Source organism: Citrobacter sp. wls708 (assembly GCF_005281255.1).
Taxonomy (GTDB): Bacteria; Pseudomonadota; Gammaproteobacteria; order Enterobacterales; family Enterobacteriaceae; genus Citrobacter; species Citrobacter werkmanii.
The window spans coordinates 575881-691223 of record NZ_SZXE01000015.1; the positions used below are offsets into that span (position 1 = coordinate 575881).

The 115343-nt window shown below is 51.7% G+C and carries 102 protein-coding genes, 1 tRNA gene and 2 pseudogenes (2 of these 105 only partly in view); 26 read left to right on the top strand and 79 right to left on the bottom strand.

From position 1 onward, the window contains the following. The 7 genes from menC to FDW97_RS08020 form a co-directional block, all read right to left on the bottom strand. Positions 1-622, bottom strand: partial view of an o-succinylbenzoate synthase gene (menC, locus tag FDW97_RS07990; protein WP_137350876.1) — the 5' portion only. Its footprint begins 341 nt before the window's first position; 622 of the gene's 963 nt are visible here — the first part of the coding sequence; the start codon lies at positions 620-622; its stop codon lies off the left edge, out of view. Beyond that, positions 622-1479: a 1,4-dihydroxy-2-naphthoyl-CoA synthase gene (menB, locus tag FDW97_RS07995; protein WP_038642278.1), complete on the bottom strand. Its 858-nt coding sequence runs from the start codon at positions 1477-1479 to the stop codon at positions 622-624. Before menB ends, menC begins: the two co-directional genes overlap by 1 nt. Before the next feature lie 14 nt (positions 1480-1493). Beyond that, on the bottom strand, positions 1494-2252 hold the full coding sequence (gene menH / locus FDW97_RS08000) for a 2-succinyl-6-hydroxy-2,4-cyclohexadiene-1-carboxylate synthase (protein ID WP_137350877.1): 759 nt from the start codon (positions 2250-2252) through the stop codon (positions 1494-1496). Further along, positions 2249-3919: a 2-succinyl-5-enolpyruvyl-6-hydroxy-3-cyclohexene-1-carboxylic-acid synthase gene (menD, locus tag FDW97_RS08005; RefSeq protein WP_038642282.1), complete on the bottom strand. Its 1671-nt coding sequence runs from the start codon at positions 3917-3919 to the stop codon at positions 2249-2251. Before menD ends, menH begins: the two co-directional genes overlap by 4 nt. A gap of 87 nt (positions 3920-4006) precedes the next feature. Further along, positions 4007-5305 carry an isochorismate synthase MenF gene (gene menF, locus FDW97_RS08010; RefSeq protein WP_085047816.1) on the bottom strand — a complete coding sequence of 433 codons (1299 nt, stop codon included), beginning with the start codon at positions 5303-5305 and terminating at the stop codon, positions 4007-4009. A 104-nt stretch (positions 5306-5409) separates the two neighbouring features. After that, complete coding sequence (gene elaB, locus FDW97_RS08015) at positions 5410-5715, bottom strand: stress response protein ElaB (protein WP_006683669.1); 306 nt, start codon at positions 5713-5715, stop codon at positions 5410-5412. A gap of 63 nt (positions 5716-5778) precedes the next feature. Continuing rightward, positions 5779-6240: a GNAT family N-acetyltransferase gene (locus tag FDW97_RS08020; RefSeq protein ID WP_038642287.1), complete on the bottom strand. Its 462-nt coding sequence runs from the start codon at positions 6238-6240 to the stop codon at positions 5779-5781. Between the two features lie 67 nt (positions 6241-6307). Here FDW97_RS08020 and rbn point away from each other — a divergent pair, with 67 nt between their 5' ends. The 3 genes from rbn (at position 6308) to FDW97_RS08035 (ending at position 9925) form a co-directional block, all read left to right on the top strand. Then, positions 6308-7225 carry a ribonuclease BN gene (rbn, locus tag FDW97_RS08025; RefSeq protein WP_137350878.1) on the top strand — a complete coding sequence of 306 codons (918 nt, stop codon included), beginning with the start codon at positions 6308-6310 and terminating at the stop codon, positions 7223-7225. Positions 7226-7289: 64 nt separating this feature from the next. Further along, positions 7290-8294: a chemotaxis protein gene (locus FDW97_RS08030; protein ID WP_038642291.1), complete on the top strand. Its 1005-nt coding sequence runs from the start codon at positions 7290-7292 to the stop codon at positions 8292-8294. A 194-nt stretch (positions 8295-8488) separates the two neighbouring features. Then, positions 8489-9925 (top strand): hypothetical protein, encoded by a 1437-nt coding sequence (locus FDW97_RS08035; RefSeq protein WP_137350879.1) that lies wholly within the window; start codon positions 8489-8491, stop codon positions 9923-9925. 55 nt (positions 9926-9980) lie between these two features. Here FDW97_RS08035 and nuoN read toward each other — a convergent pair whose 3' ends face one another. From nuoN to lrhA, 14 genes are all read right to left on the bottom strand, one after another. Next, positions 9981-11438, bottom strand: a complete 1458-nt coding sequence (gene nuoN, locus FDW97_RS08040) for an NADH-quinone oxidoreductase subunit NuoN (RefSeq protein ID WP_038642295.1) — start codon at positions 11436-11438, stop codon at positions 9981-9983. Positions 11439-11444: 6 nt separating this feature from the next. Beyond that, positions 11445-12974 carry an NADH-quinone oxidoreductase subunit M gene (gene nuoM, locus FDW97_RS08045; RefSeq protein WP_003027692.1) on the bottom strand — a complete coding sequence of 510 codons (1530 nt, stop codon included), beginning with the start codon at positions 12972-12974 and terminating at the stop codon, positions 11445-11447. A 228-nt stretch (positions 12975-13202) separates the two neighbouring features. Then, entirely contained in the window at positions 13203-15044 is a 1842-nt protein-coding gene (nuoL, locus tag FDW97_RS08050; protein WP_069323385.1) for an NADH-quinone oxidoreductase subunit L, read from the bottom strand. Next, the gene (nuoK, locus tag FDW97_RS08055; RefSeq protein ID WP_006683663.1) at positions 15041-15343 is read right to left on the bottom strand and encodes an NADH-quinone oxidoreductase subunit NuoK; all 303 of its coding nucleotides are present in this window, start codon (positions 15341-15343) and stop codon (positions 15041-15043) included. The genes nuoL and nuoK overlap by 4 nt, the downstream gene beginning before the upstream one ends. After that, entirely contained in the window at positions 15340-15894 is a 555-nt protein-coding gene (gene nuoJ, locus FDW97_RS08060) for an NADH-quinone oxidoreductase subunit J (RefSeq protein ID WP_003028059.1), read from the bottom strand. Before nuoJ ends, nuoK begins: the two co-directional genes overlap by 4 nt. Positions 15895-15905: 11 nt before the next feature. Further along, positions 15906-16448, bottom strand: coding sequence for an NADH-quinone oxidoreductase subunit NuoI (gene nuoI, locus FDW97_RS08065; protein WP_003028062.1), 543 nt, complete (start codon positions 16446-16448; stop codon positions 15906-15908). 14 nt (positions 16449-16462) lie between these two features. After that, positions 16463-17440: an NADH-quinone oxidoreductase subunit NuoH gene (gene nuoH, locus FDW97_RS08070; RefSeq protein WP_003028063.1), complete on the bottom strand. Its 978-nt coding sequence runs from the start codon at positions 17438-17440 to the stop codon at positions 16463-16465. After that, entirely contained in the window at positions 17437-20163 is a 2727-nt protein-coding gene (gene nuoG / locus FDW97_RS08075; RefSeq protein ID WP_110498804.1) for an NADH-quinone oxidoreductase subunit NuoG, read from the bottom strand. Before nuoG ends, nuoH begins: the two co-directional genes overlap by 4 nt. An 81-nt stretch (positions 20164-20244) precedes the next feature. Beyond that, positions 20245-21582 carry an NADH-quinone oxidoreductase subunit NuoF gene (nuoF, locus tag FDW97_RS08080; RefSeq protein WP_003839356.1) on the bottom strand — a complete coding sequence of 446 codons (1338 nt, stop codon included), beginning with the start codon at positions 21580-21582 and terminating at the stop codon, positions 20245-20247. Next, entirely contained in the window at positions 21579-22079 is a 501-nt protein-coding gene (nuoE, locus tag FDW97_RS08085; protein WP_006683660.1) for an NADH-quinone oxidoreductase subunit NuoE, read from the bottom strand. The genes nuoF and nuoE overlap by 4 nt, the downstream gene beginning before the upstream one ends. A gap of 2 nt (positions 22080-22081) precedes the next feature. Next, complete coding sequence (nuoC, locus tag FDW97_RS08090; protein ID WP_006683659.1) at positions 22082-23884, bottom strand: NADH-quinone oxidoreductase subunit C/D; 1803 nt, start codon at positions 23882-23884, stop codon at positions 22082-22084. 85 nt (positions 23885-23969) lie between these two features. Beyond that, positions 23970-24632 carry an NADH-quinone oxidoreductase subunit NuoB gene (gene nuoB, locus FDW97_RS08095; RefSeq protein WP_003028075.1) on the bottom strand — a complete coding sequence of 221 codons (663 nt, stop codon included), beginning with the start codon at positions 24630-24632 and terminating at the stop codon, positions 23970-23972. 15 nt (positions 24633-24647) lie between these two features. After that, complete coding sequence (nuoA, locus tag FDW97_RS08100) at positions 24648-25091, bottom strand: NADH-quinone oxidoreductase subunit NuoA (RefSeq protein WP_003028077.1); 444 nt, start codon at positions 25089-25091, stop codon at positions 24648-24650. 627 nt (positions 25092-25718) lie between these two features. After that, positions 25719-26657, bottom strand: a complete 939-nt coding sequence (lrhA, locus tag FDW97_RS08105) for a transcriptional regulator LrhA (RefSeq protein ID WP_038642304.1) — start codon at positions 26655-26657, stop codon at positions 25719-25721. 928 nt (positions 26658-27585) lie between these two features. Between lrhA and alaA the strand changes: the two genes are divergently transcribed. Next, entirely contained in the window at positions 27586-28803 is a 1218-nt protein-coding gene (gene alaA / locus FDW97_RS08110; protein WP_005129483.1) for an alanine transaminase AlaA, read from the top strand. A 97-nt stretch (positions 28804-28900) separates the two neighbouring features. Further along, positions 28901-29500 carry a 5'-deoxynucleotidase gene (gene yfbR / locus FDW97_RS08115; RefSeq protein WP_042307093.1) on the top strand — a complete coding sequence of 200 codons (600 nt, stop codon included), beginning with the start codon at positions 28901-28903 and terminating at the stop codon, positions 29498-29500. Between the two features lie 48 nt (positions 29501-29548). Here the strand turns inward: yfbR and FDW97_RS08120 are convergent, their stop codons facing one another. The 4 genes from FDW97_RS08120 to yfbV form a co-directional block, all read right to left on the bottom strand. Beyond that, positions 29549-31381: an SLC13 family permease gene (locus FDW97_RS08120; protein WP_038642308.1), complete on the bottom strand. Its 1833-nt coding sequence runs from the start codon at positions 31379-31381 to the stop codon at positions 29549-29551. Positions 31382-31458: 77 nt separating this feature from the next. Further along, positions 31459-32136: a sugar phosphatase gene (locus FDW97_RS08125; RefSeq protein ID WP_087051296.1), complete on the bottom strand. Its 678-nt coding sequence runs from the start codon at positions 32134-32136 to the stop codon at positions 31459-31461. Next, complete coding sequence (locus FDW97_RS08130; protein WP_038642310.1) at positions 32129-32623, bottom strand: YfbU family protein; 495 nt, start codon at positions 32621-32623, stop codon at positions 32129-32131. The genes FDW97_RS08125 and FDW97_RS08130 overlap by 8 nt, the downstream gene beginning before the upstream one ends. Before the next feature lie 84 nt (positions 32624-32707). Beyond that, positions 32708-33163: a terminus macrodomain insulation protein YfbV gene (yfbV, locus tag FDW97_RS08135; protein ID WP_038642312.1), complete on the bottom strand. Its 456-nt coding sequence runs from the start codon at positions 33161-33163 to the stop codon at positions 32708-32710. 339 nt (positions 33164-33502) lie between these two features. Here yfbV and ackA point away from each other — a divergent pair, with 339 nt between their 5' ends. The 3 genes from ackA to yfcC all read left to right on the top strand — a co-directional run bounded on the left by ackA (position 33503) and on the right by yfcC (position 38647). After that, positions 33503-34705 carry an acetate kinase gene (ackA, locus tag FDW97_RS08140; RefSeq protein WP_006683648.1) on the top strand — a complete coding sequence of 401 codons (1203 nt, stop codon included), beginning with the start codon at positions 33503-33505 and terminating at the stop codon, positions 34703-34705. 76 nt (positions 34706-34781) lie between these two features. Then, on the top strand, positions 34782-36926 hold the full coding sequence (gene pta, locus FDW97_RS08145; RefSeq protein WP_038642314.1) for a phosphate acetyltransferase: 2145 nt from the start codon (positions 34782-34784) through the stop codon (positions 36924-36926). 200 nt (positions 36927-37126) lie between these two features. Further along, the gene (gene yfcC, locus FDW97_RS08150) at positions 37127-38647 is read left to right on the top strand and encodes a putative basic amino acid antiporter YfcC (protein WP_087857358.1); all 1521 of its coding nucleotides are present in this window, start codon (positions 37127-37129) and stop codon (positions 38645-38647) included. A 56-nt stretch (positions 38648-38703) separates the two neighbouring features. Here the strand turns inward: yfcC and yfcD are convergent, their stop codons facing one another. Genes yfcD through yfcF form a run of 3 tightly spaced genes read right to left on the bottom strand, consistent with a single transcriptional unit; the run spans position 38704 to position 40566 of the window. Continuing rightward, a complete protein-coding gene (gene yfcD, locus FDW97_RS08155) occupies positions 38704-39258 on the bottom strand; it encodes an NUDIX hydrolase YfcD (protein ID WP_006683645.1) in 555 nt (184 codons plus the stop codon). 56 nt (positions 39259-39314) lie between these two features. Further along, a complete protein-coding gene (yfcE, locus tag FDW97_RS08160; protein WP_069323380.1) occupies positions 39315-39866 on the bottom strand; it encodes a phosphodiesterase in 552 nt (183 codons plus the stop codon). Between the two features lie 55 nt (positions 39867-39921). Further along, entirely contained in the window at positions 39922-40566 is a 645-nt protein-coding gene (gene yfcF / locus FDW97_RS08165) for a glutathione transferase (protein WP_137350880.1), read from the bottom strand. A 134-nt stretch (positions 40567-40700) separates the two neighbouring features. On the opposite strand from yfcF, the gene yfcG reads away from it, so the two are divergent. The 4 genes from yfcG (at position 40701) to FDW97_RS08185 (ending at position 43253) form a co-directional block, all read left to right on the top strand. Then, positions 40701-41336, top strand: coding sequence for a GSH-dependent disulfide bond oxidoreductase (gene yfcG, locus FDW97_RS08170; RefSeq protein ID WP_069323632.1), 636 nt, complete (start codon positions 40701-40703; stop codon positions 41334-41336). A 54-nt stretch (positions 41337-41390) separates the two neighbouring features. Then, positions 41391-41753, top strand: coding sequence for a dihydroneopterin triphosphate 2'-epimerase (gene folX / locus FDW97_RS08175; RefSeq protein ID WP_038642324.1), 363 nt, complete (start codon positions 41391-41393; stop codon positions 41751-41753). A 19-nt stretch (positions 41754-41772) separates the two neighbouring features. Beyond that, a complete protein-coding gene (locus FDW97_RS08180) occupies positions 41773-42666 on the top strand; it encodes a TIGR01777 family oxidoreductase (RefSeq protein WP_038642326.1) in 894 nt (297 codons plus the stop codon). Positions 42667-42737: 71 nt separating this feature from the next. Then, positions 42738-43253: a GNAT family N-acetyltransferase gene (locus FDW97_RS08185; protein WP_074458484.1), complete on the top strand. Its 516-nt coding sequence runs from the start codon at positions 42738-42740 to the stop codon at positions 43251-43253. 33 nt (positions 43254-43286) lie between these two features. Here FDW97_RS08185 and hisP read toward each other — a convergent pair whose 3' ends face one another. The 15 genes from hisP to pdxB form a co-directional block, all read right to left on the bottom strand. Continuing rightward, entirely contained in the window at positions 43287-44060 is a 774-nt protein-coding gene (hisP, locus tag FDW97_RS08190; RefSeq protein ID WP_038642330.1) for a histidine ABC transporter ATP-binding protein HisP, read from the bottom strand. Positions 44061-44073: 13 nt separating this feature from the next. After that, complete coding sequence (gene hisM, locus FDW97_RS08195) at positions 44074-44781, bottom strand: histidine ABC transporter permease HisM (RefSeq protein WP_038642332.1); 708 nt, start codon at positions 44779-44781, stop codon at positions 44074-44076. Further along, on the bottom strand, positions 44778-45464 hold the full coding sequence (locus FDW97_RS08200; protein WP_038642334.1) for a histidine ABC transporter permease HisQ: 687 nt from the start codon (positions 45462-45464) through the stop codon (positions 44778-44780). The genes hisM and FDW97_RS08200 overlap by 4 nt, the downstream gene beginning before the upstream one ends. Positions 45465-45650: 186 nt before the next feature. Further along, entirely contained in the window at positions 45651-46433 is a 783-nt protein-coding gene (gene hisJ / locus FDW97_RS08205) for a histidine ABC transporter substrate-binding protein HisJ (RefSeq protein ID WP_003028120.1), read from the bottom strand. Positions 46434-46680: 247 nt separating this feature from the next. Further along, positions 46681-47463, bottom strand: a complete 783-nt coding sequence (gene argT / locus FDW97_RS08210; protein WP_006683634.1) for a lysine/arginine/ornithine ABC transporter substrate-binding protein ArgT — start codon at positions 47461-47463, stop codon at positions 46681-46683. A 285-nt stretch (positions 47464-47748) separates the two neighbouring features. After that, complete coding sequence (locus FDW97_RS08215) at positions 47749-48318, bottom strand: UbiX family flavin prenyltransferase (protein WP_038642336.1); 570 nt, start codon at positions 48316-48318, stop codon at positions 47749-47751. A 97-nt stretch (positions 48319-48415) separates the two neighbouring features. Then, positions 48416-49933, bottom strand: coding sequence for an amidophosphoribosyltransferase (gene purF / locus FDW97_RS08220; RefSeq protein WP_005129677.1), 1518 nt, complete (start codon positions 49931-49933; stop codon positions 48416-48418). Between the two features lie 33 nt (positions 49934-49966). Next, positions 49967-50455 (bottom strand): colicin V production protein, encoded by a 489-nt coding sequence (cvpA, locus tag FDW97_RS08225; protein WP_005129678.1) that lies wholly within the window; start codon positions 50453-50455, stop codon positions 49967-49969. A gap of 202 nt (positions 50456-50657) precedes the next feature. Continuing rightward, on the bottom strand, positions 50658-51326 hold the full coding sequence (gene dedD / locus FDW97_RS08230) for a cell division protein DedD (protein ID WP_038642341.1): 669 nt from the start codon (positions 51324-51326) through the stop codon (positions 50658-50660). Continuing rightward, the gene (gene folC / locus FDW97_RS08235; RefSeq protein WP_087857356.1) at positions 51316-52584 is read right to left on the bottom strand and encodes a bifunctional tetrahydrofolate synthase/dihydrofolate synthase; all 1269 of its coding nucleotides are present in this window, start codon (positions 52582-52584) and stop codon (positions 51316-51318) included. Before folC ends, dedD begins: the two co-directional genes overlap by 11 nt. A 268-nt stretch (positions 52585-52852) precedes the next feature. Continuing rightward, positions 52853-53767: an acetyl-CoA carboxylase, carboxyltransferase subunit beta gene (gene accD / locus FDW97_RS08240; RefSeq protein WP_038642345.1), complete on the bottom strand. Its 915-nt coding sequence runs from the start codon at positions 53765-53767 to the stop codon at positions 52853-52855. Between the two features lie 149 nt (positions 53768-53916). Continuing rightward, entirely contained in the window at positions 53917-54576 is a 660-nt protein-coding gene (locus FDW97_RS08245; RefSeq protein WP_003028140.1) for a DedA family protein, read from the bottom strand. A gap of 24 nt (positions 54577-54600) precedes the next feature. Further along, a complete protein-coding gene (gene truA, locus FDW97_RS08250) occupies positions 54601-55413 on the bottom strand; it encodes a tRNA pseudouridine(38-40) synthase TruA (RefSeq protein ID WP_137350881.1) in 813 nt (270 codons plus the stop codon). After that, complete coding sequence (locus tag FDW97_RS08255) at positions 55413-56426, bottom strand: aspartate-semialdehyde dehydrogenase (RefSeq protein WP_087857354.1); 1014 nt, start codon at positions 56424-56426, stop codon at positions 55413-55415. Before FDW97_RS08255 ends, truA begins: the two co-directional genes overlap by 1 nt. Before the next feature lie 67 nt (positions 56427-56493). Next, positions 56494-57630 carry a 4-phosphoerythronate dehydrogenase PdxB gene (gene pdxB, locus FDW97_RS08260; protein ID WP_137350882.1) on the bottom strand — a complete coding sequence of 379 codons (1137 nt, stop codon included), beginning with the start codon at positions 57628-57630 and terminating at the stop codon, positions 56494-56496. 108 nt (positions 57631-57738) lie between these two features. Between pdxB and flk the strand changes: the two genes are divergently transcribed. Then, complete coding sequence (gene flk, locus FDW97_RS08265) at positions 57739-58746, top strand: flagella biosynthesis regulator Flk (RefSeq protein WP_069323375.1); 1008 nt, start codon at positions 57739-57741, stop codon at positions 58744-58746. On the opposite strand, the gene FDW97_RS08270 is transcribed toward flk, so the two are convergent. Then, on the bottom strand, positions 58743-59921 hold the full coding sequence (locus tag FDW97_RS08270) for an MFS transporter (RefSeq protein ID WP_137350883.1): 1179 nt from the start codon (positions 59919-59921) through the stop codon (positions 58743-58745). The genes flk and FDW97_RS08270 overlap by 4 nt on opposite strands. Positions 59922-60156: 235 nt before the next feature. Next, positions 60157-61371 carry a beta-ketoacyl-ACP synthase I gene (fabB, locus tag FDW97_RS08275; RefSeq protein WP_085047802.1) on the bottom strand — a complete coding sequence of 405 codons (1215 nt, stop codon included), beginning with the start codon at positions 61369-61371 and terminating at the stop codon, positions 60157-60159. Positions 61372-61530: 159 nt separating this feature from the next. On the opposite strand from fabB, the gene mnmC reads away from it, so the two are divergent. Further along, entirely contained in the window at positions 61531-63531 is a 2001-nt protein-coding gene (gene mnmC / locus FDW97_RS08280; protein ID WP_170973665.1) for a bifunctional tRNA (5-methylaminomethyl-2-thiouridine)(34)-methyltransferase MnmD/FAD-dependent 5-carboxymethylaminomethyl-2-thiouridine(34) oxidoreductase MnmC, read from the top strand. A 126-nt stretch (positions 63532-63657) separates the two neighbouring features. Here mnmC and FDW97_RS08285 read toward each other — a convergent pair whose 3' ends face one another. Genes FDW97_RS08285 through prmB form a run of 6 tightly spaced genes read right to left on the bottom strand, consistent with a single transcriptional unit; the run spans position 63658 to position 68208 of the window. After that, the gene (locus tag FDW97_RS08285) at positions 63658-63933 is read right to left on the bottom strand and encodes a YfcL family protein (protein ID WP_038642363.1); all 276 of its coding nucleotides are present in this window, start codon (positions 63931-63933) and stop codon (positions 63658-63660) included. Between the two features lie 32 nt (positions 63934-63965). Continuing rightward, a complete protein-coding gene (locus tag FDW97_RS08290; protein ID WP_038642365.1) occupies positions 63966-64514 on the bottom strand; it encodes an elongation factor P hydroxylase in 549 nt (182 codons plus the stop codon). Continuing rightward, positions 64514-65323, bottom strand: coding sequence for a sulfite exporter TauE/SafE family protein (locus FDW97_RS08295; protein WP_038642367.1), 810 nt, complete (start codon positions 65321-65323; stop codon positions 64514-64516). Before FDW97_RS08295 ends, FDW97_RS08290 begins: the two co-directional genes overlap by 1 nt. Further along, positions 65323-66147 (bottom strand): penicillin-insensitive murein endopeptidase, encoded by an 825-nt coding sequence (gene mepA / locus FDW97_RS08300; protein ID WP_038642368.1) that lies wholly within the window; start codon positions 66145-66147, stop codon positions 65323-65325. The genes FDW97_RS08295 and mepA overlap by 1 nt, the downstream gene beginning before the upstream one ends. Before the next feature lie 3 nt (positions 66148-66150). Then, a complete protein-coding gene (gene aroC, locus FDW97_RS08305; protein ID WP_038642369.1) occupies positions 66151-67236 on the bottom strand; it encodes a chorismate synthase in 1086 nt (361 codons plus the stop codon). Between the two features lie 39 nt (positions 67237-67275). After that, on the bottom strand, positions 67276-68208 hold the full coding sequence (prmB, locus tag FDW97_RS08310; protein WP_038642381.1) for a 50S ribosomal protein L3 N(5)-glutamine methyltransferase: 933 nt from the start codon (positions 68206-68208) through the stop codon (positions 67276-67278). A gap of 166 nt (positions 68209-68374) precedes the next feature. Between prmB and smrB the strand changes: the two genes are divergently transcribed. After that, complete coding sequence (smrB, locus tag FDW97_RS08315; protein WP_006683613.1) at positions 68375-68926, top strand: endonuclease SmrB; 552 nt, start codon at positions 68375-68377, stop codon at positions 68924-68926. Between the two features lie 74 nt (positions 68927-69000). On the opposite strand, the gene sixA is transcribed toward smrB, so the two are convergent. The 4 genes from sixA to FDW97_RS08335 form a co-directional block, all read right to left on the bottom strand. Then, positions 69001-69486: a phosphohistidine phosphatase SixA gene (gene sixA / locus FDW97_RS08320; protein ID WP_038642383.1), complete on the bottom strand. Its 486-nt coding sequence runs from the start codon at positions 69484-69486 to the stop codon at positions 69001-69003. Between the two features lie 209 nt (positions 69487-69695). Continuing rightward, positions 69696-71843, bottom strand: a complete 2148-nt coding sequence (gene fadJ / locus FDW97_RS08325) for a fatty acid oxidation complex subunit alpha FadJ (RefSeq protein ID WP_137350885.1) — start codon at positions 71841-71843, stop codon at positions 69696-69698. Next, complete coding sequence (gene fadI / locus FDW97_RS08330) at positions 71843-73153, bottom strand: acetyl-CoA C-acyltransferase FadI (RefSeq protein ID WP_038642387.1); 1311 nt, start codon at positions 73151-73153, stop codon at positions 71843-71845. The genes fadJ and fadI overlap by 1 nt, the downstream gene beginning before the upstream one ends. A 176-nt stretch (positions 73154-73329) precedes the next feature. Further along, positions 73330-73614, bottom strand: a complete 285-nt coding sequence (locus FDW97_RS08335) for a YfcZ/YiiS family protein (protein ID WP_038642389.1) — start codon at positions 73612-73614, stop codon at positions 73330-73332. A 371-nt stretch (positions 73615-73985) separates the two neighbouring features. Here FDW97_RS08335 and fadL point away from each other — a divergent pair, with 371 nt between their 5' ends. Then, positions 73986-75266: a long-chain fatty acid transporter FadL gene (gene fadL / locus FDW97_RS08340; RefSeq protein ID WP_038642391.1), complete on the top strand. Its 1281-nt coding sequence runs from the start codon at positions 73986-73988 to the stop codon at positions 75264-75266. Positions 75267-75328: 62 nt separating this feature from the next. On the opposite strand, the gene mlaA is transcribed toward fadL, so the two are convergent. Next, the gene (mlaA, locus tag FDW97_RS08345; protein WP_038642393.1) at positions 75329-76084 is read right to left on the bottom strand and encodes a phospholipid-binding lipoprotein MlaA; all 756 of its coding nucleotides are present in this window, start codon (positions 76082-76084) and stop codon (positions 75329-75331) included. A 297-nt stretch (positions 76085-76381) separates the two neighbouring features. Between mlaA and FDW97_RS08350 the strand changes: the two genes are divergently transcribed. Both FDW97_RS08350 and FDW97_RS08355 read left to right on the top strand, forming a co-directional pair. Further along, positions 76382-77314: a formate/nitrite transporter family protein gene (locus FDW97_RS08350; RefSeq protein WP_137350965.1), complete on the top strand. Its 933-nt coding sequence runs from the start codon at positions 76382-76384 to the stop codon at positions 77312-77314. A gap of 75 nt (positions 77315-77389) precedes the next feature. Next, positions 77390-77461 (top strand) — tRNA-Arg (locus FDW97_RS08355). A 431-nt stretch (positions 77462-77892) separates the two neighbouring features. On the opposite strand, the gene FDW97_RS08365 is transcribed toward FDW97_RS08355, so the two are convergent. The 21 genes and pseudogenes from FDW97_RS08365 to FDW97_RS23705 all read right to left on the bottom strand — a co-directional run bounded on the left by FDW97_RS08365 (position 77893) and on the right by FDW97_RS23705 (position 104335). Further along, positions 77893-78420, bottom strand: coding sequence for a hypothetical protein (locus FDW97_RS08365; RefSeq protein ID WP_137350887.1), 528 nt, complete (start codon positions 78418-78420; stop codon positions 77893-77895). Positions 78421-80111: 1691 nt separating this feature from the next. Next, positions 80112-82331 (bottom strand): annotated as a pseudogene (locus tag FDW97_RS08370) (type VI secretion system Vgr family protein); the annotation flags it as partial. A 4-nt stretch (positions 82332-82335) separates the two neighbouring features. Beyond that, entirely contained in the window at positions 82336-82860 is a 525-nt protein-coding gene (tssJ, locus tag FDW97_RS08375) for a type VI secretion system lipoprotein TssJ (RefSeq protein ID WP_137350888.1), read from the bottom strand. Positions 82861-82895: 35 nt separating this feature from the next. Further along, entirely contained in the window at positions 82896-83978 is a 1083-nt protein-coding gene (tssG, locus tag FDW97_RS08380) for a type VI secretion system baseplate subunit TssG (protein WP_137350889.1), read from the bottom strand. Then, a complete protein-coding gene (tssF, locus tag FDW97_RS08385; RefSeq protein WP_137350890.1) occupies positions 83942-85711 on the bottom strand; it encodes a type VI secretion system baseplate subunit TssF in 1770 nt (589 codons plus the stop codon). Before tssF ends, tssG begins: the two co-directional genes overlap by 37 nt. A 290-nt stretch (positions 85712-86001) precedes the next feature. After that, positions 86002-89373 (bottom strand): ImcF-related family protein, encoded by a 3372-nt coding sequence (locus FDW97_RS08390; protein WP_137350891.1) that lies wholly within the window; start codon positions 89371-89373, stop codon positions 86002-86004. Continuing rightward, positions 89366-90574, bottom strand: a complete 1209-nt coding sequence (locus FDW97_RS08395) for a hypothetical protein (RefSeq protein WP_137350892.1) — start codon at positions 90572-90574, stop codon at positions 89366-89368. Before FDW97_RS08395 ends, FDW97_RS08390 begins: the two co-directional genes overlap by 8 nt. A gap of 2 nt (positions 90575-90576) precedes the next feature. Further along, positions 90577-90840, bottom strand: coding sequence for a PAAR domain-containing protein (locus FDW97_RS08400; protein ID WP_032418592.1), 264 nt, complete (start codon positions 90838-90840; stop codon positions 90577-90579). Between the two features lies 1 nt (position 90841). Further along, a complete protein-coding gene (locus FDW97_RS08405) occupies positions 90842-91978 on the bottom strand; it encodes a hypothetical protein (RefSeq protein WP_137350893.1) in 1137 nt (378 codons plus the stop codon). 103 nt (positions 91979-92081) lie between these two features. Continuing rightward, positions 92082-92882: a hypothetical protein gene (locus FDW97_RS08410; RefSeq protein ID WP_137350894.1), complete on the bottom strand. Its 801-nt coding sequence runs from the start codon at positions 92880-92882 to the stop codon at positions 92082-92084. Positions 92883-92984: 102 nt separating this feature from the next. Further along, positions 92985-93779, bottom strand: coding sequence for a hypothetical protein (locus FDW97_RS08415; RefSeq protein ID WP_137350895.1), 795 nt, complete (start codon positions 93777-93779; stop codon positions 92985-92987). A gap of 2 nt (positions 93780-93781) precedes the next feature. Then, entirely contained in the window at positions 93782-94324 is a 543-nt protein-coding gene (locus FDW97_RS08420; protein WP_137350896.1) for an N-acetylglucosaminidase, read from the bottom strand. Positions 94325-94335: 11 nt separating this feature from the next. Further along, positions 94336-96723: a hypothetical protein gene (locus FDW97_RS08425; protein WP_249359789.1), complete on the bottom strand. Its 2388-nt coding sequence runs from the start codon at positions 96721-96723 to the stop codon at positions 94336-94338. 12 nt (positions 96724-96735) lie between these two features. Next, positions 96736-97218, bottom strand: coding sequence for a DUF3828 domain-containing protein (locus tag FDW97_RS08435; RefSeq protein ID WP_121529348.1), 483 nt, complete (start codon positions 97216-97218; stop codon positions 96736-96738). 30 nt (positions 97219-97248) lie between these two features. Then, entirely contained in the window at positions 97249-99606 is a 2358-nt protein-coding gene (locus FDW97_RS08440; RefSeq protein ID WP_137350897.1) for a type VI secretion system Vgr family protein, read from the bottom strand. Next, the gene (locus FDW97_RS08445) at positions 99603-99890 is read right to left on the bottom strand and encodes a hypothetical protein (protein WP_137350898.1); all 288 of its coding nucleotides are present in this window, start codon (positions 99888-99890) and stop codon (positions 99603-99605) included. The genes FDW97_RS08440 and FDW97_RS08445 overlap by 4 nt, the downstream gene beginning before the upstream one ends. A gap of 164 nt (positions 99891-100054) precedes the next feature. Next, positions 100055-100189, bottom strand: a pseudogene (locus FDW97_RS08450) (type VI secretion system tube protein Hcp); the annotation flags it as partial. Positions 100190-100248: 59 nt separating this feature from the next. Further along, positions 100249-101916 (bottom strand): OmpA family protein, encoded by a 1668-nt coding sequence (locus tag FDW97_RS08455; protein WP_137350899.1) that lies wholly within the window; start codon positions 101914-101916, stop codon positions 100249-100251. Continuing rightward, on the bottom strand, positions 101916-102605 hold the full coding sequence (gene tssL, locus FDW97_RS08460) for a type VI secretion system protein TssL, short form (RefSeq protein ID WP_087857285.1): 690 nt from the start codon (positions 102603-102605) through the stop codon (positions 101916-101918). The genes FDW97_RS08455 and tssL overlap by 1 nt, the downstream gene beginning before the upstream one ends. Continuing rightward, entirely contained in the window at positions 102602-103951 is a 1350-nt protein-coding gene (gene tssK, locus FDW97_RS08465; protein ID WP_137350900.1) for a type VI secretion system baseplate subunit TssK, read from the bottom strand. The genes tssL and tssK overlap by 4 nt, the downstream gene beginning before the upstream one ends. Positions 103952-103963: 12 nt before the next feature. Beyond that, complete coding sequence (locus FDW97_RS23705; protein WP_137350901.1) at positions 103964-104335, bottom strand: type VI secretion system contractile sheath small subunit; 372 nt, start codon at positions 104333-104335, stop codon at positions 103964-103966. A gap of 754 nt (positions 104336-105089) precedes the next feature. Between FDW97_RS23705 and FDW97_RS23410 the strand changes: the two genes are divergently transcribed. Next, complete coding sequence (locus FDW97_RS23410) at positions 105090-105257, top strand: hypothetical protein (RefSeq protein WP_161959066.1); 168 nt, start codon at positions 105090-105092, stop codon at positions 105255-105257. A gap of 84 nt (positions 105258-105341) precedes the next feature. Here the strand turns inward: FDW97_RS23410 and FDW97_RS08475 are convergent, their stop codons facing one another. Beyond that, a complete protein-coding gene (locus FDW97_RS08475; protein WP_085047793.1) occupies positions 105342-105974 on the bottom strand; it encodes a DNA-binding protein in 633 nt (210 codons plus the stop codon). Positions 105975-106254: 280 nt separating this feature from the next. On the opposite strand from FDW97_RS08475, the gene FDW97_RS08480 reads away from it, so the two are divergent. Beyond that, positions 106255-106863, top strand: coding sequence for a DUF1062 domain-containing protein (locus FDW97_RS08480; protein WP_137350902.1), 609 nt, complete (start codon positions 106255-106257; stop codon positions 106861-106863). Positions 106864-106938: 75 nt separating this feature from the next. On the opposite strand, the gene FDW97_RS08485 is transcribed toward FDW97_RS08480, so the two are convergent. Beyond that, on the bottom strand, positions 106939-108837 hold the full coding sequence (locus FDW97_RS08485; protein ID WP_069325337.1) for a methyl-accepting chemotaxis protein: 1899 nt from the start codon (positions 108835-108837) through the stop codon (positions 106939-106941). A gap of 529 nt (positions 108838-109366) precedes the next feature. Between FDW97_RS08485 and FDW97_RS08490 the strand changes: the two genes are divergently transcribed. From FDW97_RS08490 to FDW97_RS08515, 6 genes are all read left to right on the top strand, one after another. Next, positions 109367-109621, top strand: coding sequence for a DUF1471 domain-containing protein (locus FDW97_RS08490; RefSeq protein WP_137350903.1), 255 nt, complete (start codon positions 109367-109369; stop codon positions 109619-109621). A gap of 135 nt (positions 109622-109756) precedes the next feature. Further along, a complete protein-coding gene (locus FDW97_RS08495; RefSeq protein WP_137350904.1) occupies positions 109757-110350 on the top strand; it encodes a Slp family lipoprotein in 594 nt (197 codons plus the stop codon). A 524-nt stretch (positions 110351-110874) separates the two neighbouring features. Beyond that, on the top strand, positions 110875-111405 hold the full coding sequence (locus FDW97_RS08500; RefSeq protein ID WP_110497283.1) for a LuxR C-terminal-related transcriptional regulator: 531 nt from the start codon (positions 110875-110877) through the stop codon (positions 111403-111405). A 47-nt stretch (positions 111406-111452) separates the two neighbouring features. Then, positions 111453-111842, top strand: coding sequence for a fluoride efflux transporter CrcB (crcB, locus tag FDW97_RS08505; protein WP_069325332.1), 390 nt, complete (start codon positions 111453-111455; stop codon positions 111840-111842). Positions 111843-111878: 36 nt separating this feature from the next. Next, positions 111879-113033: an efflux RND transporter periplasmic adaptor subunit gene (locus FDW97_RS08510; protein WP_077224012.1), complete on the top strand. Its 1155-nt coding sequence runs from the start codon at positions 111879-111881 to the stop codon at positions 113031-113033. 24 nt (positions 113034-113057) lie between these two features. Continuing rightward, positions 113058-115343, top strand: partial view of an efflux RND transporter permease subunit gene (locus FDW97_RS08515; protein WP_137350905.1) — the 5' portion only. Its footprint extends 852 nt past the window's final position; only the first 2286 of its 3138 coding nucleotides appear in the window; the start codon lies at positions 113058-113060; its stop codon lies beyond the right edge, outside the window.

The window sequence follows — 115343 nt, forward strand, 5'->3', positions numbered from 1 at the left end:
TGCCGGTTTCACGCGCGAATGCGCGTGAGTCATCGCGCGTTTTACATGGTTCTTCAAGGAAGGCGATGCGTCCACGATACTCAGGATTGACGTATTTCGCGAACTGTTGGGCTTTCAACGGCGTCCAGGCACGGTTGGCGTCAAGTCGCAGATGCAGCTCCGGAATCGCCTCCAGCAGCAGATTGGCTACCATCCCGTCGCGAACCGCTTCATACAGCCCAACCTTGATCTTGGCGACTTTTTCGCCCGGCATATCCGCCAGTTGCAGCACCAGATCGTCAGGATCGCCCGTACACAGAGGCGCAGCACGATAGTCTGCAGCCTCCGGCAGAGCGTCTGCCAGTTCGGCCAGCGCACAGCTTGCGCCAAAAGCGACTGAAGGCAGTTGTGGTAAAGAAGCATTTCCTTGCAGCCAGCCTTTCACCCAGGCCAGCAGCTCGGTTTGCGCCTCTTCCCAGCTTTCCTGACTGAAGCCTGGCAGCGGGGAGATCTCTCCCCACCCTTCACGCTCGCCGTCACGCAGACAAACATACAGCCCGTCACGCGTTTTTAACCGCCTGTCGCGCAGAATCACCCCCGCGTCCATGGGTATCTGCCAGCGGTATACCTGCGCGCTACGCATTACGGATTCCGTTTGAATTTGCTGAAGTCAGGCTGACGTTTCTGGTTAAAGGCGTTACGGCCTTCCTGACCTTCTTCCGTCATGTAGAACAGCATGGTGGCGTTACCGGCCAGCTCTTGCAGGCCTGCCTGCCCATCGCAGTCGGCGTTCAGCGCCGCTTTCAGGCAACGCAGCGCCATCGGGCTGTTTTGCAGCATCTCACGGCACCAGCGTACGGTCTCTTTCTCCAGATCTGCCAGCGGAACCACGGTGTTGACCAGGCCCATATCCAGCGCCTGTTGCGCATCGTACTGACGGCACAGGAACCAGATCTCACGCGCTTTTTTCTGACCAACGATACGGGCCATATAAGAGGCACCCCAACCGCCGTCGAAGGAACCCACTTTCGGGCCAGTCTGACCAAAGATGGCGTTTTCTGCCGCAATGGTCAGGTCACACATCATATGCAGTACATGGCCGCCGCCAATGGAGTACCCTGCCACCATCGCCACGACCGGTTTCGGGCAGGTACGAATCTGACGCTGGAAGTCCAGCACGTTCAGGTGATGCACACCGGAGTCATCCTGATATCCGCCGTAGTCGCCACGCACTTTCTGATCGCCACCTGAGCAGAACGCTTTGTCACCCGCACCGGTCAAAATGATCACGCCGATGTTGTCGTCATAGCGGGCATCCGCCAGCGCCTGGATCATCTCTTTTACGGTAACAGGACGGAAAGCATTGCGTACCTGCGGACGATTAATGGTGATTTTGGCGATACCGTCGGTGGATTTCTCGTAGAGAATGTCGGTATAGCCTGCAGAGCAATCGTGCCATTCTACCGGTGCGTAAAGCATTGTTTCATCAGGATAGATCATAAAATGTCCTATAGTCAGCGACGCAGAATCTGAGCCAGACAGTCCACCACGCCAGCGGGGTTGTCCCGATGCGCGTTGTGTCCGGCATTACGAATCACATGGTTTGGTACTGACATTTCCGTCGCCAGCGCGCGGAATTTATCGTCACGTTCACCACATAAATAATAAAACGGAAATGTGCGCGCAGTGAGTCGCGCACGTAAATCAGGTTGTGCGGCAAGCGAGGTGGCCTCCAGCATCGCCGCCAGCGTATGCCCATTATTCTGGCTACGCAGATCGACCAGCGTCTCTCTTTGCGCCGCATTCAGCGAGGAAAATACCGGCTGTTGATACCAGTCATTAAATATCTCACGCAGCGGTTCAGCGCGAAAACGCGCGGCCCAGCGGCCATCTGAAAGGCGACGTTGAACGCGCGCCTCCTCGCTTTGCAAACCAGGATGTCCACCTTCAACGACCAGACCGCAAAGTCCGGGCATCTCCTGACAGGCCGCCATCATCGCGACTCTGCCGCCAAGAGAGTAGCCCACCAGCCAGTAGCTAAGTATGTTGTAACTAAGCAAGGTGCTACGCAATAACGCACAAACATCATTGAACCCGCTCACCTTGATGTCGGCGGAACCGCCGTGTCCCGGCAGGTCGATATACAGCCGCGAATAATCCTGAAACGCTTCGCCGACCGTCTGCCATTCCCGACAGTCGCCGGAGAACCCGTGCAGGAAAACCAGCCAGGGTGATCCACTCTGGCTAACGGTCGCCTGGGCGTGCAGGATCATAGATGGCTTACCTGCGCCAGCAGTTGCTGCAGGGTTTGCGCCCCGTCAGTTTCGTTCACCACCAGCTCAATAACCGTTGCCGCAGGAGTACGCCAGGCATTTGTCAACGCGCTCTCCAGTTGCTCCCAGTTTTCTGGGCGCTGATATTTGAGGTTAAACATGGCCGCGGCATGCTCAAAGTGCACGTTCTGCGGCATCAGATAGAACCGTTCACGTTCACTTGCCGGCGTCGGCAGCAGGGAAAATATCTGCCCACCGTTATTATTGACCACTATCAGGACAAACGGCGCGGAAACCTGACGCAATAACGCCAGCGCATTGAGGTCATACAGTGCAGATAAATCACCGACGATAGCCAACGTTGATTTTGCGCTGGCGCGCTGTACGCCCGCCGCCGTTGACAGCAGACCGTCAATGCCGCTCGCGCCGCGGTTGCTATAAACTGGAAAACCAGCCGGAAGCTGCGACAGCGCATCAATCAGGCGCACGACCAAACTGTTACCCACGAACAGTTGCCCTTGTTCGGGAAGATATTCGTGAATACGATGGGCTAATTGCGCTTCACCAAACACGTCGCGACGGGCTTCCACCGCCTGCCATGCCAGTTGCGCCAGGCGCGGGATTTCCACGCACCAGGGTTGGCGTTTTTCCGCCGGGTGTAGATCCAGCCAGTCACCCACCTTCGCCACCAGCCTGCGCCCACGATGATGCGCCGGATCGAGGCGACCTTCGATATTATCGACAATCCAGTATTCCTGCGGATCGCAGCTGGCCTGCCATTGCAGGAGTCGTTTTCCGGTCAGGCTACTGCCAAGCTGCACCACTATCTGCGCCTGCTGTAACTCAGTCACCGCCTTCGCATTCCCCAACCACAGGTCAGCACATGGCAGGGGTTGTCCGGTTTGCGACAAGACATCGCCAATCAGCGGCCAACCGAGCATCTGCGCCCATTGCGCAACTTTCTTGCCCTCTTCCGCGCTCATACGACCCGCGATGACTACGCCGCGCTTTTGTCGCCAGAAAAACCAGTCACGTTGTTTGTCGCTTTCCAGCCGACGCGCTTCACGTAGCCAGGGCTTGTCGTCCTGCCACCAGTCACCGAGGCGTTGCTGCCAGGCAATACCCGTTTCGTCCATGTCGCCATACAGCGGTTCCGCAAAGGGGCAATTAATATGAACCGCCCCGCTATGCAGCGCGGCCAGGGCATTATCAATGGTGGACACCAGCCAGCTCGCCGGAATGTCCTGTGTCGGGCGCGGTAAAGAGAGCGTTTGCGACGGATGAGAAGCAAACATGCCGGCCTGACGAATCGCCTGATTAGCGCCACAGTCGATAAGTTCTGGCGGCCGGTCAGCCGTAAGTAAAATCAGTTTTTCACCGGTCAGGCCCGCTTCAATCAATGCGGGATACAGGTTCGCCACTGCCGTACCGGACGTGACAATCACGGCGACTGGCTGGCGACTCACTTTTGCCAGACCTAATGCCAGATGCCCAAGACCACGCTCATCAAAATGGGTATGGTGGATAAAAGCAGGATTTTCCGCTGCTGCCAGCGTCAACGGTGTAGAACGAGAGCCAGGGGCAATGCAGATATGCCTGACGCCGTGGCGAGTGAGTGCTTCCAGTATGACCGCCGCCCAGCGTCGGTTAAATGCGCTTACTGACATGAGATTGTCCGGTATCAATATTGCGACACAGTATAGAGAATCGAATAAATGGATTTTTGATATGAATCGGAAATATACACGAAATCACTATCCTTCCATCTGTAATAAGGTACGTAACCCTGCCGCTTTATTGTCTATTTCTTGCCATTCTTGCTCAGGATCTGAACCACGCACGATCCCCGCGCCGGCATACAGGCGGACCACGTTGGCGTTAATTTTCGCCGAACGTAATGACACGCAGAATTCACTTTGGCGCAGAGAAAGATAACCCGCAGAACCGGCATACCACTCGCGCTCAAAGGGTTCATTTTGCCGGATGAATTCGCGCGCCAGCTCACGCGGAATGCCTGCAACTGCCGCCGTAGGCTGGAGTTGCATCAGGCAGAGCGTATCGTCGGCCTGATTCAGTTCCGTCCAGATACAACGGCGTAGATGCTGCACCTTGCGCAGTCTGAGCACCTGCGGGGGGAGCACATCAAGGGTTTGCGTACAGCCTTGCAGCCGCTGGCAAATATCCTCGACCACCAGCATATTCTCGCGCTGGTTTTTATCATCTTTCATCAACCAGTCGCCTAACTGCCAGGCGCGATGATCCTCGGCGTGATTGGCAACGGTTCCGGCCAGCGCTTCGGTGCGCAACGCCGTGTCGCGCCGCCGATACAAACGTTCAGGGGAAGAGCCAAGAAAAGCGGAGTCGGCAGAGAATGCCATAAAGAAATGGTAGCAGTTAAGGTTCAGGCGACGGCTGGAAGCCATTACCGCAGCGGCATTCACCGACTGTGAAAACTGTAAATCTGTCGCTCGCGCCAGCACAACTTTGTCGAGTTCTTCCCCATTAATGGTGTGCGTGGCAAGCTTTATCAGATCTATCCAACCGGCTTTATCAGGCCAGTGCTGTTCTCCCGCCAAACTCAAACGCAGCGCGGGCAATGGTTTAACATTGGCCAGCGTGGAAATAAATTCAACCGCGCGTGCGGCGTCTTCACGCAGCGAAACATCACTGTAAAGGTGTAACCGTAAGCTCGCCACTCCGGCGCAGCGTCGCCATTCCAGTCGCGGTAACAACAAATTGCCGTGCCGGGGCTCGAACGCATTGAGGCCCCAGATACGCAGGTCAGGTTGATTGTCGTGCTGACGTAAAAACTGCTGAGCGGATGCCAGCGAGGAAAACGTGGCGACAGCCCCCAGCACAGCGGCTTCTTCGTCGCCGTTACGCTGCTGCCAGTAAAACTGGGGCCAGACGGGTTGACTGGCCAGCCATCCTAAAGCGTCAAACGCATCGTTCAGAGGGAAAGGTATGTCGTAAATACGAATTCCAGGTGCTGCCGGTATCTCTTGCGACAAATGACGCATCAGACCTTCCAGCGCAGTAGTGATTGATTGCACGCGGACCTCTCCCTGTTAAAAACCTCTCATTATACGGGGTACTGAACAGAAAAAGCAGTACCCCGAGTTAGGGAGTACGAACAAATGCGATGACGGAGCGGAATTTATCGCCGCGCTAACAATAATCCCATCACTAAACCGACCGTGGCGCCAACGCCAATTCCGCGCCAGGGTTTTTCATGCACATAGTCATCCGCCCGGCAAACGGCCTTTTTCGCGCGGAAATAATAATTGTCAGAAGCATGGCTGACGCGATTTCTCACCTCTTCTAACGCCCGCTCCGCCCGCGCTTTTAACTCAAGATATTTTTGATCGGCCGGATCGCCGGAAGAACGCAACACCTCTTCCAGCGTTTCGCTCAAGAGTTCCAAATCATCATCGATACGTGATTCATAAGATTGAAAAGACATTGTATTCTCCCTTTCTATTGACGTATCCGCTAACTATAGACAACCTGGACCGTTTGCGCCTGTTTAAGCCTGATGTGCTTCTCGCGCCATTCCGATGTGCGGAATCCCGTCTTCGTCATAAATATCCGTCACCGGCATAAAACCAAAGCGCGCATAAAACGGTTGCAGATGCGCCTGCGCGCCCAGATACAGCGCCTTGTGCGGCCAGTGTTGCGCACAGGATGCCAGCGTCTGGGTCATCAACTGTTGTCCCAGTTTTGCGCCACGTAGCGCTTCGCTGACTATCACCCGGCCAATGACCACCGGCTCCAGATCGTCATCGCTTTTCAGAATCCTCGCATACGCCACCAGCTCATCATTGTGCCAGCCCAGAATGTGCCGATTTTCGCCAACCAGATCGTCGCCATCTACATCCTGATATGGACACTGTTGTTCAACAACAAACACCGCGCAGCGAAGCTGAAGAATGGCATACAGTTCTTGTGTACTCAGCTTTGCATGGTGGAGATCTTGCCAGTGAATCATTGTCTGCCCCTTTGTTGTGATAACCTGAACACCCTGCCTTATTGATGGCGAAAAGTGTAACGCAAAGATGGAATTACTATTTTTAGGCACGTCAGCGGGAGTTCCTACCCGCTCACGCAATGTAACGGCAATTTTACTGAATCTGCAACACCCGACTCAGCCGGGGCTGTGGCTTTTTGATTGCGGCGAAGGAACACAGCATCAAATGCTCGCCACACCGTTCAATCCGGGAAAACTCGACCGTATCTTTATCAGCCACCTGCATGGCGACCACCTGTTTGGTTTACCTGGATTGCTGTGCAGTCGTTCGATGGCCGGGAACGTCAAGCCACTGACGCTTTACGGCCCAAAAGGATTACGGGAATTTACCGAAACCGCTTTGCGTCTGAGCGGTTCATGGACTGACTATCCTCTGGATATTGTGGAAATCACCGCGGGTGAAATCGTCGATGACGGCCTGCGTAAGGTAACGGCATATCCACTGGAACATCCGCTGGAATGCTATGGTTTTCGCATTGAAGAACACGACAAACCAGGTGCGCTAAACGCCAGTGCGCTGAAGGCGGCTGGTGTTAAATCCGGTCCGTGGTTCCAGGAGCTGAAAGCCGGGAAAACCATCGTCCTGGAAGATGGTCGCGTAATTAACGGTGCCGACTTTCTTGCCCCGGCCACCAGGGGAAAATCCGTGGCGATTTTCGGCGATACAAGCCCTTGCGCAAGTGCCTTCGAACTGGCAAATGGCGTAGATGTGATGGTGCATGAAACTACACTGGACGCGTCAATGGAGGAGAAGGCCAATAGCCGTGGACACAGTTCAACCCGACAAGCCGCGCAACTGGCGCTTAAAGCGGGTGTCGGACGCTTGATCATGACCCACGTTAGCTCACGCTACGATGAAAAAGGCTGTCAGCGATTACTCGAAGAGTGCAGAACGCTATTCCCGGCAACAGAACTGGCTCACGATTTCGCCATTTTCACCGTTTAACGCTCTATTTTTTCGCCTCAGTGCCGATAACAGAGAAAAGGCTGGCTTTCACACTGAGGACAGGATGAACAATTTCCAGAAAGATATTGATGACAGGACCAATCTAACCCTGTCTAACCGTTTTGAACTGCTGCTGTTTCGCCTCGGCAAATCCATCGAGGAGCAGAAATCAGAGCTGTTTGGCATCAACGTATTCAAACTGCGTGAAATCGTGCCGATGCCGACGTTTACGCGTCCGGCGGGAATGAAAGCTCCACTGTTAGGTATGGTGAACATTCGCGATCAAGTGATCCCGGTGATTGACCTGCCGGCGGTGGCGGGCTGTAAACCAGAGACCGGGCTCAACATCCTGCTCATTACGGAATACGCCCGCAGCGTACAGGCGTTTGCGGTGGAGTCAGTGGAAAACATTATGCGTCTGGACTGGCAACAGGTACATACCGCCGAGAAAGCCGTCAACGGTCGCTACATCACCAGTATCGCCTGCCTGGATGACGACAAAGAGACCAACAACCTGGCGCTGGTACTCGATGTTGAACAAATTCTTTACGACATCGTACCGTCCAATCACGATTTACGCGCGACAGACCTGAAAACCAGTAAATTCAACATCACGCCGGGTGCGGTGGCGATTGTGGCAGAAGATTCGAAAGTTGCGCGCGCGATGCTGGAGAAAGGGCTTAACGCCATGGAAATCCCGCATCAGATGCATGTGACAGGTAAGGATGCGTGGGAAAAAATCCAGCAGCTTTCCGCAGAAGCGCAGGCGGAAGGCAAGCCAATCACTGAGAAGATAGCCCTGGTGCTCACCGACCTGGAAATGCCGGAGATGGACGGTTTTACGCTTACCCGGAAGATCAAGACCGATGAACGCCTGAAGAAAATCCCGGTCGTTATCCACTCCTCGCTTTCCGGTAGCGCCAATGAAGATCACGTTCGCCGGGTTAAAGCTGATGGTTATGTGGCAAAATTTGAGGTCAATGAGCTCTCTTCTGTGATTCAGGAAGTCATGGAGCGCGCAGCGAAAGACATTAGCGGTCCACTGGTGAGCCGTCAGCTTTCGGCCTGACGCCCAACCAGCCCCCCCTTACTCTGCGGTTCTCCAACGAGTAAGGGAGTCGTTCCCCCACAAAAAAATCTCTTTACCATACCCTCCCTTTAATTATCATTAAAAATTGCCGCTTTTAGATATCAGCCGTTGAGTCAAAAAATAGCCTCAACAATTATCCTACATGATTTTCACATTTCTAAGCAGGCAGTGACGTGGATAAACACCGTTTCATAAAAGATCTCCAAAAACATGCAAAATCCCTGGCCAAATACAAACTTAATTTAGACATCGACAATATCAAGAATACTTTAATCGCAGGCCAGCAACATATAGAGGAGAATGAACAATCTGTCACCTTAATCAATAACCTCATACCGCTCACGACAAGAGATATCACTGAAAAAGACGTAGACATTATTCTTCCTATAATTTCAGAATACTGGATGACGCTCCTGCGCTCCGCGCAATATAAGATTTTCTTTTATGGCACCCATAGTCATTATCTCAGTTTTAGTACCATTATCGCGGATCGTTTTCAGTCACAACTTATACATCTGGACATCACCACTGACGTTGAACACTGTATCCAGGCCATCAATCATCCGTCACCCGATAATGCAACTAAAATTCTCATCTATGATGATGAAGGAAGCCATATTTTAAGAAGAAAATTCGACTGCGCGAATGTCTTCTCTTACATCTACTATAGTCCTCTACGTGTGACTTGTGGGACTAACAAAAAATATGCCATGTATCTGGAACATGAATACAAAAAATACAATACACAGATTATTGATAATGTCGTTACCGGGTCGTCATATGCCTGGTGGGGTGTACCAACGCAATTGACTACCTGTACAGCCAATATGTCCGTTAAAAGTGGTGATACTGCCTTTGCCCTGGCTATCACTGAACATCTGTCTCAGAGTGGCAAGTTAAAAAAACATATTCATATCACGAGTTTTTTTGATTTACACCATGAATTGGCCAGAAGTAAAGGCACCTTTAACAGTGGCGTATTTAAGGAGCTTAAATTTTTCGCCAAAAAAAATAATATCCCATACATTCAATATGATGAAGAAATTTTCACCAGCAATCATGATGAGATATACCAACCAGCGTCAATTAGCAGTAGCATTGAAAAAAACCTGTTAAGTTTATTTATATCTGAAGCAAAGTTGATAGCCGCAATAACAGACATTGTTAACCATAAATATCTCAACTTTGACTTTCATATGGCAATTGATGAGCAAAGAAATGAAAGTTCAATGTGCGAAGAAGAAATGGATAAACTCAGCATACAGCGCGGCAGCAATCATTCCAAACTTTTTCGTCATAAGGAATCATTGAGTTCGAATTCTCGTAATATTGAGAAAATGGTCCACAATGCTGAGAAGAATAAATACGCTATGTATATAGTATTTCCCCCTCAGCCACAGAAATATATAGAAAACATTAATAAAGAAATGGTCAATGAGGCTTTTTCATTTTATCAACAAATCACATTAAATAAGGAAAATATTGTACTTATCGATATGAGTGGTGACCCGGACTTTACTCGTCACGACTTTCAGGATGGCGACCACTTAAACTTTAAGGGTGCGATTAAATTTATACAGAAACTTCAGGCCTATGGCATCACTATATAGATAAAAAAAGAGTCTGGACATTGCCCAGACTCTTTTTTGTTTACAGCATGATGTATTACATCAGCGGTGCCGCTAACTGCACAATGCTGATCAGCGGTTGCGGCCAGATACCCAGCACCAGCACCAACAGAGCAGAAATCAGCACCACGATCCCACCCGCGCTGTACTGCCAGTTAGACGGCGCATCGCGGTTCAGCTGTTGCGGCGCGCTCAGGTACAAGCTCACGGCAACACGCAGGTAGTAGTACAAACCAATCGCGGAACCGACCACCACGGCAGCAACCAGCCACCACAGGTTAGCCTGCACACCGACCGCCAACACGTAGAACTTACCGATAAAGCCCAGCGTCATCGGGATACCCGCCAGAGACAGCATCATTACCGTCATCACTGCCGCGAGGATCGGGCGATGCCAGAACAGACCACGGTAGGAGAACAGAGAATCTGCATCCGGGCCACGGTACGGGCTGGACATCAGGCTGACCACACCGAACGCGCCGAGGCTGCTGAACAGGTAACCGGCCAGGTAAACGCCAACCGCTTCCATCGACATCTCGCCGCTCTGCAGGGCAATCAACGCCACCAGCAGATAGCCGAGGTGAGAGATGGAGGAGTAACCGAGCAGACGCTTGATGTTGGTCTGGCTCAGCGCCATCAGGTTACCGAAGATGATGGAAGCAAAGGCGATCACGCCCAGCACGGTACGTACCGCTTCGCTGTCGCCAACCGGCGCATACAGGAACAGACGCATCACTACGCCGAAGATAGCGATTTTGCTCGCCGTCGCCAGGAAGGTGGAAACCGGAGCCGGAGCGCCCTGGTATACGTCTGGCGTCCACAGGTGGAACGGAACCAGCGAGAGTTTAAAGCCGAGGCCAACAATCATCAGACCGAAGCCCGCCAGCAGCAGCGGTTCGTGCAGCATGCCGTCGCCAAGGCTCTTACCGAGCGCAACAAACGACAGGTTGCCAGACTGCGCGTACACCAGCGCCATACCGAACAGCAGGAAGGAAGACGCTGCGGCAGACAGAATGGTGTATTTGATACTGGCTTCCAGAGAACGTTTCTGACGGAACGCATAGCCAACCAGACCAAACAGCGGCAGAGAAATCAGTTCGATACCGAGGAACAGCGCCGCCAGATGGTTAGCATTTGCCAGCAGAATACCGCCGAGGGCAGCAATCAGCACCAGCAGGTAGAACTCTTCCCGGTTGTCGTCGTAACCTTCCAGCCACGGGTAAGCAAAGGTACAGGTGGCAAGACTCGCCAGCAGCACCAGCCCGGTATAGAGCATGGCGAAACCGTCAACCCGCATCAGCGGGGTGACGTCCATAGCGCCCGCCTGGCCAACAAACCAGAGCGAAACCAACGCGGCGTTAAGCCCAATGACCGACAGCGTGGCATTGAGGAAGTGATTGCGTCGCCACGCAATGGAGAGCATCACAACCACCACCGTCAAGCCGACGATCAGCAGCGGTAGCAGCGCAATCAGGTGTTGTGGAGTTATTGTCATGGCGATTTACGGCCTTGTAGTAGTAACGGAATTAACAAACCACTGCTGGATGTTGCTCATCGCAGAATGCGAGGTATCCAGAATCGGCTGCGGATAGAAGCCAAGCAGTACCAGAAGCACGACCAGCAACAGGATGATAAACAGCTCACGCAGCGACATCCCTGGCAGTTCTACACTGGCAATCTGGCTCTTCGCCTTACCAAAGTAAGCGCGATGCAGCATCGCCAGCGAGTATACAGAGGCAAACACCAGACCAAAGGTCGAGATCACGGTAATAACCGGAACCACCTGGTAGCTGCCGAACAGAATCATAAATTCGCCAACGAAGTTACCTGTACCCGGCATACCCAGCGTACAGACTGCGAAGAACATGGACAGCGCAGGCAACCATTTCATTTTGCCCCACAGACCACCCATCATACGCATGTCACGCGTGTGCAGACGTTCGTACAGCTGACCACACAGGATGAACAGACCGGCTGCGGACAGACCGTGCGCAATCATCTGAATTACCGCGCCCTGGTAGGCCAGTTGGCTGCCGGTGTAGATAGCAATCAGCACGAAGCCCATGTGGGATACGGAGGTATAGGCAATCAGACGTTTGATGTCGTACTGATTAAAGGCCATCCACGCGCCGTAGAAGATACCAATTACGCCAAGCCACATGGCGATAGGCGCAAACTCCGCCGACGCGTTCGGGAACAGCGGCAGAGAGAAACGCAGCAGACCGTAGGCTGCGGTTTTCAGCAAGATCCCCGCCAGGTCAACGGAACCTGCGGTCGGAGCCTGGGAGTGCGCGTCCGGCAACCAGCCATGCAGCGGAACCACTGGCATTTTCACCGCAAAGGCGATGAAGAAGCCCAGCATCAGCAGGTATTCCACGCCATGAGACATCGGGGTATTCAGCAGCTCTTCATAGTTGAAGGTCCACACGCCGGTCGCTTTGTAGTGCACAAACACCAGCGCCAGGATGGCAATCAACATCACCAGACCACTCGCCTGGGTATAAATGAAGAACTTGGTCGCCGCCGTGATACGCGTTTTCCCGTCAGAGGCTTTATGCCCCCACAGCGCGATCAGGAAGTACATCGGCACCAGCATCATTTCCCAGAAGAAGAAGAACAGGAACATGTCGATGGCCAGGAACACGCCGATCACGCCGCCTAAGATCCACATCAGGTTCAGGTGGAAGAAGCCCTGGTATTTTTCGATTTCATTCCAGGAGCAAAGGACCGCCAGAACGCCGAGCAGGCCGGTCAGCACTACCATCAGCAGCGACAAGCCGTCGATTGCTAAATGGATAGAGATGCCAAAACGTGGGATCCACGGCAGGACAAACTCAGACTGCCACTGCGGAATACCCGCAGATTGCGTCAGTGAATAGCCGCCCTGCAACCACAGTTGCAGGCCAAGCGCCAGCGTCAGTCCCATGGTAATCAGCGCGATCCAGCGCGGCACCTTCACGCCAAAGCGTTCGGTCTGCCAGCACAGGAAGCCACCGATGAAAGGGATTAATATCAACCAAGGTAATAACATGGTGATCTTTGTTCCTTGTTTAAGTCCCGTTCAGGCTATCTCACTCGTCATAGCGAACCCCGGCTGTGCTCGCAACCCTCACGTACTTCAGTACGCTCCGGTTGCTGTGCGCAGGCGGTGTCCACTCTGACTTCGCCGATAACGCCTGTCCTTTTGGACCTGATTTTCAACGAATTTTAAAAATTCTCTTTGGGTTTGTTGTGTCGGGCACAATACCAACCCTCAAACTCAACGCAGTACCATCAACAGTGCCAGCACAACGACGGCGCCGATGCTCATCGATGCCACATACCAGCGCAGATAACCGTTCTCGCTTAACAACAGGCCTTTACCTGCAAAGCGGGAAAGGACAGCCGGAATGTTCATCATTGAGTTCAGCGGGTCGCGTTTCAGCAGCCAGGCAATGCCCAGGAACGGCTTAACGAATACTTTGTCGTACAACCAGTCAAAGCCCCAGGCGTTATACCACCAGGTACCCAGCAGACGGCCCGGCGCACTGTTGGCAATCGACGTCACAAGCGTACGTTTACCCAGCCACAGCCATGCTGCGATCAGGATGCCCGCAATCGCGACGATACCAGAGGTAATTTCCAGCGTCATGACGCGACCATGCTCAAGTTCGGTCGTTGCAGGCAGCACTCCCTGCAGCGGCGGTACGATCAGCGCGCCAACAAAGGTGGACAGGATCATCAGCACAATCAGCGGCAGATGATGGGTAATCCCCTTCCCGGCGTGAGCGTGAATTTGTTCTTTACCGTGGAATACGATGAAAATCATTCGGAAGGTGTACAGCGAGGTCATAAACGCACCGACCAGTCCTGCAACCATCAGATTGATATGACCGTTCGCCATCGCACCGGCCAGAATCTCATCCTTACTGAAGAAGCCTGCGGTAATCAGCGGCAGAGCCGACAGCGCCGCGCCGCCCACCAGGAAGCAGAGATACACCAGCGGAATAGATTTACGCAGGCCGCCCATCTTGAAGATGTTCTGTTCGTGATGACAGGCCAGGATAACCGAGCCGGACGCCAGGAACAGCAGCGCTTTAAAGAAGGCGTGAGTCATCAAGTGGAAAATCGCCGCATCCCATGCCTGAACGCCGAGCGCCAGGAACATGTAGCCAATCTGGCTCATGGTGGAGTAAGCGAGAACGCGTTTGATGTCGGTCTGTACCAGCGCGGCAAAACCTGCCAGCACCAGCGTGATCGCACCGATAATCCCCACCAGATGCAGGATTTCCGGGGTCATCAGGAACAGACCATGGGTACGTGCAATCAGGTAGACACCTGCGGTAACCATCGTCGCGGCGTGGATCAGCGCGGAGACAGGCGTCGGGCCGGCCATCGCGTCAGCAAGCCAGGTCTGCAACGGCAGCTGTGCGGATTTACCTACCGCACCACCCAGCAGCATCAGGGTCGCCCACATCAGCATGTTGTTGCCGTCGGCAAAGTGCGCAGGCGCCAGTTCAACCATTTCGCGGAAGTTCAGCGTGCCCAGCTCGTTGTAGAGGATGAACAGCGCGAAGGCGAGGAACACGTCACCGACACGGGTCACCACGAAGGCTTTCATTGCCGCAGCGCCATTCTTCGGATCGCTGTAGTAGAAACCGATCAGCAGATAGGAACACAGGCCCACGCCTTCCCAACCGAGATACATCAGCAGCAGGTTATCCGCCAGTACCAGAACCACCATGCTGGCGATAAACAGGTTGGTGTAAGCGAAGAAACGAGAGTAGCCCTCTTCTCCACGCATATACCAGGAGGCGAACATGTGGATCAGGAAACCGACGCCGGTCACCACGCTGAGCATAGTCAGCGACAGGCCATCCAGCACCAGGTTAAAGCCGATGTTGAAGTCACCGACAGACATCCACGTCCACAGCGGCTGACTGTAGGCTTGTTGACCATTAGCAAAGAAGTCAACGCCAACAAACGCCGTCACCAGCGCAGCCAGGCCAATAGAGCCAACGCCCACGGTAGCGGACAGATTTTCTGACCAACGACCGCGAGAGAATGCCAGTAATACGAAGCCAATAAATGGCAGAATAATGGTTAAGGCAAGCATGTTCATCCACGCATCTCACTTACTGAATCGATGTTCAGGTTCTGGCGACGGCGATGAAGTTGCAGCAACAGCGCAAGTCCAATGCTCGCTTCCGCAGCCGCGAGGCTGATGGCGAGAATGTACATCACCTGACCATCGGTCTGGCCCCAGTAGCTTCCGGCGACCACAAAGGCCAGCGCGGAGGCGTTAATCATGATTTCCAGCCCAATCAGCATAAACAGCAGATTGCGGCGGATAACCAGACCGGTTAAGCCCAGCACGAATAAGACAGCCGCGAGGATCAGTCCATGTTGTAAGGGGATCATGCGTGCTCCTCCGTTTTTCTTTTCGCACGGTCATCGGTGCGATTGCTCAGTACTTCACCTGAACGCTCTTCGCGACCCACGTGGAAGGCCACAACCAGGCCCGCCAGCAGCAGCATCGAAGCCAGTTCGACCGCCAGTACATACGGTCCGAACAGGGAAATACCGACCGCTTTCGCGCTAATTGGCGTACCGTCGATGCCCTGATCGTTAACGCCAAGAATGGCGTACACAATCACCACCAGCATGATGGCCGACAGAATCGCCGGACCAATCCACACCTGCGGTTTCAGCCATTGGCGTTCCTGTTCAATTTCAGAACCACCGAGGTTGAGCATCATTACCACGAACACGAACAGCACCATGATGGCGCCCGCGTAGACGATAATTTCCAGCGCACCGGCGAAGTAAGCGCCTAACGAGAAGAACACCCCGGAAATCGCCAGCAGCGAAATAATCAGATACAGCAGTGCGTGTACCGGATTGGTGTGGGTGATCACCCGCAAGGTTGCGAGAATGGCTATCAGGCCACAGATATAAAAAGCGAACTCCATTGCCCCTCTCCTTACGGTAACAGGCTCTTGACGTCGATAGGCTTGGCTTCGTTCTCTGCTTCGCCCTTATCTTTGCCGTCGATTGCCATACCTGCCATCCGGTAGAAGTTATATTCCGGGTATTTGCCCGGACCGGAGATCAGCAGATCCTCTTTCTCGTAAACCAGGTCCTGGCGCTTGTACTCACCCAGCTCGAAATCTGGAGTCAGCTGAATAGCCGTTGTCGGACAGGCTTCTTCACACAGACCGCAGAAAATGCAGCGTGAGAAGTTAATGCGGAAAAACTCCGGATACCAGCGGCCGTCTTTGGTCTCTGCTTTTTGCAGAGAGATACAGCCTACCGGACATGCTACCGCGCACAGGTTACAGGCAACGCAGCGCTCTTCACCGTCCGGGTCGCGGGTCAAAACGATACGACCACGAAAACGGGGCGGGAGATAGACCGGCTCTTCCGGGTACATCTGCGTTTCGCGTTTCGCGAACGCATGCAGGCCGATCATCCAGATACTGCGTACCTGGGTGCCGAAACCTACGAACAATTCTTTTAAGGTCATGGTCTTTGTGTCCCTTATTGCGCCTGCCACAGAATGACAGCCGCCGTTACCAACAAGTTGACGAGCGTCAGCGGCAGACAGACTTTCCAGCCGAAGGACATTACCTGGTCATAACGAGGACGCGGTAACGACGCACGAATCAAAATGAACATCATCATGAAGAACGCGGTTTTCAGCGCGAACCAGACGAATGGCGGTAAGAACGGGCCATGCCAGCCACCGAAGAACAGGGTAACCATCAGTGCAGAAATGGTGACGATACCGATGTACTCGCCCACGAAGAACAGACCGAATTTCATACCGGAATATTCAATGTGGTAACCGTCGGCCAGTTCCTGTTCGGCTTCTGGCTGGTCAAACGGGTGACGGTGACATACTGCCACGCCCGCGATGGCAAAGGTGACAAAACCAAAGAACTGCGGAATAACGTTCCAGATATCAGCCTGGTTATTGACAATGTCGGTCATGTTGAATGAACCGGCTTGCGCCACCACGCCCATCAGGGACAGTCCGAGGAACACTTCGTAGCTCAGCGTCTGCGCAGAAGCACGCATCGCCCCCAGCAGCGAGTATTTGTTGTTGCTCGACCAACCAGCGAACAGTACCGCGTATACCGCGAGACCTGCCATCATCAGGAAGAACAGGATGCCGATGTTCAGGTCAGCAACGACCCAGTTTGGGCTCACCGGCACGATGGCGAAAGCCAGCAGCAGCGAGGTAAAGGCGATCATCGGCGCCAGGGTAAAGATGACGCGATCCGAGAATTTCGGGATCCAGTCTTCTTTAAAGAACATCTTGATCATGTCCGCAACCAGCTGGAGCGAACCGCCCCAGCCAACACGGTTCGGCCCGTAACGGTTCTGGAACAGACCCAGCAGACGACGTTCGCCAAAGCTCATGAATGCCCCGCAGGTGACCACCACCAGCAGAATCACCACCGCTTTGAGAATGCTCAGCAGGATCTCAATCAGATCGGGTGTAATCCAACTCATTGCTGTGCCTCCTGCAGATCCTCAAGACGCGCGCCTGCCAGAACCGGCGCGATGCCAGGCATACCCATCGGTAAACCAACCTGCCCTGCCGTTAATCCTTCAGCGATTTCAACCGGCAGCGTGACCGTATTGCCATCGTAGCTGAAAGAAACACGGGTACCGGCATTAACACCCAACTTCGCGGCGTCTGCCGGGTTAAGTTTGATGTACGGCTGCGGCATACGAGTCTGGAAGACCGGCGCACGCTGGGACAATTCGTCGCTACCAAACAGATGGTAGTACGGCGCGATACGCCACTGACCATCCTGAGCTTCGAAGCTCGCCGGAACGGTAGTGAAGTAATCCATACCGCCCGCAGAGGCTTCAATCAGACGCACGCCCGGATCGCCATGACGCAGTTTACCGCCCACTTCATCCTGGAACTTGTTCCACGCCTGTGGGGAGTTCCAGCCCGGAGCCCAGGCAAACGGAATTTGTGAACGCGGCGCAGACGGCTGGTTGTTCCCTTCCATCGAGAAGGCGAACATGGTGTCTTTATCCTGCGGCTGACGAGGTTCATGGACGCTGATGTTAGCCCGCATCGCGGTACGACCGCTGTAGCGGTGCGGCTCACGCGCCAGTTTCTGTCCACGGATACGGAAGCTTGCATCCGGCGCGGCATCTTTGATCCCAGCCAATTGCGGCAGCTTCTCAACAACCGCGTCGATAACATGGTCGAGCTGCGTCCAGTCCACTTCACGGCTCTGCACGGTGCTGTGCAGCGAGTGCAGCCAGCGCCAGCTTTCCAGCATCACGGTGTTGCTGTCGTAGTAGGAAGGGTCATAGACCTGGAAGAAGCGCTGCGCGCGGCCTTCGTTGTTAATCACCGTCCCATCGCTTTCGGCAAAGCTCGCGGCGGAAAGCACCAGATGGGCGTTTTCCATAATTGCTGTACGCTGATGGTCAACAACCAGTACCAGCGGCGCTTTCGCCAGCGCGGCATTAACACGCGTTGCTGAAGCATGGCGATGCAGGTCATTTTCCAGCACCACAACGGCGTCAGCACGACCTGTTTCCAGCTCGGTCAGCGCATCGTCAAGAGAACCACCGCCAATCATACCCAGGCCCATGCTGTTAACAGAGCGCGCAATCATGGTAATGCCGACGTCAGCGCCACGACCTTTCAGCGCCTTCGCCACGTTGGCAGCAGCCTGAATTACTTCGGCGCTACCGGCGTTGGTGCCGGAAATAATCAGTGGTTTCTTCGCTCCGGCTAATGCCTGAACGATCACGTCAATTTTGTTCTGCAGGTCACGATCGATACCGTCAACCGCCGGGGCGTTGTTATCCAGCGCGTGGGCGATAGCGAAACCTAAACGCGCCTGATCTTCAACCGGCGCACGGTAGGTCCATGCAGCGATATCATCCAGACGGGTATTATCGACGTTAGTCACAAACAGCGGGTGCTTAGCGCGCTGACCGATGTTAAGGATTGCCGCAATCTGCCAGTCGGCCACTTTCTGCGCCGCCGCCATTTCGCGTGCTTTACCTTTCACCGCCTGACGCACCGCCAGCGCAACGCGCGCGCCGGTCTGGGTGACGTCTTCGCCCAGCACCAGAACCGCATCGTAAGACTCGATTTCACGCAGCGCCGGAGTGTGAATACCGCCGTCACGCAGCACGCTCAGCGCCAGCTGCAGACGTTCCTGCTCACCCTGGGCGATACCGGTATAGAAGTTATCCGCGCCGACCAGTTCACGCAGCGCGAAGTTGCTTTCAACGCTGGCACGCGGGGAGCCGATACCAATCACTTTCTTCGACTGGCGCAGAATATCTGCCGCGCCCTGCATCGCCTGTTCGGCGTTGAGCGTGATCAGATCATCGCCACGACGCTGTACCGGCTGACGCGGACGGTCTTTCAGGTTCACGTAACCATAGCCAAAACGACCACGGTCGCAGAGGAAGTAGTGGTTAACGGTACCGTTGTAACGGTTTTCGATACGACGCAGTTCACCATAGCGCTCGCCCGGGCTGGTGTTACAGCCAATGGAACACTGCTGGCAGATGCTCGGCGCAAACTGCATGTCCCACTTACGGTTGTAGCGCTCGGAGTGCGTTTTATCGGTGAACACGCCGGTCGGGCAAATCTCGACCAGGTTACCGGAGAATTCGCTTTCCAGCGTACCGTCTTCCGGGCGACCGAAGTAGACGTTGTCATGCGCGCCATACACGCCCAGATCCGCGCCATCGGCGTAATCTTTGTAGTAACGTACGCAGCGATAGCAGGCGATACAGCGGTTCATTTCGTGAGAGATGAACGGCCCCAGGTCCTGGTTGCGGTGCGTACGCTTCGTGAAGCGATAGCGACGGAAGCTATGACCGGTCATGACGGTCATATCCTGCAGGTGGCAGTTACCGCCCTCTTCGCAGACCGGACAGTCGTGCGGGTGGTTGGTCATCAACCACTCAACAACGCTTTCGCGGAACTGTTTCGCTTCTTCGTCATCAATAGAAATAAAGGTGCCTTCGGTGGCTGGTGTCATACAAGACATCACCAGGCGACCACGCGTATCTTCCGCGTTTTGATATTGCTTCACCGCACACTGGCGGCAAGCACCGACGCTGCCCAGCGCCGGATGCCAGCAAAAGTACGGAATATCAAGGCCGAGAGACAGACAAGCTTCCAGCAGGTTGTCCGCTCCGTTGACCTCATATTCTTTGCCGTCTACATGAATCGTAGCCATAGTCAGCATGCTTCCAGTTGGCTTAGTCAGGGACTAAGCGTTAATCGAATTACTTATCGCGATGCAGGGGGTAACCTGCAATTACCAGCGCTCTTTCAGCAGGTTCGGCTGAATACCACCAATAGCGTGGGTATTGCTGAAGGTCTGCTTGATGCCAGCTTCGAATTCTTCGCGGAAATATTTAATGGCGCTCTGCAGCGGCTCCACCGCGCCCGGTGCGTGTGCACAGAAGGTTTTACCCGGGCCGAGGAAACGACACAGTTGCTCAAGTGTCTCGATATCCCCAGGCTGGCCTTCGCCACGCTCCAGCGCACGCAGAATTTTTACGCTCCACGGCAGACCGTCACGGCACGGCGTACACCAGCCGCAGGACTCGCGGGCGAAGAACTCTTCGAGGTTACGCACCAGCGGTACCATGCCAATCTCGTGGTCAACGGCCATTGCCAGCGCAGTACCCAGACGGCTGCCTGCTTTACCGATGCTTTCGAACTCCATCGGCAGGTCAAGATGCGCCTCGGTCAGGAAGTCGGTTCCCGCGCCGCCCGGCTGCCAGGCCTTGAATTTCAGGCCATCACGCATACCGCCCGCGTAGTCTTCGAGGATCTCACGCGCGGTGGTGCCAAACGGCAGTTCCCACAGGCCAGGGTTCTTCACACGACCGGAGAAGCCCATCAGCTTGGTGCCCGCATCTTTGCTCTTCGAGATGTTCTGATACCACTCCACGCCATTGGCGAGGATGGCCGGTACGTTACACAGGGTTTCGACGTTGTTAACGCAGGTCGGCTTACCCCATGCGCCAGAGCTTGCCGGGAACGGCGGCTTGGAACGCGGGTTAGCGCGACGACCTTCGAGGGAGTTGATCAGCGCGGTTTCTTCACCGCAGATGTAACGCCCTGCCCCGGTATGGACAAACAGTTCGAAGTCGAAACCGGTGCCCATGATGTTTTTGCCAAGCAGACCGGCTTCGGTTGCTTCGGCAATCGCGCGGCGCAGATGCACAGCCGCCTCGATATATTCACCGCGCAGGAAGATGTAACCACGGTACGCTTTCAGCGCAAACGCGGAAATCAGCATGCCTTCCACCAGCAGGTGCGGCAGTTGTTCCATCAGCAGGCGGTCTTTATAGGTGCCCGGTTCCATTTCATCGGCGTTACACAGCAGGTAACGGATGTTCATGGATTCGTCTTTCGGCATCAGGCTCCACTTCAGACCGGTGGAAAAGCCCGCGCCGCCGCGCCCTTTCAGGCCAGCGTCTTTTACCTGATTGACGATTTCGTCCGGTGACAGGCCGGTCAGGGCCTTACGCGCACCTTCGTAACCGTTTTTGCTACGGTATTCGTCCAGCCAGACTGGCTGTTTGTCATCACGCAGACGCCAGGTCAGCGGATGTGTTTCGGGAGTACGGATAATATCTTTCATTTATACCGCTCCAGCAGTTCAGGAATGCCTTCCGGGGTCAGGTGAGCATGAGTGTCGTCATCGATCATCATGTTCGGCCCTTTATCACAGTTCCCCAGGCAGCAGGTCGGCAGCAGCGTAAAGCGACCATCAAAGGTCGTCTGCCCCGGCTTGATGTTGAGTTTTTTCTCAAGCGCAGCCTGGATCCCCTGATAACCATTGATATGGCACACCACGCTATCGCAATAGCGGATCACGTGGCGACCTACCGGCTGGCGAAAGATCTGGCTATAGAACGTGGCAACACCTTCTACGTCGCTTGCCGGGATACCCAGCACATCCGCGATCGCATAGATCGCCCCGTCCGGCACCCAGCCACGCTGCTTCTGAACGATTTTCAGCGCTTCAATGGACGCCGCACGCGGGTCTTCGTAGTGGTGCTTCTCGTGCTCAATCGCTTCACGCTCAGCCGCACTCAGCTCAAAAGCCTCGGTTTGTGGTTGTTGATTCTCGTGCATAATTAGCGGTCCACATCTGACATAACAAAATCAATACTACCCAGATGGACGATAAGGTCGGACACCAGGCTGCCGCGTACCGCTACCGGGATCTGCTGCAGGTGCGCATAGCTCGGGGTACGGATACGAGTACGGTAACTCATGGTGCTGCCATCGCTGGTCAGGTAGTAACTGTTGATACCCTTGGTCGCTTCCACCATCTGGAAGGACTCGTTTGCCGGCATAACCGGTCCCCACGAAACCTGCAGGAAGTGGGTGATCAGGGTTTCGATATGTTGCAGCGTGCGCTCTTTCGGCGGCGGCGTAGTCAGCGGGTGATCCGCTTTGAACGGGCCTTCCGGCATGTTGTTGAGGCACTGCTCAAGGATGCGCAGACTCTGGCGCAGCTCTTCAACTTTCAGCATTACGCGGGTATAGCAGTCAGACACGCCGCCGCCAACCGGAACTTCAAAGTCAAAGTTTTCGTAGCCAGAGTATGGACGGGCTTTACGCACGTCGAAATCAATACCGGTCGCACGCAGCGCAGCACCGGTACAACCCCAGTCCAGCGCTTCTTTCTTGCCATAGGCGGCAACACCTTGGGAACGACCTTTCAGGATGGTGTTACGCAGTGCAGCTTTCTCGTAGGAATCCAGACGTTTTGGCATCCAGTCGAGGAAGTCACGCAGCAGCTTGTCCCAACCGCGCGGCAGATCGTGTGCGACACCGCCGATACGGAACCAGGCCGGGTGCATACGGTAACCGGTGATCGCTTCCACCACGTCATAAATTTTCTGACGATCGGTAAAGGCGAAGAAAACCGGCGTCATCGCGCCGACGTCCTGAATGAACGTGGAGATGTACAGCAGGTGGCTGTTGATACGGAACAATTCAGACAACATAACGCGAATCACGTTGACGCGATCCGGCGTGGTGATGCCCGCCAGTTTCTCAACCGCCAGTACGTAAGGCATTTCGTTGACGCAGCCGCCGAGATATTCGATACGGTCAGTGTACGGAATGTAACTGTGCCAGGACTGACGTTCACCCATCTTTTCAGCGCCACGGTGGTGGTAACCGATGTCAGGCACGCAGTCGACGATTTCTTCGCCATCAAGCTGCAGCACAATACGGAACGCGCCGTGAGAAGACGGGTGGTTAGGGCCGAGGTTGAGGAACATGAAGTCCTCGTTTTCGGTACCACGCTTCATGCCCCAGTCTTCGGGTTTGAAGGTCAGCGCTTCCATTTCCAGATCCTGTTTGGCTTTGGTCAGCTCAAACGGATCGAATTCGGTCGCACGCGCCGGGTAATCTTTACGCAGCGGGTGGCCTTGCCAGGTATGCGGCATCAGCAGACGCGTCAGATGCGGGTGGCCTTCGATATCGATACCAAACATTTCCCAGGTTTCACGCTCATACCAGTTGGCGTTGGGGAACAGTTTGGTAAAAGTCGGTACACGCAGATCGTTTTCAGACAACGCCACCTTGAGCATGATATCGCGATTGCGTTCAATAGAAATCAGGTGATAGAAAACGGAAAAATCCGCGGCAGGTAACCCTTCGCGGTGCGTACGCAGACGTTCGTCCATGCCATGTAAGTCAAACAGCATGACGTAAGGTTTCGGCAGTCTCTTTAAGAAATCGCCAACTTCCAGTAATTGTTCACGCTTGACCCAAACAACGGGTACCCCGGTGCGAGTCGCCTGAACGGTAAAGGCATCCGGCCCAAAACGGTTGCGCAGTTCGCCAATGACCGGGTCATCAAGGTGATCCCGTGTTTGCCATACAGCATCTTGCGCGGTTAAGTCGGTCATATTGTTCACCATTGTAAATGGTCCGTGGTAGTCGGCAGTGCTTCGCGCTATTTATGTAGTGATAAGCGAAGGAAGTGCGGCTGCCGACAGGCGCAAATTAAATCTCGTCTGGTGTACGAAGATTCGTTACAGCAATACGTTCACCGCGTTTACGCTCGCGTTCTGACTGCATATTGGCGCGATAAACGCCCTGATCCCCAACCACCCAGGAGAGCGGACGGCGTTCTTTGCCAATGGAATCCTGCAGCAGCATCAGAGCCTGCATATACGCTTCTGGACGCGGCGGGCATCCCGGGATGTACACATCGACCGGAATAAATTTATCAACGCCCTGCACCACAGAATAGATGTCGTACATACCGCCGGAGTTGGCGCATGCGCCCATGGAAATAACCCATTTTGGTTCCAGCATCTGATCGTAGAGGCGCTGAATAACCGGTGCCATTTTGGTAAAGCAGGTTCCAGCCACGACCATCAGGTCAGCCTGACGCGGCGATGCACGCAGTACTTCCGCACCAAAACGGGCCACATCGTGCACAGCGGTAAACGAGGTCACCATCTCAACGTAGCAGCAGGAAAGGCCAAAGTTATATGGCCAAATTGAGTTTTTACGGCCCCAGTTAACCATGTCATGGAGCTTGCCCATGAACACGTTTTTATTAACTTCTTGCTCCAGGGGGTCGGTTACGATCTCCTGTTTTTGCAGGGGGTAACGGTCGTTCTCACCGTTAGGATCTATGCGGGTGAGCGTATAATCCATCTTAATGCCTCGCGGTTAGCGTTGACGATTAGCGATACTGTTCGTTTCCGGGTTCATACGCTCGCGGCGTGAACGCGCGGGCGTCCAGTCCAGCGCGCCAATACGCACCAGATAAACCAGACCAGCCAGTAACACAAAAATAAAAATTGCAGCTTCCACAAAGCCAATCCAACCGCTTTCACGGATAGATGTTGACCATGCGAACAGATACAGCGCTTCAACGTCGAAGATAACGAAGAACATGGCTACCAGATAAAACTTGGCAGACAGGCGCAAGCGGGCGGTGCCGACCGAGTCGATACCTGATTCAAACGGCACGTTTTTAGATCTCGCGCGCGCGCGACCACCTAAAAACCAGCCGCCGACAAGCATCAGGCAGCACAGGCCAATGGCGACAATAAGAAAGATAGCGAATGCCCAGTGATGAGCGATGATTTCAGTGGATGTTGACATACTCATTGCTTACTCATCAAAAGTAGCGCCAAATTCTCTGCTCTTTTCGGCAGATGAACGCCACATCGATTCATGGGGAGGAATAAAAAAAACCTTACAATCACTGTAGAAAACCATTTTATACAGCCAATTGATGGGGTTTTTTACTCCTTTCTATAACCTTTTGTCAACTTTAACAAAAGTTTCCTCACATTATTTTACACCACTCCAACCTCATTAACATAAAGTGCTGTTTACACCCATTTCGGTTGCATCATCGGTCTTTTTTAATGTTGTTGAATCGTGTCCGTAGTGAAGTAAAAAAGATAATACTCGTCTATTTTGACAGGAATTCACACTAATGCCTCCCCCTAAATGGGAGTATTTTCTTGATCTGTGACACGCTTTTGTTAATTCACCATAAAAAACAGCAACAATTTCTCTAGTTTTTTAACATGGAAACAATTAACACTTCTGCTGATTATTTTTCACCCTATTTGCTGGCTGTTTTTTTACCCGCTGATTTTGTTAAGTTTTAGTATAGCAAATGACATAAACCAATGTTATTTGCATAAAAAAAGAGCCGCTGGATGTTTTTTCATCATTAGCGGCTCTTTTTTTACACTTACATTTTAAAACGTTTTTTGTGACGCGTTACTCGAAGTCGCCTTCAATAAGGAGCGAATCATCTCCCCCTTCAGGGGTAAACTGATTGTATTGCCAAGGGTTTTGATATGTCTGCATCGAGTTAAAGATCACCTGAGCTAAATCATTTTGCGTAGCCGGATCGCAGCACAACAGATACTCGGTATCAGGCAATGGCGGTAATCCGTCCGCCGCGCCCAGTACGCGTAAATCAGGGCTCATCATTTCAACGGGACGCGCAGTAACGCCCAGACCGGCTTTGACCGCAGCACGAACCGCAGGCAATGTTGAAGCAACATACGCTAAGCGCCACGGGATCTGCGCAGCATTCAGCGTTGCCAACACCATATCGCGGAACGGGCTCGGATCGTCCAACAGCACCAACGGGACCGGCTCACCTTTTTGCAGGATATATTCGGCCGCACAATACCAGTGCGTTGGCGAAGTGCGCAGATTCAGGCATTCAAAATCGCCCGGACGGTTAGTCGTTACCACCAAATCCACTTCTTGCGACTTCAGCATATCCACCATATAGGCGTTGCGCTTGACCCTTACATCCAATGCAAGCTTCGGATAAACCGAGCTTATACGGTTGAGCAGGAAAGGCAGTATCGTATCGGCGGATTCATCAGAAGCGCCAATAGTTAACACTCCCTGAAGATTGTTAAACATTAATGATGAGCATGCCTCATCATTAAAACGCAATATTTTTCTGGCGTAACCCAACAGCTGTATACCATGTTCGGTCAGCAGTTTGTTGCGTCCATGACGCGCGAACAACTCTTTCCCCACGAGTTGCTCAAGACGCTGCATTTGCTGACTCACCGCAGACTGAGTGCGACATACCGCAGCTGCCGCAGCCGCGAAGGTATTCAGGTCGGCAACAGCAACGAAGGTTCTCAGCAGATCGAGGTCGAGGTTAATTATCGGACGATTTGCATTTATCATAGTTTTTCACTTACTCGCGGGTCATACCGGGTTAATGCTGTGCATTCAGAATCAAACCACTCCATTTGTTATCTGCCTTCCTTGCAGTTTCGCTTAGTGTAACCAAGTGAAAATAAGGATGTATTTGGTTTAACAAACGAAACAATTCTCTTTCTACGCTATATAATAACCGTGACACTCATCGGAATATAGCAACGAGAAAGGGCCATATTTTTAGCTGCTGGATGATTCTGACTAATGGAAAACATGTAAATTTTGTAAATTTAAAAAAAACTTAACGAACAATAATTTACACATTAAAAACTAACTTTTCAGTACGTTAGGAACAACCAACAAACATTTGAATTATCGTAAAATTCGTACTACGCACCATTTCATGAGACTTATCTTAACCTAAAACCACTATATTTATAAGTGTTATCGCGAATAATTCGAGTCTACCTGAGGTTATGTCTGAACTGCGGTTTTCGTATTATTAGGCCATTCAATTTAATGCGATTTAAATATTAAATAATAATTAATTAAGAATCCTTCAATTCATTAATTATACTTAACAATGAATTCACACCGTACCACGCACGGATCAGGCCGATAACAGCCCTCGCAGATAAAACCTCAGTATTTTCGAATGACGTCATACCGCTTATGTGTCGGCGATCTTTTGCTTTACAGAGTTAAGTTTTTTTTGACCAGACAAACCACCACACCCAAACCAACACTACAAAACACATCACCAATATAATACAATTTTCCAGATTATTATTTCATGATAATTGCGTTATTTAGTTATTAACAGTTAATTATAACTTCATGGATTTTCAAAATCTTCTACTAAAGACCCTTCAAAACTTACCGTCGTGGGAGTACATTGTGCTGGGCTGACTTCCACGGCAGGGAGTGGCATTCACAGCTAAAAAGGTCAACGTTCATGTCCCCCATTGAAAAATCCAGCAAATTAGAAAACGTCTGTTATGACATTCGCGGCCCGGTTCTGAAGGAAGCAAAGCGCCTGGAAGAAGAAGGCAATAAAGTTCTGAAACTTAACATCGGCAACCCGGCGCCATTCGGGTTTGAAGCGCCAGACGAAATTCTGGTTGATGTGATCCGCAATTTGCCAACAGCGCAAGGATATTGCGACTCCAAAGGTCTTTATTCAGCCCGTAAAGCGATCATGCAGCATTACCAGGCCCGCGGGATGCGCGATGTGACCGTGGAAGATATCTATATCGGTAACGGCGTTTCCGAATTGATTGTGCAGGCCATGCAGGCATTGCTGAACAGTGGGGACGAAATGCTCGTTCCGGCACCTGATTATCCACTGTGGACGGCAGCGGTATCGCTCTCCGGCGGTAACGCCGTGCATTACCTGTGTGACGAATCATCTGACTGGTTCCCGGACCTTGACGACATTCGCGCCAAAATTACCCCGCGTACGCGTGGGATCGTCATCATTAACCCCAACAACCCAACCGGCGCTGTGTATTCCAAAGAGCTGCTGATGGAGATTGTTGAAATTGCTCGCCAGAACAACCTCATCATTTTTGCGGATGAGATTTACGACAAAATTCTCTACGATGATGCTGAACACCACTCGATCGCCGCGATGGCGCCGGACCTGCTGACTATTACCTTCAACGGCCTGTCAAAAACCTATCGCGTTGCCGGTTTCCGTCAGGGCTGGATGGTGCTGAACGGGCCGAAGAAACATGCCAAGGGGTACATCGAAGGTCTTGAGATGCTGGCCTCTATGCGCTTATGTGCTAACGTTCCGGCGCAACATGCGATTCAGACCGCGCTGGGCGGATACCAGAGCATCAGTGAATTTATCATGCCTGGCGGGCGCCTGTATGAACAACGCAACCGCGCCTGGGAGTTACTCAATGATATTCCCGGCGTCTCCTGCGTGAAACCGCGCGGCGCGCTGTATATGTTCCCGAAAATCGACGCTAAACGCTTCAACATTCATGACGACCAGAAAATGGTGCTCGACTTCCTGTTGCAGGAAAAAGTGCTGCTGGTTCAGGGGACCGCGTTCAACTGGCCGTGGCCGGATCATTTCCGCATCGTCACGCTCCCGCGCATTGACGATATCGAAATGTCGCTGAGTAAATTTGAGCGCTTCCTGTCAGGGTATCACCAGCTGTAATAAAACATGGGCTGTTGGATCAGTATGACGAGTATTTGCATCTGACAGCCTTCTCTGCGCACAATGACTCTTAGGTTGCCATCATATAAGGGTCGTTATGAAGCAGAGCCATTTTTTTGCCCACCTCTCCCGCCTGAAGCTCATTAACCGCTGGCCGCTGATGCGCAACGTGCGCACCGAAAATGTGTCCGAGCATAGTTTGCAAGTCGCCATGGTCGCTCATGCGCTGGCGGCGATCAAAAACCGTAAATTTGGTGGTCAGCTTAATGCAGAGCGCATTGCCCTGTTGGCAATGTACCATGACGCTTCAGAGGTGCTGACCGGTGACCTCCCTACCCCGGTAAAATACTTCAACTCACAAATCGCCCAGGAATATAAAGCGATAGAGAAAATTGCCCAGCAAAAGCTGGTCGATATGGTGCCCGACGAGCTACGCGATATTTTTGCTCCGCTGATTGATGAACATGCTTACAGCGAAGAAGAGAAATCTATTGTCAAACAGGCCGATGCGCTGTGCGCTTATCTGAAGTGTCTGGAAGAGCTTTCGGCGGGCAATAATGAGTTCTTGTTGGCGAAAACGCGGCTGGAAAAAACGCTGGAGTCGCGGCGCAGCGAAGAGATGGACTATTTTATGGAGGTGTTTGTCCCGAGTTTTCACCTCTCATTAGATGAGATCAGCCAGGATTCACCGCTTTAAACGATGTTGCCGGATGGCGACGTCAACGTCTTATCCGGCACATAAAAATCAAAACGGGAACAGCATCGGGATCATCACCACGCACACCGCCATCACGATCACCGTAAACGGCACGCCAATTTTCACGAAATCGCTAAAGCTGTAGTTACCCGGCCCCAGCACCAGCGTGTTCACCGGCGAAGAGACCGGTGTCATAAAGGCTGCGGATGCTGCCATTGCAATCACCATTGCAAAAGGATACGGCGAAACCCCCATCGACTTTGCCGCCGCCAGGGCAATTGGCGCCATGAGTACCGCCGTCGCAGTATTTGAGATAAATAACCCGATGCTCGCGCACAGGACGAACAGGCAACCCAACATCATGTACGGGCCATACCCGCCGCCGACGTCCATCAGTCCTTTTACTACCAGATCGACACCGCCGGTTTTTTGTAGCGCCAGTGCAAAGGGCATCATCCCGACGATCAAAATAATGCTCGGCCAGTGAATCGCTTTATAGGCGCTTTCGGCATCGATACAGCGGAATTTCCCCATCAGCAGGCAGGCGATAATTGCGGCAACCGTATTAGGAATTTCATCGGTAAGCATCAGGGCCACCATCAGCACCAGGCAGAAAATGGCATGCGGCGCCTGACTGTGCGCCGGGGAGGCTTCACTGACCTCAGCTGGCATGTTCAACACCACGAAGTCGCGCCCTTTTTGTCCCAGCAGTGTGATGAGCTTCCAGTTACCCACCACCAGAATGATATCCCCCATCAGCAACGGTTCATCCACCACCGCGCCTGCCAGCGCCGTACCATCGCGTTTCAGGCCGACCACATTCAGACCGTAACGCGTACGAAAGGCTATCTCCCGTACCGTTTTGCCAATCAGTTCCGATTCAGGGATCAGTGAGATCTCGGCCATGCCCACATCAAGCGCCTGCTCGGAGAAATATTCCCCGCGCAGCACCATTGGCTCCAGCAGTTGCTCACTGCAAAATTCTCGCAGATCGACATCCGCTGCAGACATATCAATCAGCAGCACGTCACGGGCGCGAAACTCAGAAACCCCGTTAACATCAACAATCACGCGACGAAAGCGCCGCCAGCGCTCCACGCCAATCACGTTTGCTCCGTAACGCTCACGCAGCTTCAGGTCGTCCAGACGCTGGCCAATCATCGGTGAACCAGGGCGAATCGCCAGACGGCGGGCACGCCCCGTGAGGCGATACTCTTTGATTAAATCGCGAAAAGTCCGGCGTTTCCAACCGTCTCCTGGCTGCCCGGAGTCTTCGCCCTTCAGCATAAAGCGCATCAGCAGCATATAAATTATGCCAAGCACCAGAACCACCAGCCCCAGCGGAGTGACGCTAAAAAAGCTGAAGCCGTTAAGTCCTTCGCGTAACAATTCACTGTTGACGACCAGGTTTGGCGGTGTCGCCACCAGCGTCATCATACCGCTTATCAATCCGGCAAAGCTCAGCGGCATCATCAGGCGCGAGGGAGAAATTTGCATGCGCATGGAAACGCTTAAGACAACCGGTATAAAGATAGCAACCACGCCGGTCGAACTCATAAACGCACCGAGCCCGGCCACGGTTATCATCAGCAACACCAGCATTTTGACTTCACTGCTGCCGGCGACCTTCACCAGCCAGGCCCCCATCACCGTCGCCACCCCGGTACGCACCAGACCGTCGCCGATAATAAATAAAGCCGCGATCAAAATAACGTTAGGATCGCTGAACCCGGAAAAAGCTTCTGTGATGCTCAATGTTCCACTCAGAACAAAGGCAATAATGACCAGCAAAGCGATCGCGTCCATACGCACTCTGCCAGTTGCAAACAAGACGACGGCAATCGCCAGCAATGAGAGAACCCATATCAATTCACCGTTCACAACATATCCTTGTTAAATGAGAGGGATGGAGCGATTCTGCCATAAAAAAGCCCCAACAATCTGGGGCTAAATCATGATCAGGTATTTCTTACAACGACCACATTTCCGTTGGGCTGCTTGGTCACAGAAATATGTTCCAGACTGGTCAGCGAAAAATCGACCTCATCCAGACGCGGCGTGTCCGCTGGCGCATTTACCGCTATTACATGGCACCCTGCCGCCAGTCCCGAGAGCACCCCAGCGGGCGCATCCTCGACTACCGCGCATTCCTGTGGCGCCAGGCCCAGTAGCTGAGCGCCTAACAGATAGGCGTCTGGCTCTGGCTTACCTCTTTTTACCCGTTCGGCAGTGACAAACACTTCAGGAGCAGGAAGTCCTGCGACACGATGACGCGCCCGTGCGACCGGCATTGAACCGGAAGTCACAATCGCCCATGGAATGCCCGCTTTGTTGAGATGGTTGAGCAAGTCAACCGCTCCTGGCAGCGCGGTGATCCCCGCGGTTTCCGTCGCTTCGATCTGCTCCAGGCGGGTGAACTCCGCAGCGATCTCCGCCTCGGACTTGCCCACCATAAAGTGTCGCAGGGAGGTAATGGCCTGCTTACCATGAATAAAGCCGAGCACCTCGGCGTGATCGAGGCCAAAACGATCGGCCCAGTTGCACCACGCGCGCTCTACTGCGGGTAAGGAATCGACCAGCGTTCCATCCAGATCAAACAGAAAACCTTTGCACTGCACGCTCGCCCCCTCAGGCATTAATGATTTGGTTAATTTCATTCGCGCTCAGGTGATACTGGCGCGGGCAAGAGTGCCAGACATTCAGCATACGCTGATATTTTTCCCACATCGGGGTCTGGGCGTTGAAGCCATGCGTACCCGCATCAAAGTGGGTATAACGCCCTTCCACATTGACCATAAACCGTACATACCCGAGGAAACGGGCTTCCGTTGCAGCGTCAAAGCCGAGGAAGGTCACGCGGCGCTCATCAATAGACTGCGCGTCTTTTAGATTAGTCCAGGACACATGTAATGCGTGATACATCTCCATAATATCGATAACCGTACGACAGGTTTCTTCCGTCAGCTCACCAAATTCACGATCCAGCTCGCGCATCTGCAAGCCGTAACCGCGTTCAATAATCGTCTGCAAACGACGATAACGCTCGGCGTTAGTGGGATCGAGCATAGTCATCATTTTGTACTGGTTAGACAAAATCAGACGTTGAGCGTTGGTCATTTCCATTTGGGACTCCTGTATCACTACTACTACGATGAAAAAAAAGAAGGCATCTTGATGCCTTCTTTTATATGCGTAATCAGGGGTCAATTACAAATCATCAAGGAAAGTTTTATCCAGTTGTTTGAAGGCGCGCTTAAGCGTGTCAGCCAGCGCCTGATAATCAGGCTTTCCTTCTACCGGAGCGAGCGCCTGTCCGGCCTCTTGCAATTTACCCCGAACTTCGTAGAACCAGTTGAGTATTGAAGGCGGCAGCGGCGTGACAGAACGCTTACCCAGCCACCACATGCCCTGCATCGGCAGACTGAGCGCAAACAGCGCCGTCGCCACGGCGGGTCCCAACTGCCCGCCTAAAGCAATTTGCCAGCATAAGGTGAAAACAGCGATGGGCGGCATAAAACGGATTGCGTAACGCGTCATACGGATGACGCGGTTCTCAACAAATACGGGCGCGAGGCGCTTTTCCATTGGCCACGTCTTCGCATAGTGCTGCCCCCGGCGAAACAAACTAAAAAAATTGACGGAACGATTATCCGGTGTCGACATGGCGGTTACCTCAACTTCACATATAAAAATTAAAAAATTTGTGCAAAACAACAACTATAAAGGACATTGTTCAAAACATTTTGTCTTTGATACCCACATTCAGGTATCCTGTGCCGGCCTGTAAGGCCTTTAGTCCAAAATCATTGAGTCGTCAAATTGGCATACAGTATGCCACTGGCTGAAAAATACGCAAAATGACATAGACTCAAAGGTATTTATTCCATCGTGCCCAAAAAGACTCTGGCGCATGATGTTAATCATAAACGTCGGTGTCATCATGCGCTACGCTCTATGACTCCCTGACGTTTTTTTAGCCACGTATCATAAATAGGTACTTCCATGTCGAGTAAGTTAGTACTGGTTCTGAACTGCGGTAGCTCCTCACTGAAATTTGCCATCATCGATGCAGTAAACGGTGAAGAATACCTCTCTGGTTTAGCCGAATGTTTCCATCTCCCAGAAGCACGCATCAAGTGGAAAATGGACGGCGGTAAACAAGAAGCGGCTTTAGGTGCAGGCGCCGCTCACAGTGAAGCGCTGAACTTTATCGTTAACACTATTCTGGCACAAAAACCAGAATTGTCTGCGCAATTGACCGCTATCGGTCACCGTATCGTACACGGCGGCGAGAAGTATACCAGCTCTGTGGTTATCGATGATTCCGTTATCCAGGGCATCAAAGATTCTGCCTCTTTCGCACCGCTGCATAACCCGGCTCACCTGATCGGTATCGCAGAAGCGCTGAAATCCTTCCCAAGCCTGAAAGACAAAAACGTGGCTGTATTCGACACCGCGTTCCATCAGACTATGCCGGAAGAGTCTTACCTCTATGCTCTGCCGTACAGCCTGTACAAAGAACACGGCGTTCGTCGTTACGGCGCGCACGGCACCAGCCACTTCTTTGTTACTCAGGAAGCGGCAAAAATGCTGAACAAACCGGTTGATGAACTGAACATCATCACTTGCCACCTGGGCAACGGCGGTTCTGTATCTGCTATCCGTAACGGTAAATGTGTTGATACCTCCATGGGTCTGACCCCGCTGGAAGGTCTGGTGATGGGTACACGTTCCGGTGACATCGACCCGGCGATCATCTTCCACCTGCACGACACCCTGGGCATGAGCGTTGACCAGATCAACAAAATGCTGACCAAAGAATCCGGTCTGCTGGGTCTGACCGAAGTCACCAGCGACTGCCGTTATGTTGAAGATAACTACACAACCAAAGAAGACGCTAAACGTGCAATGGACGTTTACTGCCACCGTCTGGCGAAGTACATCGGTTCTTACACTGCGCTGATGGATGGTCGTCTGGATGCGGTTGTCTTCACTGGTGGTATCGGTGAAAACGCAGCGATGGTTCGCGAACTGTCTCTGGGCAAACTGGGCGTTCTGGGCTTTGAAGTTGACCACGAGCGTAACCTGGCCGCACGTTTCGGCAAATCTGGTTTCATCAACAAAGAAGGTACCCGTCCTGCGGTGGTTATCCCAACCAACGAAGAACTGGTTATCGCGCAAGACGCGAGCCGTCTGACTGCCTGATTTCACACCGCCAGCCTAGCTGGCGGTGCTGTTTTGTAACCCGCCTGAAATGGGCGGTAACGAAAGAGGATAAACCGTGTCCCGTATTATTATGCTGATCCCTACCGGAACCAGCGTCGGCCTGACCAGCGTCAGCCTCGGCGTGATCCGCGCTATGGAACGCAAAGGCGTTCGTCTGAGCGTCTTTAAACCCATCGCTCAGCCTCGTGCCGGTGGCGATGCGCCAGACCAGACTACCACTATCGTTCGTGCGAACTCTAACCTGCCAGCTGCTGAGCCGCTGAAGATGAGCCACGTTGAATCTCTGCTGTCCAGCAATCAGAAAGATGTGCTGATGGAAGAGATCATCGCGAATTACCACGCGAACACCAAAGATGCTGAAGTTGTACTGGTTGAAGGCCTGGTCCCAACACGTAAGCATCAGTTCGCGCAGTCTCTGAACTACGAAATCGCGAAAACGCTGAATGCAGAAATCGTCTTCGTGATGTCTCAGGGTACCGATACCCCGGAACAGCTGAACGAGCGTATTGAACTGACTCGCAGCAGCTTCGGCGGCGCGAAAAACACCAACATCACTGGCGTTATCGTTAACAAACTGAACGCGCCGGTTGATGACCAGGGCCGTACTCGCCCGGATCTGTCCGAGATTTTCGACGACTCTTCCAAAGCGCAGGTGATCAAAGTTGATCCGGCTAAACTGCAAGAATCCAGCCCGCTGCCGGTTCTGGGCGCGGTGCCATGGAGCTTCGATCTGATCGCTACCCGTGCAATCGATATGGCGCGTCACCTGAACGCCACCATCGTTAACGAAGGCGATATCAACACCCGTCGCGTGAAGTCTGTGACTTTCTGCGCACGCAGCATTCCGCACATGCTGGAGCACTTCCGCGCAGGTTCTCTGCTGGTGACGTCTGCCGACCGTCCTGACGTGCTGGTTGCAGCATGTCTGGCTGCTATGAACGGCGTAGAAATCGGTGCTCTGCTGCTGACTGGCGGCTACGAAATGGACGCGCGCATCAACAAACTGTGCGAACGTGCATTCGCTACCGGCCTGCCGGTATTCATGGTGAACACCAATACCTGGCAGACCTCTCTGAGCCTGCAGAGCTTCAACCTGGAAGTTCCGGTTGACGATCACGAGCGCATCGAAAAAGTTCAGGAATACGTTGCTAACTACATCAACGCTGACTGGATTGAATCTCTGACCGCGACTTCTGAACGCAGCCGTCGTCTGTCTCCACCGGCGTTCCGTTATCAGCTGACCGAGCTGGCGCGTAAAGCGGGCAAACGTGTTGTTCTGCCGGAAGGCGACGAACCGCGTACCGTTAAAGCGGCTGCTATCTGTGCTGAACGCGGTATTGCTACTTGCGTTCTGTTGGGTAACCCGGATGAGATCACCCGCGTTGCGGCCTCTCAGGGCGTTGAGCTGGGCGCTGGCGTAGAAATCGTTGATCCCGATGTGGTTCGCGAAAGCTACGTTGCTCGCCTGGTTGAGCTGCGTAAGAACAAAGGCATGACCGAAACCGTTGCCCGCGAACAGCTGGAAGACAACGTGGTTCTCGGTACCCTGATGCTGGAGCAGGACGACGTTGACGGTCTGGTTTCTGGTGCCGTTCACACTACCGCAAACACCATTCGTCCACCGCTGCAGTTGATCAAAACTGCGCCGGGTAGCTCGCTGGTGTCTTCCGTGTTCTTCATGCTGCTGCCGGAACAGGTTTACGTTTACGGTGACTGCGCGATCAACCCGGATCCGACTGCTGAACAACTGGCAGAAATCGCCATTCAGTCCGCTGAATCCGCCATCGCTTTCGGTATCGAACCGCGCGTTGCGATGCTTTCCTACTCCACCGGTACCTCTGGTGCAGGTAGCGATGTAGAGAAAGTTCGCGAAGCGACTCGTCTGGCGCAGGAAAAACGTCCTGACCTGATGATCGACGGTCCGCTGCAGTACGACGCCGCGGTTATGGCTGACGTAGCGAAATCCAAAGCGCCGAACTCGCCGGTTGCCGGTCGCGCTACCGTGTTCATCTTCCCGGATCTGAACACCGGTAACACCACCTACAAAGCGGTACAGCGTTCTGCCGACCTGATCTCCATCGGGCCAATGCTGCAGGGTATGCGCAAGCCGGTGAACGACCTGTCCCGTGGCGCGCTGGTAGACGATATCGTCTATACCATCGCCCTGACCGCGATCCAGTCTTCCCAGCAGCAGAAGTAATTTGCTGCGGTGTGCCGGATCTCTTATCCGGCAACACCTCTGCTTATCAAACCGGAAATAGCTGATATTTCCGGTTTTTTTATATCTGTTTTTTCTTTGGTACATTCTGAAATATTTGCCAGGATGCGCTGCATCAATGAATAACTATTCTTCTGTTTGCATACTTACTCTCTTTTGCATTGCAACAGGGATAGTCTTTCATGTCAGCAGTCACAGAATCACAGCCAGCCAAAAAATGGGCGATGCCCGATACGCTGGTGATTATTTTTTTCGTCGCCATTTTAACCAGCCTGGCGACATGGGTTGTTCCGGTCGGGATGTTCGACAGCCAGGAAGTGCAGTATCAGGTTGATGGGCAAACCAAAACCCGTAAAGTTGTCGACCCCCACTCTTTTCGTATTCTGACCAACGATGCGGGTGAAGAGCAGTATCACCGGGTGCAGTTTTTCACCACCGGAGATGAACGCCCCGGCCTGATGAATTTTCCGTTTGAAGGATTAACCTCCGGCTCTAAATTCGGCACCGCCGTCGGCATTATTATGTTTATGCTGGTGATTGGTGGCGCATTCGGCATCGTTATGCGTACCGGAACCATTGATAACGGTATCCTGGCGCTCATTCGCCATACGCGAGGTAACGAGGTCCTGTTTATCCCGGTGCTGTTTGTTCTCTTCTCATTAGGCGGCGCGGTGTTTGGCATGGGCGAAGAGGCGGTCGCCTTTGCCATTATTATCGCGCCTTTGATGGTACGCTTAGGTTACGACAGTATCACCACCGTTCTGGTCACTTATATCGCTACCCAGATTGGTTTTGCCAGTTCGTGGATGAACCCGTTCTGCGTAGTGGTCGCACAGGGTATTGCAGGCGTCCCGGTGCTCTCTGGTTCCGGTCTGCGTATCGTCGTGTGGGTCGTTGCGACCCTGATAGGGCTGACCTTCACCCTGGCCTACGCAGCACGCATCAAAAAAAATCCGCTTCTCTCCCGGGTACATGAGTCAGACCGTTTTTTTCGCGAGCAGCAGGACGAGGTTGTAGAACGCCGCTTCACGTTGGGCGACTGGTTGGTGCTGCTGGTACTGACGGCGGTGATGATTTGGGTCGTCTGGGGCGTTATCGTCAACGCGTGGTTTATTCCTGAGATCGCCAGCCAGTTCTTCACGATGGGACTGGTGATTGGCATCATCGGCGTTGTGTTCCGTCTCAACGGTATGACGGTCAACGTCATGGCATCTTCATTCACTGAAGGCGCGCGAATGATGATTGCTCCCGCCCTGCTGGTCGGTTTCGCCAAGGGCATATTACTGCTGGTCGGTAACGGAGAGGCGGGCGAAGCCAGCGTATTAAATACCCTGCTGCACAGCATTGCCAACGGTATCAGCGGGCTGGATAACGCTATCGCTGCATGGTTTATGCTGCTGTTCCAGGCGGTATTTAATTTCTTCGTCACGTCCGGTTCTGGCCAGGCTGCATTGACCATGCCGCTATTAGCGCCGCTGGGCGATCTGGTTGGCGTAAACCGTCAGGTCACCGTACTGGCCTTCCAGTTTGGCGACGGATTCAGTCACATTATCTATCCGACGTCGGCATCATTGATGGCAACGTTAGGCGTTTGTCGGGTGGATTTTCGTAACTGGCTGAAAGTGGGCGCCACGCTGTTGGGCCTGCTGTTTATTATGTCCAGCGTGGTGGTGATTGGGGCGCAGATAATGGGTTACCATTAAAAAATGATTGCCCGGCCTACATGATTTCTCGACGCTGTAGGCCGGATGAGCAGACGTTACTCGGCTTCTTCCTGCTTTTCGGCTTTCGCCCCTTCATTCTTGGCGTTGCGGGTCATCCACAGCGCCAGCGCTTTCAGTGAGTCCGGCGTAAATTCGTCGCAGCGTGCGGTGATTTCTTCCGGCGTCAGCCAGCAAACTTCACTGACCTCTTCTTCCTGAAGTGCAAACGGCCCGTGGGAAACGCAGCTAAACAGCCCGCCCCAGACGCGACAGTTCTGGTCTTCAAAATAAAACTGACCGTGCTCGGCAAACGGCACACCCGCAATCCCTAACTCCTCTTCCGCTTCACGGCGCGCTGAGTCCAGTAGCTGCTCGTCAGCCTGAACAACACCGCCAGCGGTGGCATCCAGCATGCCGGGCAAAAAATCTTTTGTCTCAGTCCTACGCTGAACCAGAATTTTGCCCATACCATCGTGCACCACGATATACGTCGCACGATGGCGTAAGCGCTGCGCCCGCATTTGTTCCCGGCTGGACTGTGCGATGACTTCGTTGTCTTCATTCACAATATCCACCCATTCCGTACTTGCCAAACGACGCTGTTCCACCATCAGGAAACCTTCTTTTTTCTGGCGCTCTTACGGCGCGTTTATGTTTGTGGGGTAAATTACGGATTAATCTCGATCTGCGCAATAACACTTTGATCATTGAGTGCCATTACGCTGAGAACATTATCATCCAGAATCCCGTAGCTTGCCGCAAAGCCTCCTTTCGGGATGCTTACCGAGCCAGGGTTAAAGTGATAGACATCCCCTTGCAACTCGGCAACCGGCAGATGAGTATGGCCATAAACCAGTACATCTCCCGCGCTGAGCGCTGGCATATTTTGCGGGCCAAAAAGATGCCCGTGCGTCAAAAAGAGTCGCTGGTTTTCTGTCAGAATTTGCTGCCACGGCGCGGTTATCGGAAAATGCAGGAGCATCTGATCCACTTCGCTGTCGCAATTGCCACGCACCGCGATAATCCGCGCTGCCAGTTCATTCAACCGCTCTGCAACCTGCGCGGGCGCATAGCCTTCCGGCAACGCATTACGCGGTCCGTGATTTAAAACATCACCCAATATCACCAGCCATTGCGCACCGCTTGCGCTAAACAGTTCGAGTACGCGTTCCGTGGCTGGCAACGAACCATGAATGTCCGATGCGAACATCAGTTTCATCACTCACTCCTCGTTGAAAATTACCTTGTAATGATACTGGATTACGCTCCGATGGTCAGCAGGAACGCTTCGCTGAAAGCGCGATAAAACGCTGAACTGAAGCGCGCTGCCACTGGAAGGTGGCGTATTCCGCAAGCGCTTCTGGCACCTCATCGCCGTTAAGGACCAGACGATTAAGCATTAGCGCTAAATCGCAATCAGCGATACACCATTCGCCAAATAAATTCTGTTTACCATCGCTCAGTAAACTGCTCGCAGTGGCGAACAGTTTTTCCGCACTGGCTTTTCCGGCGTCGCTCAGCGGCGCTTTTTTCACGCCAGCAAAAACAACATCCGTTGAGCGCTCTTCACGAATAGGCATCAGATCGCTGCGGATCCACGCCTGCACCTGGCGAGCCCGCGCGCGCTTTTGCACATCGTGTGGGTAGATGCGCTCCCACTGCGGCGGGGCAAAGCTCTCTTCCAGAAACTCAGTAATTGCTGATGATTCGCTCAGCTCGAAATCGTCAATCTCCAGGACTGGCACGCGGCGCGTCAACGCATAACCTTGCCATGAAGGTTGCAAGTGTTCACCGCTGTTGAGATCAACAGTTTTCAGCGTAAAAGGTAGCCCTTTCTCTTGCAGAGCGACATAAACAGACAGCACGTAAGGGGAGAAAAAATTGGCATCTGACCACAGCGTAATTGCAGGTTTGCTCATAACGTCCTCTGAAGTGTATTGGCTTGCCTTCAAAATATAGAGTCTTTCTCTCGCTGTCACTTGATGAAAACTCACGCACGCCAACAGGCTCTATACTTGTAATGACCCGGTTCATGACAAAACGGACGCTGAAAATGATCGATCTCTATTACACGCCATCGCCAAACGGTCACAAAATCACGCTGTTTCTTGAAGAAGCGCAGCTGCAATACCGTCTGATTCATGTCGATATCAGCAAAGGTAGCCAGTTTCGTCCTGATTTTCTGCAGATCTCGCCGAACAATAAAATCCCGGCCATTATCGACAATGCGCCGCAGGATGGTGGAAGCCCGATCAGCCTGTTTGAGTCCGGAGAAATTTTACTCTATCTGGCGGAAAAGAGCGGCAAGCTGCTGAGCGGTGAGTTGCGTGAGCGCCACACCACGCTGCAATGGCTGTTCTGGCAGGTCAGCGGCCTGGGCCCCATGCTCGGTCAGAATCACCATTTCAGTCATTACGCCCCGCAGACTATTCCCTACGCCATTGAAAGATACCAGGTTGAAACCCAGCGCCTGTACAACGTGATGAATAAACGTCTGGAAACCTCCCCCTGGCTGGGGGGCGATCACTACAGCATTGCGGACATAGCCTGCTGGCCATGGATTCATGCCCACCAGCGTCAGCGTATCGACCTCGACAATTACCCGGCGGTTAATAACTGGCATGAGCGCATCCGTACGCGGCCCGCTACAGAACGCGCCATGCAGCAAGCGCAGAGTGAGAAGCGGTAACACGGTTCGATTCTCGTGTATCATGAATAGGTTCATACATGGAGGAAACCTGCAATGTCACAACCTGACGCGATTATTCGTATAAAAAACCTTCGTCTGCGCACCTTTATCGGCATCAAAGAAGAGGAGATCCTTAACCGCCAGGATATCGTCATCAACATTGCCATTCATTATCCGGCAGACAAAGCCCGTATCAGCGAAGATATCAACGACGCGCTGAATTATCGCACTATCACCAAAAGCATCATTGCGCACGTGGAGAGTAACCGCTTCTCACTATTAGAAAAATTAACTCAAGATGTGCTCGATATCGCACGCGAACATCACTGGGTCACTTATGCTGAAGTGGAGATCGATAAACTTCACGCATTGCGTTACGCCGACTCAGTATCCATGACGCTGAGCTGGCAGCGCTAAACGTAACCCGGGAGGCGACATGCAGATTCTGATTACCGGCGGTACTGGCCTGATTGGACGTCATCTGATCCCCCGCCTGCTCGAACTGGGGCATCAGATAACCGTAGTGACACGTACCCCTGATAAGGCGCGTCAGATTCTCGACTCTCGGGTCACGTTATGGAAGGGGCTGGCAGAGCAGCAAAATCTCGATGACATTGATGCCGTGATTAACCTTGCCGGAGAGCCTATTGCAGATAAGCGCTGGAGCGCTGAGCAAAAAGAGCGCCTGTGTCAGAGTCGTTGGGGCATCACGCAGAAACTGGTCGATTTAATCAACGCCAGCGAGACGCCGCCCGCGGTGTTAATATCCGGTTCCGCTACCGGTTACTACGGCGATCTGGGCGAAGTTGTCGTCACGGAAGAAGAGCCGCCGCATAACGAATTTACCCATAAGCTGTGCGCCCGCTGGGAGCAAATTGCCAGCACAGCGCAAAGTGACAAAACCCGCGTGTGTATGTTGCGTACCGGCGTGGTATTGGCCTCTGCTGGCGGGATTCTGGGGAAAATGGTCCCGCCATTCCGTCTTGGTTTAGGCGGCCCGATTGGTAACGGACGCCAGTATCTGGCCTGGATCCATATTGATGATATGGTCAACGGTATTATCTGGCTGCTGGATAACGATCTGCGTGGCCCCTTCAATATGGTTTCACCGTACCCGGTACACAATGAGCAGTTTGCCCACGCACTGGGTCATGCATTAAACCGCCCAGCCATTCTGCGCGTTCCCGCTGGCGTAATACGTCTACTGATGGGCGAGTCTTCCGTGCTGGTTCTCGGCGGACAGCGGGCGTTACCCAAACGCCTGGAAGCGTCCGGTTTCGCGTTTCGCTGGTACGATTTAGAAGAGGCGCTAGCGGATGTTATCCGATAGTTGCTAAGCGCTATTCACATTCGCCGTTGCGATGGTAAGGTTATAGATCTGACTTCCGCAATGGCGACGTTATGGCAAAAATATCGACTCCCCGTCTTACCCTCTCTTTGTTTCAATTTTCTGACTGGTCATTTTTCCAGAGACTGCGTGAAAGCCCTGAAGTCATGCGCTATATGGGCGACATCGCCCCAGCAAAGGATACGCGTCTGTTATTCGCCAGACGCCTTGCCGCACAGCACACATTTGTTATTCGCGAGCATAACAACCCGACGCCGCTCGGCGATATTGGTCTGCAAATCAGTCATCTTTATCCGCATGAGGCCGACCTCGGTTACGCCCTCATGCCGCATGCGCAGGGGAAAGGTATTGCCAGCGAAGCCGTGCGCGCGGTGTGTCAGTATGCCCTGGAGCAGGCTGGCGTCACGGCGATAAATGCTTACGTGCTGGCAGAGAATAAGGGGTCGATACGTGTTCTGGAAAAGACGGGCTTTGTACGAACGCAGGTGCTGGAAAAAGCGTATGAAATTAATGGGGTAGCGCACGACGACTGGGTTTATCGCCTGGAGTGCGATGCGTTAAAGCGGTAGGCCCGGAAAGCATAGCGCCTCCGGGCAACTGAATTACTTCAGCGATCCTTTGAGGAACTGCTGCAAGCGTGGGCTTTGCGGGTTGCCGAATACCTGCTCCGGGTCGCCCTCTTCTTCAATTTTCCCCTGATGCAGAAAGATCACATGCGTGGAGACATTTCGGGCAAACCCCATTTCATGGGTCACGACCACCATGGTTTTCCCTTCTTCGGCCAGTTGCTGCATAATGCGCAGCACTTCGCCGACCAGCTCTGGGTCAAGCGCCGAGGTGGGTTCATCAAACAGCAACACCTCCGGTTCCATCGCCAGCGCTCGCGCAATAGAAACGCGCTGCTGCTGACCACCAGACAAATGCACCGGATATTTACCCTGCGCTCGCTCATCGATGCCCACTTTAGCCAGATACTTCACCGCGCGTGCGCGGGCTTCCTGCTTGCTCAATCCTAATACCTGAATCGGCGCTTCCATGACGTTTTCCAGCACCGTCATGTGGCTCCACAGATTAAAGTGCTGAAAGACCATGGTTAGTCTTGTGCGCAGCAAACGCAGTTGATTTTTGTCCGCAACCTTGAGCTGGCCGTCTTTGTCACGCACCAGTCCAATGTTCTGCCCACTGACGACAATAGAACCAGCGCTCGGTTTTTCAAGAAAGTTAATGCAGCGCAGAAAGGTACTTTTACCGGAACCTGACGAACCGATAATACTGATAACATCACCCGCATTAGCTTGCAGCGATACCCCTTTCAGCACTTCATGTTCGCCGTAGTGCTTATGTAAATCGATAACGTTTAATTTATTCTCAGACATCGTGTTACTCGAATTATTTAGAGGATACATGCTGCAACCAGCGTTTTTCCGCTTTACGGAACAGACTGATCAGGACATACGAAATAATCAAATACAGCACCGCGGCAATACCGAAAGCGGTAAACGGTTGATACGTTGCCGAGTTGATATCGCGGGCGATTTTCAACAAATCAGGCACCGTGGCGGTAAACGCCAGCGCCGTGGAGTGCAGCATTAAAATCACTTCATTGCTGTATGCCGGCAGCGCAATACGCAGCGCGGAAGGCAAAATTATGCAGCGATACAGTTTGAATGACGAGAAACCGTAAGCGCGCGCGGCTTCAATCTCACCATGTGGCACAGAACGAATCGCCCCGGCGAAAATCTCCGTCGTATAGGCGCAGGTATTCAGCGTCAACGCCAGTACGGTGCAATTCAATCCACTGCGGAAAAACGCGTTGAGGAAGTCCGTTCCTTTGACTATCTCCAGCGTATACATCCCGGAATAAAACACCAGCAGCTGTACATACAGCGGCGTGCCACGAAAAACATAGGTAAATAACCAGATCGGGAACTGGATAAATTTATTGCTGGAAACGCGACCAATCGCCAAAAACAGCGCCAGTATGCCGCCCATCACCACCGACGAGATCAACAACCACAAAGTAATTGCCACACCGGTAAAGCGGTAACCGTCCGTCCACAGCAGGGATTTCCAGTACTCCTGAATTATCTCAATCACAGGTCAGCCCTCTTCACACCCACGGAGTAACGGCGCTCAAGGTACAGCAGCACACCATTAGAAACTGTGGTAAACACCAGATAGATGACCCCGCACACCACGGCAAAATAGAACGGCTCCCAGGTGCTCTTCCCGGCAAGCTGAGTGGCTTTCACCACATCTTCCAGACCGAGCAGCGATACCAACGCCGTGGCTTTGAGAATAACCTGCCAGTTATTACCAATTCCCGGTAAGGCATAGCGCATCATCGCCGGGAACATAATGCGGCGAAATATTTGTGAACTGGTAAAGCCGAATGCCGTCGCGGCTTCAATATGGCCTTTGGGCACAGCCATAAACGCGCCGCGGAACGTTTCGGTAAAGTAAGCCCCGTAGATAAATCCGAGCGTGATTATCCCTGCTACCATCGGATCGATATCAATCTGGCTGACCCCCATTGCATCGGTAATGGTATTCAGCGCGATTTGTAATCCATAGAAGATGAGCAACATTAAGACCAGATCGGGCACGCCGCGGATAAGCGTGGTGTACGCTTCGAAAATAAGCCCCAACGCCCGGCTTTGCGACAGTTTTGCTGCCGCGCCGACTAGGCCTATCAGAACCGCCAGCACCACTGAGCTGAGAGCCAGCTCAAGCGTAACAATTGCGCCCTGTAAAATAACACCTGAAAAGCCATACAACATGCTGCCTGTCCTGTCGTGTGTGGTGGAGTAATAAGCCTCTTTTGATTTCAGACTCACCGTTAAATGCCGGATGGCGGCGTTGCCTTATCCGGCCTACAAAATCAACGTAGGCCGGATGAGCACAGCGCCATCAGACATAAATTCAACGCGTCAAAAATCTACGGGCTTTATCAGCACCTGCGGTGATTAACCGCCATAAACATCAAAATCGAAGTACTTTTTAGCCAGCTTCTCGTAAGTGCCGTCAGCGCGCATCTCCGCAAAGGCTTTATTCAGTGCTTCGCGCAGCTCGTTATCATCTTTACGCAGCCCCATACCGGTACCCACGCCAAACAATTTCTCGTCTTTCACAGACGGGCCGCCGAATTTGTAATCTTTACCAACTGGCTGTTTCAGGAAGCCTTCGCTGGCAGCGACTTCATCCTGGAATGCGGCGTCAATACGCCCGGCAGTCAGGTCAGAATAGATGTTGTCTTGTCCCTGATAGGAGACAATTTCAATACCTTTTGGCGCCCAGTGTTCGTTGCCGAACGTTTCCTGAGTGGTGCCCTGCAGCACGCCGACACGTTTGCCTTTCAGCGACTCAATGGTCGGCTGAATAGCAGAATCCTTAGCGACAACCAGACGCGAGTCGGCTGCATAAAGTTTGTCGGTAAACGCGATTTCCTGCTGACGTTTTTCAGTAATGGAAAGCGAAGACATAATCGCATCGATTTTCTTCGCTTTTAGCGAAGGGATCAGCGCGTCCAGCGGGTTTTCCACGAAGGTACATTGTGTATTAATACGTTTGCATAGCTCTTTAGCCAGATCGATATCAAAACCGACTAATTCACCCTGCGCATTTTTCGATTCGAACGGCGCATAAGTAGGATCGGTGCCGATACGAATTTTTTGCGGAATGGCTGCAAATGCTGCGGTAGCACTGGAGAAAGCCAGGACCAGAGAAAGAGACAACACCAGTTTTTTCATAACTATCCTCAACAGACTGTCTTTTATAGGGGATCTTTACAGGACCAGGTGCAGTTATCGTGCCATTAATCAGGCCGACAAGGCAAAGCATTCTACCTTGTCGGCGGTATTTATTTGCATGAAAAGCGCTTAAGTATGCACTCATGCTTATTAAGTCAGCGATAAAGGCCCCAAAACAGTGCACTGAATTTATGATGCACCATAATGGTTACCCGCCATGGTGCAGCCAACTCCCCACGTCGATGAATTAATCGCCGTAGACATTAAAGTTAAAATACTTACTCGCCATCTTGTCGTAGGTGCCGTCTTTGCGCAGTTCGCCCAGCGCTTTATCGAAAGCCGCTTTCAGCTCCGCATCATCTTTGCGCAAACCAATCCCGGTTCCGTCGCCAAAGTATTTTTTATCTTTAACTGAAGGGCCGGCAAAAGCGTAGTCTTTGCCTGCCGGCTGTTTAAGGAAACCTTCACTGGCCGCGACTTCATCCTGCAATGCCGCATCCAGACGGCCCGCCGTCAGGTCAGAATAGATCAGGTCCTGGTTCGCATAGGCCACCACATCCACGCCTTTGCTGCGCCAGTTATCATTGGCATAGGCTTCCTGAGTTGAGCCTTGTAGTACGCCTACATGTTTACCTTTGAGGGAGTCCAGAGTCGGTTGAATCGGAGAACCTTTCGCAGCGATCAAACGAGAATCTGCGGCGTAAAGTTTGTCTGAGAAGGCAATCTCTTGCTGACGCTTCTCGGTGATAGAAAGCGAGGAGATGATGGCATCAATTTTTTTCGCTTTCAGCGACGGGATCAGCGCATCAAAATCGCTGGCAACCCAGGTGCATTTGATCTGCATGCGTTTACACATCTCATTTCCTAAATCGATATCAAAGCCGACAAAGTCGCCCTTGGCATCTTTAGAGGAAAAAGGCGCGTAGGTGGTATCTGTACCAATACGAACTGTCTGCGGAAGTGCTGCGTAACTGGCCGCGGTTGCGGAAAGTCCTACCAGCAAAGACAAAGCAAGAACCGTCTTCTTCATACATAACCCTCAAGTGGCGTAATTTTATTATGTTTTACGTTGTGTTGTGTTTGCAGACTTTTTCATGCAGGTCTTATGCCATTTTCGCGTCGTTGAGGATATTCGACGTTAAATATGTTAATAAAACGTTGCAATATTGTCCTGATTTTGAAGATAGCAGGTCTGACGGTTGAAACGCAGCGTTTCGTTGAGTTTTGACGAATTAAATGTTGAGGATATGATCGCGGTTACAAAATTGCCCTGAAACAGGGCAACGGATGTTTCTTTGCACGCTAATGGAACGGCTTACGCCCCTTGCCAGCGGGTGAAGAGGTCCTGAGGAAGGGAAATATCAAACTGGTCAAGGACACGATTAACCGTTTGATTAATCACATCATCTAACGTTTGCGGGCGATGATAAAACGCCGGGACAGGCGGCATAATCACCGCTCCAATTTCTGCCGCCTGCGTCATCAGCCGCAAATGCCCCAGATGCAATGGCGTTTCGCGCACGCACAGCACCAGCGGGCGACGTTCTTTCAATACCACGTCAGCCGCACGGGTGAGCAGCCCATCGGTATAGCTATGCACGATGCCAGAAAGGGTTTTAATTGAACAGGGCAGGATAACCATCCCGGCGGTCTGAAAAGAGCCAGACGAAATGCTGGCGGCGATATCGCGCGTATCGTGAGTCACATTCGCCAGAGCCTGCACGTCGCGCACAGAGAGATCCGTTTCCAGCGCCAGCGTCTGCCGGGCAGCGGCGCTCATCACCAGATGGGTTTCCACATCAGTAACGTCACGCAAAACCTGCAGCAGGCGCACGCCGTAAATCGCTCCACTTGCGCCAGAAATACCAATGATGAGTCGTTTCATGTTTAATCGCCCTTGCTTGCTTCAGGGCCGACTTTGCAGGAATTTACGGGGAGTTGCAAGCAAGGGTGCGGGTTGCTCCCTTGCTTGCGAGCAAACATTAACCTTCGTTGTGCATCTCAAGGTTTTCCGCTTCATTCTGACGCAATATCGCTTTGGCATCGTCATTACGCAGGGAGTCAAGGAAATCGAGATACTGCTGGTCAACGTCTTTGGTGACATAGACGCCGTTAAACACTGAACATTCAAACTGCTGAATATCCGGGTTCTCAGCGCGAACGGCTTCAATCAGATCGTTGAGATCCTGGAAGATAAGCCCGTCTGCGCCGATTATCTGGCGGATCTCGTCCACTTCGCGACCGTGGGCAATCAGCTCCGTCGCGGTAGGCATATCGATGCCATAAACGTTCGGGAAGCGGATTTCCGGTGCGGCAGAGGCCAGATACACTTTCTTCGCTCCGGCTTCACGCGCCATCTCGATAATCTGTTCTGAAGTGGTGCCACGTACAATAGAGTCATCCACCAGTAGCACGTTCTTATCACGGAACTCCGCACGGTTGGCGTTCAGTTTACGGCGCACGGATTTACGACGCAGCTGCTGGCCCGGCATGATAAAGGTACGCCCTACGTAGCGGTTTTTCACAAACCCCTGACGATACGGCTTGCCGAGAATACGGGCGATTTCCAGCGCGATATCGCATGAGGTTTCCGGAATCGGGATCACCACGTCGATGTCCAGATCTTCCCACTCGCGGGCAATTTTTTCGCCGAGCTTAGTTCCCATATTCACACGCGCGCTGTAGACGGAAATCTTGTCGATAAAGGAGTCAGGACGCGCAAAGTAAACGTATTCGAACAGGCACGGATTGCTGACCGGGTTATCGGCGCACTGGCGGGTAAACAGCTGGCCTTTTTCGGTGATGTATACCGCTTCGCCAGGCGCAACGTCGCGCAGGAATTCAAAGCCCAGCGTATCCAGCGCCACGCTCTCGGAGGCGACCATATACTCGGTGCGACCATCACCGATATCACGTTTCCCCAGCACCAGCGGACGAATGCCGTTAGGATCGCGGAAGGCGACCATGCCGTGACCGATAATCATCGCCACGCAGGCATAGGCCCCGCGGATCTGGCGGTTAGTTGCCGCAATAGCAGCAAAAATATTGTCTGCCTCCAGCGGGTAATGGCGGAAGTTATCCAGCTCGCTGGCGAAAATATTCAGCAGGATTTCAGAATCGGAAGTGGTGTTGATGTGACGGCGCTTTTCTTCAAACAGCTTTTTCCGCAGCTCATGCGCGTTAGTCAGATTGCCATTGTGGGCAAGCGTGATGCCATACGGTGAGTTGACGTAAAAAGGTTGAGCTTCGGAGGCGCTGGAGCTGCCAGCCGTTGGGTAACGCACATGACCGATGCCCATATTGCCCTGCAAACGCTGCATATGGCGCGCTTCAAAAATATCGCTCACCATTCCGTTTGCTTTACGCAAGCGGAAGCAGTTGTTGGCATCAATAGTGATGATGCCCGCAGCATCCTGACCACGATGCTGGAGCACCGTTAACGCGTCATAAATCGACTGGTTTACCGGCATAACACCGGCGATACCGACAATACCGCACATACGTCTTTTCCTCGTTCAGCAACGACCCAAAGTTTATACTTTGGGCAAGAAACTTGACGAGCTTTGCAGATAGTCAAAGAACCATCTGATGATGAAACTGAACTGCGGGATCAGTTGCGACTTACTCCAGTCTTCACTTTTCGACAGACCGGTAAACGTATCGAGAAAGAACAGTATGGCGGCGACGATCAGCGCTCCTCGCAGAGCACCGAAGCAAATCCCCAACACCCTGTCGGTACCCGACAGACCTGTTTTCTCTACCAGTTGGCCTATCACAAAGTTAACGATAGCGCCGACGATAAGTGTCGCGATAAACAGTATCGCGATAGCAATCCCATTTCGAACCAGTTCGTCTTCAAAGCCCGTAAACCAGACAGACAGGTAAGTGTAGTAATGGCTGGCGACAAAGAAAGCACAACCCCAAGTCACCAACGATAATGCTTCACGAACAAAGCCACGGATCAGGCTAACCAGACAGGAAAAACCAATCACCGCGATAATGGCGTAATCAATCCAGACCATAAGTGTCCCACGATTTTACGCCCTGTCGTCCTGTTCGGGGCGCATTCTAACAGAAAAAGAAAACGTTTGCGTAGGGATTTCCTTTCCACGCGTAAATAAAAATGGCGCTGAAAAAATCTTCAACGCCATACGGTTTTATGCCTCTTCGGGCACTGGCCGGAGACGGTGAAAACACCGTATCCGGCCTGCATGAAACAGCCCCTTAATTAGGGGTATATCCCATCACAACCCCACTCAGACCGGAGATCTTCTGTAGCTCGCCCAGCGAATTCTTCAGCTTATCTCTGGAGGCGTCAGGGCCGACGAGAATGCGGGTTATTTTACCCTGTACCGGCGTTGACGGGGAAGTATATACCCGGAAGCCCGCGCCACGAAGTTTACCCACGATCTCATTGACCTTATCCGCATTTTTCAGCGCGCCGAGCTGCACAACATACGCTTTGCCGGTCGGGGCTGGCGCTTCTTCAGCAACCGGTTTCGGCGCTGGAGCTGGCGCAGGCGTTGGCGCCGGTGTGGCGACAACGGGTTGCGGCTTCGGTTTAGGTTTCGGCGGTTCAACAGGTACGGGGACAGGATCTAACTCCGCGCTACTTGCCGTTGTCATACGCGACGGATCCAACGATGGCGCGGCGGCATCACCCGCGCGCACCTCTTCTGCCGCCCCTTCAGGCGGTTGCGTTGGCAGCGCCTGCGTTGCCGCAGGCATCATGTCCGGCTCGTCGCGATCGCCCGGTTTGGGCACCAGAGGGATCGCAGCAAACTCATCCTGATAATGTTTTTTTTGCCCGTCGAGCAGCCCGGGGAGCACAATCACCCCAAGCGCGACCAGCACAATTGTGCCAACTAATCGATTCTGAAACTTACTCGCCACCGCTTCTCCCCACGTCTATCACTTCCATGACATGTGCGACAGTGTGAAACGATCCACACACCAACACGGTATCTTCTGGCTTCGCCTCGGCCAGTGCCGCAGACCATGCCTGCGCCACGCTGTCATAGGCTTCACCTTTGCCCAGATGTTCTAACAGCTGTTCTGCCGTTGCGCCACGCGGCCCTTCCAGTGGCGCGCAGTACCAGGCATCGACCACGCTTTTTAACCAGGCCAACGTACCGGCAATATCTTTATCATGTAGCATACCGATAACTGCAAGTACACGCCCGCTTTTCACTAACTTTTTCAGACGTCCGGTCAGATATTCCGCCGCGTGCGGGTTATGGGCAACATCAAAAATCACCCGCGGCGACTCGCTCACAATCTGGAAGCGCCCCGGTAAAATCGCCTGTTTGATTCCGTCACGAATTGCCTGCTCGCTGACGTCAAGACCACTGGCACGCAGCGCAGCCAGTGCGGTCGCGGCGTTCGGTTGTGGAACCTGTGGCAATGGCAGATGCGCCAACGTGCCGTGAGTGTCCGTAAAGGACCAGTCGTTATCCGTTACCGTATAGCGCCAGTCCACACCACAGCGTTGCAAAATCGCCCCGCACTCCTGCGCCACATCCGCAATAGTGTATGGCATTTCAGGTTCACCAACGATGGCCGGTTTCTCTGCGCGGAAAATCCCCGCTTTCTCACGACCAATGCTCTCGCGATCCGGGCCCAGCCAGTCGGTATGATCAAGCGCAATACTGGTGACGACCGCAACATCGGCATCGACGATATTCGTCGCGTCAAGGCGACCGCCTAACCCCACTTCCAGAATGACTACGTCCAACTGAGCCTGTTTAAACAACCAGAGCGCCGATAGCGTACCGTATTCAAAATAGGTCAATGAAATATCGCCACGTGCTTCTTCAATCTCAGCAAACGAGGCAGTATGCGCGGATTCCGGCAGTTCCCCCCCCTGCACGCGCACGCGTTCCGTGTAACGCACCAGATGCGGCGAACTGTATACTCCGACTTTATAACCTGCTGCGGTCAGCACCGATTCCAGCGTACGGCAGGTCGTGCCTTTTCCGTTGGTGCCCGCCACCGTAAAGACAAATGGCGCGGGTTTCAACACGCCCAATTTACGCGCCACCTGACTGACGCGCTCAAGGCCCAGATCGATGGTTTTACTGTGCAGGTTTTCCAGATAAGAAAGCCACGACGCCAGAGGCGACGCGGCTTGAGGAATACGTTTATTGTCCATGATGCCTGTAGATTCTTTACGTTGAGAAAAGCAAAAGGCAGCGCCAACTGGCCCTGCCCTTTTGTACTCCTCGTCTTTCAAGCTGCAGGCTTGTTGGCTGCGGATTACTCGGCCCATCCCTGGGCCTCCCCCTTCGGGGCCGCCGCATGCGGCGTTCAAATCTGCTCCCGGCAGATTTGTCGTTCACCCGAATCACTTGCCTGTGCAAGCTCATCGGGATGAACTCTCTTGCCGCCTACCTGCAACTCGAAATCCATAGAGTATATTATCAGGACTCTGATTCCTGATCGGGTACCGGAGGTACCACTTCGCCTTCACGAGGCTCATCCGGATTCGGCGCCGGAAGATTCATCAGCTTCGCCAGAATGCTTGCCAGTTTCAGGCGCATTTCCGGACGGCGGACGATCATATCGATAGCGCCTTTTTCAATCAGGAACTCGCTGCGCTGGAATCCCGGCGGCAGTTTCTCACGTACGGTTTGCTCAATAACACGCGGACCCGCAAAGCCAATCAGCGCTTTCGGTTCGGCAATGTTGAGATCGCCCAGCATCGCGAAGCTTGCGGAAACACCGCCCATCGTTGGGTCGGTCAGTACAGAAATGTACGGTAAACCGCGTTCCTGCATTTTCGCCAGCGCAGCAGACGTTTTTGCCATCTGCATCAGAGACATCAGCGCTTCCTGCATACGCGCCCCGCCAGAAGCGGAGAAGCAGATCAGCGGGCAGTTGTCTTCCAGCGCCTGCTCAACGGCACGGACAAAACGCGCGCCAACGACAGACCCCATGGAGCCGCCCATAAACGCGAACTCGAATGCAGCCGCAACGACCGGCATGCCGTGAAGGGTGCCTTTCATCACCACCAGCGCATCTTTCTCGCCGGTTTCTTTCTGTGCTGAGGCCAGTCTGTCTTTGTACTTTTTGGAGTCACGAAACTTCAGCACGTCTTTCGGCTCAAGTTCGCTACCCAGTTCCACAAGAGTACCTTCATCTAACAGGCTATGCAGGCGATTGCGCGCCGACATGCGCATATGATGGTCACACTTCGGACAGACCTCAAGATTACGTTCCAGCTCAGCACGGTATAAAACCTGACCGCAGCTATCACACTTGGTCCACACCCCTTCAGGAATGCTTGCCTTGCGGGTGGGAGTAATGTTGCTTTTAATTCGTTCAATCCAGCTCATTGGTGACCTTTCTGCCTGAACCCTAGTCAGCTTTGTTATAAGGGGCGCATAATGCCATTTTTGCCCCTAACAGACCATGAATGTTGCACATTAAAACATAACAGCCCGAAACTTTGGATAAAAAAGTGGTCGAACCGCTGAGTTACTTTCTATTTTGCAGCCCGTGACGCAGCCCGTTTATGACGAATCACTTCTATCACGCCCGGCAATACGGAAAGGACGATAATCGCCACAATCAATAATTTCAGGTTTTCCTGAACTATTGGCAGATCGCCAAACAGATAGCCTGCATAGGTGAACAGCAATACCCACAGCAGCGCGCCTACAACGTTATACATCGCAAAGTGGCGGTAGGACATGTGTCCCATACCGGCAACAAATGGCGCAAATGTACGCACGATAGGCACGAAACGCGCCAGGATAATCGTTTTCCCGCCATGACGCTCGTAGAACGCATGTGTTTTATCCAGGTAGCTGCGACGAAAAATTTTGGAGTTCGGGTTACTAAAGAGTTTCTCACCGAACAACCGGCCAATCGTGTAGTTCACCGCATCGCCGACAATCGCAGCCACAATCATCAACGCCACCATCAGATGAACATTGAGATCGTTAGTTGGCAGCGCAGAAAGCGCGCCGGCAACAAACAGCAACGAGTCCCCCGGCAGGAACGGCGTCACTACCAGCCCGGTTTCACAGAACAGGATCAGAAACAGAATCGCGTATACCCAGATACCGTATTCCGCGACCAGCTCCGCCAGGTGCACATCAATGTGCAGAATAAAATCGATAAGAAAGTAAATCAGATCCATAGTTTTGCCTTTATACGACTCAAATTAGTCCGCCAGAAATAGCGGGCCCATTGGCGGTTTTGGCAGGTCGAACCGGTCAGGGTAATCTACCGCGACCAAATACAGTCCTTCCGCTTTCGCCGTTGCCGCTGCCAGCGTTCTGTCCTTCGCCGCTAACAGTTCTGCTATCCAGCTCTCCGGCTGGTTGTTGGCGCCTACTTCCATCAGGCTACCGACAATATTCCTGACCATATGATGTACAAAGGCATTCGCTTTAATATCCACCACCACATATGCGCCAAAACGTTCAACGTTTATGTGCATCACGTTACGCCACGGCGTGCGCGACTGGCATTGCACCGCACGAAACGAGGTAAAATCATTTTCGCCAATCAGACACTGGGCCGCACGATGCATACGCTCAGCATCCAGCGGCTCATAGTAATGGGTTACCCCTTTGCCCAAAACCGCAGGGCGCAACCGATGATTGTAGATGATGTAGCGATAACGGCGAGCCGTGGCGCTGAATCGGGCATGAAAATCATCAGGTACAGCTTTCACCCAGCGCACGGCGATGTCACCAGGTAAATTCGCATTTACGCCCAACGTCCAGGCGGCATCTTTACGCACAGCGTGCGTTTCAAAATGTACGACCTGGCCTGTGCCATGAACGCCCGCATCCGTGCGCCCCGCACAAAAGACATTGATACGCTCATTCGCGACCTGAGAAAGCGCTTTTTCCAGCTTTTCCTGAACGCTACGCACTTCGTTCTGGCGCTGCCAGCCATAATATTTGCTGCCGTCATACTCAATGCCCAGCGCAATTTTATGGGATAGCGGCTGTTGCAGGTCCGACATTAGTACAGATACTCCTGCACCAGTTTTTCCGCAATTTTCACCGCCATCAACGCGCCGCCAAAGCGTACGTTGTCTGCCACGGACCAGAACTGAACCTGCTCCGGCATACCGTAATCGTTATGTACACAGCCGATGGAAAGATGTGGGGTACCAGACGCATCGCCAACCTGAGTCGGGAAATCGGTCTCTTCCGACAACACCACGTCTTCAGCGCGAGAAAACGCATCGCGCGCTTCTTCCGCCGCCAACGGACGCAGGGCTTCAAAATTCACCATCTGCGCGTGACCGTAGAATACCGGTGACTGTACGATGCTAGCGGAGATAAGCAGACCGTCATCCTGCATAATTTTGCGCACTTCATCGACGATACGACGCTCTTCGCGCACGCTACCTTCGCGATCTGGCAGCAGCGGCAGCATATTGAATGCCAACTGGCGACCAAAGAAATCGTCTTCGTCAATCGGGATACCATTAAGCAGTTTCGCACTTTGCCCTGCCAACGCATCCACCGCTTTTTTACCGTGCGCGGAGGCCGACAGAATATTGGTCACCGTAATACGTGAAAGACCACCGTCATCAATCAGCGGTTTCAACGCAGACAGCAGTTGACTGGTCAGGCTATTAGGGACTGCAATCACATTGCGGTTGCGGTAATCTGCCAGCACGAACGGGTTAACGTCCGGAACCACCAGCGGAACGTCAGGCTCAAGTGCGAACAGACCACTGCTGTCGATAACCAGGCAACCGGCATTGGTTGCTTCTTCCACCCATGCAGCGGTGGCCTCAGCGCCAGCGACAAAAAATGCCAGTTGTGCCTGCGTCCAGTCAAAGTCTGCAACATCCTGAACAATGACCGATTTACCGTTAAAACGCAGGTGCTCACCAGCGCTTTCGTTACGCGCCAGCGCATAAATTTCACCGACCGGGAACTGGCGTTCAGCCAGCGTATCGAGCAGGGCTTCGCCTACGGCGCCCGTTGCGCCCAGAATGGCAATGTTCCAGCCTTCAGACATGGTGATTTACTCCAGAAATACATAAGCGTCCCTGTCGCATTATTCGACAGGGAGCATTAAGAAGACATTAATGTGCCGGGTGATGAACCGCGTTAAAACCCAGCTTACTCAGCAAGGCGGCAGCCGTTGCGTCGTCACACATCACGTATAAAGACGACCATTCACGGCGCTCAAGATAATTTTTACGCAGTTTATCAAACTCACCCGGAATTCCAGCGACTTTACGCAGCGGCGCATCATCGCGGCGCACATCATACACTAAATGCGCCAGCCTTTTCAGCGTTGGCTGATCTAACGGGCCATGCAACGTGATACGCCCAAATTCCGGCGCAGGTAACAGGGTGTTCAGCGCAACGTGCTGTTCGCGACCAATAAACTTACTATAGGCCTCAAAGACCTGCGTGGTCCCACGCGCTTTTCCTTCCAGGGTATACCCGGCAATGTGCGCCGTGCCGATATCGGCTTTCTCCAGCAACGCCACATTGAGATCCGGCTCGCCTTCCCAGACATCCAACACCACGCTCAGCGCCTGCCCGGCGTTAAGCCGATTCAGTAATGCCGTATTGTCGATAACCGGCCCCCGGCAGGCGTTGATCAGAATGGTGCCCGGCTTCAGCCGACTCATCAGCGCGTCATCCGCAAGGTGCAGCGTTTTGTACGGACCGTCTTTAAATAACGGCGTATGGAAAGTCAGCACATCGGCCTGCTGTACCAGTTCGTCCAGCGAGCGGAAATCGCCCTCGTCACCGCGATCGGCCCGCGGCGGATCGCACAGCAAGGTACGGATCCCCAGCGCTTCCAGTCGCGCCTGCAAACGTCCGCCCACGTTACCAACACCGACGATGCCCACGGTACGATCGCGTAACGCAAAACCGTCGCGCTCCGCCAGCATCAGCAACGCTGAAAAAACATATTCTACGACCGCAATCGCATTACATCCGGGCGCTGCGGAAAAACCGATTCCCGACTGCGCAAGCCAGGCTTCATCCACATGGTCCGTGCCTGCGGTTGCCGTACCGACAAATTTAACCGGTTTTCCGCTGAGCAGTGATTCATTGACTTTCGTCACCGAGCGCACCATTAAGGCATCCGCATCATCCAGTTCGGCAACGGGAATCGGACGACCAGGAACCGCTTTGACCTCCCCCAAACGACTGAACAGTTCGCGGGCATAGGGCATATTTTCATCAACGAGGATTTTCACGTCTTTCGCACCTGTTTGAGAACGAGAGTTAACCGGGCAAGTGTGCCATAATCTCGCCGCCAGGCATACTGCGAGACCTGGTCAGCACAGATTTAAGGAACAGAGACGATGCAGCCCATTTCAGGTACGCCCGCTCGCCCTCCCGGCGAAGGCCAAAATGCCCCCTCCGTTGCAGGTGAGCAACCGTTATCCACGATACAACGTACCGTGCTGGAACGACTGATTACCCGTTTGATTTCGCTCACTCAGCAGCAAAGCGCTGAGGTGTGGGCCGGAATGAAACACGATCTGGGCGTCAAAAGTGATACACCGTTGCAGTCACGTCACTTTCCCGCCGCCGAACAAAATTTGAACCAGCGGCTGGAAGTCGCACAACAGAACCATGCTAATCGTCAGGTGCTGTCGCAGCTCACGGAGCTATTGAGTCAGGGAAATAACCGTCAGGCGGTGAGTGATTTTATCCGCCAGCAGTACGGGCAGACGGCGCTTAGCCAACTCACGCCTGAGCAATTGAAGAACGTGCTGACCCTGTTGCAACAGGGTCAGCTTTCGATACCGCAGCCACAGCAGCGTCCGGCTACCGATCGTCCGTTACTCCCCGCAGAGCACAATACGCTGAACCAGTTGGTGACCAAACTGGCGGCGGCCACGGGCGAATCCGGTAAGATGATCTGGCAGTCTATGCTGGAGCTGTCTGGGGTAAAAAGCGGAGAGTTAATCCCCGCCAAACAATTTTCGCATCTGGTCACCTGGCTGCAGGCGCGCCAGACGCTCAGTCTGCAAACTGCCCCGACCTTACAAACACTGCAGGCGGCGCTGAAGCTGCCGTTAGAGCCGAATGAGCTGACGGCAATCAAAGAGTACGCGCAGCAGACGTATCAGATCCAGCCACAATCGATTCTGACCACGGTTCAGGTGCTGGACTTGCTGAATCAAATCTTCCTGCGCCGCGTGGAACGTGACCGGGAGCAGGAATTAAACGATCCGCGCCATCCTCAGCCCATTTACAGCCCATTCGCGCCGATGATTGAAACGGTTAAATCATTGTCGACACGACCGGGACTGATATTTATTGCCTTGATGATTGCGTTAGCCATTTTCTGGCTGGTCGCTTAGCCTTTTCGCAGAGTCAGCAACGTCACAACAATTCCCACCACGGCGGATATCGCCCCGGCAAGGAATACCGAGGGATAGCCGTACGCGGTGGCCAGAACACCGGCGACAGGGCCGCTTACGCCGTAGGAGATATCCTGAAATGCGGCGTAACCGCCCAGCGCCGTACCGCGAACCTGCGCGGGCACTCGCTTCACAACCTCAACGCCCAATGCCGGGAAGATAAGCGAACATCCGGCCCCGGTTAATGCCGCCCCGAGCAGAGCAACCCAGGCAGAGGGAGCCTTCCACAGCAGGATCAGACCCGCAGTTTCAACCAGCAATGAAACAACGGCGACCTGCACGCCGCCGAACCGGTCCGGCATCCAGCCAAACAGAATGCGCATCAGCACAAATGCCCCGCCAAACGCGGTCAGGGTGAATCCCGCCATCGTCCAGCCATTGCTGACAAAATAAAGCGAAATAAACGTACCGATGACGGCAAAACCCACGCCCTGCAATGCCAGACCCAGGCCCGGTTTCCAGATAAGCCCGACCACGCTCCACAGTGAAGGTCGCTCCCCGGCATGCGCAGGCACTTTACGAACGGTGCCGTTGAATGCCCAGGCCAGCAGCGGTAATACCATCGTGGTTCCCGCCAGCGCCGCGAAGCCGAAGTGGCTATGGATCAGCAAGCCCAACGGCGCACCGGCAGCCAGCGCACCGTAAATCGCCATCCCGTTCCACGACATCACCTTACCGGAACGCGTTGGGCCAACCAGCCCCAGCCCCCAGGTCAGCGTTCCGGTGAGCAGTTGGCTTTCGCCAAAGCCGAGGATCAGACGTCCGACAATCAACAACGCAAATTTCACCGGGACAGAGACAGGTAATAGCGCGGCTAAAAGCCACGCCGCGCCCGCCAGCGCACAGGCAAACATCCCCTGTAGCGCCGAACGTTTAGCGCCATATTGATCGGCTAAGCGTCCGGCATAACCTCGCGTTAAGACCGTTGCCAGAAACTGTACGCCTACGGCGATACCGACCATGGTATTGCCATAGCCCAGCTCGTGGTGCACAAACAGAGGAATGACGGGTAAAGGCAGACCGACCGTCATGTAGGTCAGGAAAACCGCAAAAGCGATACGAAACAGCGAAAAGTTCGCCGACGGTGTTTTTTTTTGTTGGGTTACTGCTGTCATGCGTTACTCCAAAATGCAGAGTAAGGCGAGGAATGCCCACGCCCCCTCTACCTGACTTTCAGGATTAAGGTGCGTTGGATAACGTTAAACGCTTACGCATTATCAAGAGGATAATGTTGAAGCTGGAGTCTGCCTGTAAACCAGATAGATTGTCAACGATATAAAAAAGGGAGCCTGGCGACTCCCTTTACTGTGCAGCATGAGCCGGATAACGGATCCGGCGCAATATTGATGCTTACAGCTTACGCATGACCAGCGTCGCGTTAGTGCCGCCAAAGCCGAAGCTGTTGGACATCACGGTGGTCAGCGCCTGCTCGGTCGGTTTGGTCACGATGTTCAGACCTTCCGCCTGCTCGTCCAGCTCTTCAATGTTGATGCTCGGCGCGATAAAGCCGTGTTCCAGCATCAGCAGAGAGTAGATAGCTTCCTGTACGCCAGCCGCGCCCAGAGAGTGACCGGTCATGGCTTTGGTTGCCGAGATTGCCGGGCTCTTATCGCCAAACACTTCACGGATTGCGCCCAGCTCTTTCACGTCGCCTACCGGAGTAGAAGTACCGTGGGAGTTCAGGTAGTCGATAGGCGTGTCTACGCCGTGCATCGCCATCTGCATGCAACGTACTGCGCCTTCACCTGACGGTGCAACCATGTCTGCGCCATCAGAGGTTGCGCCGTAACCGACGATTTCCGCGTAGATGTGCGCGCCACGGGCCAGAGCGTGTTCCAGCTCTTCGACCACAACCATACCGCCGCCGCCCGCGATAACAAAACCGTCACGGTTTGCGTCATAGGTACGGGAAGCTTTCGACGGGTCATCGTTATATTTGGTAGACAGCGCGCCCATGGCGTCGAATTCACACGCCATTTCCCAGCACAGTTCTTCGCCGCCGCCAGCAAACACGATGTCTTGTTTGCCCAGTTGAATTTGTTCCACTGCGTTGCCGATACAGTGCGCAGAAGTCGCACAGGCAGAGCTGATGGAGTAGTTTACGCCGTGAATTTTAAACGGCGTTGCGAGGCAGGCAGAAACGCCGGACGCCATCGCTTTGGTGACCACATACGGGCCAACCGCTTTCAGACCACGCGGGCTACGCATTGCGTCAGCGCCGAACACCTGAAAACGCGGGGAGCCGCCGCCGGAACCTGCAATCAGGCCAACGCGCGGGTTATTCTGGTAATCTTCTGCAGCAAGACCGGCATCCGCCACAGCCTGCTCCATGGAAAGGAATGCATAGATGGATGCGTCGCTCATGAAGCGCACTACTTTGCGGTCAATGAGGCCAGTGGTATCCAGTTTTACGTTGCCCCATACGTGGCTACGCATGCCGGAGTCCTTCAGCTCCTGAGAGAAAGTGATCCCTGAACGTCCTTCACGCAGAGATGCCAGGACTTCCTGCTGGTTATTACCGATGCTGGAAACGATGCCCAAGCCAGTAATCACTGCACGTTTCATTCAATACCTCTGTAAGTCGCACTATTTTAAAGTTTCGAGTGGCACAATAGCGTACACTTGTACGCCGAACAAGTCCGATCAGCCATTTAATGTGGAAATTTGCGCAGCCAGGCACTCATCGCTAAGATCGGGGCACAGCCTGCCAGACGAGTAACTTACGTGAAACAATACGCTATACAACCTGCCAACCTTGAATTCAACGCTGAGGGTACACCTGTTTCCCGAGATTTTGATGATGTCTATTTTTCCAATGATAACGGGCTGGAAGAGACACGTTACGTCTTCCTCGGCGGGAATCATCTCGCACAGCGATTTCCTGCGCATTCACGTCCCCTTTTCGTGGTGGCTGAAAGCGGGTTTGGCACCGGGCTTAACTTCCTGACGCTCTGGCAGGCATTTGCCGATTTTCGCGATACCCACCCTGACGCTACCCTGGAAAGATTACATTTCATCAGTTTCGAAAAATATCCGCTGACGCGTGAAGATCTGACCCTGGCCCATCAGCACTGGCCTGAGCTTGCTCCGTGGGCCACGGCACTGCAAGAGCAGTGGCCGCTGCCGCTGGCGGGATGCCATCGTCTGCTTCTTGATAATGGGCGCGTCACGCTGGATCTGTGGTTTGGCGATATTAATGAACTGACCAGTAAACTGGATGACTCTTTGAATCAAAAAGTGGACGCCTGGTTCCTGGACGGTTTCGCACCGGCGAAAAATCCGGACATGTGGACGCCAACGCTGTTTAACGCGATGGCCCGACTGGCTCGCCCCGGCGGCACGCTGGCCACCTTCACATCGGCAGGCTTTGTACGACGGGGGTTGCAGGAAGCCGGATTTACAATGCAAAAATGCAAAGGCTTTGGTCGCAAACGCGAAATGCTTTGTGGCGTCATGGAACAGACTCTGGCACTCCCTTCATCGGCTCCGTGGTTCACGCGCACGGGCACAGATAAGCGCGAAGCCGCTATCATTGGCGGTGGCATCGCCAGCGCATTGCTGTCGCTGGCGCTACTGCGCCGCGGCTGGCAGGTCACGCTCTATTGCGCGGACGCAAAACCTGCCGCAGGCGCATCAGGTAATCGTCAGGGCGCGCTCTATCCGTTACTCAGCAAGCATGATGCGGCCATTAATCTCTTTTTCCCCACCGCGTTTACCTTCGCCCGCCAACTGTATGACGCCCTTCCGGTTGAGTTCGCACATGACTGGTGCGGCGTGACGCAGCTCGCCTGGGATGAAAAAAGCCAGCAGAAAATCACTCAAATGCTGTCTCTTGAACTGCCCGATGCACTCGCCGTCGGCGTAGACGCACAGCAGGTGTTGCAAACGACAGGCGTGGAAACCGGATGCGGCGGGATTCAGTATCCGGCAGGTGGATGGTTGTGCCCGGCGCAGTTAACCGCCGCCGTACTGGACTATGCCACAACGCTGGGATTACGTACCCGCTACCAACACACGTTGGTCTCACTGACGCGCCAGACAGCAAGCTGGCAATTGCAGTTTGCCTGTGGAGAAACCGCCACTCACGAAGCGGTGGTTCTGGCTAACGGCCATCGCATTAACCGCTTTGAGCAGACGCAGTCGTTACCGGTCTATTCCGTTGGCGGTCAGGTGAGTCATATCCCCACCACGCCTACGCTGTCAGCGCTGCGCCAGGTGTTGTGCTACGACGGTTACCTCACGCCGCATGACCCGCAAAACCAGCAACACTGCATTGGCGCCAGCTATCATCGCGGGTGTGAGGAGACTGAGTATCGCGAGGACGACCAGCAGCAAAATCGTCAGCGTTTAATCGACTGCTTCCCGCACGCCGCATGGGCAAAAGAGGTGGACGTCAGTGCGCATGCCGCCCGCTGCGGGGTCCGCTGCGCTACGCGCGATCACATCCCGATGGTAGGCAATGTCGCGGATTTTGACGCCACGCTCAGCCAGTACGCCACGCTTGCCGAAGACAAAGCGCACGCGGTAAGCGCCCCGGTGTATGCCGATCTATTTATGCTGGGCGCGCTGGGGTCACGCGGGTTGTGCTCAGCCCCGCTGTGTGCAGAAATTCTGGCAGCGCAAATGAGCGATGAACCCATTCCTATGGATGCCAGTACGCTGGCGGCACTGAACCCGAATCGGTTGTGGGTCAGGAAGTTATTGAAGGGTAAAGCGGTGAAATAAAATACTCTCTCATCATTGCCTGATGCGCTGCGCTTATCAGGCCTACAAACTGAACCCGAATCGTCAGTCCATGTAGGCCGGATAAGACGCCTTAGCGTCGCCATCCGGCACAATCCACTGCAATTATTATTGCGTTGCCTTTTGAAATAAAGCGTCCCACATCTCTTTCACTAACGCCTGGTCACGCGGCGAAAGTTCGCCTGCGCTAATCGCTTTTTCCAGGCTGCTGGTCACATTGGTGTACAATGCCTCAGCGGAATGGTCCTCGCCAGCGTCCAGCTCTGCTACGGCCAGCGTCAGGTGCCCACGCAAATAGCCACTGGCAAACAACTCATCATCGCTGGCGTGCTCTACCATATCGTCGATTAATGCCAGAATGCGTGATTCAAACTCCGCGATCATCTTCTTTCCTCATTGTAAACGTGGCGGCGGCTTCAGTTGAGCGCTTCGGGCCACGGGAATTGTTCCGCCTTAAGTTCAGGCGTGTGATAATAATTCTGTAACGCGTTAATAAAGCGCGCTGGCCGCTCCGGGATCCCCTTTTCCAGATATTCCATCACCTGGGCATGAACACGACGCTGGAATACCACGCGATCCGGTTCAAAGTCGCCGTTCAGATTGTCGCAACTGACGTTAAACGGATAGCCCGCCGCCATGCAGAACAGCCAGTCAAACGCCTGCGGCTTCACTTCCACATCTTCAAACTGGCATTGCGTGTTCGCGTCGCGTCCGTCCGGGCAGTACCAGTAACCAAAGTCAACCAGTTCACGACGCGCTTTACCCGCAATACACCAGTGCGAAATTTCATGTAACGCGCTGGCGTAATAACCATGCGCAAAAACGATACGGTGATACGGTACTTCCGCATCAGCAGGAAGATAGATCGGTTCGTCATCGCCTTTAATCAGACGGGTATTAAATTCATCGGCAAAGCAGCCGTTAAAAATCTCAATTAACTGTTCGTAGTGATGGGTGTTATTCATTAGTTCATCCCCAGCCAGTGGAGAATCTCCTGTCCATGATTATCGTAAAGTAGCTTGGCGCTCATCACGGCGGAGACAATGACGATCATTGGCCGAATGAGTTTTTGTCCTTTGCTGAGCACCAGTCGCGATCCCATCCGTGCGCCAATGAACTGGCCAATGAGCATCACAAACCCGGTCGCCCAAATCACTTTGCCGCCGAGGGCAAACAGCAACAGTCCACCGATATTCGAGGTGGCATTTAATACTTTGGCGTGGGCCGTCGATTTTGCCAGGTTATAGCCGCACAGCATGACAAAAGCCAGCGCGTAGAACGATCCCGCCGCCGGGCCAAAAAAGCCATCGTAAAACCCAACGCAGCCCCCGGCCACCAGCGCGAAAGGCAAACCGTGCAGCCGACGCTGCCGGTCTTCTTCGCCCACTCTGGGCATCAACAGAAAGTAGAGGCCAATACAGATAACCAGCACCGGCAGGATCTGGCGTAATATGTCGGACTGCACATGCTGGACCAACAACGCGCCGCTCATGGAACCGACAAAAGTCATGAAGATGTTGAGCTTCTGATCCGCCAGATTCACCACGCCCCGGCGAATAAAATAGATCGAGGAAGAGATGGATCCCCCGCAGGCCTGTAGCTTATTGGTGGCCAACGCTTGCGCGGGCGGCATTCCGGCCGCCATTAATGCCGGGATGGTGAGTAAACCGCCGCCTCCGGCCAGAGAGTCAATAAAACCTGCCAGCATTGCCACAAAAAAAAGCACACCTAACAGCAGTGGCGACACCATAAACAGAGAGACAAAATGATCCATTAGAGTACATGCTCATCCAGTAGCGCCTGGCAGGAAGGCGGCAACGGCGGCGGTGTCTTCTTCTCAGGCTTGGTGGTTCCAGGTTTAGGAGGTTCGAACCAGCTTTGCAGCTCCGCGCCACAGCCATCGCCTGGAGGAGGCAACGGTTGATCTTCGCACTCAAGGCTGTCAGCAGGACAACGTAATCGTACGTGCATATGCGCACGATGCTGGAACCACGGTCGCACTTTACGCAACCAGTCCCTGTCAGTCCCTGCATCCAGACACAGCTGCTGCTTAATCGCCGGATTCACAAAAATGCGCGTGACTTCATTATCTTTTGCCGCCAGCCTAATCAGGCTGAAAATCTCCGGCTTCCACAGCGACGGCACGACATGTTTGCCATCCCGTGAGACCAGATCTAACGCTTGAGGACGCAGCAGTTGTGACTGGGTCCAGCGCGTTTTCGGCAACTGCAGGAAAATATCGACATCCAGTCCCGTCTGGTGGCTGGCGTGACCGCCATTGAACCGCCCACCGGCCGGCATACCCATATCGCCGATTAACACCGTGCCCAGCCCCAGATTATTCGCCTGATTACTCAGACGCTGGATAAACATCACCAGATCCGGATGACCAAAATAACGTCGCTGATCGGTGCGCATCACCTGATAGTGTTCAGACTGTACAGGCAGCGTCTCGGCGCCAACAATACAGCCATTGGCGAATGCGCCGATAGACTGCGGGCTGCCCGCCACCGGATGGGTAATTTTCTGCCAGGGCGTCGCCGCCAGGCAGGCGGTGCTGGCAAAAAGAGCCAGCGCCGCAAGTGCCGTTTTTTTCATGTCTTACCAGCGTGGAATGTCAGTCTTCACGTCCGCGTTTTGCGCCCGCTGACGCAGCAGGTGATCCATTAATACGATCGCCAGCATAGCCTCTGCGATCGGCACGGCGCGGATCCCAACGCACGGATCGTGGCGTCCTTTGGTGATCATGTCGACTTCTTCGCCAAAGCGGTTAATCGTGCGTCCAGGAACGGTAATACTGGACGTCGGTTTCAGCGCCATATGTGCAACAATTTGCTGCCCGCTGCTAATCCCGCCCAGAATGCCGCCCGCATGGTTACTCTGGAAACCGTCTTTGGTGATTTCATCACGGTTTTGGCTGCCGCGCAGCGCGACAACGTCAAACCCGTCGCCAATCTCTACGCCCTTAACGGCGTTAATGCTCATCAGCGCATGGGCAATGTCGGCATCCAGGCGGTCAAATACAGGTTCACCGAGACCCGCAGGTACGCCGCTTGCCACCACGCTGACCTTTGCTCCGATGGAGTCGCCCTCTTTTTTCAGGCCGCGCATCAGTTCATCGAGCGCCTCGATTTTATCCGGGTCCGGGCAAAAGAACGGGTTAAGCTCTACCTGAGACCAGTCTTTAATCTCCAGCGGGATATCGCCCATCTGCGTCAGACAGCCGCGAATTTCAACGCCGAATTTTTCCGCCAGATATTTTTTGGCAATCGCCCCGGCCGCCACGCGCATTGCTGTTTCACGTGCGGATGAGCGTCCACCGCCACGATAGTCGCGCAGACCGTATTTTTGCTCATAGGTATAGTCGGCGTGACCAGGACGAAAAACATCCTTAATCGCGCTGTAATCCTGTGAACGCTGATCGGTATTTTCGATCAACAGACCAATGCTGGTACCGGTGGTCACGCCTTCGAACACACCAGATAGGATTTTCACCTGATCCGGTTCACGGCGCTGCGTAGTGTAACGCGACGTACCTGGGCGACGTCTGTCGAGATCGTGCTGCAGGTCAGCTTCTGTCAGAGAAATGCCCGGCGGAACACCATCGACAATACAACCGAGCGCCAGCCCGTGTGATTCGCCGAATGTGGTTACGCGAAAGAGTTGCCCAATTGTGTTTCCTGCCATCACGGCTCCGTTATGAGTGTTGTGTTTGTGCGCGTGTATTTAGTCTTTATAAATGCTGAAGTGCTCGCGAGCAGCAACTAACTGTTCTTTGGTCAGCATGAATACACCGTCACCGCCGTTGTCAAACTCCAGCCAGGTAAACGGTACATCCGGGTATTGCTCTATCAGATGTACCATGCTGTTTCCGACTTCACAAATCAGAATACCGTTATCTGCCAGGTAATCTGGAGCGTTCCCCAGAATGCGGCGAGTCAGTTTCAGCCCATCGCTACCGGACGCCAGACCCAGCTCAGGTTCATGACGATATTCGTTTGGCAGATCGGACATATCTTCCGCATCGACATACGGCGGGTTGGTCACAATCAGGTCATACTGCACTTTCAGCAGATCGCGGAACAGATCGGAGCGGATCGGCGTCACGTGATGGATCAGACCATGTTCTTCAATATTGTGCTCAGTCACCGCCAGCGCGTCAGTGGAAATATCCACCGCATCCACTTCGGCTTCCGGGAAAGCATACGCGCAGGCAATAGCGATGCAGCCGCTGCCGGTACACATATCGAGGATATGCTGCGGCTGCTCATTGATGAGGCCCGCAAAACGATTATTGATCAGTTCGCCAATCGGTGAGCGTGGAACCAGCACGCGTTCATCAACATAAAACTCATGCCCGCAGAACCAGGCTTTATTGGTCAGATAAGCAACCGGGATACGCTCGTTGACGCGGCGAATCACGCGTTCAACAATACGATGGCGCTCGCTGGAGGTCAGACGCGCGGTGCGCATATCTTCAGGTATATCCAGCGGCAAATAGAGCGACGGCAGCACCAGTTGTACGGCCTCGTCCCATGGGTTATCCGTGCCATGGCCATACCAGATATTCGCCGCGCTAAAACGGCTGACCGCCCAACGCAACATGTCCTGAATGGTATGCAGTTCACTCACTGCTTCATCGACGAAAATTTTATCCACGTATTCCTCCAGGGCATGCTCGTATTAATTTCGGCGGCTAGTTTGCCACGAAGACGGCGATAAATCAGCATCCACACCGGGCCTGAACGCGAAAATTGCGTTTTAAGCGATCGGATGCCCATCGAGTCGGGTTAAACTAACGGAAAATAAAAGATGAGACTCTCGAATGAAAAAGAAAACATCGCTCAGCGAGGAGGATCAGACGCTGTTTCGCCAGCTGATGACCGGCACGCGTAAAATTAAGCAAGACACTATTGTTCACCGACCGCTACGTAAAAAAATCACCGAGGTCCCGGTTAAAAGGCTGTTGCAGGAACAGGCTGATGCCAGCCACTATTTTTCTGACGAATTTCAGCCGTTGCTGAATACAGACGGCCCGGTAAGATATCTACGTGCCGACGTCAGCCATTTCGAACTCAAGAAAATGCGCCGTGGCGACTACTCCCCGGAGCTGTTTCTTGATTTGCATGGACTGACCCAGCAACAGGCCAAACAGGAATTAGGCGCGCTGATCGCCGCCTGTCGTCGTGAGCATGTGTTTTGCGCCTGCGTTATGCATGGCCACGGAAAGCATATTCTTAAACAGCAAACGCCTCTCTGGCTGGCACAGCATCCGCACGTGATGGCCTTTCATCAGGCACCAAAAGAGTATGGTGGCGACGCCGCACTGCTGGTGCTGATTGAAGTGGAAGAGTGGCTGCCGCCAGAACTTCCCTGATGCAGAAAAACAGAAAGAGCCGCGTTTGCGGCTCTTTTATTTTCCGGATGGCGGTTGTGCCTTATCCGGCCTACTTATATCGCTTTCGCCATTTTGAGATTACACGGGCTCATCTGCCAGTTGAAAACCCCTTTTCCGCTTTCATCAAGCGTAACGCTGGCAATCGCTGACGTGGTAAACATCGGCGGAGTTTCGCCTGGGCAAAGCTCAGACACCAGATACCCCACTAAAGGTAAGTGAGAAATCACCAGCGCCGTGGTGATACCTTCATTGGCCAGAGCCTGTAAATAGGCGCTGACCAGACCAACATCGCCGCAGGGAGTCAGCTCCGGCAAAACATCCACGCCGCTTGGCAGGTTCATGCATTCCCCCACCACATCCAGCGTTTGTTCGGCTCGCAGGAACGGGCTCACCAGAACACGTTCGATATCCACTTTTTGACCTTTCAGCCAGTTCGCCATCAGGCGAGATTCGTCACAACCACAAGAGGTTAAAGGACGAACCGAATCACTGGCGGCATCGAGGGCCGCGTCGCCGTGACGCATGATAAAAACTTGCATATTGCACCGCTTTTGTTAACCAGAATCACCAACACCAGTTAATCACGGCCCCTATTGACCGTGGTAACGATATGGTGGCCGGCATTGTGCCTTATCCATTCACCGAATGAAACGCTGTTTTTTACCTCAACGGCGTAAGTATAGTCAATCTCTGTTTACATTTTGAGCATGAGCCATACATTCAGTGCGGATTCATCCTACCTTTGACCTCATGAATTCAGGTCAGTTTCCCTACTATTCCAGAATCTTTCACCGCGTTCCGCCATCAGCAATAACTGCTCACACGGCGTAAACCGCGAGCCATATTGTGTTGATAGCCGTTGCAGAACCGCAACTACTTCACCCGCGCCGAGGGAATCCATATACCGGAACGGGCCGCCGAGGAATGGCGGAAAACCAATACCAAATACAGCGCCGATATCGCCATCACGGGCGCTGCGGACGACCTTCTCGTCGAAACAGCGAGCTGCTTCATTGAGCATTAACATGACACACCGCTCAGCAATTTGCGTGGCGGTGAGTCGAGCCTGGCCCTGAGCGCCAATAAGCGTATAAATTGCAGGGTCGACCTGTTTTTTGCTTTTACGCCCTTTCGCCCCATAAAGATAGAAACCACGACCATTTTTTCTACCTTTGCGATCGTCATTCAAAATTGAAGCAACAACATTTGCAGGCGCGCTAAAACGTTCTCCATACGCCGCTTCAAGCACAGGTATAATTTTAGTGCCCGTATCAATTCCGACCTCATCCAAAAGTTGGATTGGCCCAACCGGAAAACCAAACTTAACCAGCGCGGCGTCAATGGCTTCAACCCGCTCGCCTTCGGTTAACAGGCGTATAGCTTCATTGATGTAAGGCGCTAAAATGCGGTTAACGTAAAATCCGGCCTTATCTCTGACGACTATCGGTGTTTTACCCTGTTTTTTCGCCAACTTGACGGTTGTTGCAATAGTTTGCTCAGAGGTCGTTGCATGCGGAATGACCTCAACCAGCGGCATTTTTTCCACCGGGCTAAAAAAGTGCAAACCAATCACTTGTTCAGGTCTGGCAGCCTTAGCCGCAATATCACTAATTGGTAAAGATGAGGTGTTGGAAGCAAAAATAGTGTGAGGTGCGCAATTTTGTTCAACTTCTGCCACCATCTGTTGTTTTAACGCCAGATCTTCGAACACGGCTTCAATAACCAGATCGCGATGCGCAAAACCGCGATAATCGGTAGATCCAGAAATTAACGCCAGCTGTTTATCGCGCTCGCTGGCTTTGATATGACGGCGACGAACTTTCGTTTCAAGCTGATCCCAACTGTACTTCAGCGCGTGGTTGATTCCCTTAGCAGTAATATCCTTGATACGTACTGGCAAGCCACCTTTACAGGCCGTCACATAGGCGATACCTCCGCCCATCAGACCGCCACCCAGAATGCCGACACTGTTTAGCGGACCGGGCTTTGCATCACTACCTGGATCCTTTTTCACGTCAGTATTGGCAAAAAAGATGTGCCGCAGCGCCTGAGACTGGGGTGTCATCGCCAATTCCCCAAATGCGCGGGCTTCTGCGTCATAACCGCTACTGCTTCCCTGGGCAAGGCCGGTTTCAATGACCTCAAGGATACGTTCCGTCGCGGGATAATTTCCCTGCGTTTTTTGCGCCGTCTTTTTACTGGCCATACGGAATAGCAGCGCTCGCCCCAGCGGCCCCGCTAATACCCGCTCACGTACGGGCAGACTCCGATGTGAGGAACTGTCTTTTTTAGCCAGTTCAACGGCAGCTTCCAGCAATATGGACTGTGGCACGACTTCATCCACCAGCCCCACTTTAAGCGCCTGTTTTGCGCGCAATTGTTTCCCTGTGAGGATCATATCCAGCGCAGTACTGACGCCAATAAGGCGTGGCAAGCGTTGCGTGCCGCCGGAGCCGGGCAACAGGCCAAGCTGGACTTCCGGCAAACCCAGTACGGTTTTAGCATCATCGGTACAAATACGGTTATGGCAGGCCAGCGCCATCTCCAGGCCACCGCCCAGACATGCGCCATGAATCGCGGCGATAACCGGGATCGGCAACGCATGGATTTCCGCCATAATCTGCTGCCCCTGGCGGGCCAGCGTTTCGGCTTCCTGCGCGCTGCGGCAGCTACCAATCATGTTGATATCTGCTCCGGCGATAAAATTATCGGGTTTCGCTGAAATGAACACCACACCGCGCAGCGCTTTGTTGTCGCGAATTTGTTTCAGGATGGCCCGAACCTGAGAAGCAAACTCCGCTTTCAGGGTATTCATTTTCTCTCCGGGCACATCAATAGTGACAATAGCAATGTTATCCAGACGCACGTTTAGCGTAAAAGCCGATGTCATTTCCATTATTCCGCCTCCAGAACCATTGCCGCACCCAAACCACCTGCCGCACAGGCGGTGACTAAACCAAAGCCGCCGCCGCGCCGGCGTAATTCATTGAGGGTTTGCGTGATCATTCGCGCACCGGTAGCAGCGAAAGGATGTCCATAGGCAATAGACCCACCCAGCACGTTAAATTTACTGTCATCAACCTCGCCAGTAGCATGTGCCCTACCCAACACTTCGCGGGCAAAACGTTCGCTGCCCAGCAACTGAAGATTCGCCAGCGTTTGTGCGGCAAAGGCTTCATGCATATCGATCAAGGTTAAATCCGCCATCGTCAGTCCAGCTCGCTCCAGCGCAAGCGGTGTTGACCACGCCGGCCCCAGCAGCATGTCCTGCCAGACATCAATTGCGGTGAAAGCATAGCTGCGTAAATACCCCAGCGGCACCAGTCCCAGTTCTTTCGCACGCGACTCCGTCATCAATATCACGGCGGCTGCGCCGTCCGTCAGCGGGGTACTGTTCGCCGCAGTGACGGTGCCGTGCTTTCGGTCAAACGCCGGACGCAGTTTGGCGTAATCGGCCAGCGTAGAGTTGCCGCGAATGTTGTTATCTTCGGAAAGAGGATCTTTAAACGGTGGCGCGTAGGTGGTCATCACCTCATCGGCGAGCTTTCCTTCAGCCCATGCCTGAGCGGCACGTTGGTGAGAACGATGCGCCAGGGCATCCTGCTGCTCGCGCGTAATGCCATAGGTTTTCGCCATTTGCTCGGCCGTATCCCCCATGCGCAAGCCGGTAGAATACTCAGCGACGGCGGGGGGTACAGGCATCAGGTCACGTAAACGCAGCCGGGAAAACAGTTTCAGGCGTTGCCCTGTTGTGCGGGCTTTATTGACATCCACCAGCACGCGCGCCAGCTTTTTGCTGACGCCAATCGGCAGGACAGACGACGAGTCCGCCCCGCCGGCAATTCCGGCGCGAATTGTCCCCGCCATCAGGCTTTCCGCGACATTCGCTACTGCCTGGAAGCTGGTAGCGCAGGCTCGGCTTACGCTGTAGGCATCCGTGTGCACATTCATACCGGTTCCCAGTACGATTTCACGAGCAATATTGGGGGCTTCAGGCATTTGTACCACCTGGCCAAAGACCAGTTGCTCGATCACATCAGCGGGTATTTCGCTACGCGCCAGCAGTTCACCAACAACCATTTTCCCCAAATCTACGGCGGGAATGCCATGAAATGCGGTTGCCTGACGGGCAAATGGCGTACGCAATCCGCTTACAATGGCGATGCGATCGCCCTGGCGGGTAACCAGCGGTAAAGCCTGACTCATAACTCTCCCCTGTAAAAAATAAAAATAAGTGGTCTGACCTGATCACAGTCTTAACCAATTTTTTACATTTAGCCAAGCGGAGAGAAAAGAAAGTGGGAGCTAAGACACAGTGAATAATCACTGACTGTTACGAAAATACCCTTGCTACCAGGCAGCAAGGGTATAAAGAGAAGGGATTAACGCAGGCCCAACTGGAAAATCAGCGTTTCAGCTTCACAAGCAAAAACAAAGTCAATATCCAGACGCACACCATCTGATTCTTCGGTAAAGGTAGAGGTGATTTGGCAAGGCTCAGATTCCACGCCACGCGCCTTTTCAGTCAGAGCGGCCAGCGTTTCTTCTGCCTCTGCGCGATTCGCGAACACACGGCTGTATGACGCGGTGCAATCGGAGTTGTCCATGATGGTGCCAACATCCATACAGCAGCAAACCGGGGTTTCATCAGCACTGCATTTACTCATTGTAGATTTCCTCTGTATTCGCACCTGAGGTGCCAGATAAACGATAGGGATATTTTACGCTCCCCTCTTTCGCCTCTCCAGTCGTTAATTGTATGAAATGCGATAAGTGACCGAAATCACACTTAAAAATGATCTAAAACAAAAATCACCCAAACAGGTGAGTGCGCATACCCGCAATTTTGCCAGCTGGATCGCGTTTCCGAGATCAGAATTGAAAATATTTATAAACATACTTGCAACATTTCAGCTGGTCAGACCTATACTCTCGGCACTGGTCTGATTTCTATGTCGTACCTCAGACCCTACACTTCGCGCTCCTGTTACGGTATGTAACATTGTTTGTATAAAAATAAATCTATGAGGTTATGGTCATGAGCCAGAAAACCCTGTTTACAAAGTCTGCTCTCGCAGTCGCAGTGGCAATTATCTCCACACAGGCCTGGTCTGCAGGCTTTCAGTTAAACGAATTTTCTTCCTCTGGCCTTGGCCGGGCATATTCGGGTGAAGGCGCTATTGCAGATGATGCAGGTAACGCCAGTCGTAACCCGGCACTGATTATGATGTTCGATCGCCCCACTTTTTCTGCGGGCGCGGTGTATATCGATCCAGACGTTAATATTTCCGGTAAATCGCCATTCACCGGACGTAGCACCGACGCAGATAACATCGCCCCTACAGCGTGGGTTCCCAACGCTCACTTCGTGATGCCTATCAACGAGCAGTTTGGTTGGGGGGCTTCTGTCACCTCAAACTATGGTCTGGCAACCGAATTTAATGACAGCTATATCGTTGGTGAGTACGGTGGGAAGACTGATCTTAAAACGGTCAACCTTAACCTGAGCGGTGCCTACCGTCTGAATGACAGCTGGAGCTTTGGTGTTGGTTTTAATGCCGTTTACGCCGATGCTAAAATTGAGCGTTATTCCGGTGAGCAGACCGCCGCACTGCCGAAAGTAAGCCAGAAGATCGCCAGCCTGAAGGGTGACGAATGGGGCTACGGCTGGAACGCCGGTATTTTGTACGAGCTGGATAAAAACAACCGTTACGGCTTGACCTACCGCTCTGAAGTTAAAATCGACTTCGATGGTGATTACAAAAGCGGTATTCGTTCCCAGGCCAATGCGTTACCCGGCGCTGGCACCGCGTTTCCATGGGGAACAACCAATGCCACCGTCCCGGGTTCTTTGACGCTGAACCTGCCGGAAATGTGGGAACTGTCGGGCTATAACCGCATCGCTCCGCAATGGGCTATTCACTACAGCATGGCTTATACCAGTTGGAGCCAGTTCCAGGAGCTGAAAGCAACCGGCACCAACGGCCAGACGCTGTTCTATAAAGAAGAAGGCTTTAAGGATTCTTACCGCATCGCGCTGGGCACAACCTACTATATGGATAAAAGCTGGACCTTCCGTACCGGTATCGCCTATGACGACAGCCCGGTTCCTGCAAGCAAGCGTTCCATCTCCATTCCAGACCAGGACCGCCTGTGGCTGAGCGCGGGTACGACTTACGCATTCAATGATGACGCATCTATTGATGTTGGTGTTTCTTATATGCACGGTCAGAAAGTGACCGTCAAAGAAGGCCCGTATACTTTCGATTCTGAAGGAAAAGCCTGGCTGTTCGGTACCAACTTCAACTACGCATTCTGATTTTCTGCAGACATTAAAAAAGGTGAGCTTTTTTAGCTCACCTTTTTATTTGCCTCAATTCCTTACTCGGAATCAATATCTTTTAAATCATCCTGAATGGCTTTCGCGTTCGGGTTTTCTTCTGGTTTAAGTTTCCCGCCGTTCGCGATAAAGTCATGACGCTGGAAGTAGGCTTCACGTACCATGATGTAAGGGTCGGAAGACTGACGCAGCAGACCGTCGGAATCAAGCAGCTGTGCGCGGGTTTCAATCCCTTCGACTGTCCATTTACCTATCGACAACGGCCAGGTCAGCCAGGACAGTACCGGATACAGCGTATCCACCATATCGCCACCATCATCGCGCAGCGTGAAGCTACCGTAGAACGGAAGCTGCATATATGGTCCGTAACCCACGTCATAGTGGCCTAACGTACTGCCAAAGCGGTGTGGTTCAACGCGCTGCAGCTTCGGATTCGCCATACCCGCCACATCGATAAAGCCGCCCATACCCAACAAGGTGTTCAGGAAGAAACGGGTAAAATGCACCATCCCCTGATAAGGATCGCCTTGCAGGAAATAGTTGACCATGACGGCCGGCTCTTCAAGGTTGCCCGTAAAGTTGCTCAAACCATTACGCGCCGGCTGCGGGACATAATCACGCCAGGCTACTGCTACCGGTCGAACAACATAGGGATCTAACACATTAAAGTTAAAGTTGTACATTGTGCGGTTGAACCCTTCAAATGGATCCGAACGCCCCTGCTGTTCAGTACCGGAGCTCGCACACCCCACCAAAAGTGTGGTTCCCAGCGCAAGCGCCGACAGGCGAAGCTTCATAAGTGTCTCCCTGTGTAATATGGCTATCGCTGATTGCCATCCATGACGGAACGATGACGTATCCGCCTGTTAAGATGTGAGCGATTGTAACAGCACGTCAAACGATGTCTATATACCCGGTCTTACTGATTTGATCATAGCCTGGTTATGCACACTACGCGGCGGTTCTATTTTAGCTAACCCGATAAAAACAAACGTTACCATTTTTGCTATCTCAGACTTTCTCCCGCTGATTTTCGGATAAAAACCGCTACGCTTTAGCAATACGTGCTTATGCAGGATTCGGCTATGAATGATATTGAGAAAGAAAAAATTGATCGGCACAGCGACGAAATCCAGGTCGAAAGTGATGAAAAGTTAGAAGGTAAAAAGATAGAGGTCGATGAGGACAGACTCCCCTCGCGCGCCATGGCGATTCATGAACATATCCGCCAGGATGGGGAGAAAGAGATGGAACGCGATGCGATGGCGCTGCTGTGGTCGGCCATCGCTGCCGGGCTGTCGATGGGCGCTTCGTTACTGGCAAAAGGGATTTTTCACGTGCAATTAGAAGGCGTGCCAGGTGGATTTCTACTCGAGAACCTTGGTTATACCTTCGGGTTTATCATCGTCATCATGGCCCGCCAACAGCTTTTTACCGAAAATACCGTCACTGCCGTACTACCGGTTATGCAAAACCCTACCCTCGGCAATTTTGGTCTGCTAATGCGCCTGTGGGGTGTAGTTTTACTGGGTAATATTATCGGTACCGGCATTGCGGCGTGGGCCTTTGAATATATGCCGATTTTTGATGAAGAGACCCGCGACGCCTTTGTCAAAATCGGTATGGACGTGATGAAAAACAGCCCAACAGAGATGTTTTCTAACGCGATTATTTCTGGCTGGCTGATTGCTACAATGGTCTGGATGTTCCCTGCGGCCGGTGCGGCGAAGATTGTGGTCATTATTCTGATGACCTGGTTGATTGCGCTGGGCGATACCACACATATCGTCGTCGGCTCGGTGGAAATTCTCTATCTGGTCTTTAATGGTACGCTGCACTGGAGTGATTTCTTCTGGCCCTTTGCGTTACCGACACTCGCCGGAAATATCTGCGGCGGTACGTTTATCTTTGCGCTGATGAGCCACGCGCAGATCCGCAATGATATGAGCAACAAACGCAAGGAAGAAGCCAGGCAGCAAGCAAAACGCGAAGAATCGAAACAGAAAAACCAGAAAAAACAGGCTTGAATGGTGACTGTTTGAGCAGTCAGGCGGCTTGAGACTTACCGTTGAGGGTAAAAAACGCTATACTCGTGCCGCTTCGTCCCCTTAGTTAAATGGATATAACGAGCCCCTCCTAAGGGCTAGTTGCAGGTTCGATTCCTGCAGGGGACAATCTGAGCGCTTATGTCCCCTGCTAAATAATCCTACGAACCCCGTACCACGCAAGGCTTAGAGCCGAAATCAGTATCCAACCATTTCCAGCCGATAGCTTTCGCAGCCACGAACAAAAGTATCTCTTTTCGTTACTCTGACACAGTCAGAACGTCGGGAGAGATATCTATGGCCTTAACTAATATTCAGATTAAAAATGCAGCTCCCGACGAGAAGGACTACACCCTTTCAGATGGGTCAGGATTATTCATTATCATAAAACCTCAAGGTTCCAGGCTCTGACGCTTTCGTTACCGACAGGATCAACTGTTCTTTTTTGCTGACGATATAGCTCGGTAACTCCCCATGAAAACTGCTGGTAAGCAGTTCATAAAGAGAAGGTGAATTTCTGCGCGTGTAGACTTCGTTTTTCTGTTATGGATATGATAAATTCATTTCATCCCATCAGCCGCAGAAGTAATGTTCACCTCCTGTTCAAGACTTGCGATTAAAGAGGCCCATATTGCTGTAATATATTCATTTAGCATCGCATCATTTAATGGCTCTTCCGCACACTGGTTCTGAGCACAGAGATTCTCAATATAAAAGTCCAGTGAACGATAAAAATCTCCGACATTATATTCCAACGCAAATGCCAACAGGTAACAGGCGCTAATCATTGCATATTGAGCAAATGTTCCTTCTTTAGCAGGGAAAGTGTCCGTATCAGGAACTCTCCTTATACAGGCATCCCGTAAATGGCATAAGGATGAAGCAGGCAATCCTGAAGCCGAAGTTAATTTCAACGCATTAATCATATTTTCATAAAACGGGAGAAGCTTCTCATCATAAAGACCATCAAAGTGCGCGACACAATTACTTAGATCACGCAAAACTAAAACACCCAGCATTAACTTTCGGTGAAAATCGAGTTTCTCGATATCTTCAGCATACTTATCAAAATAGTGATTGCTATACATTTCAACTTCCTGACTATGTGATGATTCGTTAAGAGTAAGTTACCGTGTCGGCTTACAATAATAGCACTGAGAGACATTGCCTCTTTCTATTCTGGTAACGGGCGCCCTGTCGCGTTCCATGCACTGATAAAATCGTTAATATTAAAATCGATTTCTTCCTCTTCCAGCACATCCAGTATGTCATGGTAAGAATGTTGACTCATACCGGGTTCCTGAAGCCAGCGAAGTAATCCTTGCTGATTAAGGCCCTCCGATGCTACGCGAATTTCACTTCGCAATGAAGACTGCATGTGCGCACGCGTGGTGTGACTGAGCCCCTGCCGCAAAGCTGCTCGTTTACCTGAGGTCGTAGGCATGGCGTAGTCAGTATTCTTTTGTTTAGACTCTTTTATCCACTGACTTATCTTGGTTTTTGAAGTTTTGAGTTTGTTTGCAATTTCATTCTGGCTAATCCCCTCCAGGGACATTGCTAATGCCTTAGCTTTCCTTGGATCACCTGCTTTACGTTTTTTCTGTTTCTCCACCCAGATTTTATGTTCTGGCCATGAAACCATAGTACTTTTATTAACTCCGGTCTGCCTCCCAATATCGGTGAGAGATAAATCACCTTCGACTAAAAGGCGTCTTGCTTTGGCTACATTATTTGCTTTTATCGAAGATTCTGCCTTCATGGTTTTAGCGAACTGGCGTTCTTCCTCGGTATAAGACTTTCCGGTACGTTGGCCTTTGCTAAGTTTATGTGAAAAAGGCCGACTGGTGGTGACATGATGCTTCAGCATCTTATGCTCGCATTCAAGACAAACATCCCGGGAGGGTTCAATATGTTTTATTTTGCTGACCTTATTAACCAAAACGGCCTCGGCATGCCCGGCATCTTCCACAACAGTGATACGATGGCTACGTGCCCAGATTTTTAATTTCTGACAAACAGGATAGCTACTTGATGAAAGGTAATATTGATTGTTGTTATCCACCCCAATTGCTGTTGTTGTGCAGTCCCGAACAAAGGGATCCAATTCGTCAATAGCTGAACTCAATAAGGCTTTCATTTTTATCTGAACAGATTGAGCAGCATTACACTCCTTGCCGACCACCTGTTTTATTGTCGCAATTTGCTTCATCAGTACATTTTCTCTTTCAGAGACTGAGGCAGCAACATCATTTGTTTTTAAATTCTTAAGATCATGCTTCCAGTTATGCAATGTTCTTTCGGCAACCTGAGTCTCTTTTGCAATGGCTCTCACCGACCGCTTTTCAAGCAAGAGTTTCTTCGCTTTTTCTTTATCCTGTATCCTGGTTTCTTTTTGTTTCTCAGGCCTCCGGGCGCGATATTCGTCCATACGCCGCAAAGTACCCGTTGGAATACCGGTTTTCCTTGATATCACGACAAGATCTTTATGGGTAACGATATCTTTATTACACATAAGTTGAGCGGCTTGTTGTCTCCCCTGGGTTTTCTCTGCTTTGGCCTGATTTTGTTCTTCTATAATTTTTCGGTAGATGGGCCATTTAGCGATACGGGAGCGAGGAATCCCGGTTTTCTGCTCAATAAGTCGGGCAGCTACGTTTAGTTTCACCAGACGTTCAGCCCACTGAGTATCGGTTTCTCCTGGTTTGCGTAATAACATGTCGCTGCTGATTTTTTCGTCCGATACTGCTGCTGGCAACGCTACTGGATGTTGCTCCAGAGTCGCGCTGCCAGCCGCCATCGTTTTTTTTACCTTACGCTGATAGGTTGCAGTCGTACCGTATTCAACCTTTCCAGCATCAAGCCGCAGGTAGCTACCGCCGCCAATTAATGTAATTCGCTTCTTCCCGGTAATGGAAATATCACTTGCCGAACCCAGAGTCAGCTTCTTCTCTGCAAACAAGCTCATGCTGGCGTTTTGCGCCTGTACTTCTACTGGCCCCTCGCCGGATTTCAGGCTCAGTTGTCCGCTCCGGGTAAACACCCCCAGCTTATCCCCGGCAAGCGCTGTCATATTGCCCATCGCTCCGACACTGATATCACCTCCTGCGTTGACAGCAACATTCTTCGCGGCTGTCATTTGCAGATGCTCCCCGCTGGTCAGGGCCACTCCTTCAGGCGCCGAGAAAAGCACGGCTTCATTGAGCGGTTTCAGTCGTTGCTCAAACATCTGTATCTGGTTGTCGATATCCGCCTTCAGGGACTGCGCCTGCTCTGCCGCCATTCCCAGCTGTTGCAGATGCTGATTAAGCAGACCGATTTCCTTCAGCGCGGCGTCCCTGTCCAGCGCGTCACCCTGCGCCTTTGCCTGTGCATCCGCACTGACAAACAGCCCCTTCCCGGCGCGTATGGTTCCCCACTCATCGGTACGCAGCTCAGCTCCTTTGCCGCGAAGTTGCCGCTGGCTGTCTACCAGGTGCCCGCTGTTGAGCTGCGTCCTGCCATACTCCGTGGCGAGCTTGATGTGCTCCTCACCGCGCTTGTCTTCCATGCGTAATTTTGAGTTGGCCGGTGTCCGGAGGATGTTCCGGGTGTGATTGTCCCGGTTCACGAGGTCGGGATGTTCGGAGTCGTGCAGCGCATATGCTATGTACGGCAGATCAATATCACCGTTGCTGTACGCTATCGCCACTTCTGTCCCGTCAGTGAGCGGCGTATGCCAGCCCAGCGTTTCACCGGCAGTCGGCTTCGCCATTCGCAGCCACAAATAGCCGTAACCTGGCTCCGTATTTTCACGGTCGAAGTCCAGCTTCACCCGATAGCGCCCCTGATCATCCATATGGGCGTAAATGTCATTTTTTTCCCGGCTTTCAATCCGGGCCGGAAGCGTGCCGTGAATTTCCGGACGCGGGATTTCCGCCGGGCGGAAACAGTAACGCTCAGTGTAAGGCATTCCCCAGACAGACACGTGCAGACGGGAATCACGAGCCCCCTCGAAGGTCACCAGGGTGAGGATCATGCCTTCTTTCAGGTCGGCTATCACATTCCCCTGCGGCTCGAGTACCTGCCCGGGGGTGAGTTGGGCAGCGTTGCTGTACAGGTGGATGCGGGCTGATTTGTTGAGCTCCCGCTCGTGGTGGATGCGGGCATAAAAGGCGCCGGATTCGGTCTCCGGCTCCGGACTGGTGTCATCACCCGCGTCACGGTAAGGCGCTGCGTAGCGGTAATGCTCCCCGGTGGTGACAGCATCACTGCGCACGCTGACCGCCGCATCCATCGGCGTGGAAGCCTTGCTGTAGTTGTAGTCACGTGTCTTGACCTTACCGGTGACCACTTTATGCGTAGTACGAAAATCCCATACCGACTCTTCGGCGCTGTCATTCAAACCGGACGGTTCGCTATAGGGCAGGCGCACACCAAACCGGTAGCCAAGCTGGCTGTCAGCAAAAACGTACGTATCCAATGCACGGGCGTTATCCATCTCCGTGCGCCAGTATATCCCTACCTCAGAAAGAATACGCTGGATGAACTGCAAATCGCTTTCCCGCCATTGAGTTATCAGACGCCTATCCGGGTAGCCTCGTTCCAGCTGAAATTCGAAATCGGCCCCTTCCAGCCCATGTTCGCGAAGCACCTGTTCTATCACCTCCGGTACCGACTGGAACCGAAACAGGCGACACTGCCGGGTTTCCGACAGCAACGCCAGGCGGGAACTGAGTGTGAGACTGTAGTGAGACTGGTCTTCTGAGGTGGAGAGCCATTCCAGGTGGGTTACTATTCCATGGACATTTTTACCGCCACGCATCAGCAACGTCGCATATTTCATCAGTACCTGTTCCGGGGGGATATTCTCCTGCGGTGTGGTGAATGCAATCTCCCACGAAAACGGCTCGCTCAGAGCTTCCCTGCCGCGAAAACGCAGAACATCCGGCTTTACCGGGCTGTCATTGATCATCAGGATATAGCGGTTTTGTCCGTCAAATAGCGCTGGCCAGTTATCCATCACGTCACTCCTTTACCGGCACGAGGCTGAGCCAGCCATCACCCAGTTCAATCGTACGGGGTGTGTCCGGGTCGAGCTCGTCACGGGTCAGCACCAGGCGCCAGCGGTTCTCCTTCTGATCCGGTCGATTAAACAGCCCCACCACCGCCACGAAGTGAGCGTCTTCATCCATAGGCATATTGAGCGTCACGCTGCCTTTGGGCATTACCAGCAGCTCTTTCGCCGCCAGCGCATCCTCTTTAAGTATCGTATCGGCCTGGCGCAGCAACGTCTGGTAATCGGCGGCTTCAACCGCTTTACGATCCCTGAGTTGATAGACTCGCACCATTGTCGCCAGCGGCGTCTGTGCGCCATCGGCGTTTACGGCCGTGCGCGGAGTAAAATCCAGATGCAGCGTTTTAATTTTCTTGTAGAAGATGGAATTCGTGATGCTGACCGTACCGTCCGTGACGGTCTGCGTCAGACCGCAGCCAGCGAGCAGGCTACAGGCAATAAGTGTCAGCGCCCGCCAGCGGGTTACTGTTGTCATTCAAAAGTTCCTTTTGTGAGAGAGGGAGCACGTGATTATTCGAAGCGGTAATGTCCGTCTTCAGCGGGCGGGAGCGCAGAACATTGCAGCCCTTCATAGCAGCCCAGACTGACGGTGAGACTCTCCCGGCTATTGCTGAATTTGCCTGCTTTCAGGCCCAGCAAACCGGTACGGCCCAATTGGATACGCCTGCCTTTGCCAAGTCGCGGCTCAGGCAACAACCGCACGGGTACGGTGAGGCTCAGTCGGGCGTCGCTACGGTAGCCGAGATAGACACGCAGCAGGACCAGCAAATCGGTATGGAGGACACCTCCGGGTAACCAACCTTCCGCCTCATCCGGGTCCGCTGTCTCCAGCGTCACCAGCACACGACTACATGATTCCTTTGCCGTTTTACCCAGCGTGGCCCGCTGCGAAAGACGGACGCGGTTTTCGGTGCCCAGCCCACTGCGATTTTCGATATGGACCTTAACCGGATCGGGTTCGGTGATGAATGCCCGGGTATTCGGTTCCAGCAGGCTTACCAGGGCCCGGATACCTTCGGCATTGCGTGTGGGCAAACGCATGGTGCCCAGAAGGGCCAGGAAACGGGAAACCGGTGTTGCCACCTGTTCCGCCGTGCCTGGTATACCGAGTCCCACCAGCCCCAGCAGACACTGTGATGTGGCATCGCGGCCACCCGCCTCGAACGTCGCCGGATACGCGTATTTTCGCCAGATCCGGTAATACTGCGTGGTGATGCGGTGGCTGAAAATATCCAGAAATGAGGTGACCGCCTCGTGTCCTTCGCGGCGCTGCGCAATATCATCCAGCCAGGACGTCGGCAGAGGGGAGTCCACCCCATACATCCCGAGAAATGTCGTGCGGACCGTTGGGGGTAATGTCGGATGGTCTTCGTCGGTCTCCACCGCTTTGAGGGTACTGACCGGGAAACCCATACCAGGCCAGGGTCTGAATCGTACCGGATCATCGCCCGGATGGCTGGTGGCACCCAGTTTTGGCGCGTCCGGATTTTCCTGTTCCAGCAACTGGCAGAAACGATAGAAATTGGCCCGCCAGATGTCTTTGTTAAGGGCCTGCGTCAGCCCGGTACGTGCTGGCTGTGATTCTCGCGCCATCTCAGTCGTTTCCCTGTCGGTTGCAGTACCAGCGTAAGCTGGTTAAAAAGGTGAATATCGGCATAGAGCGCGAAGAACCTGTGCAGCATCTCGCCGAAGAGGTTTACATCGCCCTCGCCTGCAAAATTATCCATGTTCAGCGTGACCTCTATGTCCACGCCCCGAAGCATAAAGCCCTTCTCAAAACGGCGGATCAGGGTGTGCTTCACGGCAACAATTGCTTCAAGCCGACGTCGGTTCATTTCATCGTCGGTCCAGTCATAGAGCGCCAGCGTGCCCCGCAGAACCTCCGGATTGTCCATCATGCTGAGGAAGTTTGAACCAAGGTGGCTCATCACCCGCCAGTGAAAACGGTCGTTTGCCGGGGGATATAGCGGCATCGTCGGTGCTGTGACGTTCAGTACCCTGACGGGCACTTTGCCGGTTTTGACCACTCTGTCCAGGAGCGTACTTTCCAGCGCTTTGCGCGGAAGCTGGCCGTTGGTGCCAGTTATTCGCATCGAGAGGGATTCTGGTTTTTCGGACAGTTGCTCCAGCTCGAATGAACGTCCCCCGAGAATTAGCCAGGTGTCATACAGGCCAGAGGGGCCGCGTTTCACGCGGGTGTGGTAATAACGTTCAGGGGCATCGTGGCGCATCATACCGCCCCGGTGCCGGAAACTGGTGAACGGTACATAGGGGTGTTTACCATTCTTCACCGCACCGTGGATGTTATCGACGCTGTAAATCTCGGTGTGACCATCCTGAAGACGCAGCGGCCTGAGCAGGTATTCGTTATCCAGCGGATCAAGTGTCATCGGATCGGCTTCGAGGGTAAAAAGATTGATGACCGGGGCACAGTGCAGCCGGAAGTTTTCTGTCTCAAAAGGCAGATCGGATGGCCAGGCTTCACTGAGCACAATGTCGATTTCAAACCCGGTGCTGGCCGCAGTGAGCCCGATGGCGTCGAGGCCGCGCAGCTCAACGAACATAAACTTTGGACGGAAGCTGAAATATTCAAGCAGTAGTTGGTAACCACTGAAGGCAGTATCGGCTTTCTTCCACAGGCCATCATTGTCATCAAAACCCATGGGTTTGCACCAGCCATCAAACTGATAACGTTCAGTATGCGTCCCGGCATGACGGGCATACATTGCATGTACACGCCGGGTCATTGCCAGATGCAGCGCAGAGCTAACCGGACTCTCTGCGTTAAGAAAAATGGCGACTTTGTCTACCCCGGCTTTACTCCAGTCCACTTTTTCAGGGCATTCGAAGCGCAGACGGATAGCAGAGCGGCCATCGGTTTCAGTATGGAGGTGAGCATCTGCAAGGTGCAGTGGTTGTAGCGGCACATCGCGGGTCGTCCGGTACTGACAGGCGGTTCTATGCGGCCCGACAGGACGTGACAAAACGGAGAAGCCTTCCGCCAGCATTTCAACCTGACGCAGACTACGCCAGTCAGGAGAGAACTCGACGATGGCCAGCGACGGGATAGTCCGCATATAATGCGGCCACAGCAGACTTACCAGCCCTTCGGTCATTTCCGGCAGATCATCATCCAGCTTTTCACGCAGACGGCCTATCAGGAAGGCAAAGCCTTCAAACAGACGTTCCACATAGGGATCGCGGGCGCCGGGTTTATCCAGATTAAGCATTGCTGCCCGATCCGGATGGGCTCGGGCAAACTCTTTACCCGCCTCACGCAGGTAACGCATCTCTGCTTCGTAATAGCGCAGGGTCAAATCATCCATGCACGGCATTCCTGAAAATTTTTAAATAGAAAATTAGCCACAGAGCACCATGGCACGGGTCGGGCGGTTCAGTTAACGCGAGATACTCTATCCTCATCGGAGTGTGCTTCCGGGAAAGCGGATCCTGAGCGAGCGTCATATAAACGATATGCGGTGGGAAACGTTACATAATCATGGGACAAAGGAATCCTTCCTTTGGCGCGAGATTATGTTTCAGCCAGTCACAGAGCCATGCCTGCCACTGCCGAAAGGTCATAAACTACCACGGGGATAAGTTTGCCCGCCCATCGTTACTGGCGCTCTTCTGCGCCAGCGGCGACACTGAAGATAGTATCGGGCAGCGTGAATCCCTGTAGCTTCAGTAATGCAAGAGGGCCATTGCCGAGCTCGCTGCGCATCACAAACTTCAGAGGATTGCCATCGGCAGTGATCCACACCAGTTGTGTACGGCTGGCATCGAGAGGTGTGATCCGGGCTTTGTTCAGCAGGCGAATGAAGCCCCAGTTACCCTGATTACTGGCGTAGAGTTGCATGCCACTGTTTACACTACGCCAGCTGAGCGAGACGCCTGGATAGTAAGTATTCCCCGGCCAGATAAAACTCTGCCAACTTTCCATCTGATTGAAGTAATCCAGATGCTGCTCATCGAGGGTCAGTTGCACCCTGGCAACATCCCGTGAAGGACGCGCCATCAGTTCGAAGTTAACACCGGCATCGCCCTGAGAAAACACGATATCAGACAGCTCAGCCAGCTGATTAATCGCCCGGAGAAAATCCGGACTGATAACCATCCCCTGACTTGCGGAAGGGTCAATGACCCAGCGATTCCCCTCCTGGTGGAGAATCCCGCCAAGATTCGTTTTCAGAAAGGCAGTGATTCGACCCGAGTCGCTACGCAGGAACTGAGCCAGTAATGGCAGGGAGGCATCGCTGCCAGTGGCTTTAAACGGGTACCGTCCCGCAAAGGCCTTATTCCACTGTTCGACAATGGTTGCCTGCCAACGGGCATTGAGGCTACCCGCAGCCGGGACAAGTACCTGCCGCCAGGCCAGATCAAGCGGTTGTACAAACAACGACTGACCAAATCCATACCACTCCTGCCCCAGACTCGCCGCAACCAGACTGCCGTAGTCGCGGGTATCGGTCAGATCGATGGCTTTGCCCTGGAATATGGTCTGAGCCAGCATCTGAGACATGGCCTGCGGATCCGGGGCGCTGGTGACCTGCTGAAGCTTGAGCCGCACCTGAGTTACGCGGGCCAGCCAGGACTGGAAACTGAGATTACCGTTTCTACCGGTACCTTCTTTACCTTCCATCACCCCCATAAGTGGCCCAAACACCCCATCGAGTGGTCCTTTAGGACCCTGAGCTTGCTCTATAAACTGTTTTGCATTTTTTTTCTGACCGATCAGCTTCTTCGCTGAGTCCACTATCGAGTCGGCAAGTAGCTCCCCCTTCTGCCCCGTTTTCCCCTGGAAGTTTAGCGTGTTCATCAGGGCAACCAGCGGGGACTGACGGACATCACCAATGAGACTGAGCTGGGCAATCGCCTCAGACAGTGACGCAGCTTCCTGCCACTGAATGCTGTTTACCATTTTCAGCCAGGCATTACCAAAATCGGTAAAGTAGCGTTCAGTCAGGCGAGCCTTCAATGCCTCCGGGGAGATATCACTCCCTGTCTGATGTGTCTTCTCCGTCAGCACCCAGTCAATTTCATCGCGGCGGGCTTTGACGACTTCGTTAATCGCATCCTGTACCTGCTCTTCCCAGGCCTGACGCGTAAACATTCCCGGGACGACTTCGTCAGTGCGGAATACCGTTGAGGCATCAGTATCGCCGGTCATATCGGCAAGCGTTAAATCAGGCCAGTTGCTGGCCACGCGCTTAAGCATCTCCTGATATAACCCGGACTCAGCGTTCCGCTGGCCTATTTGCTTGAGCAGGATCTGACGGACCGTGCTGATTAGTTCAGCATCCGGCTTAATTTTCCATTCCGGGTGTACCGGGAGGTTCTGCGCATAGAAGCTCAGCAGTTTCGGAGCCAGCGCCTGCCACGTGCCATCCGGCACATTCTGGCGTTTCGGTAAGGCTTTCAGCACGTTTTTTGCCAGCCATTCTGCGTCCGCTTTGTCCGGACGAGCCATCATCAGATAACTTTTGAGCACGTCGTAGGTATGCTGTGTACCCTGCGTACGGGCATCACTGGCAGGAGGAAGTTGCACAAAGGCATTCAACTGCTGCCTGAGACTATCTGCTGTGGCATCCCTCATCAGCTGTGCGTTATTTTTCGCATACAGCGGCCAGAGTGCGGCCAGCGTGTCGCCGTCCTGGTTAAGACCAAATCGTGTGTACCATGGAGCGCCGGTCGCCTCACGATGTTGCAGACGGGCAATGGCTTGCTGTAGTACGAGCTGGTTGTGCAGGCGTACAGCCAGTGGTTTTGCGGTATCTGCTGCCTGCCTCGCGGTTTCCTGCGCCTGATAAATCTGGGTACGGTTAACGATCAGGGACAGCAGTGTACCGGCCCCCCACAGAACAATCAGGGAAAGCAGAATTAACCGCAGCATCTTCAGCCAGTCGAAGCCCAGCTTTCTGCCGCTGGAGGCATCACAGTCATCAATGATGGCTTTCCAGGTCGGTGTGTCGAGGCGTGTGTTTGGTATCGTTCCGGCAACAGCCAGTTCTGGGCTGAACATGACACCGCGTAAACGCCAGGCCGTGGATCCCTGCATCAGCCCGCTGAGCAAAACAGCCAGACTGTCTTTCAACTCCTGCCGTAGTCGGAGGGACAACTGAAGCAGACCGAAATCAGCCGGATTATTCAGTATCTTTGCCATACCCACTTTTTGCAGGTGTAGGGCCAGTGTAGAAAACCCTTCACCCGCGCTTTTTACGGTGCATTCCAGCCCGAAGATAACCCCTGTCGCCGCCGTTTCCTCGCCCTGCTGAGCACCGGTAGCGTTGTCAGTCAGCCACAGCCAGACAGGCGCCTGCCAGCCAAGCTGATGGTCGGCTTTCTGGCGGCAACGCAAGAAGGCATCCCGTTCACTATCCGTAGGGAGGGCTGAGGTACTTATTACCTGAATGATGCCATCAATCGGTTGCCTGGATCGCAGGCGCTTCAGTTTTGAAAGGAAGATCTCATCCGGAAGTGACTGCGCGTCACCACCATAAATCAGCACGTTGCCGTCGCCTTCCTGCCATAGGTCATGACACAGGCCCGGGGCCGCTTTTTGGACGTCGTCCGGATTACCCATCACCAGCAGGAGTCGCACCTTATGTTGCCAGCGACGTCCATAGCGAAACCGCAGATGCTCAGACACCGCGTCTTCGCTGAAGACAGGTTCTTCGTCGTCGTCTTCGCTGGCAATGGCATTCATCACCGGAGAGACACACTCCGCTTTTTTCTGCCCCCACTGGAAATACAACCCGGATTTACCCGCGTGGTCGAAAGCCTTCTCAGTCAGCCAGCCGAGTAAAAACAACGCAGCAACCAGTATGGCGCATAATGTGAGTATGCGTTGGCGGTCATAGAGTCCGAAGCCGGTGGCCGAAGCCACGCGTTCCGGAAAGGCATAAAACAGAAATGCCACGATGACCGTCAGAAAAAAGGCGACAGTTACAACAGAACCAATGAGAGTTTTTACTTTTACCTTAGACATTCCTGGGCGATTCCTTGCGAACTTCTTCTTTGGTGATGACGGCGATCCAGATGTCATCTTTGTCAGCGGCGGGTTGTGCGGCGATAACCTGCCCCCCTCGTTGTTCAAAGACTGCATCGGCGAGCGTGATAGCAATCCATGGAGCCGCATGGCCGGAGTAACCCAGCACAGGGTCGATACTGAAGTTGTCTTCTGAAAGGCTAAATTCAACTCCGCTCTCTTCGCAGGCATTATTCCAGCTGCTGCCTTTCGTCAACGTGGGGCCGGAGATCCAGCTTCCTTTAAGTTCGTCGGGCCTGGTATTTGCCCAGAGCAGCGCCCGGGTGAGTGACTTTGTGAGCGTTGTTTCTGCTCCCTTTTCGGGGCGATGAAGGCGGAGCGCATCCGGCCAGGCGTGAGTTTTGCGGTTGCTCAATACCACCATCGAGACGGCATCAGCGTCTTCTTCCCGGGGAGAAGGCGGTAAGGACAGCGTGATAGCAACCAGAATGCCCGGGTTGTCCCATCGCTTGTCCAGCCAGACATCAAACGCACCCAGACCTTTTCCAGCCAGCAGGCGAAATATCCTACCTGTTTTGAGTAAGAGCTCGGCTTTTAGCTGCTCTTCAACCAGGGGATACAGGTCACTGTCACAGTCCAGCATCAGCCAGTATGGCAGCTCTGAAGGAAGTGGCTGAACGATTACATCTACACGCGTGGTCAGCTTGGTAACCGCTGCCGTCAGCGCTTTCGATAAATCCGTCTGATATTCTGTTAATGCCGCGTATCTGACCGGTTTGTCGCATCCTCTTGGGTGTGAGAAATCGATAGCGGGAGCAGCGACCTTCATTACCTCCAGCAGGTCGCCGGTTTTGTTTCCGGCCGGACTCTGAATATATGTGCCGAGGATCCAGGCGCAGCGCTGACCGCGCAGAATTTCGCTGTCGATGAGTGCTTCCCGCGCGGCATTGCGTGATTCAGCACCAACCTGTTCTGCTTTATAGGCAAACCGGCGTAAACCGAAAATAAGCCCCCAGGTGCAAAATGGAAGAGCCAGAGCGGTGAACCAGAAGACAAAGCCGCTTCGCTCTGACGTCCAGCACCATAGCGTGAGTGCTATGCCCGCCAGCATGACAAACGCGAGAAAAAGCAGCCAACGGCCGGTGCTGGGACGCGCTATCTTAGGAGCCTTTTCAGGGATGGCATCCAGCCAGACGGGCATAATCAGGCAACCTTTGCTGCGGCAAATGAACTAATCAATGTGCAACCACAGGCACATTTGTGGCCGTGAAAGGCAACCGGGATACCATGATCAAGGTAATCAGGGTTTCCTTCTACGATGGTTGTAGGGCCATGTCCCGGAACCGGGCAGGACACTTTGTCGCCTTTGCGAGCAACGCCGATACCGCCAAATTTCATCGTTTCTGAGGCGGTCAGTACTGAACCACCGTGGGTAGTTTTATCGCCTTTACGGATAATCTGGAGCATTTTATTCCTCTCCAGGGATAGGTATCCCCATGTTAATTGATGCTACTTTGTTAGCTTTTAGTGTGAAATCCAGATACATATCACCTAGCGTGTAACTGATTTTTTCAGGTGTTATTTGTGCCTGATTCGCAGTATAGGCTTTAAACACTTTATCAGCAGGGTCGCCAACTTTTATTCCGCGTAGCGTAGAATACGCTGGCGTTTCTATGTTAATTGCCGAGATTATATAATCATCATCAATTGTATATTGTCTCTTATCATAATTGGCATTTGAGGAAACCAAACTTATATCTTTATAATTATGCATTGTGTATTTATATAACCCTCCGGCACCATTAGGGAAGTCTCCTATATAAGAAGAACCTGTTTCGTCTTCATCTATGCCAGAAAGTTTATTGCTATAGAAAGAACCAATCCCAATCCATTTCTTATTTTTTATGACAATAAAGCCAATAATATTAATTTGAGTGCTATTATGAAGTGTGGTGGTTGGATTGAATTCTTTTAGTTCTGATTGGGGAATCCAGCCGAATACATCTTTTCCCGAAGTTGTCACATACTGTGCCAAAATGAAACCTGCATATTTTTTGAGGGCATATACATTGTCACCTTTAATAATAAAAGTGCTTTCTTTTGGGCAGTTTCGGTCAGGCGCATTATAGAGCATAACCTTTGTCTTAACCGCTGTTGCGAATGCATTGCTTGGTGTTTTGAGCCCTCCGCTAAAAGCCTGAGTCGCCGCTAAATCAGAAACTAATTCACAATGATTTTTTATAGGGTGATTGCTTTTTATGTCGATGTGTTTTAGTTGTGATTTGTCAAGCCATCCAGTGACTGACCATGACTCATTTTTTGCATAAGAAGCAGAAACATAACCGTTGTATTCTGTATGCCCGGTTATAATATCTCCTGGCACCAAGAAAAGGTCTTTTATTTTGCAGGTTTTATTCGGGGAGCTAAAGAAATGAAGCCGCTTTGTGGATATCACTTCAAAAGAATTGTTATCCGGATTAATGTAAGTTTGCGATGCTTCAGATTCTCTTCCAAAATTTCCGCAAACGTCGTTCGCAAATGCAACACTGGAATATAAATAAATTGAGATTAGGAAGATAAACTTCAGAATTATGCATTCCTTCATTAAAAGTCCTTTTATCGCTTTGAAGTATGTATTTTTATTAAGGCTCTACCTTGAGCCAAGTATGAATCATCCATGACTATGTATGCTGAATCAGCAATAACTGCTATGGTTTTTTCGGGTAGTTTTCAAACGAAATAGACTGTACAATATTCGATGAATCAAGGCAGAAGCTTAGCTTCATATCAAAGTACTGATAAAATCTGCAACCGTCCTCAGTATCCTTATGACTACTCATTCCATATTTTGAAGTTACCATATTCCAGCTGTCGCCGACTTTTATGCCTCGTGTGGTTTTATATTTATTATCAATAAATGTGTTCGCTGACACATATGTATCATCAAAACCTAATCTTTTCGCTATTATCTCATTGGCCTGAGATATTGTCACAATTTCGTTTTTAATTGTTAAAGTCCAGGATTCGAACCCATTATTAAAACCGTGATTGTCGGGATCAGGAAGTTTTACACCAGACTCTTTAGCCCACTTATTTAATTCAGGTGTGGCCTTTCCTAAAAGAACGGTTTTTTGGCCATTTTCTGTCCATGCAAAATCATCGTAGGTTAACTCATTATTCTGTTCATCACCAGGGGCAATTTCTTCGTTCTTTACCCATCCATCAACAACTGCGCCATTTTTATTAACAAAGTTTACGAAACTATATTCTTTGTTTTCTCTATACTTAAGCACTTTATCATTATTGATGATGAATATGCTCGTCTTACAATCGCTATTGGGTAAAGAATAATAATAAACTCGTCCCTTTGATGTAGCTTCTTTGGGTACTGGTTCTTGAGAGGGATTGTAAGAATAATAACTATTGTCTGCTTTGCAATTAGTTGAAGCGATTGAATTCCCTGCAAATAGCAACAATGACAAAAACAAATTTAAATTGAGATGCTTCATTATTTGGTCCCTTTAAAACTGGATCATCAAAAATCAGTTCATTGCCGAAATAATGGTAGTCATCGCAAAGCCCTCCAGATACAGACTCATTTCTCAGAACCATTATTTAGGTGGGACATCAGACATTTCTATCATGCTAACTGAATCGTCTTTTTTGCAAAAAGTTAATTTCATCCAAAAGTAAGGGTAAGATAAACATGATTGTCCGTCAACAATCCCCTTGCCTTTGCCATATTTATCTAACATATCATTCCAACTGCTGCCAATTGAGACACCACGATATGTTTCGAACCCCGCGCCAGATATGTTAAAGATAGCTAAATAGGTCTCGCTATCATTATCGATCCTACCTTCTATGGACTTATCAACTTCGTTAAGTCCGACATATCCTCCATCGAATGATACTGTCCAGTTGTTTTCATCAATTCCAGCCAATGATGGGTCAGACAATTCCAGTCTGCTTTTCTGTGCCCAGCTATTAAATTTTTTAGATGAGGAACCTAATAAAATAGGCGATTTGCTTTTATAGGTTACTAGAAAATCATTTATATTTATAACATCTTGTGTGTTATTTTGAGGTGCTACTGTACTCACGCCATTTGAATGAACCCACCCGCTTGTTATTTTATTTTTGTCACTTAAATAACTTACATATGTGAAGTTTTGACTTTCATGATATGCAAGCAAATGATCACTATTCACAACAAACAAATCTTTAATTTTGCAGTCTTCTTCTGGAGCAGAATAGAAATACAAGCGATTCTGTGTGTTTACAATCATTTCTTTTGGAGGTGAATTTATTAAGATATTTTTAGATGCTATATTGTCAAGGCAAGCTCCGTGTGCGCCAGTGATCATTGAACATGTTAAAATAAAAAATGGTAGGTAGGTTTTCACAATCACTCCTTGTATCTAGGGATATCAAACACTATATCGGAAGATATTGCCGAAAGGTCATGGCCACAAATTTTTCGGATGTTTTTAGATATTTCATTTGCCCAGTTGACAGACGATGCGTATTCATGACTGGCTGGGGCTTCAGGATTCCATTTCATCTTGTAAAGAGTGTTTTGGAATTTATGTTTTGTACTGTTAACAAAATTTGCAGATATATATTGAGCACCACCATCAATGGCAAGTTCAGGGGTAAACCATCCTTTATAGTAAGCTGTGCCGAGTCCGCCCAATGTAGCATTGTTGTCAACGGCCCCAATCCCGTACATATTGTATACTTTCCTCTCGCCTTGATTTTTATAATTGAACGTTCGTCCTCCCCCCATTCCTCTTGGACTACCGTTTCCTGTTTCAACTACCGCGTGAGCAGCGAGATAACATTCATTTATATCGTATTTCTTAGCCGCTTCGATAAATATCTTCTCTTGGCCAGATAGTGTTCCTTTACCACTTAAAAAAGCCTTTAATTGTTCCTCTGGAACTCCCATGTAGCCTTTGATCACCAAGAACTGAAATATACCCCCCCCTCTTTATCTTCATATTTCTCTGGGTTGATATATTCCCCCACAACACGTTCTCTTGACGCGGGTGATATTGGGTCATTTCCATACATATTTAACACTGTCAGTTGCTTCTTCAACATTTCTTGTAGTGTAAGTTTATAATCAGTATATATGTATTTAATTTTGCTATTGAGCTTCATCATCCCCAAAAACATTATTGGATGCATATGCCATAATGAAGGCCCGAGCTTCTCAGTGGACACATCCTGCATCCATACCATTTGATCAAGAAAATCTTCGCTGTATTTCTTCCATTCCGGAGCGTCTTTTTTCAGCGGATTCAGGAATGGTTGCCAGATAGCATCGTCTTTTTTGAAGTACCAGTCGCTGGGATGTTTTACAATAGTTTTCTGAATGACGTCACGATAATCAGGGTTGTGAAGTGCTCTCCAGTATTCCATTGGAGAATAGCGTTCACTTCCGCTGTCAATTTTATCCAGCAGGCGCTGATAATTATGCTTAACCAGGGCATGACTGGTTCGCGTATCACCGGTCGCAGCCTCATAGAGCGAGTTGATAAGGCTGCGGAAGAATCCAACAGGCTGGTTTTTTCCATCCAGGTAATCAAAACTAGTAGGCTCTGAGGTTTCAGTTCTAAAACCTAGCTTCGCCAGATCATACTGTGACAGAAGTTGAGGCTCCGCCTGGCCTTTGGGCACATAGGCATTTTCCGGCCGCAGCTGCCAGTATTCTTGCTTTGTTGAGTTATCAGTTTCTGTTGTGACCTGACTCAACGGTAGAATTCCTGTCCGCGTTGTTGACGTCGCCCCCTTTGCGAAAGTGCCCTTCGCAACATCTTTTGTGAAAAGAGCAAGACCAGGAGAATACTTCAACCAGAGCGGGTTTTTCTCCCCCACTTTTTCTGGGTTGGTCAGGAAGTTCTCCAGATTATCATCCATGCTCGTGCATTCGATATGTACCTGGTATCGTGCCTCATAACCACCGTCTTTTGGTGCCTGATAGTAGCCCATGTGGCCGAGCGGGTCACCGGCCTTAATAGCAAATGGAGAACTGAGACTTACTGTCTTATCGAATACCATGACTTCCTTTGCGGGAGGAAGCAAATGCCGCCACCAGCCTGGACCGGCCCCCGGCGCTGGCTTAATATTGTTGTTATCCACAACAACCCAATAGCGCTGACCAGGTGTGAGGATACTGCTGGTTTCTTCTGGTAATCCTTTTAGTATCACAAGGCCATATTTTCGCTTGTTATTTCCTGTGGCGTTAAGATTGCTGTCTGCTGGGTCCCACTCCACTCTTGCCCCTTTAGGCATGTGTCCGGCAATTTGTGGTGAAGTTTTATCTGAAGTCAGTTTCGCCGTCAGCCAGTCCATTTCAGAATATGCTCTTAGAGTATCCTGAATGACCCACTGATTTTCTGCTTCAGCTTCATAAGCTGAATACGGCGCAAGATGCATATACAGGGTGTAGAAATGCAGCCCGCTGGATTCTTTATCACCCGGTTGAATGTAGTGTTTTACCAGCACAAATGAGCCGGAAAAACTCAGTGGGCCGGATTCCCAAGCAAGCGTCAGATAGTCCTTGCAGATCCGATAAGCAACTACTTCGCCGTCAGCCATGCAACGTACAGCCTGCTCGCCTTTGAAAGCAACCGGGAAATCGAATGCCTCCAAAGGTGCCTTGCCACTGAGAGCACACCACGGTGTCGTGGTATGTGTTATATGAATACCGCCATGCCACATCCCACTACGGCCAATTGCGTATTGTCCGGTTGACTCCCCACCCAGATGCGAAAGGATATCTTCCTGACTACGAAATTCAGTTCCACGGTTGTTAGAGGGGATCGGCCAAACGATATTTATTTTCCCCTTAGTAGAGGCTGTACTTTTATTTACAGCCGTTGCACCAGCATAGCGATAAAGTTTATATGCAACACTATTTTCCCTGTACTCTTGGGCAGGATAGAATCCACGGTCCTGCACAAAGTCAGACACCCATTTGGCTCCATCGAACATGGTCATATGGCCATCGGTATGCTTTCCCACGGCTTGAATGATTGCAACATCACCGGCTTGTTGTCCTGAGATGGAATAAACGCCACCACTAATTACCGTTGTTACACCTTCAACAGGTCTAAAATTATTTTCAACCAACCAAGGCCCGTAATCTTTTGCTGAATTAATTCCGGAGTTTTTTGCCGACAGCCCACCAGAAATCAATGCCAATTTTACATAATGTGCACATCTGGACTTTCCATATCTCAGTTTTTTATCTTTGCCGCTATCAAAATTCTTTTTGTTTATAGCAGCAATAGACGCCGCATTTGATTTTAATGTGCTCAGAGCAGTGTTTTGATTGAACATTGTCTCTCTCCGTTAGCTCTCGTTGCAATGGCCTGTTTTTCTGGATATGAACTTCACCGAATTCATTAGCCATTTGTCATTCTTGAGAACAAGGCCGATATCATATTTTGATTCACTATCAGCATGTCCAAGCGTTAACTCAGCTGCAACCTTATTACTGCTCACAGAAGATGTTTTAACCTCGATTTCATTAACCCAGTCAGGACATATTTCCTGAGCGTTGATAAAATAATCAGCCCCAGTATCATTGTCACTGTTAAGTTGCTGAAGGTGTTGCGTCGTATAGCTATCAATTGCCTTCTGACTTTTCTCTGCACCACTCTCCACATCAGGGTCGTTCCACGCGGTGAGATAGTCAGAGTAAAACTTTTTAACAACGAATTCTGGACTTTTCGCATCGAGTGTCGGGCTGTTATTTTCTCCAAAACTGAAGTTTAAAAATATTGCGAAAACAAAAGTTAACAGAAGCAATAAATTTTTAAGCGTTGATTTCATAGTCTATGTTCCCTGTTCACTATTTTTGTATCAGTCATTGAATGACTTACTGCTGATCTTATTTTCCTGGATAATATCCGTCAGGCTGAAATTTGGGGTTTCATTTGGAAGATTCGCGCCAGTACCCGGTACCATATAATTCGACGTCTTCATAATGAACTCACCTGATGAACCATGCTCAATGCCGTTTTTACTCAGCCTCAGGTAAGACCCACCACCGTTAAGCGTCAGCGTTTCCGGGGTGCTGATAATTATTTCATCTTCACTACTGGTCACCGTCAGCTGCTTTTCAGAAAACAGGGCCATCGTGTTGTGCTGCGCCTGAATCTCGATGTCTCCCTGGTTGGCAACCAGCTTCGCCCCGTCTTTATGCACAAACAGACCGAGGGCTTTTTCAACGCTCACGGACAGATTTTTCATCGCACCGATATCAAGATGCTGGCCTGCATTGATCATGGTATTGCCGATGCTGCTGAGCTGAAGGTGTTCACCTGAGGCCATTGCCACCCCCTGCGGAGCGCTACCCAGCAGGACCGCTGACTGGAGGTCCCTGATTTTGTCGGTCACAAAATTAATCTGGGTGTTGATGTCACAGACCAGGGCTCCGGCGGCTTCGGCGGCGCTGTTCAGGGCCTGCATCTGGCTGTTGGCCTGGTGAATCTGGTTAATGGCAGGGGTCATTTCCAGCACCGGGCCCTGCGCTTTGGCCTGGGCATCCGCCGTCAGGAACAGCCCTTTTGCCGCACGTACTGCGCCATGTTCATCCGTTCGCAGTTCAAAACCGGCGCCGCGCTTTTCTCGCTGGCTGTTGACCAGGTGCCCCAGGTTCAGCTGCGTTTTGCCATATTCCGTCGCAAGCTTGATATGCTCTTCCTGGCGCTTATCTTCCATCCGCAGCTTATTGTTCGCCGGCGTGCGCCACACGTTCCGCGTATGATTATCGCTGGTGACATGATCCGGATGATCTGAGTCATGCAGGGCATAAGCGATGTAGGGACGATCCGGGTCTCCGCCGTCAAATACGACAGCCACTTCCGTTCCGTCGAGAAGCGGTGAGTGGAATCCGTATGTATCACCGGCATAGGGTTTCGCCAGCCGCAGCCACAAATACGCATAGCCCTGTTCGGTATTGTTGCGGTCAAAGTCCAGTTTCACCCGGTAGCGGCCCTGTGCGTCGAGCCAGGAGTACGTATCACCTTTCTGTGTGCTTTCCACCCGGGCCGGAAGCGAGCCGGATATTACCGGGCGACTGAGCAGTGCCGGACGCCAGCAGACGGTTTCGCTGTATGGGATACCCTCAAACGTCAGCGTAAAGCTGCTTTTGCGTGAACCGCTGGTGCATACTGTGGTGATGACGATGCCTTCCCTGACAGCATCGGGTAACGTGCCGTCCGTTTCCAGTACCTGACCCGGAACCAGATGGGGGCTGGAGGAATGCCCGCTGACGCGGGACTGCGCGTTCAGAATACGTTCATGACGCAGGCGGGCGAAGTATGCCCCGGTCTCAGTGCTTTCAGCGTCATCGGCTGTCAGGAAAGGTTCCGCATAATGGTATGTTTCCCCGGTGGTGATCCCTTCCTTGCTGAAAATGCTTTCGGCACTGTCCTGCGGTTTCAGCGCTTCACGGTAGTTGTAGTCCCGGGTGGCCACACTCCCGCTCACCACCTTATATGCGGTCTGAATATCCCAGATGCTCTCCTGCCCGCTGTCGCTCATCCCGGCCTGGTTGCGCAATGGCAGGGTGACACCAAATTCATACTGCTGCTGGCTGTCCTGAAAAATCACTACGTCCTGCTCAAGACGGCTGTCCATTTCATAGCGCCAGTAAATGCCCACCTCCGCCAGCAGACGCTGGATAAATTCCAGGTCAGTTTCCCGCCACTGGGTGATGAGCTCCCGGGAGGGATATTCGCGGGAGAGCCGGAACTCAAAATCATGCCCTTCCAGACCGTGTTTACGCAGTACCTGTTCGACCACCTCAATCACTGATTGACTGAGGTAGATTTCGCTCCCTTTCGTATATTCCAGTAGGGCGATACGGGGAACGATCGTCAGCGCATAATGGGTCTCATCATTCGAGGTAGACACGCGGCGAAAGGATTCCACCACGCCAAACACCGTCCTGACCGGCAGCGCCGGTGTTCCGTCAAACACCGGGGTCTGGAAAGTAAATGACGCGGGTTTCAGCAGTAACGCGCCGCAGGCAATATCCACAGAGGAGCTGGTGACCGCCACGTCATACCGCCAGGGCTGACTGAGGGATTCCACCGCGCTGTAGTGCAGAACATCCAGAAATTCGCTGCATTCATGCACCTCAACCCGGTACCGCGACTGCCCTAAAAGCTGCGGTACCACGCTAGTTGCCTTGTTGATCAGGGAACTGCTCATGACGGCTCTCCTTCTGCCCGTTCATCAAACGCCAGCACAATGCCCTTTTCGTCATCCCGGGTCAGTTGTAGTGAGGAGGGCTTTTGTTTTGCCGCTATATGGCTTAACAACTGTTGACTCAGAACCGGCAGGTCACCTTCACCCTGATCCAGCGACTTTAACAACCAGTGCTCAGGCGTGATTTCTGCATGCGCACGGTTCTGACATAAAGAAGCCGCCCCCTCCAGTGCTCTGGCGCAATAAGGGTTAAGTCGTCGTAGCAGGACTGCTGAATAATGTTCCATGTCGTTCCCTCTTGTTCAGGCACGCTACCGCCCTTGACCGTCAACCGATGCCCATAAGGTTCATGCCGATAAATTGTGTGACTGCTCTGCAAAGCGTCCACCTGACAGGCGCTGTGCGGAGCAATACAAAATGGCGGACAGAAGGGATATGTCCGCCAGGGGGCTTACGCCGTGGTACGTTCGTTCCAGGAATCGGAATGAATGATGTTGCCGTCTTTGTAGGTCCAGGAGATTTTTTCGTAGCGCAGCTCGATCTGCTCAAGGTGGTTATGCTTCTCAAAAGAAGGATCCTTGATGTCAGCGCCTCCATCGTCTTTCAGCCGCAGAAAAACCGGGATTGCCATGTTTATTTCTCCATTTATTTAGTTGAAACGTCACTTACATCCTGTGACGCGTGTTTTGCATCTGCCAGACGACAGGCGTCAGCCTGCGGTACCAGGCTGATCTCGACACGCCGGTTGTGCGCACGGCCATCAGGCGTGTCGTTTGATACAATTGGTCGGCTGTCACCGTAACCCTGCACGGCAAAACAACTTTCCGGTATATCCCCGGTATCACGCATCCAGTTACGGACGGCCTCCGCTCGTTGCAAAGACAGGGTCTGGTTGAGTTGCACGCTGCCGGTATTGTCTGTGTGGCCGCTAACCACGATGAGCCAGCCTGTTCTGGCTTTGATCCCCACCAGTGCGTTGACGAGTATTTTGGTTGAGCCGTCTTTAAGTGCTGATTTGCCAGAATCAAACAGCGACATGCTGTCGAGCCGTACAATTTTGGGTACCGGTTTTGGTTTAGGGGCAGGTGGGGGAGTCCAGGTATCGATAGCCTGCTGCAAGGCCAGCCACAGGCGTTGCCCCGGATAATAGCCCAGGCTGTAACGTAAAGGCTCTCCCTGACGCTGCCACCGCTCAAGCAGGAGCACATCCTGTTTCAATGCGGCCAGTGATTCTGCTTTAGGACGGTAATGTTTCATGGGAATAGCATTCCAGCGCTGTAAATTGGCACTGACATGACGAATAAGATTACGATTATTGAGCGCGGACATGCCCATAGCCGTCAGAACGCACAGCCACATCAACAGAACCAAACGGCGGGTACGCTGGCCCCCCTGAACTGTCGAAGTAAACGGTACCAAAAGTGGCAGAACGGCATCCGGGAACAAACCGGTATGAAGTGGCTGCAGGGATTCCCGTGAAAACTGCAAGCAGGTGCGGGAATAGAGCCAATCGGACCAGACAGACTGAGTCTCTGGATTGACTACTCCGAAGCGCATAGCCACGGAAAATACGCGCACAGGCGGTGTTAACCGGTCAGGTTTCTCCAGCTCATCGGCCAGCATATTACGGATAAAGGAAAATGCCTGGCTGACTGCTGGCAGCGCCAGGATATTGTCTCCCGCCTGCTGCCAGTCAATGAATGCCTGAGGCGAATCATTAACCGGGCATACAATCCGCTTATCACCCCGAACGATTATCCACGGCGTTTCAGGCCCGGAAAATTCGGCACTCAACACAACCGGCAGTGTGAAACCCGTCAGGGATTTAATCTGTTTACACTGCTGGCGGAGCGTTTTCAGTGCGGAACGCAGAACGGCTTCATCCTGATGATGGTCTGGCAGGCAACGGTACATCACCGAGAGCTGTCCGACCTGGCGCGGGAACTGCTTCTGTATGCTGCGGACAATGTCAGTTAACCGGCTGACGTCACCGGCCCGTAGCCACCATCCCTGGGCTGTTTTACGCAGAGGACCTCCCTGAAACAACGTTTCCAGCATGTCACCACACACCAGTACAACGGGGCCCTGGGTGTCGAGTAATGGCAGTTCAGCAACCGGGAGGGTAACGTCAGAAGCAGGCTCTTCACTCCGACAGTTTTTAACAACATACCCGCCTGCCAGAAGGAGGAGCAGCAGAGTGATCAGGCCGTTAAAAACGTTGCCTGTCGGGATAAAACACCACAGCAACCACAGCAACGTGGCAACGGCTACCAGGGTGTGCAGGACTACCGGAATGATGACTGTTCTACGCATTAGCCATGCAGCTCCGGTATTTGTGCTGACAACAGAGCCTGAAGCCACAGATGGCCCCCCCACCAGATAACGCCGGTAAGAATGACGGCAAGCGCTATCCAGAACCAGACTGAACGGAACAGACTCCAGCGATGTTTCCCCATCAGGTCAACAACCAGTGACAGACCGGCATCAGGCGGAGAAACGCGTTCAGAAAGGGCTTTCACTACCTCATCACGCTGCGACTGGCTGACCTCTTTCAGGCTGTATAACCCCTGAAAACCCAGGGCAATCACCCGGTGATAACAGGTTAAAACGGCCGGGTTCGGTGAGGGCTGACGCAGGACTTCTGCAATGCGATCCCATAGCGCTTCACCTGCCCGAAGTGATCCAAAAAATCGGGCCTGAAGCGGCGCTTTACGCCAGGCTATCTGGCCTTCATCAACTTTCGTCGCCTCTCCTTCCTCGCTTTTTTCAGGCTTACGGCTCATCACCGTCTCGTCGAGCAGGGCGCATTGTGCGTAGGAAATATGCCCGACACTGGCCTCGTCATAACCGGCACGCTCCAGCGCTTCCCGCACACTTTCAACCTGTTTAACGCATTTGTGGTAAAGCGCAGAGCCATTAAGCGTGACAGCGCCGTTCTTCAGCATGGTGACGGTGAGCCAGGTCTCCGTCATCAGCTGGTCGATATCAATATCCTGTCTCATGAGCGCAATACCGCAAACAGTTCAAGTTCCAGAGCGCCAAGTAACTCAGGCACATAGAACATACACACCCCCTGTTCCAGCATTTCATGCGCAGCGGAGCTTTCCATATCAAGCGCGAAGTACTGGTTCTCCATACGTACAGGCAATGCTGCCGGGACCCTGCTCACCGGAATCAATGGAATCCCCCTGAGCGCGGCGCCATATATGGTATTAACCTCATCAGGTGACCCCGCCTGACAGAGTGCCGGGAATTTGTCGGCAACCTGCCAGGCCGGGATATCTGAGCGCACAGAGAGCCAGAGGTCGGCCTCTTCACGCAGACGAATATCGTGAAGGTTGGCCTTCCATGTCTGTCCGTCCGGGCGGGACATTTCCAGTGCAATGACCCGGGATGGCAGACTTGCCTCCAGCAACCCCGCTATCAGGTCAAACAGCGGGGGAAACGCATTGGCTGGTTCCTCATGGTCATACCCCGGTATAGCGTCAAGGTCATGGTCCAGGGAAAAGGTCAGCATACTGCCTGCCAGACGAGCGAGCTCCGCCCACACCTGTTCAGGTGGACGGCAAGGAAAACGTTCGTATTCCGTCAGCACTCTGGCGTGAGAATTCAGTGCATTCAGCAACCAGAAAAGGGAAACATCCGCGACAGCAAAATCGGCAAGTCTTTCGTTGCTTTCACGACGCATGGTCATCAGACGCTGGCGTCGGGAGCGTAACTGGCGATTGAGCAGCACCAGACGTTCGCGAAGAACCGGACTTGCTCCGAATGACGCCACTGGAGGAATAAAAGACGGATCCTGTCGCCACGCATTTTGTCCATCCCGGAGCAGTCTTGCTACCGGGCAGACTTTCCAGGCCTCATTACTTTCATGGGCAAACCGGATGGTGAAATTAAACCGGGCAACTGCCATGGATTCTTCTTCAGAACCAAAAAAATCCGGTATAGTTACCCATTCCTCCCGGTAACGAAGCGGACGGTCAGCGGTCATGCCTTCCTGTTCAACATTAACAACACCGGGCTGCAAATGAGGGAGTGCGATAACGACTGTTACCGCATCCAGACCAGCCAACAGATCCGGGTCTAACTCGCGAGGAGGGGGAAGCAGATCGCTCCTTTGCGCATCAATCAGTGAACCATCTTCCAGCCAGAGGCGTAACTGCGTAATCTGGATCAGGCCGGACGAAAGAAAACTGTCATTAAACTCAATCTTTTCCACGCCCCAAGGGAACGGGGTGGCTAGCGCTGATGCACCGGCACTGCGAAAAGATTCCCATTCAGCCTGCTGCTGGAACTGCTGAGGGGACAGCAAAGCCCCCTCGTTCCACAGTGGACGATAAATTTTCATCCCTGTCCTGCCTTATGCTTTTGCTTTAGGCATCCGGGATGCCACAGACAGATTGACGTCCATGCCATCGACCTGGAAATGAGGGATTGCAAAGCGTTTCACACGGAAGAAACCCGGCTTGTCCTCAATGTCTTCAATAATGACTTTGGTATCGCGAAACGGATGGGACGCCTGCAGATCGTCGCCTACGCTGTCGAAATTGCGCTTCGAAATGTTTACCTTTTCGCGTTCAGACAACGGACGATTTTCCCGGCCATGACAGAAGCCCCTAACTGTCAGCAGTTTCAGCGGCAGCTCGGTTTTTTTCTGGGCCCCACCGGTGTGCAGGGCTAAATATAAGTTAATACGAGCTTTGGGTATTTCTTCCTGGTACGAACCGGACATGCAATGTTCCTTCATTTGACGTGTCTACGACAGCAGAAGAAGTGAAAGCCACAGGGGCTTTCCACAGAACGACTCCACCGCCCTGACAGCGATAAATAATGATGAATAAAACAGAGGGTTACGATGAAAATCGTACGCCGGTTGATGGCGTTAACAAGTCTGCACGCCCAATGCAAATGTAAATAATAATTTCACTTAAAGCCCGTCACTGCTATTTTCCATTTCAGAAAATGAACAAATATTTCTTTCCGGACCCATTGCCCATAAAGGATTTGAGCGTATACAACCCGCCATCGCGCCACTTAATTCCCGTTATTAATTATTTCGGTTAAGTAACAATTTAGCGCCCAGCTCCGATTAAGTTTTGCCAATCTGATGATTATTCAATCCGCAAACTTCACCCCATAAATACAAACAACATAAACAATATCTTTTGACAATTATTAATTACCCATCATGTACATCAGGCAGAGAATTCAGCGTGGGTTTTATGTATATTTTAAATGTTAAATCATTTTCCAGAAAATCAAATTATTTATTCCAGAAACTTATTCTCCATTGAAAAATAATTCTTCACAACAATAATTATGAATGCGTTAAAGTATTTATAAAATAGATATATACTCCAGCAATCATTGATTAATCGCCGAAACAGATCGAGTTTTAAAAATTGAAGTGTGAAAATGATCTGGCTTTTCAAAATACCTCTGCCAGCATATGCCATAAATTCCCATTAAGCCGAGAACGGTTATTAATGAATCCCCCTTTTACGCTGCCGGCCAAACTGTCGCCCCTGGCTTGTCGTCAGGTTGCCAATCAGGCCTGGTGCCCTGCCACAACCGGCGAGCCATTGCTGAATTCTGCCCGTGATATTGCCGAAAGCTGGCTGAATGCTGTCATATCTGCTGCAACGATGCCATGATTCAGTCCCACATCGACCGGGCGCTGTCTCCCCAGGATGCGATTAACTATCTCATTGAACGTTGCAGGAAAATATCTCTTTAGCTCAGCCCTGAGCCAGGCGATAAAACGGTACTGGCCTCATTGTTGCAGTGAGATTATCAGACACCAATATCTGGCCCGTCGCTACCCGCATCCCTGATTTTCTCAACCTCAGTACGTCAGCTGCTATACGCTGGCTGCCAAACCAGAAAAGCCCGTCCAACGCCGTGACATCAAGTCCTGATTCGAGCGCCATCTTCAGGCGTTCCCGTGGAGATTTCACCGCTTTTGCGATCTGCTGGTAAGGGGCTTCGGTCAACCCTTCTGGATCTATGCGCCGGATACGATGCGACAGGCGATACTGAAATTCATCCGGTATACCGTCAAGGCTCGCTTTCAGGGTATATACACACCCAAAGCGTTTACCATTAAAGATGACGTTTTTCTGGCTAAGCTGTAGCGCGTCACGCACGCTGGCAATCAATTGCGGGGTGCGAAGTAATAACAACCGAAAAGGCAGCTCAAAGCTGGTCACATAGTCCACGTTCAGTAAGGCAATACGCAGACGCTCTTCCGGTCCAGCCTTCATTTCCCGACATTCAGCAATGACGTCAGCCCATTGGCCGGTAAGACGAGAACTTTCAGCAGCCTCTGTAAAGCTGTACTTTTCAGTCTGATAATCAATACGTCCGCTCACACGGCATTCCCTTCTGGCCACATTTCGGTATTTGCTGCTCACTTTACCAGCGACAGACGACTACCGAAAGCCTGGCAACCTAACAAATATTGATTCAACTCATATACTTAATTGTTATCACACTGATAATCTCATGGAATTCATTGGCTGGCGGACAGGGTCACCGTGTTAGAAATCTTTTCTTAACCCACTGAAAAATATCTAACAAATATTTTTCTCATATAAAACGATGATTCGTTCAATACGGATCCGAATTTATTTGGGTTAAAAAAGGTACGGTATGAAAGTCACATGGACTGTCACTCCTGCCGGGTACCAGCGTATTACCAAACGCTGTCCCGCATGTAATGTAAAACGCGAGTTTGCACCTTCCGGGTCCTTCAGGGTCAATTCACAAAAAAAAGTGCTCGATATCTGGAGCATTTATAAATGTATGCATTGTGAATATACGTGGAATATCTCGCTGTTCTCACGGCTTCACATCAGCAAAATTAACCGAGAGCTGTACCAGCGGTTTATCACTAATGATGCCAGTACGGTTCACTATTATTCTCATGATAAAGCCACTCTGAGCCGAAACAACGCTGAGCTTGCGGGTAAGCCTGATTTTCGTGTTCAGGAACAATGGCAGGCCAGCATCAACATTGACCAGCACTTCGCCGTCAGCATCAGGCTTACCTGTGCTTTTCAGATCAGTGCGCTATCGATATTGAAGCGCCAGCTTTTACTCAGCACGGCGGAGATTAAGAGCCTGATAGATGAAGGTCATATTCGCGGTATCACCATGAAAGAACTCAAATCCCGAAAGTTACAGACAGCAAATGTCGATTTTCACTTGTCTGCGGTAACGTTGTATGCCCGGCGAAGGGTGGTTATGGCGCCACGTTAATAGAATAAGGCTCATCCTGAGGTAATGAGCCCTCCCGATCCGACACCTTTGCCGGATCGGGATAACGGTGTCATGTCAGACAACAAAACGATTAACCAGATCCCTCATGGTTACTGAGAGGTTATCCAGCCGCTGGCTGTCATTCGCGGCCTGAGAAACCAATGCCGCGTTTTGCTGTGTAACCTGCTCCATGGGTCTCAGCGCCAGGTTTATCTGGGAAACACCCTGCGATTGTTCCGTCGCTACCCGGGCGATATCGCCGATATATTGCTTCATACTGGTGGTATTATCCGCCGCCGCTTTTAGCGCGGTAGCTGATGCGGTAACCCGCTCAACGCCCTCGCTGATTTTTACCATATTCTGCGCCACCAGCTCACGGATCTGATTCGCTTCTTTAGCACAGCGCTGTGAAAGGTTACGCACTTCACTGGCTACTACCGCAAACCCCCTTCCCATCTCTCCGGCGCGAGCCGCTTCAACAGCCGCATTCAGCGCCAGCAAATTCGTCTGAAAAGAAATATCATCAATTGAGGTAACAATATTTGAGATTTTCTCACTGGAGGAGCGAATATCCCCCATGCTCTGATTTGCCGCGCTGGCGACGTTACTGGCCTGGCGAACCTCTTTTTCCAATCTTATTGTCAGGAGCTCCGCTTCGCGGGCATTGTCCGCCGTTTGCGTAATCGTCGTTGAGAGCTGTTCCATACTGGCCACGGCTTCTACAATCGATGCGGCCTGTTCATCGGTGCGCTGGGCCAGATCCTGATTTCCCGCCGTAATACTGCTGCTGGCATCGTACAGCACCAGAGAGCCTTGTTTAATCTCCTGCACGATGTGCTGAATATTTTCCAGCATCGTGTTATAGGCGCGATTGAGCGAAGAAAGCTCGTCTTTCCCTGGTGTCGCCAGACGTTGAGTCAGATCGCCGTTCATACCCGCAATCTTGTTTAGCGTGTCGCTGAACTGACGGTGCATATTGAGTGCGATGGCCCCGGCGAACGCCAATGATGCCAGTAGCGCCAGCAGGCTCACGGCCATATATATCTGCCAGTTCTTACGCGCATCCTGCGCGAGTTTTATCGCACTTTCCCACAGAAGATTCGCTGCCACATTTTCAATCTGTCGCATCACTTCAATACGCTGGGTTTGTACTTTAAACCAGACGGTAGGATCGACGTCAAATCCACCATTCGCCGCATGACTAAACGCAGCTTCGCGTAATGAAAGCGCTTGGGTAGCGTCGGTGGATTGTAAGCGACTTTTGAGCATGGCGGCCTGTTCAGGTGGACTCAGGCGCAAAGATTGCGCCAGCCAGACATTCTGTTTACTGACCACATCGCTAAGCTGATGTAATTGTCCGTCGGCGAAATGACCAGAGGAAAAGATATTTGCCAGCAGCGCCCGCTCAATACCCGCTTGCTCCTTCAAATTCAGCAGGTTGTAGTAGGCTGCGAATGAATTCGCCATCTCGCCGGAATCCGTCAACGTCCCTAACCGGCCCACAAAATTCAGTACATCAGCAATAACGTTGGTATAAAACTTAACCACCTCAGAGGCTGGCAGACCCAATTGCGTCACCTTTTCCCGGAGTGTCGCCAGTGACAGAATATTTTTCTTAAACGCGGCGACAGAGGTGGTGACATCCCCTGCCTGTAAGGCGGTATCGGACAGCGAATCCACAAATACCTCGATCTCGCGATCGGTTAAGGCCCGTTGTGCGTTTAGTTCATCTTTGAACGTCTTCCCTTCGGCCCCAAGAAACCCGACACTCATTCCACGCTCTTTTTGCAGTTCATGCACCACATTTCCGGCACTGCGCGCGAGGGCTGTCAGTTGGGCAATATTCTCCATCTGTCGTTCTGTTTCGATGCGCGTCCATATTCCTGAACCAGCAAACCAACATAACGCCAATAATAGTGGTTGCAGCGCGATTATTAACTTCATTTTCATCGGCATTCGATAAACCCACCACATGCCACTTACCTCCCTTATCCATATTTTCGTCATGGTTATCGGCGTGACATAGCTGCACTTTAAATTTTTTCAAAAGAAGGATGGGTATTTTTAGGTTTAAAATCAGAAAATATACCTCTATTTAATTACTCAGAACAGAGTAAACATCTTCACTATCAATAATTTCAGATCTATATTTTGTAATTTCATAATTTATAGAATATTATTCTACCCATAAAAATAACGTAATTACTGTTCCTGGCCAAGACCGCTAACAGGAAAGTCTCAGTAATCAGTTGAAATCTTAATTACCCCTGCGGATATAATTAGTTCATAGAGATAACAATCGATATTCTTTGCAGATCGCAACTGGAATCCAACGTTAGGATTATTATATTAAATATCAATTCATCAAAAAATACTTTTAGATCAACTAATTAATCACCTCTAACAATGTGGCATCGGTAATAAACTCACTTTCGCATTGAATTAAAAAATAAATTATCTAACATAATTATTGTTCACTATTACTCTATAAGAGAATCAATTTATGAAAAAATTTAGCATCATGGTATTGTTAGGTTCGGCAATCGCATTTTCAGCATATGCCGCAGAGCAAATTACACCAGAACAGGCAAGCAAATATACCAAAATAGGAGAGATTAGCGTAACGGAAGATGGATTCACAATGACTGATGATGGGCTCAGCAAAAAAGTAGATGAAAAGGGTGGCAAATACTACGTAATTACATCAACTGAAGGGCATGCTGAACACAAAACTATCAATGCGGACATTTACAACTAAATGCCATGATACAAATAAGTCATTTATAAATTATTCCTACCTGAAAACTCGATTCTCCCGATAAGGGAGAATCGAGTAACTTTATTATAATGCATTTCTATTTAACCCTACATTTAATCTATTTAAGGAGATAATATGTTAAAGGTTTATCCCTCTGGGAAATTACCATATATCGCGGTCATCGCGATTACACTCTTTCTCTCTGGTTGTAGCACTATTCCTGCATCGATTAAAGGTAATAATCAACCAGACTTGCAAAAAGATTTTCTAAAACTGAAGCAAACCCCTGGCCTCTATGTTGGGCAAGAGGTTCGACTGGGAGGCCTCATTATTAATGTTGTTAATCAGCCTCAAGAAACGTTGCTTGAAATAGCTGTACTGCCGCTTAATTATAATGCGCAGCCAGAAATTGGGGCACAATATCAGGGACGGATACTGGCCAAAAGCTTAATGTTCCTCGATCCGGTAAACTTCCGCAATCACTATGTTACCGTACTGGGTAACCTGACGGGGAGTCGTACTGGCCGGGTTGGTAATTCCACCTATTCTTTTGTTACAATGAATATTGTTGGTTATCAGGTGTGGCAAGAAGAAACGCGTATTATGCCGGCCCCAGGTTTTGACTACGGTATTGGGCCAGTTTGGCCTGCCGACTGGAATGGCATGATGTATCCCGGTTGGGGATGGTACGATCCACCACTACAGGTAGAGAAAACCCTGTCTCCTTAACATTCGATAATTCTCCTCTGTCCATTCTATTCAATGCCTGGAAAACTATGTTTCCAGGCATTACCGCATGAATCTCTCACCTTTTCTCTGTTGAATATAAATAAAAAAGCTGGCGAAGTTATCGCCAGCAAAAGTCTGTATAGGAGTCTCAAGTTCGTCACTAATACAAGTGACATATTTATCCTAATGTTCCAGAAGATATTGTACAAGCTAGCTTTATATAAATTAATCCTGGATAACGTAAAACATAATATTTCATACCAATATCTAGTTGGCATTTTGCACACTAGGAATTTTCTTATACTAAAATATAAAAGTCAGTTATTTCATAACACTGAGAATTTTACTTAGGATTATTATATAGATTTACATCTGGATTAATCAGAAAAATAGATTATGTTTATAACATTAAATAAACATAGCATGGAATAACTGCCTCCTGCATCTTCAATCTCAATAACCAATGTAAAACTCTATTATTTACAAATATTATAACTAGATATATGCACCAAAGGAGCATTGTTATGATTTTCATCATCACAAAGGATTTTTTCCTTTTCCAGGGTATTATTCACCTACAGGAAAAGGAAAAAATCATCAAGATTAATCAACTTTCAGACATTAACTTTAATGACATCGATCACACTGTAAGAATAGTTATCGATACTTATCACAATAATATTATAGATGAAGTTACGGTCAGACTGCTTAATCACATTGATGTGCAAAGAATCATCATCCTTGCCCCTTTTCAAATTAGTAAATTGAAAAGCGCATCGCCTTTACTGTTTGTAAACAGAAAAGAGCCACTTATGAACTTACTCTCACTCATCATAGATGAAAAAATTTCATATCAGAAACCGAATGTGGCACTTTCGCATAACCAGCTGAAACTTGTTAATTCGATTATTAATCAGCAAAACATGAATGACATCACCCAATCACTTAACATCTCTGAGCAGACGATGCGTATTCAAAAATTCAATATTATGCTTAAGCTAAAGCTTCGGCGAATAAGCGATCTGGTCACTCTAAAAATATCCCCTTACTTTTAGCATGCACGTGAGTAATATTTCAACTTTTATCAGGAAATTAATATTATATGCTAACATCATTAATTGCCATTATGATTGGTGGCGGTATAGGAAGTGCATTACGTTGGGGTATATCTCAGCGATTAAATGCTTTTTTTCCTTTATTGCCGCCGGGTACTCTCATCTCAAACATCATTGCCGGATTCATTATTGGCTTTGCTACGGTCTTTTTTACACGACTTACATCATTCTCACCGGCAGTTAAACTGATGATCACAACTGGGTTATGTGGTGGTCTGTCGACCTTTTCAACCTTTTCAGAGGAAGTTTTTTCACATTTGCAAAACGAAGATTATATCTGGGCCAGTACAGAGATTGCCGTTCATGTACTGTTTTCCTTGCTCGCCGTTTATACCGGCTTCTTAGTTGCGTCGTTTATTACCAATTGGTGCCGATAAACCGCAAACTCTCGTGACATTAATGTGAGCGATATGATGCAGATAAAAAGAAAATTCGCGGTAATTGGTCTGCTTAATCTTCTCTTCATCGGGGGATGTGACGACAGTAAAAATACGCTTCCACATCCCGCCGTACCGGATGTGGGGGTTATTACTCTGCAGGCTGAATCAATAAATATCACCAGCAAATTACCAGGACGCATTGTTCCTTTCGAAATTGCCGAGATACGCCCTCAAGTTGGTGGAATCATAATTAGTCGTCAGTTTAAAGAAGGCAGTAAGGTCAATGCAGGAGAGCAGTTGTTTCAGATTGATTCTGCCCCCTTGCTGGCAGAACTGGATCGAGCGAAGGGTAATCTGGCGAAGGCTCAATCCGCTGCGGATAACAGCCGTTTAACGTTAGATCGTTATACAGCATTACTAAAATCAAATTATGTCAGCCGACAGGACTATAACACGGCTCAAGCTAACGCAAAGGAAGCGCAGGCAAACCTCTTAGTGGCAAAAGCGGCAGTACAAAGTGCCAGAATCAACCTGAACTATGCCAGTGTCACTTCACCACTGAGTGGATTAAGCGGAAAACCCACAGTCACCATCGGTGCGTTAGTCACCGCCAACCAAACACAAGCACTGGTCACGGTTCAACGACTTGACCCGGTTTATGTCGATGTGACCCAGTCCGCCAATGATTTTCTTAAGCTAAAAACTGACATGGAACAAGGCGTAATTGAGCAAAGCCAAGGGCAGGTGACGGCCTTGCTGGAGTTTGATAACGGTAAGCGGTATGCCCACACGGGAAAATTGCAATTCTCTGACCTCACGGTAGATGAAACAACGGGATCAGTTACGCTCAGAGCTATTTTCCCGAATCCTGATAATACTCTTTTACCCGGCATGTATGTTACTGCTGTACTCAATGAAGGCATCCAGCACCATGTATTGCTGGTTCCGCAAGAAGCGGTCACCCGCAACGCCAGCGGCAAAGCGACAACGCTCATTCTCGATGCCGAGAACATCGTCCAGTTGCGTGAAATCACAGCTGCAAAAGCGATAGGAGATAAATGGCTGGTGACGTCAGGATTACGCCCTGGCGACAGAGTAATTGTCTCTGGTCTCCAGCAGATTCGTCCAGGCATCAAAGCCCATGCCCTTTCCTCCCCCCTGGAATCAAATCCCCCTTTACCTCAGTAAGGCCGGGTAACAGGAGTCTTCCTTATGGCGAATTTTTTTATTGAGCGCCCAGTCTTCGCCTGGGTTCTTGCTATTATCATGATGTTAAGCGGCATTATTGCCATCACTCAGTTGCCCATCGCCCAATACCCCAGCATTGCTCCACCTGCGATAACAATCACCGCGACTTACCCAGGCGCGGATGCACAGACCGTGCAAAACTCGGTGACGCAGATTATTGAACAGAATATGAATGGTCTGGATGGATTAATGTATATGTCCTCTACCAGCGATGCCTCCGGTAATGCGGTCATGACCCTCACGTTCGAATCGGGAACCAATCCAGATATCGCTCAGGTCCAGGTACAAAATAAACTCCAACTGGCGATGCCATCACTTCCGCAGCAAGTACAACAACAAGGTATCAGTGTTGATAAAGCAAGTAGCAACATTTTACTTGTTGCCGCATTTATTTCAGATGATGGGTCGCTTAACCAATACGATATTGCCGATTATGTCGCGTCAAATATCAAAGATCCTCTCAGCAGAATCGCAGGGGTGGGTAGCATTCAGTTATTTGGTTCACAGCATGCCATGCGTATTTGGCTAGATCCGATAAAACTCAATCAATACCAACTTGTCCCTCAGGACATCATTCAAGAAATCAAAGTACAAAATAACCAAATATCCGGAGGGCAATTAGGTGGTGCGCCTCAGGCGAATAATCAGCAACTGAACGCCTCCATTATCGTTCAGACCCGGCTGCAAAATACTGATGAATTTGGAAATATTCTTCTGAAAGTTCAACAGGATGGCTCGCGAGTTACGCTGAATGACGTTGCCCATATCGAGCTGGGTGCTGAAAGTTATGGCACCGTTGCGAAGTACAATGGGAACCCCGCAGCAGGAATTGCGATTAAATTAGCGACCGGCGCGAATGCCCTTGATACTGCCAAATTAGTAAAAGAGGAAATATCCCGACTTTCCCCCTGGTTTCCCTATGGGCTCAAAACAGTTTATCCCTATGATACAACCCCTTTTATTCAGATATCGATACAAGAAGTAGTTAAAACTCTGGTTGAAGCTATTGTTTTAGTTTTCATCGTTATGTATCTATTCTTACAAAATTTTCGGGCAACACTTATTCCAACAATTGCAGTCCCGGTTGTCATATTAGGCACCTTTGCAGTGCTCGCCATAGCCGGCTTTACCATCAATACTCTGACCATGTTTGGCCTTGTTCTGGCTATTGGCCTGCTCGTTGATGATGCGATTGTGGTTGTCGAAAATGTTGAACGCGTGATTGCCGAAGAACACCTTTCGCCAAAAGAGGCCACACATAAATCGATGTCGCAAATTCAGGGGGCGCTGGTGGGAATTGTTCTTGTCCTCTCAGCGGTATTTGTACCAATGGCGTTACTGGGTGGCTCCACCGGTGAGATATACCGGCAATTCTCAGTAACTATTGTTGCCGCCATGGCGCTTTCCTTATTAACCGCCTTGTCATTAACCCCCGCACTGTGCGCCACATTGATCAAGCCGGTTCATCCAGATTCCCCCCACTCTCCACCACGTTTTTTCGCGTTGTTTAACCAGTACTTTGAGCGTTTTACTCAACATTACAGCGACAGTACACGCAAAATACTGCGAGTAACGTCTCGATATATCTTTCTGTATTTATTGATTATTATTACCATGATAGTGCTTTTTCTGCGCATTCCAACCTCGTTTTTACCTGAGGAAGATCAGGGCGTTTTGCTGACCATGGCACAGTTGCCGCCTGGCGCGACGCTGGTAAAAACCAATCAGGTACTTGCAGATGTAAGCCGCTACTACCTGGAACAGGAAAAAAAGAATGTGGAATCGGTCTTTACGGTTAGCGGTTTTGGATTCAGTGGGCAAGGTCAGAACAATGGCCTGGCTTTTGTCAGTCTGAAACCCTGGTCTGAGCGCACAGCCAGTACTGACGGTATTAATGCAATTATTCAACGTGCGGTTAAAGCACTAAGTACCATCAATCAGGCTATTGTCTATCCTTTCAATCTACCCGCCGTACCTGAACTTGGAACGGCCTCAGGGTTTGATCTGGAACTTATTGATAAAGCCAATCTGGGTCATCAAAAACTCACTCAGGCAAGAAATCAGCTCCTGGGAATGGCAAAACAGCATCCCGAACAGGTAGTCGGCGTTCGCCCCAATGGACTGGAGGATACCCCCATGTTCAGGGTACAGGTCAATGCAGCAAAAGCAGAATCCATGGGAGTCTCTCTCAGCGATATTAATCAAACGATCTCAACCGCTTTTGGTAGCAGCTACGTTAACGACTTTCTG

Excerpts from the sequence above, each read along its gene's own strand:
- yfbR (WP_042307093.1), top strand. The coding sequence starts at position 28,901 with ATGAAGCAGAGCCATTTTTTTGCCCACCTCTCCCGCCTGAAGCTCATT.
- FDW97_RS08295 (WP_038642367.1), bottom strand. The coding sequence starts at position 65,323 with ATGGATCATTTTGTCTCTCTGTTTATGGTGTCGCCACTGCTGTTAGGT.
- accD (WP_038642345.1), bottom strand. The coding sequence starts at position 53,767 with ATGAGCTGGATTGAACGAATTAAAAGCAACATTACTCCCACCCGCAAG.
- nuoM (WP_003027692.1), bottom strand. The coding sequence starts at position 12,974 with ATGTTATTACCTTGGTTGATATTAATCCCTTTCATCGGTGGCTTCCTG.
- FDW97_RS08435 (WP_121529348.1), bottom strand. The coding sequence starts at position 97,218 with ATGAAATCAACGCTTAAAAATTTATTGCTTCTGTTAACTTTTGTTTTC.
- alaA (WP_005129483.1), top strand. The coding sequence starts at position 27,586 with ATGTCCCCCATTGAAAAATCCAGCAAATTAGAAAACGTCTGTTATGAC.
- FDW97_RS08125 (WP_087051296.1), bottom strand. The coding sequence starts at position 32,136 with ATGCCTGAGGGGGCGAGCGTGCAGTGCAAAGGTTTTCTGTTTGATCTG.
- flk (WP_069323375.1), top strand. The coding sequence starts at position 57,739 with ATGCAGCCCATTTCAGGTACGCCCGCTCGCCCTCCCGGCGAAGGCCAA.
- tssK (WP_137350900.1), bottom strand. The coding sequence starts at position 103,951 with ATGAAAATTTATCGTCCACTGTGGAACGAGGGGGCTTTGCTGTCCCCT.
- nuoB (WP_003028075.1), bottom strand. The coding sequence starts at position 24,632 with ATGGATTATACGCTCACCCGCATAGATCCTAACGGTGAGAACGACCGT.
- FDW97_RS23410 (WP_161959066.1), top strand. The coding sequence starts at position 105,090 with ATGAATCCCCCTTTTACGCTGCCGGCCAAACTGTCGCCCCTGGCTTGT.
- yfcG (WP_069323632.1), top strand. The coding sequence starts at position 40,701 with ATGATCGATCTCTATTACACGCCATCGCCAAACGGTCACAAAATCACG.
- FDW97_RS08030 (WP_038642291.1), top strand. The coding sequence starts at position 7,290 with ATGAACAATTTCCAGAAAGATATTGATGACAGGACCAATCTAACCCTG.
- crcB (WP_069325332.1), top strand. The coding sequence starts at position 111,453 with ATGCTAACATCATTAATTGCCATTATGATTGGTGGCGGTATAGGAAGT.
- FDW97_RS08480 (WP_137350902.1), top strand. The coding sequence starts at position 106,255 with ATGAAAGTCACATGGACTGTCACTCCTGCCGGGTACCAGCGTATTACC.
- FDW97_RS08395 (WP_137350892.1), bottom strand. The coding sequence starts at position 90,574 with ATGCCCGTCTGGCTGGATGCCATCCCTGAAAAGGCTCCTAAGATAGCG.
- FDW97_RS08425 (WP_249359789.1), bottom strand. The coding sequence starts at position 96,723 with ATGTTCAATCAAAACACTGCTCTGAGCACATTAAAATCAAATGCGGCG.
- fadI (WP_038642387.1), bottom strand. The coding sequence starts at position 73,153 with ATGAGTCAGGCTTTACCGCTGGTTACCCGCCAGGGCGATCGCATCGCC.
- FDW97_RS08510 (WP_077224012.1), top strand. The coding sequence starts at position 111,879 with ATGCAGATAAAAAGAAAATTCGCGGTAATTGGTCTGCTTAATCTTCTC.
- nuoL (WP_069323385.1), bottom strand. The coding sequence starts at position 15,044 with ATGAACATGCTTGCCTTAACCATTATTCTGCCATTTATTGGCTTCGTA.
- FDW97_RS08390 (WP_137350891.1), bottom strand. The coding sequence starts at position 89,373 with ATGTCTAAGGTAAAAGTAAAAACTCTCATTGGTTCTGTTGTAACTGTC.
- nuoE (WP_006683660.1), bottom strand. The coding sequence starts at position 22,079 with ATGCACGAGAATCAACAACCACAAACCGAGGCTTTTGAGCTGAGTGCG.
- FDW97_RS23705 (WP_137350901.1), bottom strand. The coding sequence starts at position 104,335 with ATGTCCGGTTCGTACCAGGAAGAAATACCCAAAGCTCGTATTAACTTA.
- FDW97_RS08180 (WP_038642326.1), top strand. The coding sequence starts at position 41,773 with ATGCAGATTCTGATTACCGGCGGTACTGGCCTGATTGGACGTCATCTG.
- folX (WP_038642324.1), top strand. The coding sequence starts at position 41,391 with ATGTCACAACCTGACGCGATTATTCGTATAAAAAACCTTCGTCTGCGC.
- menB (WP_038642278.1), bottom strand. The coding sequence starts at position 1,479 with ATGATCTATCCTGATGAAACAATGCTTTACGCACCGGTAGAATGGCAC.
- yfcE (WP_069323380.1), bottom strand. The coding sequence starts at position 39,866 with ATGAAACTGATGTTCGCATCGGACATTCATGGTTCGTTGCCAGCCACG.
- FDW97_RS08485 (WP_069325337.1), bottom strand. The coding sequence starts at position 108,837 with ATGTGGTGGGTTTATCGAATGCCGATGAAAATGAAGTTAATAATCGCG.
- FDW97_RS08495 (WP_137350904.1), top strand. The coding sequence starts at position 109,757 with ATGTTAAAGGTTTATCCCTCTGGGAAATTACCATATATCGCGGTCATC.
- hisJ (WP_003028120.1), bottom strand. The coding sequence starts at position 46,433 with ATGAAAAAACTGGTGTTGTCTCTTTCTCTGGTCCTGGCTTTCTCCAGT.
- FDW97_RS08200 (WP_038642334.1), bottom strand. The coding sequence starts at position 45,464 with ATGTTGTATGGCTTTTCAGGTGTTATTTTACAGGGCGCAATTGTTACG.
- FDW97_RS08365 (WP_137350887.1), bottom strand. The coding sequence starts at position 78,420 with ATGTATAGCAATCACTATTTTGATAAGTATGCTGAAGATATCGAGAAA.
- purF (WP_005129677.1), bottom strand. The coding sequence starts at position 49,933 with ATGTGCGGTATTGTCGGTATCGCCGGTGTTATGCCGGTAAACCAGTCG.
- nuoJ (WP_003028059.1), bottom strand. The coding sequence starts at position 15,894 with ATGGAGTTCGCTTTTTATATCTGTGGCCTGATAGCCATTCTCGCAACC.
- FDW97_RS08405 (WP_137350893.1), bottom strand. The coding sequence starts at position 91,978 with ATGAAGGAATGCATAATTCTGAAGTTTATCTTCCTAATCTCAATTTAT.
- nuoC (WP_006683659.1), bottom strand. The coding sequence starts at position 23,884 with ATGGTGAACAATATGACCGACTTAACCGCGCAAGATGCTGTATGGCAA.
- mlaA (WP_038642393.1), bottom strand. The coding sequence starts at position 76,084 with ATGAAGCTTCGCCTGTCGGCGCTTGCGCTGGGAACCACACTTTTGGTG.
- FDW97_RS08130 (WP_038642310.1), bottom strand. The coding sequence starts at position 32,623 with ATGGAAATGACCAACGCTCAACGTCTGATTTTGTCTAACCAGTACAAA.
- truA (WP_137350881.1), bottom strand. The coding sequence starts at position 55,413 with ATGTCGGACCTGCAACAGCCGCTATCCCATAAAATTGCGCTGGGCATT.
- FDW97_RS08400 (WP_032418592.1), bottom strand. The coding sequence starts at position 90,840 with ATGCTCCAGATTATCCGTAAAGGCGATAAAACTACCCACGGTGGTTCA.
- rbn (WP_137350878.1), top strand. The coding sequence starts at position 6,308 with ATGGAATTACTATTTTTAGGCACGTCAGCGGGAGTTCCTACCCGCTCA.
- menD (WP_038642282.1), bottom strand. The coding sequence starts at position 3,919 with ATGTCAGTAAGCGCATTTAACCGACGCTGGGCGGCGGTCATACTGGAA.
- tssF (WP_137350890.1), bottom strand. The coding sequence starts at position 85,711 with ATGGATGATTTGACCCTGCGCTATTACGAAGCAGAGATGCGTTACCTG.
- yfcD (WP_006683645.1), bottom strand. The coding sequence starts at position 39,258 with ATGGTGGAACAGCGTCGTTTGGCAAGTACGGAATGGGTGGATATTGTG.
- fadL (WP_038642391.1), top strand. The coding sequence starts at position 73,986 with ATGAGCCAGAAAACCCTGTTTACAAAGTCTGCTCTCGCAGTCGCAGTG.
- yfcF (WP_137350880.1), bottom strand. The coding sequence starts at position 40,566 with ATGAGCAAACCTGCAATTACGCTGTGGTCAGATGCCAATTTTTTCTCC.
- tssL (WP_087857285.1), bottom strand. The coding sequence starts at position 102,605 with ATGAGACAGGATATTGATATCGACCAGCTGATGACGGAGACCTGGCTC.
- FDW97_RS08255 (WP_087857354.1), bottom strand. The coding sequence starts at position 56,426 with ATGTCTGAAGGCTGGAACATTGCCATTCTGGGCGCAACGGGCGCCGTA.
- FDW97_RS08445 (WP_137350898.1), bottom strand. The coding sequence starts at position 99,890 with ATGGAACATTATTCAGCAGTCCTGCTACGACGACTTAACCCTTATTGC.
- sixA (WP_038642383.1), bottom strand. The coding sequence starts at position 69,486 with ATGCAAGTTTTTATCATGCGTCACGGCGACGCGGCCCTCGATGCCGCC.
- FDW97_RS08215 (WP_038642336.1), bottom strand. The coding sequence starts at position 48,318 with ATGAAACGACTCATCATTGGTATTTCTGGCGCAAGTGGAGCGATTTAC.
- ackA (WP_006683648.1), top strand. The coding sequence starts at position 33,503 with ATGTCGAGTAAGTTAGTACTGGTTCTGAACTGCGGTAGCTCCTCACTG.
- FDW97_RS08290 (WP_038642365.1), bottom strand. The coding sequence starts at position 64,514 with ATGAATAACACCCATCACTACGAACAGTTAATTGAGATTTTTAACGGC.
- nuoN (WP_038642295.1), bottom strand. The coding sequence starts at position 11,438 with ATGACAATAACTCCACAACACCTGATTGCGCTGCTACCGCTGCTGATC.
- aroC (WP_038642369.1), bottom strand. The coding sequence starts at position 67,236 with ATGGCAGGAAACACAATTGGGCAACTCTTTCGCGTAACCACATTCGGC.
- FDW97_RS08185 (WP_074458484.1), top strand. The coding sequence starts at position 42,738 with ATGGCAAAAATATCGACTCCCCGTCTTACCCTCTCTTTGTTTCAATTT.
- FDW97_RS08020 (WP_038642287.1), bottom strand. The coding sequence starts at position 6,240 with ATGATTCACTGGCAAGATCTCCACCATGCAAAGCTGAGTACACAAGAA.
- mepA (WP_038642368.1), bottom strand. The coding sequence starts at position 66,147 with ATGAAAAAAACGGCACTTGCGGCGCTGGCTCTTTTTGCCAGCACCGCC.
- folC (WP_087857356.1), bottom strand. The coding sequence starts at position 52,584 with ATGGACAATAAACGTATTCCTCAAGCCGCGTCGCCTCTGGCGTCGTGG.
- nuoH (WP_003028063.1), bottom strand. The coding sequence starts at position 17,440 with ATGAGTTGGATTACACCCGATCTGATTGAGATCCTGCTGAGCATTCTC.
- FDW97_RS08440 (WP_137350897.1), bottom strand. The coding sequence starts at position 99,606 with ATGAGCAGTTCCCTGATCAACAAGGCAACTAGCGTGGTACCGCAGCTT.
- FDW97_RS08455 (WP_137350899.1), bottom strand. The coding sequence starts at position 101,916 with ATGCGTAGAACAGTCATCATTCCGGTAGTCCTGCACACCCTGGTAGCC.
- FDW97_RS08335 (WP_038642389.1), bottom strand. The coding sequence starts at position 73,614 with ATGAGTAAATGCAGTGCTGATGAAACCCCGGTTTGCTGCTGTATGGAT.
- nuoF (WP_003839356.1), bottom strand. The coding sequence starts at position 21,582 with ATGAAAGATATTATCCGTACTCCCGAAACACATCCGCTGACCTGGCGT.
- fadJ (WP_137350885.1), bottom strand. The coding sequence starts at position 71,843 with ATGGAAATGACATCGGCTTTTACGCTAAACGTGCGTCTGGATAACATT.
- nuoA (WP_003028077.1), bottom strand. The coding sequence starts at position 25,091 with ATGAGTATGTCAACATCCACTGAAATCATCGCTCATCACTGGGCATTC.
- argT (WP_006683634.1), bottom strand. The coding sequence starts at position 47,463 with ATGAAGAAGACGGTTCTTGCTTTGTCTTTGCTGGTAGGACTTTCCGCA.
- yfcC (WP_087857358.1), top strand. The coding sequence starts at position 37,127 with ATGTCAGCAGTCACAGAATCACAGCCAGCCAAAAAATGGGCGATGCCC.
- nuoK (WP_006683663.1), bottom strand. The coding sequence starts at position 15,343 with ATGATCCCCTTACAACATGGACTGATCCTCGCGGCTGTCTTATTCGTG.
- FDW97_RS08270 (WP_137350883.1), bottom strand. The coding sequence starts at position 59,921 with ATGACAGCAGTAACCCAACAAAAAAAAACACCGTCGGCGAACTTTTCG.
- fabB (WP_085047802.1), bottom strand. The coding sequence starts at position 61,371 with ATGAAACGTGCAGTGATTACTGGCTTGGGCATCGTTTCCAGCATCGGT.
- menH (WP_137350877.1), bottom strand. The coding sequence starts at position 2,252 with ATGATCCTGCACGCCCAGGCGACCGTTAGCCAGAGTGGATCACCCTGG.
- yfbV (WP_038642312.1), bottom strand. The coding sequence starts at position 33,163 with ATGTCGACACCGGATAATCGTTCCGTCAATTTTTTTAGTTTGTTTCGC.
- hisP (WP_038642330.1), bottom strand. The coding sequence starts at position 44,060 with ATGTCTGAGAATAAATTAAACGTTATCGATTTACATAAGCACTACGGC.
- FDW97_RS08245 (WP_003028140.1), bottom strand. The coding sequence starts at position 54,576 with ATGGATCTGATTTACTTTCTTATCGATTTTATTCTGCACATTGATGTG.
- FDW97_RS08500 (WP_110497283.1), top strand. The coding sequence starts at position 110,875 with ATGATTTTCATCATCACAAAGGATTTTTTCCTTTTCCAGGGTATTATT.
- nuoG (WP_110498804.1), bottom strand. The coding sequence starts at position 20,163 with ATGGCTACGATTCATGTAGACGGCAAAGAATATGAGGTCAACGGAGCG.
- tssJ (WP_137350888.1), bottom strand. The coding sequence starts at position 82,860 with ATGACAACAGTAACCCGCTGGCGGGCGCTGACACTTATTGCCTGTAGC.
- tssG (WP_137350889.1), bottom strand. The coding sequence starts at position 83,978 with ATGGCGCGAGAATCACAGCCAGCACGTACCGGGCTGACGCAGGCCCTT.
- FDW97_RS08490 (WP_137350903.1), top strand. The coding sequence starts at position 109,367 with ATGAAAAAATTTAGCATCATGGTATTGTTAGGTTCGGCAATCGCATTT.
- FDW97_RS08285 (WP_038642363.1), bottom strand. The coding sequence starts at position 63,933 with ATGATCGCGGAGTTTGAATCACGCATTCTGGCATTAATCGACGATATG.
- FDW97_RS08420 (WP_137350896.1), bottom strand. The coding sequence starts at position 94,324 with ATGGGAGTTCCAGAGGAACAATTAAAGGCTTTTTTAAGTGGTAAAGGA.
- smrB (WP_006683613.1), top strand. The coding sequence starts at position 68,375 with ATGAAAAAGAAAACATCGCTCAGCGAGGAGGATCAGACGCTGTTTCGC.
- elaB (WP_006683669.1), bottom strand. The coding sequence starts at position 5,715 with ATGTCTTTTCAATCTTATGAATCACGTATCGATGATGATTTGGAACTC.
- lrhA (WP_038642304.1), bottom strand. The coding sequence starts at position 26,657 with ATGATAAATGCAAATCGTCCGATAATTAACCTCGACCTCGATCTGCTG.
- nuoI (WP_003028062.1), bottom strand. The coding sequence starts at position 16,448 with ATGACCTTAAAAGAATTGTTCGTAGGTTTCGGCACCCAGGTACGCAGT.
- FDW97_RS08410 (WP_137350894.1), bottom strand. The coding sequence starts at position 92,882 with ATGAAGCATCTCAATTTAAATTTGTTTTTGTCATTGTTGCTATTTGCA.
- cvpA (WP_005129678.1), bottom strand. The coding sequence starts at position 50,455 with ATGGTCTGGATTGATTACGCCATTATCGCGGTGATTGGTTTTTCCTGT.